This is a genomic window from Glycomyces sp. TRM65418 (assembly GCF_019710475.1).
Classification (GTDB): domain Bacteria; phylum Actinomycetota; class Actinomycetes; order Mycobacteriales; family Micromonosporaceae; genus Glycomyces.
Map to the genome: position 1 here is coordinate 1 of NZ_JAJFAX010000012.1, position 112,788 is coordinate 112,788.

The following is a 112,788-nucleotide window of genomic DNA, read 5'->3' on the forward strand; positions in this document are numbered from 1 at the left end:
TCCGCTTCCACTCGTCGCTGTGGGCGACGTCGAGCAGATGCTCGTCCGCGGTGACGCGGCGCTTCAGGGTCATGATTCCTCCACATAGGCTCGCAGCGCGTCCGCGCAGGCGCGGATGCGCGGGATCTCGACGCGTTCGTCCTGCTTGTGGGCGAGGTTCGGGTCGCCCGGCCCGAAGTTCACCGCAGGGATACCCAGAGTGGCGAATCGTGCCACATCGGTCCAGCCGAGCTTGGCGCGGAACTCGCCGCCCGCGGCCGCGACGAAGTCGGCCGCTTCCGGCCGGTCCAGGCCCGGCCGGCACGACGGCGCGGAGTCGGTGATCGCGAGGTCGTAGCCTGCGAAGACCTCGCGCAGGTGCGCTTCGGCGGCGGCCTCGTCGCGGTCGGGCGCGAAGCGGAAGTTCACCTCGACCCAGCATTCGTCGGGGATGACGTTCCCGGCGACGCCGCCGCCGATGAAGACCGCGTTCAGCCCCTCGCGGTAGGCGCAGCCGTCGACCTCGACCTCCCGGGCCCGGTACGCGTTCAGGCGCTCCAGGACGGGCGCGATCCGGTGGATCGCGTTCTCGCCCTTCCAGGACCGCGCCGAGTGGGCCCGCTTGCCGCGGGTGCTCACGCGCGCCCGCATGGTGCCCTGGCATCCGGCCTCGACCAGGCCGTACGTCGGCTCCAGGAGGATCGCGAAGTCGGCCGCGAGCAGTTCGGGCCGCGTCCGCGAGAGCTTGTTGAGCCCGTTGTGCTCGGCCTCGATCTCCTCGCAGTCGTAGAACGCGAAGCTCAGGTCGAACTTCGGGTCCGCGACGGTGGCCGCGATCCACAGCGCCAGCGCGGTGCCGGACTTCATGTCGGCGGTGCCCAGCCCCCACAGGACGTCGCCGTCGAGGCGGGTGGGGAAGTTGCCGTTGACCGGGACGGTGTCGAGGTGCCCGGCGAGCATGACGCGCCGCTCGCGTCCCAGGTCGGTGCGGGCGACGAGGGTGTTCCCGATGCGCTCGGTCGTCAGGTGGTCCAGGCGCTTGAGGGCCGTCTCGACCTCGTCGCAGATCTCCGCCTCGTGCCAGGAGACCGACTGGATGTCGCACAGGGCCCTGGTCAGCGCGACCGGGTCGGCGAGGACTGCCTCACTCAGAACTGTCACATCCGCAGACGATACCCGGCGCGTGGATAGGCTTTTCGCATGAGTGATTTCCTGACTGACGGAGCATGGGGCGTCGGCGTGGCCACGGTCGCCGCCGACGGCACGGTCCTCGACGTGTGGTTCACCCGCCTGGGCCTCGGCGAGGCCCCGAGCGGGGTCGACGCGCCCGAGGTCGACCGGGTCAACCCGACCGGGACCACCTCGAAGGGCGTGTCGATCGTCGTCAAGTCCCTCGCGGACGAGCCGGTCGACACCGCGGACGTCTACCTGCGCCTGCACCTGCTCTCGCACCGCTTCGTCATCCCGCATTCGGTCAACCTCTCCGGCATCTTCGGCCTCCTGCCGAACAACGCCTGGACCAACTTCGGCCCGGTCCCGGCCGACGCCGTGAACGACGCCCGCCTGCGCCTTCGCGGCGAGGGCCGCATGCTCGAAGTGAAGTCCCTCGACAAGTTCCCGCCGATGGCCGACTACGTGACCCCGCCGGGCGTGCGGATCGCCGACGCCTCCCGGGTCCGCCTGGGCGCGCACCTCGCCGAGGGCACCACGGTCATGCACGAGGGCTTCGTGAACTTCAACGCCGGGACGCTCGGCAACTCGATGGTGGAGGGCCGCATCTCCGCCGGGGTCGTCGTCGGCGACGGCTCGGACATCGGCGGCGGCTCCTCGATCATGGGGACGCTCTCCGGCGGCGGCAAGGAGGTCATCTCGATCGGCGAGCGCTGCCTCCTCGGCGCGAACGCCGGCATCGGGATCTCCTTGGGCGACAACTGCGTCGTCGCCGCGGGCTGCTATGTGACCGCCGGTTCGAAGGTGACGCTCCCCGACGGGCAGGTCGTCAAGGCCGCCACCCTCTCGGGGAAGGACGACCTGCAGTTCTGGACGAACACCCAGACCGGCGTCCTGGAAGTGCGCCCGCGCTCGGGCACGTGGGGCGAGCTGAACGCCGCCCTCCACAGCTCGCAGTGATCGTCCGAACAGGCCGACTCGCATAGGATTCTCGGGCCGGGGCCCCGGTGACGCCGGGGCCCGACTCATCCTTCCCGCCTAGTACCGGAGTGCTAGACGCGACGAGGAATCTGGTTCTCCGGACCCATGCGCGACCCCGCCGACTCGAATACCGTGACCTGCATGGACAGAGTTGGAGAGTTCGGCGCCGCCAATCCCACCGCTTCGGGGTTCGTGGTCGTGACCACCGAGAACGTGCCGGGCTACGAGGTGCTCGACACCCACGGCGAGGTCTTCGGCCTCACCGTCCGGTCCCGGAACTTCTTCTCCGACGTCGGCGCCGGCTTCAAGTCGCTCCTCGGCGGCGAGCTCAAGGGCCTCACCAAGGCCCTCGCCGCCTCCCGTGAGGAGGCGCTCACCCGCATGGTCGAGCAGGCGAAGATGCTGGGCGCCAACGGCGTCGTCATGATGCGCTTCGACGTCTCCGACGCCCGCGACATGGGCACCGAGGTCTGCGCCTACGGCACGGCGGTCACCGTCCGCAAACGCTGACCCCAGGCGTCGCCGGGGCGCCACTGCAGCTTTATCAGGGAAACCGGGAAACGAGCGGCGGCCCCGAACTCGCGAGTTCGGGACCGCCGCTCAACTTCGTCGCACCCAGCTGCCATCGTCGCGAACGGGGTCCTCCGGACGCCCGTTGCGCAGACCGGTGTCGTACTCGGGCTGAATGCCCGTCCGTAGACCGCACGGGCCGCTCAGCGCCATGGCCGCGCCGCCGTCAGCGCTTCGACGTCGCCGACCCGGCTCAGACCGGGCTCAGGCCCAGCTGCTTGCCCGCCAGCGACACCTTCCGCACCGCCAGCTGGTCCGCGATCGCGCGGATCGCCCGCGACGCCTCGCAGTCGGGGTCCGAGAGCACCAGCGGCACCCCCGCGTCCCCGCCCTCGCGCAGCTTCGGGTCGAGCGGCACCTGACCGAGCAGCGGCACCTCCGCGCCCACGTCCCGCGTCAGCGCCTCGGCGACGGTCTTGCCGCCGCCGGAACCGAACGGCTCGATGTGCGACCCGTCCGGCATCACCATCCAGGACATGTTCTCCACCACACCCGCGAGCTTCTGGTGGGTCTGCGTGACGATCGCCCCGGCCCGCTCCGCCACCTCCGCGGCGGCCTGCTGCGGCGTGGTCACCACGACCAGCTCGGCCGTCGGCAGGAGCTGCGCCACCGAGATCGCGATGTCGCCGGTCCCGGGCGGCAGGTCGAGCAGGAGCACGTCCAGCTCACCCCAGTACACGTCCGCGAGGAACTGCTGCAGCGCCCGGTGCAGCATCGGGCCGCGCCACACCACCGCCGTGTTCCCCGGCGTGAACATCCCGATCGAGATGACCTTCATCCCATGCGCCTGCGGCGGCATGATCATGTCCTCGACCTGCGTCGGCGCACCCTCGACGCCGAGCATCCGCGGGATCGAGTGCCCGTAGATGTCCGCGTCGGCGACGCCCACCGACAGGCCCTTCTCGGCCATCGCCGCAGCCAGGTTCACCGTCAGCGACGACTTCCCCACCCCGCCCTTGCCCGACGCGATCGCGAACACGCGGGTGCGCGACTCGGGCAGGTTGAACGGGATCACCGGCTCGGCGTTCGCGCGGCCGCCGCGCAGCTTGGTCTGCAGGTCGCCGCGCTGCTGCTCGCTCATCACCCCGAACTCGAGGGCCAGCTCCGAGACCCCCTCGACCCCGTCGACGGCGGCGGCGATGTCCCGCTGCAGCGTGTCGCGCATCGGACAGCCCGCGACGGTGAGGAGAATCTTCAAGGACAGGCGACCGCCGTCGACCTCGACGGTGTCGACCATGCCCAGCTCGGTGATCGGGCGGCGGATCTCGGGGTCGTTGACGTGCGAGAGCGCTTCGTGCACGGCCTCGACGACGGCAGCGTTGTCAGACATGACTCAATCGTAACCACGCATTTCGGATCGCCAATGTGAGCGTAGCCTTACCGTGGCCGCCGCGCGCCCCGCGAGCTATAAGTGCAACATGCTTCCGTTCGCGATCTACGACGTCTTCTCCGACCGCCCCTACGCGGGCAACCAGCTCGCCGTCGTCTACGACGGCCAGGACCTCACCGCCGCCCAGATGCAGGCGATCGCCCTCGAGTTCGGCTACTCCGAGACCGTGTTCGTCCTCCCCCCGACCGCCGCCGGCGCCGACTACCTCGCCCGGATCTTCACCCCTGCGGAGGAACTCCCCTTCGCGGGCCACCCCACCATCGGCGCCGCGCTGGCCGTCGTCCAGTCCGGCCGGGTGAAGCCCATCCGGGACACCCTGGTCCAGGAATGCGGCGCCGGGCTCATGCACGTGGCGGTCGACGGCGGCACCGCGAAGCTCACCTCCACCGCGATCGCCGTCGGGCCCGAGGTCGACCGGGCGACGGCCGCGGCCGCGATCGGCCTGGAGGAGGACCGCATCCTCGGCACCCCGAAGAACGCGAGCGCCGGCCTGGACCACAACTTCGTGCGCCTCGCCGACGAGGACGTGGCCGCCGCGGTCGACCGCCCCGGCCACCTCGACAAGGTCTACGTGTTCAGCTTCGACCCCGACACGAACGCGGTGCACGCCCGCCTGTTCCACCGCGGCGTCGGCGAGGACCCGGCGACGGGCTCGGCGGCGATCGCCCTGGGCGTCCACCTGGTCGACCAGGGGCTCATCAGCGGCGACGGCAGCCACGGGTACGAGATCGCCCAAGGCGCGGAGATCAATCGCCCCTCGACGCTCCACGGCGAGGTCACGGTCTTGAACGGCGTTCCGATCTCGGTCTCGGTCACGGGCACGGCGGTGAAGGTCGCCGAGGGCAACCTGGTGGCGCTCCCGGCTTGAGGGCGCGGGGCCTCGGCTCCGGCCCGCAGTGGCGACGGCTCCTCCCGGCCCGACGGGCGGGGAGCGGCCGTGTCCGCCACTGGATCGACCAGGCCTCCCTCCGAGCCGGACCGGTGCGCGTTCATCCGTGGAACGATCGGGTCGCGTATCGTTCGGCCGCGAGGCCGTGCGGCCACGGGGCCGAACGCAGCTCGCCCGACCACAGGGGCTCCGGCCAGCGGCCCTTCCTCAGGAGCGCCGCCACGAACCGTTCCGGTTCGGGCAGGTTCGCCCACACGGACGGCAGGAACGTCGCCCGGCGGGCGCCGCCGTCCCGCAACGTCAGGCCGTCCCGGCCGGGCCGCAGCACATCGAACAGCGCCCCGAAGCCCCGCACGGCGATCGGTTCGGCGGGGGAGAGGATCGTCACGGTGCAGCGGAGCGTCTCGACCTCGGCCTCCAGCACCGGCGGCAGCCGCGGGTCCCGGGCGGCCAGCCGCGCGTTGCGCACGACGTCGAAGGCCAAGGGCCGCAAGGCGGTCAGGGTGCCGATGCAGCCGCGCAGGGCCCCGTCCCGTTCGAGGGTCACGAAAGTCGCGGCGCGCTTCGTCAACGCCGGCATGGTGGACAGGTCCGCGAGGAGAGCGGCAGTGGTCGGCGGCCGCGCCGCGAACGAGGTCGCGACCGCGTTGCGCGCCAGCGCGGTCAGCACCGGGCCGAGCGTCGGCTCCACATGCGGCTCCATCCTCCGATGGTCCCACGGGCCGAGCCACGGCCCGCCGCACCGGTCGGACCGCGAGCCCGTACGAACCGTTCGCGGCCCCGCCCGAGCCGCCGCGCCCGCCGCCCATCCGCATCGCCGTCGGGCGTCGGTGCCCGTGCAGCGGCACTCGCTTCGGAGACGCCCCGCCGAGCCTCGCGAGCACCGCAGCGCACGTCGGTGAACCGGAGCCGACCGGGCCCATGGCGCTCACCCCGACCCGCTGCGCCGCCCCGCCTTCGCGCGCAGGCGCTGCTCGCCGGCGGCCTGACGGTGTCGGTTTGCCGGTGTTCGGCCCGGCGGAGGTGTGTTCGCCCGGAGCCCCGTGAGAGACTGCCCCCATGAGTGAACCGCGCTTGAGCTCCGACTCATTCGACTCGTCATTCGACTCGACCGCCTACGCCTCCACCGGCGGCGAGAACCTCGCCGAGGTCATCGACCTGCCGTCCAACGGCGGGCAGGCGCCGCGGGCCTCCCGCGGGCGGCTGCAGGAACTCGACTCGCTCGCCGGGAAGATCGCGCTGGTCACCGGGGCGGGCTCGCCGGACGGGATCGGGTTCGCCATCGCCACCCGCCTGCGTCTGGCGGGCGCGGCGGTCGCCATCGTGTCCACCACCAAGCGGATTCACGAGCGGGCCGAGGAGATCGACGCGATCGGCTTCGTCGCCGACCTCTCCGACGAGGCCGAAGTGGGCGGCCTGGCCGACGCGGTGGGCGACGCCCTCGGCGAGGTCGACATCCTCGTCAACAACGCGGGCCTCACCTCCAAGTCCGACCCGGCCGTCGTCAAGCCGGTCGCTCAACTGTCCTATTCAGACTGGCAGTCGGAGCTGACCCGGAACCTCGACACCGCCTTCCTGGTCTCCCGCGCGTTCGTCCAGTCCATGGCCGAACGCGGCTGGGGCCGGATCGTCAACGTCGCCGCGACCACCGGCGTCGTCACCGCGGTCCCCGCCGAAGCGGCCTACGCCGCCGCCAAAGCCGGCGTCACCGGTCTCACCAAGGCCCTCGCCACCGAGGTCGTCGCCGACGGCGTCACCGTGAACGCGATCGCCCCCGGGCTCATCCGCACCGGCTCCTCCACCGTCCCCGAGCTCCAGAAGGGCCTCGACGGGCCGCTGGGCCGCCCCGGCACCCCGGCGGAGGTCGCCGCCGCGGCCGTGTTCTTCTGCGCGCCCTCGGCCTCGTACGTCACCGGCCAGACCCTCGTCGTCGACGGCGGCAAATCCCTCCGGGCCTGAACCGCCACAAGGCGGGACAAGCCTGGCCGCCGGTCCGCAACTTCCGCCTCACCGGTGTCGTTAGATTTGCATGAGCATGATTTCGACCGCGGTACCGACCGAGATGGGGGACGCGCGCATGGACGAGGCCTTCGGCGAGAACCGGCGGGAGGCCCGAGGGCGCACCGTCACCGGGCTCGTCCTGCTGCTGGGCGGGCTGGTCGGCCTCGCGGCGGCGTTCGACCTCACCTACGAGCGCATCGCCTCGCTCGCCGACCCCGACCACGTCATCTCCTGCGACTTCAACCCGGTGCTGTCCTGCGGCACCGTGATGGACACCTGGCAGGCCTCCGTGTTCGGATTCGCCAACCCGATGATGGGCCTCGTCAGCTTCCCGCTGGTGGTGTTCACGGGCGTCCTGCTCCTGGCCGGAGTGGCGCTGCCGCGCTGGATGTCGCTGCTGTTCAACCTCGGCACCCTGGGCGGGCTCGCGTTCGTGTCCTGGCTGATCTTCCAGTCGGTGTACCGGATCGGCGTGCTGTGCCCGTGGTGCATGGCGGTGTGGGCGGTGGTCCTGCCGATCTTCTGGTTCACGACCGTCCATAACCTGCGCACCGGCGCGATCCCGGTCGGGCCGGACTGGCGCGACGCCGTCGACGACCTCCTGCGCTACCACTGGATCGGGCTCACCCTGCTCTACCTCGCCGTCGTCATGATCGTCGGCACGGGCTTCTGGGACTACTGGTCCACGCTCCTCTGAGGGCGACGAAAGGCCCCGGGATCCGATCCCGGGGCCTTTCCCTTCGTCCTACGACAGCCGCATGCCCGTGGGCTCCAGCCAGCCGCCCTCGGACAGGTACTCCAGGACCTGCTCGACCGCCTCGCCCACGGTGATCTCCGTGGTGTCGATGGTCAGTTCCGCCGCCGGCGGCTCCTCGTACGGGTCGGAGACGCCGGTGAACTCCGGGATCTGCCCCGAACGCGCCTTCGCATACAGCCCCTTGCGGTCCCGCGCCTCGCACACCTCGATCGGGGTCGCGATGTGCACCAGCACGAAGTCCGCCCCGGCGGCCTCGGCCATCCGCCGCGCCTCCGCCCGGTCCGCCTCGTACGGCGCGATCGGGGCGGCCATGCCGATGCCGCCGTGCCGCGCCACCTCGGCCGCGACGAACCCGATCCGGCGGATGTTCATCGACCGGTCCGCGCGCGTGAAGCCCAGCCCGCTGGACAGGAGCCGGCGCACCACGTCGCCGTCGAACAGCGACACCGTGCGCGTCCCCTCCTCCAGGAGGGCGTCGTAGACGCCGCGGGAGATCGTGGACTTGCCCGAGCCCGACAGGCCCGTGAAGAACAGCACCAGGCCGCGCTGACGCCGCGGCGGGCGGGCCTTGCGCAGCTCCGCGGCCACGCTCGGCGGCGTGTGCCACTCAGGCAGCCCGAAGCCGCGGTCGAGCATGTCCGCGATCTCGGCCTCGCTCAGGGCGGTGCGCCGGAACGGCGGCTCGATGTCCTCGATCGGCCGCCACTGGCCGTCGCGGGTGTCGTAGGCGAGCTCGCGCGGCACCATCGCCCGCACGCCGTCGCCGCCGCCGAGCCCGTCGCGGTTGGTCATGACGTGCGTCGCACCGTACGCGGCCGCCACCTTCGCGGTCAGCAGCCCGTCGCGCAGCCGGTCGCCGCGCTTGGACAGCGGCACGGTCAGCACCGTCGCCGTCGGCAGCCGGTCCTTCGCCGCGAGCACCGAGCGCACCAGCGCCGCCGTGGGCAGCCGCAGATCGCGGTCGCCGTTCGTCTCGTCGCCGGTGGGGATCATGACCAGCACGTGCGCGGCCAGGTTGTGCGCGGCCCTCGCGAGCTGCGCCAGCTGCGGGCGGTGCAGCGGCCGGTCGGCCACCAGCGCCAGCACCCGCGGCTTCGTGTACGTGGTCTTCGCCTGGTCGGGGGTCGCGCGCAGGCCCGTGAACACGCCGTGCGCGGCGTCCGCGATGCGCCGCACCGGCCCGCCCACGCGGACCATGTCCGGTCCGAGCGGGTCGAGGGCGTGGCACTCGACGGCCGCGACCGGCGCCCCCTCGGGGTCGGTGATGCGAAGCACACGACGCTTCGGGTCGGGGTGGTCCAGCAGCCGCGCGATCTCGATCGGCACGTCCAGCGTCACCGGCACCGGCCAGGCCGTCCCGTCGGGCAGCACCCCGGTCTGGGTGACCGCCCGGGCCTCGGCCTCGCTCATGAACCCGCGCAGCGGCGCGTACGCGCCGTACAAGAGCAGTTCCAGGTCGGCCAGTTCGTGCGGCAGGGGGGTGTGGCTCGGTGCTTCGGCGAGGATCTCGTCGGGCAGTACCCAGTCAGACATCAGCGGTCGGGATCCCTTCGCAGTGAAACGTGCGGGGCGGCATCGGTATCGGTCGCATTAGGGTATGTCACCGCCCCGACCATGCAAATCTACGGCTTGCAAGCGGGCGCCGTGTACCGCAAATCTACGGCTTGCAAGCGGGCGCCGTGAACCCCGAATCCACGGCTCGCAACCAGGTACCGCCTACCGCGAATCCGCGGCTCGCAACCAGGTACCGCCTACCGCGAATCCGCGGCTCGCAAGCGGGCGCCGCGTACCGCCAATCCACGGCCTCCGCAACGGCCGGCAAAGGCCGTGCATCCCCGGCCCCCAGCAGGCCGGCGGGGGCCGCGAACCTACGGCGTGCGCGCATCCGCCGCGGCCTGACTCCACCCGCGCCGGACGATCGAGAAGCGGCGCGTCCCGCATGGCGGACTGAGAAAGTGGCGCGGCCATTACCGGTAAGTTACGCTGACCCTGCTCATCTACGGCTCCGCAAGCGGTCGCCACGGGTGCTCGTCCACGGCTCCGCAACCGAACGCCGTGGCCGCCCGCCCGCAGCTCCGCGACCGAACGCCGTGGGTGCGCTGAGCACGAATGCAGCAGTGACCGCGGACAAGGACGTCGGCGCGAGCAGCCCCTCCGGGTTTGCCCAGACCACCAGTGGAGACCTCCATGGACTACTTCGACTCCTCCAGCGGAACCGACGACAAGCAGCTCCGCCGCGACATCCGGCGCCTCGGCAACCTCCTCGGCCAGGCGCTCGTCCGCCAGGAGGGACCCCACCTGCTCGAACTCGTCGAAGAGGTCCGCGGGCTCGTCCGCCACCAGCCCGAGGCCGTCGCCTCGCGCCTCGCCCGACTCGACGTCAACGAGGAGGTCGACCTCGCCCGCGCGTTCGCCACCTACTTCCACCTCGCGAACATCACCGAGCAGGTCCACCGCGCCCGCGACATGCGCCGCTCCCGCGCCGAGAACGGCGGCTGGCTCTCGCAGGCCCGCGCCGAGATCATCGCCGAGGACATCCCGGCCGCCCAGATCGCGGCCGCCGCCGACCGCCTCGAAGTGCGCCCCGTCTTCACCGCGCACCCCACCGAGGCCGCGCGGCGCTCGATCCTCGTCAAACTGCGGAACATCGCCGACCTCCTCGACGCCGAGACCGCCGAGCGTGCCGTCCTCGGCTCCGCCGACGTCGACGCCGTCAACTCCCGCCTCGCCGAGATCATCGACCTGCTCTGGCAGACCGACGAACTCCGCGTCGAGAAGCCCGAGCCCACCGACGAGGCCCGCAACGCGATCTACTACCTCACCGACCTCTACCGGGACGCGGCCGCGCGGGTCCTCACCGACCTCAACGCGACCCTCACCGACCTCGGCGGCTCCCCCCGCCCCGGCTCGGCACCGCTCAAATTCGGCACCTGGATCGGCGGCGACCGCGACGGCAACCCGTTCGTCACCCCCGAGGTCACCAAGCAGGTGCTCCTCATGCAGCACGAGCACGGCATCGCCGCCGCCGAAGGCGCCGTCGCCCAGCTCATCAACGAACTCTCCGTCTCTCAGGCGGTCCGCCCGGCCTCCCAGGAGCTCCTCGACTCCGTCGCCGCCGACCTCGAACGCCTCGCCTCCGTCATCCCCGCCCGCTACCAGCGCATACACGCCGAAGAGCCCTACCGGCTCAAGGCCCGCGCCATCGAGGCGAAGCTCGCGAACACCCGCACCCGCCACGCCGAGGGACTCCCGCACCGGCCCGGCTTCGACTACGCGGACGGCCGCGAACTCCAGGCCGACCTCCAGGTCATGCGCGACTCCCTCGCCCGCCAGCGCGGCCAGCTCGCCGCCAAGGGCGTCCTCGACCGCGTCATCCGCACCGTCGCCGCCTTCGGCCTCCAGCTGGCCACCATGGACGTCCGCGAGCACTCCGAGGCCCACCACGCCGTGCTCGCCGAGCTCTACGACGCCACCGGCGAACTCCCGAAGCCCTACGCCGAACTCACCGCCGAGGAACGCGACGCCCTCCTCTCGAAGGAACTCTCCGGCCAGCGCCCGCTCGCGCCCGTGAACGTCGACCTCACCGATCTGAACCGCAAGACCTTCAACGTCTTCCACGCGATCCGAGACGCCCAGGAGCAGTTCGGCCAGTCCATCGTCGAGTCCTACATCATCTCGATGACCCACGAGCCCGCCGACGTCCTCGCCCCCGCCATCCTCGCCCGCGACGCCGGCCTCATCGACGTCGCCCGCGGCCGCGCCGACATCGGCTTCGTCCCGCTCCTCGAAGAGGTCGAAGAGCTCAGCAACGCCGACACCCTCCTCGACCGGCTCCTGAGCCTGCCCGCCTACCGCGCCATCGTCGCGGCCCGCGGCGACGTCCAAGAGGTCATGCTCGGCTACTCCGACTCCAACAAGGACGCCGGGATCACCGCGAGCCAGTGGAACATCCAGAGCGCCCAGCGCCAGCTGCGCGACATCGCCCACAAGCACGGCGTGCGCCTGCGCCTCTTCCACGGCCGCGGCGGCACCATCGGCCGCGGCGGCGGCCCCACCCACGAGGCGATCCTGGCCCAGCCCTCGGGCACGCTCGACGGCGCCATCAAGATCACCGAGCAGGGCGAGGTCCTCTCCGACAAGTACACGCTGCCGGCGCTGGCGCGCGAGAACCTGGAGCTGACGGTGGCCGCGTCGCTCAAGGCGACGCTGCTGCACACCGAGCCGCGGCACCAGCCCGACGTGCTGAACCGCTGGTTCGAGGTCATGAACCAGACCTCGGAGGCGTCGAAGGCCGCCTACCGGGAGCTGACGGGCCAGCCGGGCCTGGCCGAGTACTTCTGGGCCGTGAGCCCCACGGAGCTGCTGGGCGCGCTGAACATCGGTTCGCGCCCGTCGAAGCGGCCGAACACCGACGCGGGGCTCTCGGGCCTGCGGGCGATCCCGTGGGTCTTCGGCTGGACGCAGTCGCGCCAGATCGTCCCCGGCTGGTACGGCGTGGGCTCGGGCCTCGCGGCGGCGCGCGCGGCGGGCCTGGGCGACCAGATCGCGGAGATGTACGAGAAGTGGCACTTCTTCCGCAACTTCATCTCCAACGTGGAGATGACGCTCGCGAAGACCGACATGTCGATCGCGGACCAGTACGTCTCGACGCTGGTCCCGGCGAAGCTGCAGCCGATCTTCTCGACGATCAAGGCCGAGCACGAGAAGACCATCGCCGAGGTCCTGGCGCTCACCGGCGGCGAGAAGCTCCTCGACGCGAACCCGCAGCTGGCCCGGACCCTCGAGGTCCGCGACCGCTACCTCGCGCCGCTGCACCACTTGCAGATCTCGCTGCTGAAGCGCTACCGCTCCGAGGGGGAGACGGTCGACCCGCAGCTCAAGCGGGCCCTCCTCATCACCGTCAACGGCATCGCGGCGGGCCTGCGCAACACCGGCTGACCGGAACCCGAACGACGACAGGGCCGCAGCGGCGACGCCGCTGCGGCCCTGTCGCGTCCGCCGAACCGCTCACTCGAATGATTTGACAATATATTGTCAATATGACAGACTGTTGTCAATGAAGGTTGAGGAGCGGGAACATGACGAAGCACGTGCACATGGCGGTCTACGACACCTTGGCCGACTGGGAGGTCGGTTACGCGACCGCCCATATCAACGCCGTCGAATGGCAGCGCGAACCCGGCCGCTACGAGGTCCGCACCGTCGGCGAAGGGCCGGGACCCGTCCGGACCAAGGGCGGCATGACGATCACACCGGACCTCACACTCGATGAGCTCCGCCCCGAGGACAGCGCCATGCTGATCCTCCCCGGCGCGGACACCTGGCTCGCCGGAGGCAACGCGGGCTTCGCCCAGCAGGCCCGGCGGTTCCTCGACGCCGGCGTCCCGGTCGCGGCGATCTGCGGCGCGACCGGAGGACTGGCCGCCGAAGGCCTGCTCGACGACCGCCGCCACACCAGCAACGCCCCCGAATTCGTAGAGGCCTTCGGATCCAAGGGCGCCGCGCTCTACTGCGACGTCCCGGCCGTCACCGACCGCGGGCTCATCACCGCCACCGGCACCAAACCCGTGGACTTCGCCCGCGAGGTGTTCGCCGCACTCGACCTGTACACGCCCGAGGTGCTGGCCTCCTGGTACAAGCTCTACGGCCTCGGCGACCCGGCCGGATACTTCGAGCTGACGGGCGAGGCCGCATGAGCGACCGCCAGGCACTGCTCTCGGGGATGGCCCTGACCGTGTTCCGCCTGAACGGCCAGTTCCTCGACATCGCCGAAGGACTGGCCCGCCCGGCCGGCCTGACCGCCGCGCACTGGCAGGTCCTCGGCGCGGTCCTGAAGGAACCGCTTCCCGTGGCGGGCATCGCTCGCGCGATGGGCATCACCCGCCAGGCCGTGCAGCGCATCGCGGACCTCCTGGCCGCGAACGGCATGGTGGAGTACCGGCCCAACCCCGCCCACCGGCGCGCCAAACTGGTCGCGCCGACCGCGCAGGGCCTGGAGGCCGTGGAGCGGATCGGCCCCGCGCACGCCGCATTCGCCGACCGCCTGGTCGAGGCGCTGGGCGAGGACCGGGCCGCCGAGATGCACGAACTGCTGCGAGCACTCTCGGCGACCTTGGAGACCTTGGCGTCGGACCAGGACCGCACCTGATGCCACCGGGCAAAATGTCAACCGCTCGCGAAGTTATCCACAGGCTGAAAAAGAATCCTTGAGTGCGTTGACTTCTTGTGAAAAGCTTGCCCCAGTTTTGGTGTAGGTGAGGCGGTTGGTAGGGGACCGCGCGGACCGCCGAAAGACTCGGGTCGCGGGGTTGGCTCCCGCGCCCGGGCACCTGCACCAGGCCACCGCGGTAGCGAGGGCGGCCGACCCGGCCAAGGTCGGTCGCCCCCGCCACAACAAGACTTGAAGCAGCGCTTTCTCGGAGGCGTCGCCGTGGGCCCTCGTGGTAGGTTCTGGCCACGTTTCCCCCGATCACCGAGAGCGCGAGGCCATGGCGAGAGTCCTGCGGGTCAGTGTCCGGAACGCCCGGTACCAGCAGTGGGAAACCCTGCTGCACAACCGGACCAAGCGCCACCGGGCCGGATCCTTCCTCGTTCAGGGCGTGCGGCCGATCTCGCTCGCACTCGAACACCACTGGACGATCGAGGCCCTCCTCTACGACGCCGACCGCGGACGTCTCTCCGACTGGGCCCGCGGGGTGCTCGAACGGCCCCATGTCGAGCAGTACGGCGTCGCCGGGCCGCTCCTGGCCGAACTCGGCGGCAAGGACGAGACGCCGCCCGAACTGCTCGCGCAAGTGGCGATCCCGCATCAGCGGCTCGCCGACCTGGAAGTGGGCCCCGGCTGGCTCGGGCTCGTGGTCGACCGGCCGACCAGCCCCGGGAACGTGGGATCGCTGATCCGCTCGGCCGACGCCTTCGGGGCCGATGCGGTGATCGTCACCGGCCGCAACGCCGCCGACCCGTACGACCCCAAAGCAGTCCGGGCCTCCACGGGAAGCCTCTTCGCGATCCCGGTGATCAACGCCGCCTCCGCTCACGAGGTCGTCGAATGGGTCCGCAAGCAGGCCCATCCGCCGTTCATCGTCGGAACCGACGAACGCGGCGAGCGGGCGCTGTCGGATCACGACCTCCGTGGCGCCTCGCTGCTGGTGATCGGCAACGAGACCGCCGGGATGTCGAAGGCCTGGTGCGAACTCGCCGACGCGACCGCGCGCATCCCCATGTCGCCCAAGGCCGCCTCCTCGCTCAACGCGGCGAACGCCGGGTCCGTCGCCCTCTACGAGGCCGTCCGCCAACGCGCCGCCCAGGAACAGCCCGGCGCTTGAGCGGCCGGCGCCGGGGATCGAATTGCCTCGAGTGATCGGCGAGCCGCCGAATCCCGACGGCCGCTCCGCGGGGAAGGGCACCGGAACCACACCGTGGAAGGGCACTGAGCGCCGAGCCGGCCGATCAGACTGCGACCTCTCGGAGGCCATCGCCGTCCGCGTCTCTCCGGGCTGGGCGGAGACGCCCCGCGTTACCGCGACGCCGGTGCGGCGCTCTGGTCCGACTTCTCCTCGGCGAGCTTCCGCTCGTGCTGCTCCACCGCTTTCGCCCACAGGGCTTCGACTTCGGCGTCGGCCAGCGTGAGGTTGAAGGGCCCCCGCAGCAGGTCCGCGAATGCGGACCGGTCGGCGACCACGGTGACGGTCTTCCCGTCGGGCAGCGCCGGGTCGTACACGGTCAGCGTCCGCGCCCGCAGCCCCCACATGTCGCTCTCGCGGGGACTCTGCACGGTCAGCGTCTTCACGAACGGCGACTCCGGCGACGTCGACAGCTCCTCGCACTTCGCCGCGAACTCGCCGACCTGCCGTTCCTCCAGCTCGAAGTCGAACGTCAAGTTCGTGACCCGCGGGTCGATCGAACAGCGCCACACGCCGTCCTCAAGGTTCCACATCCCGAAGTTGAAGGCCCCCACCCGGTAGCTGCCGTTGCGGATCGGCAGCGGATCGCGGAAGCCCGTCCCGATCCCGGCGTCGGCCAGGTATTCCTCACCAGCCGGGAACCGCACCACCAGCGGCATGTGGTTCCACCAGTTCCCGTCGCCCTCGGTCTCGCGCGCGACCCCGCCGAGGACGCGGCGCACGTCGAAGCCCATCGCCTCCAGCGCGTGCGCGAGGACCCCGTTGTGCTCGTAGCAGTAGCCGCCGCGTCCGCCCGTGACGAACTTCGCGAACAGCGCGTCCGCCTCGAGCCGGATCGGCCTGCCCAGCTGGATGTCCAGGTTCTCGTACGGCATCGCGGCGACGTGGGCGCGGTGGACCCGGCGCAGCGCGTGCAGCGTCGGGCGCCTCGGAGCGCTGATCCCGATGCGCTTCAGATAAGCGGCGAGCTGCGAGGAGTCGAACACCCCTAGACCATAGCGCGAGCGGCAGGACCGGGTAGGGGCCGTGATCGGAGCGGTACGCGAATGATGTTGCGGGACTGATGTTTCGCCACGCCTGGGACCCCGGGTGTCGTGCCCGTGTGGGATAGTCTCTCCAATCCTCCCACTGCGCCCGCAGCAACACCGCCCTTGAAGGAGTCCCCGCTATGGTCATGGGCCCGACCCACGCCATGTCCGGCGCCGCCCTGTGGCTGGCAGGCTCGGCCGCCGCCGACATATGGTTCGGCATCGACCAGTCCTCCGCCGAACTCGTCGTCGGCACCATCGCCTGCGCCGGAGCCGCCCTCTACCCCGACATCGACTGCGCCGGCAAGGTCACCGAGAACAAGGGCGGATCCACTGTGGCCCGGTCCTTCGGTGTCGCGTCGCTCCTCGTGGCCGAAGTGGTCGAGCGCCTCTGCTACTGGTTCTACCTGCTCACGAAGTCCAAGCAGGACAAGAAACGGAAGAACGGGCACCGCACCTTCACCCACACCGCCGTCCACGCCGGGCTCGTCGGCGTCGGCACCGGGGCCCTGGCCGCCCAGTTCGGGAAACCGGCGGTCATCGCGATCCTGTTCGTGCTCACCGGTCTGGCGGTGCGCGGCCTGCTCGCCGAGACCGTCGCGAAGAAGGGCTGGGTCGTCACCACCGCCGTCGCGCTGGCCGCCTCGTACGGCATGTACCGGCTCCTGCCCGACACGCGCCAATACTGGATCCTCGGCCTCGCCATGGGGATCGGCTGCTTCATCCACATCCTCGGCGACATGATCACGAAGATGGGCTCGCCGCTGTTCTTCCCGATCCCGATCAAGGGCCGCCGCTGGAACGACATCGGCCTGCCCAACGCGATCGCCCTCCGCGCGGGCGGCAAGGAGGAGAACCGCATCCTCCTGCCGATCCTCACCGTCCTCGTCGTCATCGGCATGTTCTGGAACCTGCCCGAGGTCCAGAACCTCATCTTCGAGCAGAGCAGCAGCGGCAAGGGCGCGGCCGAATAGGCCCGCGACGGACGCGGCCGAGCCCCGCCGATCGGTCTCGGCGACCGCCTCCGAGCAGTCGGTGAACACGCTCGTCGAAGCCTGCGAGCGGTAAATCGAGCGAAGTCACGCGAGGTAGACTCGACCGGTTGCCGGAACCGGCCCCATCGGGCCGGATTCCGGCCACTTGTCGTGCTCGAAGCACACCCGTGACCGGAACACCGCGCAGGGAGCCCGCGAATGTCCCAAGACCGATCCGTTCCGAAACTCGCCAGTCTGCTGCTGGCCGAGGCGAAGTCGCCGAAACTCGCGCGCCTCGCCGAACTCGCGTCCTCGTCCGACCGGCCGGTGGACGTCGTCGCCGTGCCCGGCGCGCGCCCTCTCGCCCTCGCCCAGGCCGCCGCGCACGCCTCCGGGCCCGTGCTCGCCGTCACCGCGACCTCCCGTGAGGCCGAGGAGCTCGTCGAGTCCCTGGCCTCGTTCATCCCCGAAGCGGACATCGCGCTCTACCCGGCCTGGGAGACCCTCCCGCACGAGCGCCTCTCGCCGCGTTCGGACACCGTCGGCGCCCGCCTCGAACTGCTCCACCGCCTCCACGCCGGCGACGTCCCCCGCGTCATCGTCACCCCCGTCCGAGGCGCCCTTCAGCCCCAGCTCAAAGGCCTCGGCGCGCGCGAACCCGTGCAGCTGCGCCGCGGCGACGAGACCGACCTCACCGACCTGGCCGCCCACCTGGTCGACCTCGCCTACGAACGCGTCGACCTCGTGGAGAAGCGGGGCGAGTTCGCCGTGCGCGGCGGCATCCTGGACGTCTTCCCGCCCACCGCCGAGCACCCCCTGCGCCTGGAGTTCTTCGGCGACGAGGTCGACTCCATCCGCGAGTTCTCCGTCGCCGACCAGCGCTCCCTCGACGAGGCCCCCGAGCTGCGCGCCGTCGCCTGCCGCGAGCTGCTCCTCACCGAGGACGTGCGCGAACGGGCCGCCGCCCTCGGCGAGGACTACCCCGGCCTGGCCGACATGTGCGCCAAACTCGCCCAAGGCATCCCCGTCGAAGGCATGGAGTCCCTGCTCCCGGCCCTCTCGGGACCCGATGAGCTGCAGCTGTTCCAAGAGGTCCTGCCCGGGGACGCCCTCATCGTCGCGATCGACCCCGAGCGCATCCGCTCCCGCGCCCTCGACCTCGTCGCCACCTCGAACGAGTTCCTCGAGGCCTCTTGGGCCGCCGCCGCGGCCGGGGCCCAAGCGCCCGTGGACCTCGGCGCCGGCACCTTCACCGACCTCGCCGAGGCCCGCACCACCGCGCTCGCCGCGGGGCAGCGCTGGTGGACGATCTCGCCGTTCGCGGCGGTCCCCGAATCGGATCCCGTCGCCGCCGAACTCGCGGCCATCACGGGGGAGTCGCCGACCTCGGGCGGTGTCTCGGACGACTCGATCACCGTGGACCTCGGGATCACCGAGACGCCGCGCTACCACGGCAACACGGCCCAGCTCGTCGCGGACATGCAGGGTTGGACGCGCGAAGGCCGCGCCGTCGCGGTGGTCTACCCGGCCCTCGGCGGGGCCGAGCGCGCCGCCGAGCAGCTGCGCGCCGAAGGCGTCGGCGCCCACCTCGACGCCGCGCCCGGGGCGTTCCCGAAAGGCGAGGTGGTCGCCTGCACCGGCACGCTCAGCCTCGGTTTCATCGACGACGCCTCCGGGCTCGTCGTCGTCACCGCCGCGGACATCGCCGGCGGCAAGGCCCTCGCGGCCCAGAAGCCCCGGAAGGGCAAGGCCACCAAGCGCCGCGGCGCGGTCAACCCGCTCGAGCTCTCCCCGGGCGACTACGTGGTGCACGACTCGCACGGCGTCGGCAAGTACGTCGAGATGGTGCGCCGCTCGATCGGCGGGGCCGAGCGCGAGTACCTCGTGATCGAGTACGCCGCCTCGAAGCGCGGCCAGCCCGGCGACCGCCTGTTCGTCCCCACGGACGCGCTGGACCAGCTCACCCGCTACGTCGGCGGCGAGCAGCCGAGCCTGCACAAGCTGGGCGGCACCGACTGGCAGAAGACGAAGCGCCGCGCCCGCAAGGCCGTCCGCGAGATCGCCGCCGAGCTCATCCAGCTGTACGCGGCCCGTCAAGCGGCCCAGGGGCACGCGTTCAGCCCGGACACGCCGTGGCAGCGCGAGCTGGAGGACGCGTTCCCGTACATCGAGACTCCCGACCAGATGTCGGCCATCATGGACACCAAGGCCGACATGGAGGCCCGCGTCCCGATGGACCGCCTGGTCATGGGCGACGTCGGCTACGGCAAGACCGAGGTCGCCGTCCGGGCCGCGTTCAAGGCGGTGCAGGACGGCAAGCAGGTCGCCGTCCTCGTGCCGACGACGCTGCTGGCGAGTCAGCATTACGGCACGTTCGTGGAGCGCATGGGGCAGTTCCCGGTGAAGATCAAGCAGCTCTCGCGGTTCCAGTCGGCTCGCGAGGCCGCGGAGATCCAGCGGGGCATCGCGGCGGGGGAGATCGACATCCTCGTGGGCACCCACCGGCTTCTCCAGGCCGAGACGCGCTTCAAGGACCTCGGGCTGATCATCGTGGACGAAGAGCAGCGGTTCGGCGTGGAGCACAAGGAGAAGCTGAAGGCGCTGCGCACGGCCGTCGACGTCCTGACCATGTCGGCGACGCCGATCCCGCGGACCCTCGAGATGGCGGTGACGGGCATCCGGGAGATGTCGACGATCGCCACGCCGCCCGAGCAGCGCCACCCGGTGCTGACCTATGTGGGCGGTTGGGAGGCGAAGCAGGTGGCCGCGGCGATCCACCGCGAGCTGCTGCGCGACGGCCAGGTGTTCTACCTGCACAACCGGGTCGAGTCCATCGACCGGGCCGCGACGAAGTTGCGCGAGCTCGTCCCCGAGGCCCGCGTGGCGGTCGCCCACGGCAAGATGACCGAGACCCAGCTGGAGCAGATCATGCAGGGTTTCTGGGAGGGCGAGTACGACGTGCTCGTCTCGACCACGATCATCGAGTCCGGCATCGACATCCCGAACGCGAACACGCTCATCGTGGAGCGCGCGGACCTGCTGGGGCTCTCGCAGCTGCACCAGATCCGGGGCCGCGTGGGCCGCAGCCGCGAGCGCGCGTACGCGTACTTCCTGTACCCGCCGGAGCAGACGCTCTCGGACACGGCGCACGAGCGGCTGGCGACGATCGCGCAGCACTCGGAGCTCGGCGCGGGCATGTACGTGGCGATGAAGGACCTGGAGATCCGCGGCGCGGGCAACCTGCTGGGGGCGGAGCAGTCGGGGCACATCGCCGACGTGGGCTTCGACCTCTACCTGCGCATGGTCGGGGAGGCGGTGACCTCGTTCAAGGGCGGCGGTGAGGAGCCGCCGGCCCCGGTGAAGGTGGACCTGCCGCTGGACGCGAACATCCCGTTCGACTATGTGGAGGTCGAGCGGCTGCGGCTGGAGATGTACCGCAAGATCTCCGAGGTCCACAGCGAGGCCGAGCTCGAAGAGGTGCGTGAGGAGATGGAGGACCGGTACGGGCCCGCGCCCGACCAGGTGCAGACGCTGTTCCATCTGGCCCGGTTCCGCCTGCTCGCGCGTCGCCACGGTCTCACGGACGTCGCCTTGCAGGGCAAGAACCTTCGTTTCTCCACTGTGGATCTTCCGGATTCGAAGCAGATGCGTCTGGGCCGCCATTATCCGGACGCGCACTACAAGGAGGCGGCAGGGCTCATCAGCGTCCCGCGCCCGACCACGTCGAAGATCGGCGGGAAGCCCCTGGAAGGCCTCGCGCTCCTGCAGTGGTGCGCGGACCTGATCACGGACGTCATCCCCGAAGCGGCATAAGGAGACCGGCCGCGACGGCGGCCGGACCGGGCGAGCGGGCCCTCCCTCCCGGAGCGGCCCGCCTCGCCTGCATGGCCGTCGACCCCGGCTGCGGCCGCCCGGAGGGAGCGCGCCGGTGTCGCCGCGGGCGAGGAGGACGCTCCGACCGGCGGCGCCCGCGGCCGCTCAGGCCTGCTCGAAGTAGAACGACTTGATGAAGCAGTCGCGGGGCTGCCCGATCGCGAACCGGACCGTCTCCACGAGCGACCGGGCCGACAGCGCGTCGCCCGCGTTTCGCTCGGCGTCCCACTCGTCGCTGAGCGGATCGGGGTTGTCGAAGTCGGGCGGGTACAGCGACATGACCCGGACGCCTCGGGGCCGCAGCCGCTTCGACAGGACCTCGGTGAACCCGGCCTGGGCGGCCTTGGCCGCGTAGAACGCTTCGTGCGCCGTCGACCGGTGGTTCCCGTACTCCCCGCACCCCGACACCAGGGTCACGATGTCCGGCCGCTCGCTGCGCAGCAGCAGCGGCAGGAACGCCTTGGTGGCCAGGACGGTCCCGGCGGCCCCGGCGGCGATCGTCTCAGCGACCTCCTCGTCGGAGGCTTCGAGGAACCCGCCGGCGTCCAGATACGGCGCGCCGTTGTTGACGAGCACGTCCACGGTGTCCCGGACCTCGCCGACGGCGTCGACGAAGTCCCGCACCGACTCGGCGTCGGCGAGGTCGCACTCGAACGCGTGGGCCCGGCCGCCGACGTGCCGCACCTCCTCGGCGACGTCCTCGGCCGCGGCGAACCGCCGCGCTGACAGGAACAGCTCGGCCCCGTCCCGGGCGAGCTCGATGGCGAGACTGCGCCCGAACCCGCGCCCGGCCCCGGTGACCACCACCCGATGACCCGCGAACCGCATGAGCCGACTCCCTCCGAGACCCTGCAACCCAGTGTCCCGGACTGCACGGCCCCGTCAAGTCCTCGGACGGGTCCCAAGACCCCCACCGCGGCAGGCGACGACGCGAAAGGCCGAGCGCCAAGGGCCGCCAAACGAACGCCTCGAGTCGAGTTCCCGACAGACCGGATCGTGGGACCCGGGAGTCGGCGACCGAAGGGTAAACTCCAACGCATACAAGAGCTTCACATGCATATGCACGTGCAATATAACGAGAAGATAACATATTCGGGCCCGAGGCGGAAGGCGTAGGCGCAGGGACCGCCGCATGCCATCCTCAAAGAATCTCACGGCGCATCTTTGAGCGATGCCGTGCGCTCTCGCCTCATGAAAGCAGGTCCCGTCGCCATGCCGAAACGAGCGATCACCGTCCGCTTCGACGAACACGACTGGCAGGTCATCGCCGCCGTCGCCGCCGCGGAGGGCAGCAAGCCTGCCACCTGGCTCGCCCGCGAGGCGCGCCGGGCCGCGCTCGCCGCGGAACTGCGCGCATGGAACGAGTCGGCGGCACTCGAGAACCAGGACTGGGTGGAAGCCACCGAACGCGAGTCCGCCGAGTTGTGGACCGGGGACGGCGAGGAGTAGAGGATCTATGTCAGCACAACGGCCGCCCAAGCGCGGCGAGGTCTACATGCACACCCCCACCGGCAGGCGAGTGGTCGTGCTGTCGGACAACCGGTTCAACGCCGACCCCCACACGGGCCGCGTGCTCGTCGCGCCGCTGGGCCGAAGGCCCGCACCGGTGTCGGTGCCCTGCGGCGATCAGGACCCCGTCGGCGGCTTCGTCCACATCGCCGAACTCGGCCAAGCCAGCCTCGGCAGCCTCGCCGACTCCGCCTGCATGCTCTCCGGCCACACCCTGGACCGCATCAACCGCGCCCTCGTCACCCTCTTCGACCTGCCGTACTAGCCGAGACCCCGTCCACCCCTGGACACCCCCGCGGTCGAGCCGCCCTCCCGCCCGCTTTCCCTCGTGGCGTTGCGGCCGTAGTCTGGAGGCCCCATGTCTTGGAGCGACCGTGAACATGCCAACCTCCCCCGATCCGGAAGCGCTGTACGACAAGCCGCATTCCGTGGACCTGGCGCAGGTCATGATGGTGTTCCAGTACTTCATGGTGGTCAGCGTCAGCATCGGCGCCGTCCCGCGGCTCTTCAACTGGCTCAAACGCGAGAACACCGACGCCCCGGTCCTGTCGGACGTCGACATCGGATCGAGCTACCCGATCGAGATCGTCCTCCCGGCCGTCGTGGTGCTCACCGTCCCGTACATCATCCTGGTCCTCGACCTCGGCTTCGGTCTGCGATGGGCCCGGGTCGCGGCCTTCGTCGTCGTCCCGGCCAACACGGTGATCGGCATCGGCGGCGTGGCGCGGACCTACGGCGAAGTCCTCGCCGTCGTGGTCGCTCCGATATGGCTCACGGTCGCGCTGTGCGTGCTCGGCGGCCTGCTCTCCCGCGCCGGAAGGCAATGGTTCAACCAAGGCGGCTGGACCCCGTGGTACGTCCGCTACGAAATGGACCAACGCCGAAGACGACGCCGACCCATCCGTCGAAGACGCCGCCGATCCTGAACGGCCCCAACGACGGCAACGCCACCCGAGCCGCGTCCCGGTCGGCGCGAAGGCGATGAGCGCTGTGCCCGGTCCGATGTCGCGAGCGGCCCGGCAGGCGATCGCGAGGACGAGGAGCAGGTGGCTCCAGTTCTTTGCGAGGAACGACTGGTCCTTCTCGCTCGGCATGCCAGCGGCATGCGGCGAAGCGAACTCGCCTCGCGAACCCTCTTGCCGGGATCCGGACAAGCCGCTCGAGCCGGGCGGGGTGGGGGGTTTGTGGGAGCGTCTTCGGTGAGGCTAAGGTCACAGGGGCAGTCGATTGGAAGGGAAGTGCTGTGCGCAGACTCAGGCTGGTCGGAGTGGCGGCCGTCGGGCTCCTCGCGTTGGGGGCTTGCGGGAGCGAGCAGGGCGCGGCCCTGTTCGTCGGCGACGAGCGCGTCACCGAGTCCACCATCGACGGGTACGTCGACGGGACGGTGGCCTCCTACCTCGAACAGGGCGCCACGATGGCTGACATCAGCTACGCCGACAACCGCCAGCAGGCCGCGCTCATCGTGCTCTTCGCCGAGCTGGGCCGCGAGATCGGGCTGCCCGCGCCGCAGACGGGCGGCGCCGCGGACGAATACGAGGCCCTCTACCTCGAAGCCGTCGAGTACCACGAGACCCTCTCCCAGCGGGCCGAGCCGCGGGCAATGACCAAGGACGAGCTCGAAGCGCTGAACACCGCCATCGAAGGCGATGAGAACCTGCTCCAGCGCATCGTTCAGGAATGGGCCGTCGGCCAGAACCTCACCCAGGCGCAGTTCCAGGAGTTCGGCATGGCCGTCCAGAGCGACCCCGGCATCCTCACCGACGTCGTCTGGCAGTGGGCCGAAGTCCAGGGCGCGCAGATGGCGGGCTTCGCCGACGACCTCAACGAATACGTCGAGGAGTACGACATCTCCCTGAACCCCCGCTATGGCGAACTGGACATCAGCCCGCTCGTCGGAGTGTTCGAAGTGGAGATCCCGCAGCGTTGAGCACCATCACCTGGCTCCTGACCTCGCCGCGCATCCCCGCCGGGCTGCTCACCGTCGAGGCCTGGGACGCCCTGCACGAGGCTGAGGCCGTCGCGGCGTTCTTCGAGTCGCCCGCCGTCGAGGCCGTGCGCGACGCCGGCATCGACGTCGAGCTGGTCGAGGACGCCGCCGAGTTCATCGAGACCGGCGGCGTCTGGATCGTCGGCGAGGACGGCGACGAGGAGCTGCGCGAGGCCCTCGCCGAGTTCGTCGCCGGCGGCGAGATCGAGCTGGAGGTCGTCTACGGCTCGTGGGATCCGCCCGGCGCCCGCCTCCTCGACCTGGTCGAGGCCGTCGCGCGCCTCCACGCCGAGGACGGCTGCCCGTGGCACCGCGAGCAGACGCACCGGACCCTCGGCCCGTACCTGCTCGAGGAGTCCTACGAGGTCCTCGACGCGATCGGCCGCGACGACGCCGACGAGCTGCGCGAGGAGCTCGGCGACCTGCTGTTCCAGCCGCTCCTGCACGCCTCGCTCGCCGAGGACTTCGACATCGACGACGTCGCGGGGGACCTGGTCGAGAAGATCGTCCGCCGACACCCGCACGTGTGGGGCGACGCCGACCCGGACGACCTCTACCAGCACTGGAACGAGGCCAAGGCCGCCGAGAAGCCGCACCGCGACCACCCGGCCGACGGCGTCTCCCGGCAGCTGCCGTCGCTCTCGCTGGCGGCCAAGGTCATCGAGCGCTTCCACGACCAGGGCGAACCCCTGGACCTGCCCGAACTCCCCGCCGGAGTCAAGTTCGAGGCCGACGAGGTCGGCGATTTCCTGCTGGCCGCCGTGGCCGCCGCGCGGAACGCCGGGGTCGACCCCGAGCTGGCGCTGCGCCGGGCGGTCACCGAGCGGGCGGGGCTCGACCGCCTCGATCCGCAGGGGCACGTCGCGGAGGCGATCGAGTACTGAATATTCAACGAGAACTTCACAATAACGTTCTCATGGCCTTAACAATCGCCGGTATGTCTGCTACGGTCGACCGCATGCCATCCGGTGACGCAAGTGCCGCCGGCCCGCTGGGGCCGAGCACCCAGGTCAGAGGATCGGACGACCCCTCTGCGGGGGCGTTCGACCTGAGCCATCCGGCCCCCCAAGACGGGCCGCTCATGTGGGAGCTCGCCATCGAAGCGGGCGGTCTCGACGTCAACAGCAGGTACGCCTACCTGCTGTGGTGTCGCGACTTCGCGGCGACGACCGTGGTGGCCCGCTCAGGCGAACGCCTGGCGGGTTTCATCACCGGTTACCGGCGCCCGGACGCACCCGACACGCTCTTCGTGTGGCAGGTGGCCGTCGGCCCGGACTTCCGCCGCCGCGGACTGGCATCGCGCATGCTCGACCACCTGGTCGGGTCACTGCGTTCCGAGGGGGTCCGCGTCGTCGAATCGACCGTGACCCCTGACAACAAAGCGTCGATGCACCTGTTCTCGTCGTTCGCGAAGGCGAACGGCGCGGACTTGACGCGCGACGTGCTGTTCTCCGAGCACGAGCTCGGCTCCGACCACGGACCCGAGGTGCTGCACCGCATCGGACCGCTCCCGGAGCGGGCCGAGGGCGACACCGGTCCGTTCTCCGGGTCCTTCGAGCCACGACCGCACCGCCCTGCCGAGCAGGGCGATGCGCGCGGCCCGGAACCGGACTGAGCCCCGCCCTACCCGGGCACCGACGAGTGCCGGCCCGGGTATGCGCCCGACTGCCCAGTCGGGAAGCGGAGAACCGCCCAATCAGGCCGACCCAGAGAGACTCATGCAGGTTTTCGAACAGGTCGAATCAGAAGTCCGTTCATACTGCCGCAACTGGCCCACGGTGTTCACCACCGCCAAGGGCAGTCGCATCAACGACGAGCAGGGGAAGTCGTACATCGACTTCTTCGCCGGGGCCGGATCGCTCAACTACGGGCACAACCACCCCGTGCTCAAAGAGGCCCTCATGGGCTACCTCGCCGAGGACAACGTCGTCCACACCCTCGACACCTACTCGGTCGCGAAGCGCCGATTCCTGGAGACCTTCCGCGACGTCGTACTCGCGCCCAGGAACCTCGACTACAAGGTCCAGTTCCCCGGACCGGCCGGCAACAACGCCGTCGAGGCCGCGCTCAAGCTCGCCCGCAAGTACACCGGCCGCGAGACCATCGTGTCCTTCACGAACGGGTTCCACGGCATGACGCTCGGGGCCCTCGCGGTCACCGGCAACTCGATGAAGCGCGGCGGGGCGGGCGTCCCGCTCAACAACGCCGCGACGATGCCCTACGACAACTACATGGACGGGCGCACGCCCGACTTCCTGTGGCTGCGCAGCCTCCTCGAAGACCCCGGCTCGGGCCTCGACCGGCCCGCCGCGGTGATCGTGGAGACCGTGCAGGGCGAAGGCGGCATCAACGTCGCCAGCGACGAGTGGCTGCGCGGGCTCGAGGCGGTCTGCCGCGAGCACGAGCTGCTGTTCATCGTCGACGACATCCAGATGGGCTGCGGCCGCACCGGCCCGTTCTTCTCGTTCGAGCGAGCCGGGATCACCCCGGATATCGTGACGATCTCGAAGTCCCTGTCCGGCATGGGCCTGCCGTTCGCGCTCACCCTGATGAAGTCGCACCTGGACGTGTGGGAGCCCGGCGAGCACAACGGGACCTTCCGCGGCTTCGCGCCGGCGTTCGTGACCGCGACCGCCGCGCTGGAGACGTTCTGGCGCACCGACGACTTCACCGCGCAGGTCGACGCCAACGCGGACTGGCTCGACGGCCGGCTCCGCGGCATCGCCGAGTCCCACCCCGAGCTCGTGATCACCACCCGCGGCCGCGGCCTGGCCCGGGGCCTGGTCTTCGACGAGCCCGAGCACGCGGGACTGGTCTGCCAGGAGGCCTTCGCGAACGGCCTGCTCATGGAGACCTCCGGCGGGGCGGACGAGGTCGTGAAGTTCCTGCCGCCGCTCAACACGCCGCGGTCCGACTTCGAGGAGGGCGTCGACATCCTCCGCGAGGCCGTCGCCACGGTCGCCAAGGAAGTGTCCGCGAAGGAGCAGGCATGATCGTCAAACGCCTCCAAGACCTCGTCGGCACCGAGTACGACGTCGAGGGCCACGACCGCGACAAGGCCCAGGGCACCTGGCGGTCCCGCCGCCTGCTCCTGGCCAAGGACAAGGTCGGCTTCTCGCTCCACGACACCGTCCTCTTCGCCGGTACGTCCACGACCATGCAGTACGCCAACCACACCGAGGCGGTGTACGTCATCGAGGGGTCGGGGAAGCTCCACGACCACGAGACCGGCGAGGTCCACCCGCTCGCCCCGGGGACCATGTACCTCCTCAACGGGGGCGAGAAGCACACCCTCGTGGTCGAGGAGGACCTGCGCTGCGTGTGCGTGTTCAACCCGCCGGTCACCGGCCGCGAAGTGCACGACGCCGACGGCGTCTACCCCCTCCTGACCGAAGACGACGCCTAGCGGACGAACGCGCCGCTCGCGGCGCAGTGAGGAGCGAACTTCCATGCCTTCCAACGACACCCCCACCATCGATTACTATCCGACGCGCCGCTTCAAGGAGCCGCGCCTGATCTACCGCACCGAGGACCCGGCCGTCTGGGGGCGTCCCGAGGACGGGCCGCTCACCGAGACGCAGCTCCAGTCCCACGAGATGGACGGGTTCACCGCCGTCGAGCAGCTGCTGGAGCCCGGCGAGCTCGCCGACGCCCAGACCGAGCTCAACCATCTGCTGACCGATCCCTCGCTCGTCGGCGACGAGCGCGTGATCCGGGAGCGGTCCACCGACGAGGTGCGGTCGGTCTTCGACGTCCACCGCCTCTCGTCGTTCTTCTCGGAGCTCATCCGCGACGAGCGGATCGTCGGCGTCGCCCGCCAGATCCTGGGCTCGGAGGTCTACGTCCACCAGAGCCGCGTCAACTACAAGCCCGGTTTCGGCGGCGCGCCCTTCGAGTGGCACTCGGACTTCGAGACCTGGCACGCGGAGGACGGGATGCCGCGCATGCGCGCGGTCAGCCTCTCCTTCGCGCTGACCGAGAACTACCACTACAACGGCTCGCTGATGATCATGCCCGGCTCGCACCAGACGTTCGTCTCGTGCGTGGGCGCGACGCCCGAGGACAACCACAAGGCCTCGCTGGTGAAGCAGGAGGTCGGCACGCCCGACCACGGGTCGCTGCGGATGCTCGCCGACAAGCACGGCATCCACCAGTTCACCGGCCCCGCGGGCTCGGCGATCTGGTTCGACTCGAACTGCATGCACGGCTCGAACGGGAACATCACGCCGTTCCCGCGCTCGAACCTGTTCATCGTGTTCAACAGCGTCGAGAACGCGCTGGAGGAGCCGTTCGCGGCCGAGAAGCCGCGTCCGGAGTACCTCGGCTCCCGCGACTGGCAGGTCCTGCGTTAGACCGGTCTGGAACAGGCCGCACGACGGGGGGAGGCGCGGGTCCGTTCGGACCCGCGCCTCTTGTCGTCTACCGACGGCCGCGTCAGCCGGCCGGGATCGTCGGGACGTCCTCCTCGTCGTACACCGGCGCGGGCATGGCCCGCAGCAGTTCACCGACCATGTCGGCGTCGATCGGCGCGTCGTCGGTCCACTGCAGCCAGACGCCGACCGCCCAGCCTCCAGGGGAGTAGCGGGTGGCGTACATCTCGTGCTCGGTGAACGCCTCCCAGTCCTCCCCGGCCATCGGCTCGTGGGTCACCGAGTGCTCCTCGAACGCCCATGTGGTGCCGTCGTCGTCCGACCAGGAGTCGCAGACGAACCCCTCCTTGCACACCGTCAGATGCCCGTCCCAGGTGCCCGTCTCCGAGAAGCCCGGAATCCACCCGCCGGGCAGGTAGTACCGGAGGTTGAAGGCGACGTCGCCGACCGAGCTGTCGATCGTCGTCTCGATCGGGAGCGTGCCGTAGGCCGAATAGGAGCGCTGCATGTTCGCACCGCGGTCCATCTGGCCCAGCGACAGCGCGCCGCCCTCCTCGAGCGTCGCGTCGGGATAGTGCTCCCGGAGCACCGTGCGGGCGATCTCGTACGTCTCCGCGGCGTCGCCCTCCGCCTCAGCGGAGTTCGCCCAGTCGTCCTCGTCGTAGACCCAGCCCATCGGGACTTCGTTCAGCTCCTCGACGGGCCGCAGTTCCGAGGTGTCGAACTCGAACTCCGGCATCGACGCCGCCGCGTCCACGAGTCCGCCGAGATCGAGCGGGTGGTCCGTGCCCGAGCAGTTGTTCCAGGTGACGCGAAGACCCGTGCCGTTGGGGTAGACGATCGCCAGCTCGGCGGCGCAATCGTGGTCGGCGATCATCAGCGTCCGGCCGGCGTCCAGCTGCTCGGTGGTGAACTCCGGCGCCTCTTCGGTGAAGTACGGCCCGTCGCTGATGAAGTGCTGCGGGAACAGCTGTTCGGTGATCGGACCGGGTTCGGCCGTCCAGCCGCCGGGCAGGGCCACTTCGAACTCGAAGATGGTGCGGAGCGCGAACCCCTCCTCCTCGGACTCGCCGCCCTTGAAGCTGCGCAGGAAGGTCTGGCCGTAGTTGCCGGGCTTCTGATGCGCGCCGACCGGCATGCCGCTCTGTCCGATGATGCAGGCGTCGAACTCCTCCTGCGAGCCGTCCTCGGTGAGGATCCACGAACACTCGTCCTCCGGGGCGGTGTTGGCCGGGTCGTCCCACACGCCCGCCTCGGCCAGCAGCTGCCCGAACGCCTCGGTGGCCGCCGCCTTGACCTCTGCGGCCTCCTCGTTCTCGCGGTAGACCCCTCCCGCCCAGTCGCCGTCGGCGACAGTGCCCCACTCCTCGGCGTACGGGTAACCGGCCATCGCCGGGTCTTCGACGACGACTGCTTCGGGCGGGGTGGAGGCATCGGTGGACGGATCGTCGGCGGCTCCGGTCGGCGTCCCCGGCATCCCGGTCACGGACAGCGCGAGCACCGCGGCGACGGCCGCGACGCCGCTGGCGGCCGCCCCGCCGAGCACGGCGCGGTGGCGGCGGCGGACGCGGTACCCGTCGCGCACGATCCGGTCGAGGTCGAACCGGGCCGGCGGGGGCTCCGCCTCGGGCATGGCCTTGCGGAACACTTCCCCTGGGTCGTCGTCTTGCAGGTTCATCAGTCTTCGCTTCCTTCCGCTAGACCCGGGCCGGGATGACGGGATCGGTGAGGAGGTCCTTGAGCTTGCGCAGGCCCTTGGCGGACTGGCTCTTCACCGTTCCGGTCGAACAGCCCATGGCGGTCGCGGTCTCATCGACGGACAGTTGCTCCCAATACCGAAGAACGAGCGTCGCGCGCTGCCTGGCGGGCAGCCGGTTCAGCGCCGCGACCACTTCGAGCCGCACGTCGACCGCCTCCTGCGGGCGTTCGAGGCGCTGCACCGGCAGGTCGGCGCTGGACCGCTCGCGGCGGACCCAGCCCAGGCGGCGGTGCGAGATGTAGACGTTGGTGACGATCTTGCGGACGTACGCCGGAGCGCCGCCCGGTTCGACTCGCCGCCAGGCCGCGAACATCTTCGTCAGCGCCTTCTGCACGATGTCGTCGGCCTCGTACCAGTCTCCGCACAGCAGGTACGCGTACCGGCGCAGGCTCTCGCGCTGGGCGATGGCGAAGGATCGGAACTCGGCCTCTTGCTGCTCCTTGGTCTTCACTGGGCCTCTTTCAGATGACGGGTAGGGGGCGGGCGGCCGGGCGTGGTGGATCGGCTTGGCCTGCCGCGCTTATTACGCGAAGACCGAGGTCCGGGTTGCCGGCGTGGGGGAAAACCTCAGGTCGCGGCCCGTCCGACGCGGACCGACCGGAACGCCGAGCCGGCGATCCAGACCGAGGCCGCGATCGAGGCGGCCTGCAGCGCCAGCCACGCCAGCGGCGCGGGACCGCCCTCGCCGCGCGGGCCGACGACCGCGATCAGCGCCGCGCATCCCAGGGCCACGGCGATCTGGGCCAGACCGACCGCGCCGCACAGCACGGCGCGCCCTTCCAGGCGCCGGGCGACCACGAGCGCGGCGACGGTGAACGCGGCGGCCGTCGCGAGGTCGGTGAGCCTCGCGAGCAGGGTCACGGCGAGGCCCGGGTCGCCTTCGCCGCCGAACAGGTCCCACATGATCGTCAACGCGGGCAACGCGATCAGCAGGGTCCAGGCGGTCCGGTGGGCCTGCGCGGCCGCGAGTTCGCGCTGGAGTTCGGCCGCGACCAGCGGCGGCGGGCCGAACTCGGCGGCGGCGTCCGCGACGGCCCGGTCCCGCGCGAAGCCCGCGTCCATCAGCTCGGCGACCGCCTCCTCGAAGCCGTCGCCGAGCTCGGCGAGCATGTCGGCGCGCAGCCGCCGCGGCCCGCGCAGCGGCGCGGCGACCTGCTCGACGTACTCGTTCATGTGCCGAGGACCGCGGTCATGACCTCGCGCAGCGCCAGCCAGTCGGCGCGGCCCTTCGCGAGCGCCGCCGAACCCGCCTCGGTGATCGCGTAGACGCGGCGGCGGCGGCCGGAGGCCTGCGTCCACTTCCCGGCCACGAACCCGGCCCGCTCCAGGCGGCGCAGCGCCGGGTAGACCGTGCCGCTGGGCAGGTCGAGCTGCTCACCGCTCGACTCCTTGAGCGCCGCGATGATCGCGTAGCCATGGGCCTCACCGCGTTGGAGGGTCGCCAGGATCAGGGTGTCGAGCTGGCCGTGAATGCCGTCAGCGTCCATGGGTCCAGCTTACGCGCCGATAGGTAGACGGGCTTGATATGTAGCTCGCCTACATATAGGCTGTCTACATGATCAGATACCTGCACACCCTCTCCCTCGTCGCGGGCCCCCTGCTCGCGGCCGTCGCCACGTTCTTCTGGGAAGGCGACCGCTACGGCGTCACCGCGAGCGTCCTCCTCGCGTTCAGCACCGTCGCCTGGATCTACGGCCTCCTCGGCCTCTGGGAACGCGTCGCCGCCTGGCGGCCGTGGTTCGGCGGCGTCGGCATCGTGCTCGCCCTCGCCGGATTCCTGGGCGGCATGGCCTTCAGCTTCCAGGGCTTCTTCGAAGGGCTCTACGGCGTCTCCAAGACCGGCTCCCTCGACGCCGCCGCCGAGCACCCGGCGGCCTCCGCGCTCGTGCTGTGGCTCCCGGGCCCGGCCTTCCCGCTGGGCCTGTGCGCGCTCGGCATCGCGCTGGCCTGGTCCCGACTCGCCCCTCGGTGGCTCGGCGGCCTCCTCGTCCTCTCGGGGGTGTGCTTCCCGCTGAGCCGCGTCACGCGCAGCGAACCGATCGCGCACCTCGCCGACCTGCTCATCCTGGTGGCCTTCACCGTCATCGCCGTCGCCTATCTGCGCACCGGTCTGCGCCGGACCACCCCCGAACCCGCCCCGGCGGCGACCTGAACCGGCCCGGCCCGCGTCCCTCCTCCGGCGTTGCCTCCGTCACGGGAACCCGTTTGGAGGGGCGCGGGCGCATCCGGTACAGTTACATCCCGTCGGCGCGGCAAGCTTTGAAGCGCGGACACGCCATTGGGGTATGGTGTAATTGGCAACACGGCTGATTCTGGTTCAGTTGTTCTTGGTTCGAGTCCAGGTACCCCAGCAACATCAGGCATTGAGCCTGCAAGCGGTCATCGGGTTGATGACCGCTTATTTTCGTCCTCATGGTCCGGTGGTCCAGGCTCCGGCCCGGGCGCTGTGGTCTTCGCGGGTTCGGCAGCGCGTGGAAGGTGCGGGGGAGTCCACCCGCCTGCGTGGAGGTGACCATCGGGGCGGCCACCGATCTCCAGTTCAGTGTGATGATCCGAGGCACCGCCCGCTTCGACGACGGCCCGTTCAAGCGCCGGCAGGGTGGGACCGACCCTCAGCACTGTTCAGGACCTCGGTTCCCCCTGCGTCCTTGACTTGCCGCTCAAGGTCATCGAGGCAGGGACAGGTCTCAAGGGCGCCTGACCCCGCGCGAAGAACGGCACTTCACTCGGGCCGGAGAAGGCCGGGTCCCCGCCTTCTTCGACATGCGGCGTTCCGCTTCGCCTTCAACCGGCAAAGTGCCGCGCTCGGTTTCCCTGCCACGCGCGCCAGAGTCCCGCGTACACCCCGTTCGCGGCAAGAAGATCTTCGTGCGTGCCCTCCTCGGCGATGCGGCCGGCCTCGACGACCGCGATCCGGTCCGCCGAACGCGCCGCCTGGAGCTGGTGAGCGATCGTGATGACGGTGCGGCCTTCCAGGGCGGCCGCCAGCGCCGACTCCACCTTCCCCGCCCTGGCCGGGTCGATGCCGGCCGTGGCCTCGTCGAGGATCACGACGTCGGGGTCGGCCACGACGACTCGCGCCAGAGCGATCTGCTGCGCCTCGGCGGTGCTCAACCTGCGATGCTCGTCGCCGAGCATCGTGTCGAGCCCTTCGGTCAGGGCCCACTCCGCGTCCACGCGCCGCAGCGCGGCCTCCAGAAGCGCGTCTCCCGCCTCGGGGGCGGCGAGCATCAGATTGTCCCGCAACGTCGCGGCGAACACGTAGTGCTCCTGCGTCACCAGCACGACGTGGCGGCGGAGTTCCTCGACTCCGATGTCGCACACCGGGACGCCGCCGAACGTCGCCGATCCCGTGCGGGGTCGGTCGATGCCCGCCAGCAGCCGCGCGATCGTGGACTTCCCGGCCCCCGAGGGCCCGACCACGGCCAGCCGCTCCCCGGGCGCCGGGTGGAGGTTCAGCCCGTGCAGCACGTCCGGGCCGCCGTCGTAGCCGAATGTCACCGCGTCCAGTCGCACCTCCGTCCCGTTCGGCACGGCCTCCCGCCGTGCGGTCGCGACGCGATTGACCCCCTCGATGCGTGCCAGCGCCGCCGTCCCCTGCTGGAACCCGTTGAGCTGCGCCATGACCGTGTTGGTCGGGTTGGCGATGCGGACGGTCAAGGTGATCGCCGCGACCGCCGTGCCCAGGCTCATCCCGCCTTGGAGGGCCCACCAGCCGGCGGCCGCGATGACGAGCACCAACTGGATCCGGTTGAGCCACAGCAGGGCCAGGAAGAACTCGTTCTGCAGCCCCAGCACCCGCATGAACCACTCGTACATCGTCTCGGCGCGTCGGTACCCCATCGAGCGTCGCTCCTGCTGGAGCGCGAGGGCTGCGACGGTCCTGGCGCCCGTGCCCGACGCGGTGAGCGTCTCGGCCGCTTCGCTCATGGCCGCGCGCTCTCCCCGGAACATCTCGCCGGCGCGGCGCAGGTACCGGCGGGCCGTCAGCAGCAGGAGCGGCAGCGTCAGCAGCGAGCACAGGCCCAGCAGCGGGTCGACCGCGAACGTGGCCACATACAGGGCGATGACCTCGATGAACGCGGTGGCGATCGTCGGCCCGCTATAGCGCAGCAGGTCCGCGACGGTGTTGACGTCGGAGGCGGTCCGAGTGCCGAGGTCGCCGCGTCCGGCCTGCTCGACCCGGTCGAGCGGCAGCCCGAGCACTCGGCCGACGACGCCTTCTCGCAGCCGAGCGGCGGCGCGCTCGCCGAACCGGTAGCCTGCGCGGCGCCCGAGCCGGCTGAGCACGAACTGGACCGCGACGCATACGACGATGAGACCGCACACCAGGTTGATGCGTCCGACGGTCCAGCCCGCCCTGATCCCATCGACGACGTGGCCCAGGAGGACCGGCACCGCGACGCTGAGTGCGGCTGCGAGCACGTACAGCACGAGGATCTGGACGGCCCGTCCCTTGTCGGCGGCGAACAGCCGCATGAGGGCCCGCCGGACCTCCGCAGGGCTCGCGACCGGCAGTCGGTTCTGGATCTCGATGGCGCTCATGCGCCTTCCTCCTCTTGAAGAAGCTTGCGGGCGATCAGTCGGCGCCGTGCGATGTGAGGGTCCGGTAGGCCGGGTCCGCCACCAGCTCGGCGTGGGTTCCGGTGGCGTGGACCTTGCCCTCGGCCATCCACGCCACGCGGTCGGCACGCGCGAGCCATAGGGGCGAGGTCGTGACGACCAGAGTGGATTTCATGGCGCGTGTCGCGGCGACCCGTTCGGCGATGAGCGACTCAGTATGCGAGTCCACCGCCGAGGTCGGCTCCACGGCCAGCAGCACCTCCGGCCCGGCCGCGAGCGCGCGGGCGAGGCGCAGCCGCTGGCGCTGCCCGCCCGAGAGGTTCCGTCCGCCTTCGGCGACGTGCGCCTCCAGCGTGGCGCCCAATCCGGTGTAGACGTCATGCGCGCATGCGGTCTCGATCGCTGCGAGCGCCTCGTTCGGCTCGGCCCGCAGTGTGGTTCGCAGCGTCCCGGCGAACAGGTGGTCCTCGTCGGTCAGCAACATGATCCGCTCGCGCACCTCGTCGAGGGCATACGCGCTTAGGGGCTTCGTGCCCCAGGCCGCCTCGGAGTCGCGGTAGCGAGCCAGCCGCTCGCAGGCTTCGAGGGCGCAGGCAGTCTCGGCGGTGACGACCACGGTGAGGCCGCCGGGCGGGACGACCAGCCCCGTATCCGGGTCGCTCAGTTCGCCGCCCGCGCCCCGCACGGTGCCGCCGTCGTCCACATCGGTCTCGATCGCGAGGAACCGGGCGATGCGCCCGGCCGCCACCCGGGAGGCCACCAGGACGCTCGCAGTGCCGATCAGACCTCCGGAAACCGCGATGAACACGGTCGCGAAACTGAACGCCGAGGCCAGGCCGCCGATGGTGATGGTCCGGTCCGCAGCCAGGAGGGCGCCGGTCCAGGTGATCGCCGCGACGAACACGATCGGCAGCGAGTACTGCAGTGCGTGGATCCACGAGATCGAGTTCGCCACCCGGTACCCGGTGCGCTGCAGTGCGGCCGACCGTTCACGGTATCGGTCGGCGAACAGCAGGTCGCCGCCGATGCCGCGCAGTACCCGCAGGCCGCCTACGATGTCGGCGGCGTGGGCGGTGAGATCGCCGATCATCTTCCGGTAGTCGGCCTGGCGGCGCTGGAGCCTGCCCAGGAGCGGCCCGATGACGAGGGCGGTGAGGGCGCTTCCGGCGATGACGACGATGCCCAGCAGCGGGTGGATCGACCAGACCAGGACCGAGCCGACGATGAACATCGCGAAGTTGTTGAAGAAGAATCCGATCTCGGAGACCGATCCGGCCGCTTTGCGGGTGTCCTCGCTCGAGAGGTTCACCAGCTCCCCGGCCGAAATGCGCCCTCGGACCCCGGTGGCGGCCGTGTTGAGGTGGTCGGTGAGACGCCGGAGCATCGCGCGCTGGTTCTCGGCCTCGGCGCCGACGAACAGCCGGAAGCCCACCGACCAGAAGAGAGGTTGCACGATCACGGCGAACAGCATGAGCGCCAGCCAGAACGCGAAGGCGCGTGCATCGCGCGCGATGATGCCCTCGTCGATGATCCGGCCGAGCATCCACAGCTGCGACATCGAGAGCGCCCCCGCGGAGAGGTACATCAGGACGCCGATTGCGATGCGGCGAGCATGGGGCCGCGCGTGGTCGACGAGAAGACGCCGAGCCGTCGGCGGGGGAATGGGGTGCATGGGCCCGAAGCCTACCCTCGGTCATGCTCCGTACCAATGTCCTGGATGGACCATGAAGACCGAGAGCGCATTCCCCTGGGAAGGAAGTGACTGAGCGACGCTCGTGAGCTCTCGGTGCGCCGCTCGGTGGCGGAATGTGAGCCCCTCGAGAGAAGAATGCGAACCGCGAGAGAGCGTCGATCCATACGTTGGGTGTCGGGTCGGGCTGCAAAGCCCTCGTACCGGCCCTCGAAGAACAGGAGATGCGCAGATGAGCAATCTGGCCTACGAAGTCCACCCTACCGAGCAAGCGGAGAAGGTCGATGCCGTGGCGACGGCGATGGACGCGCTGATCGGTCGACTCGGCTATGACGAGTCGTTCCGAGCGGCGCTCGCCAACAACCCGAAGGAAACGCTCAAGGCGTCCGGGATCGTGCTGCAGAAGGAGGCCCTGGAGGCGTACATCCGCATCCAGCCCGAGCGATTCGAGAAAGCGTCCGAGGCCCTGTTCTCGCGCGTCGACTCGGATTTCCTGATGAGCCTCTCGGCGCCTTCCTGCGATGCCTTTTAACGGGTGCGGGACACGGCCGGAGAGAGGTGCGTCTAGGCGCCTTCCGGATTGACGTTCGGTGTCTGGGGCGCGGCCGCAACGGGCGGCGCCCCAGGTATCTCCTTGCCAGGAGTGACATGAGGCGCCAGCAGAGCCCACGCCGATCCTCGAGTCTCACACCGCAACCGAGTGGCACTCGTCGACTCGAGGTGCGCCGCTCGGGACGGCGTGTGAGCCGCGAATGAGGCTCGAGTGAGCCGCGAGTGATCCGCGATGCATACGTTGGGTGTCGGGTCGGGCTGCAAAGTCCTCGTACTGGCCCTTGTAGAACACTTCTCGAAGAACAGGAGATGCGCAGATGAGCGATCTGGCATACGAATCCAACCCCGTCGAGCAAGCGGAGAAGGTCGAGGCCGTGGCCGCGGCGATGGACGCGCTGATCGGTCGACTCGGCTACGACGAGTCGTTCCGAGCGGCGCTCGCCAACAACCCGAAGGAAACGCTCAAGGCGTCCGGGATCGTGCTCCACAAGGAGGCCCTGGAGGCGTACATGCGTACCCAGCCCGAGCGGTTCGACAAGGCGTCCGAGGCCCTGTTCTCGCGCGTCGACTCGGATTTCCTGATGAGCCTCTCGGCGCCTTCCTGCGACATCTGGTAGCGAGCACGGGCACGACCGGAGCAATCGCGCCGAGGGCCTTTCGGCCTCACCGGCGTTAACGTTCGGTATCTGGGGCGTGGCCGCAACGGGCGGCGCTCCAGATATCCTCTCTTTAGGAGTGACATGGCGCGCGTCGCCCTGGTGAATCTGGCAAGCCTTCGAATGCCCGGCAACCAACCCATATTCCCCCTCGGAATCGAGCGGATCCGGCAGGTGCTGCAATCGGACGGGCACGAAGTCGAGATCATCGACTTCTGCCAGCGCCCCGACCTCCAGACGGACCACGCCTGGATCCGCACAGGCTGGGACGTGGTCGGTCTGACGATACGGAACATCGATCCGATCGACATCGCCTGCGAGAGCCACGTTCCCCATTACCTCGAATACACCAGGAACCTCCAGGACGCGGCCGACGGCGCCGACATTCTATGGGTCGGCGGCGGCCCCGGGTTCAGCCTCTTCGCGGCCGAACTGACCGAGGCCATGCGGCTGTCGATCGGCGTCGTCGGGCCGGGGGAGACGCTCATGTCCCGCATCTGCGCCGACGTCGGCGCGCACGCGGGCTCGCCGTCCCGCGTGATGACCGGGGCTCCGGACCCGAGGTTCGAGACTCGCGTCATGCAGTACTCGCCGGAACTCATGGAGGTCTACACCGCCAGGGACCCCTCGGCGATGATCGGGGTGGAGACCCGGCGCAAGAGCTGCTACCAGGGCTGCACGTACTGCCCGTACGCCCACATCACCCAGGACGACGGCGGGACGTGCAGGGCCATCCCGTCGCTGATCGAGGAGATCCGCGGGATCTACGATGCGGGTTTCCGGAGGATCTTCTTCACCGACGGCATCTTCAACGCCGAGCTCCGGTTCGCGAAGCAAGTGGTCGCGGCCGTCAAGGCCGAGGCACTCCCAGGGCTGCAGTGGTCCGCGTACTTCACGCCCAAGCCCTTCGACGACGAGTTCGCCGAGCTGTTGTCGGGCAGCGGGAACGACACCGTGATCGTGTCACCGGACTCGCTCGATCCGGCGATGATGAACGAGATCGGAAAGTCCTTCGACGTGCGCCACGTCCGTCGCTTCCTCGATTCCTGCCGCGCCCATGCGCTCAACCCGCGCGTCAGCCTGGTCATCGGCGGGCCCTTCGAGTCGGAGCAGACCGTCGCGAACACGATGGCGTTCGTCAACGACCACCTGCGCGACAACGAACTGGCGCTGAACGTCGGCTATCGGGTCCTGCCCGAGACCGCCATGGGCCGGCAGACCGGGGCGACCACCGCGGAACTGCTGGAACCGACGTTCATGGAGATGGACCCGCAGGTGTTTCAGTGGATCTTCGACCACCTCGACTCGCGGTTCCTCACGACTGAGCTGATGCTGAACATCACGGCGGCGAAGCACGGGCTCAAGCGGCGGAACACGGTCAAGCCGAAGTTCTCCGTCGCCCGCAAGCGGCAGATGCGGCTCACGGTGGCCTGATGGTGGAACTCCGCATCCTGAGCGCCGGGGACAGGGCCGCCGCGGTCGTCCACGACCGTCTGGCTCCCCGGCACGACGTCCTGGAGGAAACGCGGCGCCCGGACGACTTCCTGTGGGCCGTCATCGCCGACGGCGAGTCGGTGATGGCGGCGCACCGCGCGCTGATCGGCCACGGCCGCCTCTACCTACGGGGCGTCTTCACGTTCCAGAGCACGGGTTTCGCGACCGCCTATACGCTCGCGCGGTATCTGCTCGGCGAGGCGAGGAAGCGAGGGATCCACGGGTCGCACGTCTGGGTGGAGACCGCCGGGCGCGAGCGCAAGATCGCCGAGCTGCTCGGAGCCAGAACCGATCCGACGCCCCTGCACCGCTTCCGCCTCCCCGCCTCGCCCCGGCCGGGCGGCCGGCTCCGGGGCGCGTCCGGGACGATCGACCTGCCCGATGCGCCGCGCCTCGACTGGCTGGTCGACCGGTCGACGACCATCCTTTTCGGACCATCTGGTCCGGACGGCCTCCCGGGCCCGGTCCCGTTCGGCGAGGCGATCGCCCTGCCTTGGAGCGAACTCGCCGCGACCCCGTTCGTCGAACTGCCCGTGCCGGCCAGCGACATCCCGGCCACGCTGGACCTCCTCGGCCGCGGCGCGAAGCGGATGAACCGCTGCACGGTCCTCCACGGCGCCGTCGCACCGGAGGCGCCATGACGGGAGTCCTCGCTCTCCACGGCGCCGGCGGGTCGGCCGAGCGCTTCCGGGACCAGCTGCGCCACATCGCCTCCGACCTCTCCTCCTGGCAGATCCCGAGCGCCTGCAAGGACCCCGAGCCGCTGGACAAGATCCACTACGCAGGGCTCGGCGCCGCCGCCTACCGCCTGCCCTGCTGGGACATCGAAGCACTGGTTCGAGCGGGCCGGGACAAAGTGATCCTCGGGTTCTCGATGGGCGCCATCACCGCGATGCGGGTGCTCCAGGCCTCCCCGGCATGCACTCGGGCGGTCGTCTGCATCGCCGGATGCCACAGCATGATGCAGCTCCTCGGGGAGCCCTATACGCCGCCGAGCGGGTTCAAGGGGGCCGTGCTCTTCATCCACGGCACGGCGGACAGGAAGATCCCGCCGGCACTCGCGAACGAATGCGCGAAAGCACTCGAGCGGTCGGGGGCGTCGGTCGACTACTGGGCCGTACCCGACGCCGGGCACAGCTTCGGGCAGCTCGGACTGGCCGAACCGAGCCCGACCGCACACCGACTACGTCAATGGATTGAGGACCGCACATGACCCCAGAGACGACCGCGCCCGCAGCGCATCCCGGCACCCCGGCGCCGCTGCGGCTGTCCCGTGAGGAGCTGCTGGCCGCGCTGCGCGCCCGCGGCGAGGAGCAGCGGGAGTTGCACGCCGCCGCACTGAACGTCAAGAAGCGGGTGTACGGCGACGACGTCGTGCTCCGGGGCGTGATCGAGACCGGCAACGTGTGCCGGGTGAACTGCACCTACTGCCCGATGCGCCGCGACAACAACCGCGACAACTCGAGCTTCTTCATGTCGGCCTCCGAGATCCTGGAGCGCGCCGGGCACATCAAGGACGCCGGGATCAACGTGATCCTGCTCCAGGCGGGGGAGACCCCCAAGGCCGCGGCCGTCGTCCTCGAGGCGCTCCCCCGGATCGTCGCTCACTTCGACGGCGCCGTCGAGGTGATCCTGAACCTCGGATCGCTCGGGTACCAGAGCTACCGGCGGCTGCGCGAGGCCGGCGCGACGACCTACATCCTCAAGCACGAGACCAGCTCCGACCTCCTGCACGCCGAGACCAGGTTCGAGAAGCTGTCGCAGCGCATCCAGGAGTGGTACCTCGCCAGAGACGCGGGCTTCCGCATGGGCACGGGCATCATCTCGGGGCTGCCCGGGCAGGACTACGAGTCCCTCGCCGACGAGCTCGTATTCCTGCGGTCGATGGACCCCGACATGATCAGCGTGAGCCCGTTCGTCCCGGCCCCCGACACCCCGATGGCCGACGTGCCGCCCGGGAACGTCGACGACGCCCTGAACTTCCTGGCCCTGACCAGGCTCGAGCACCCCCATGCCCTCATCCCCTCGGTGAGCGCCCTGGAGAAGAACGCGAGCGGAGGCCAGGGAGCCGGCATCGCCGCGGGAGCCAACGTGATGACGATCAACTTCACCGGCGACCACCAGGGCGAGTACCTGATCTACGGCAAGCAGCGGTATGTGGTGAAGACCGAGCACGTCAGCCGCGTCCTCGCCCGCAACGGGGCGAGGCGCGCCGGCTCGGTCTGGGTCGGCTCCTCGGCCCGCCGGGCGACCGCCCCGGCCGCCGCGCGATGAGGTCCCGGGCGCCGGAGGTCGCGGTGACGACACCGCAGCTGCTCGCCGGACTCATGGACTCTCGCGCCCGCCTCAACGGCGTCGAGGTCGCCGGCCTGGCCGCCGGCTTCCGCAGGAGCCCGGCGTTCAGCGGCCCCGGCGACCTGCGGGGCCGGGTCGTCGCCGTCGACGAGCCGGACGCCGTCTCGACCATCGGCGTCATGGCGGCCGCCTGGGAGCGTGGCGCCGTGTCGCTGCTGTCGGGCGTGCCCGCGGGCCAGACCCCTTGGGGGAAGGGCGCCCCGGGGAGCCGCCTCGTGCCCGAGGCGGTCACCGCCGAGTGGGACCTCCCGGAGGACTGCGCCCTGGTGCAGGCCACCTCGGGGTCGAGCGGTACGCCGCGGCTGGCGATGCGCTCGCACGCGTCCTTCGAGTGGGAGTCGCGCGCCTACGCTGCGGTCTGGGGCGCCGGGGCGCATCCACTGGTGCACTGCGTCCGCCTCCAGCACTCGCTCGGCATCGGCATCACGCTCAGCGCGCTGCTCGCCGGCCGGGACGTGTGGCACGCCGACCCGATCCGCGCCAACCGGCTGAGGGGGTTCGGCGACCGCATCGGCGTCCTTGCGGGCACGCCCGCCACACTGCGCGTCCTCAACGAGGCGCTCGCGGCCCGGGAAGTGCAGGCCGACACCGTCTTCTGCGCTGCCGGCGCCCTCGACCCGCGGCTCCGCGGCGTCCTGGAACGGCGCTGGGGGAACGGGATCGTGCTGGGATTCGGCTCGACCGAGACCGGCGGCGTCCTCGCGGGCCCCCGCGGCATCGGCGCCCCCGTGCCGGGCGCCGAACTGCTGGACGCGCCGATCGGCACCGAACCGTTCCAATTGAAGGTGCGGTTCCCGCACGAGGTGCTCGGATACGTCGGGAGTCCCTCCCGCACGCGCGTCTGGGACTTCCCCGACCTGGTGCGCCGCGGCGACGACGGCCAGCTCGAGCACGTCGCGCGGATGACCAGGACGATGCGCACCCGGGACCGGACGCAGGCCCTCGCGCGTCTCGCCGACGCACTGAAGACGATGGACCGCGACTGGCGGCTCCTCGAACCGAGCGGCGACACCGGGACCCTGTCCCTGCTCCTCGAAGGCGGGCCCCTGTCCGAGGTCGACGAGGCGCGCCTCCGCGACGCGGGCGGCGCGGTCATCGGCGGCGCGGCGATCCGCACGATCCCACGCTTCCCGCGCAACGACGAGGGCAAGGTCGAGCTGGCGAAGCTCTTCGCCGCGAACCACGACCCGGGCCCTCCCCGGCACGCTCGAAAGGCGGCGACCGCTTGAACGGCATCGAATACGAGGACTTCATGGCATTCATGCAGCGCAGTCTCGCGGCCGACCGGCCCGAGCTCGCCGACATGCCCGTCGGCGAGTTCGCACGCTGCTCCCTCCAGGACGCGGGCGTCGACTCGCTGGCCCTCACCGAACTGGTGATCAGGGTGAACACCCGCTGGGGCCACGAGTTCAGCGACCGGTTCCTCGCCTCGCCCGAGATCGACGTCCCGGCGCGCTGGTGGGACCAGGTCGCGGGCAGTACGCACGATTTCGAGAAAGGTGACCAATGAACAGGCAGATCACGTCGGTCGGCGACCGGTTCGTCGTCTTCGACGACTTCTTCGACGACGACGAGCTCCGATTCGCCCGGGAATGGGCCACGTCCATCTCCGTCGAGATGCGCGACTCGGTGATCGACGCGACCGACGGCAAGGCCTGGCGCAGCTCCACGGTCGGCTTCGCCACCGACGCGGACGACGCGCCGGTGCACCTCCGGACCGTCTTCCAGGCGTTCGCGATGCCGGAAGTCCCTTGGGCGGCCGAGGAGAGCAGCATGGTCACCGGCGCAGTGTGGCGATACCCGCGGGGCTCTGCGCTCGGTTGGCACAACGACGCGGGAGGCGGCCGGATCGGCGAGTTCGTGTGCTTCCTGCACCCCGAATGGGGAGGCGACTGGGGTGGTGAGCTGGTGGTGCTCGACAAGGCCGCCGACCAGTCCGATCGGACCGGTCCCGACGGGACGCTCTCGATCCCCGAGTTCGTCAGCCGAAGCCGCAGCACGATGACGCTCATCGCCCCCGTGCCGAACCGGGTCGTATTCCTCAGGGCGGGAACGGCCCACACGATCAAGCGCGTGGAGGACCAGTGGCAGGCGGAGCCGCGGCTGACCTTCACCGGATTCGTCACGAACAAGGCGCAGTCGAACCAGGGACGCGCGCGCAGGCTGCTGCAAGCGCTGGTCTCGGAGGGATGATCACCGATGCGAGAAGAACAAGCCGGAGCGGCCCAACACCTGCGGGAGTGGACGACGGGAAAGGGCGTCGCACCCTCCGAGGTCGAGCGGGTGCTCGCCGGCCTGGAGGCCCTTGAACGAGGCGACCACCCCGACGTCCCGTCCACTTCCCCGGACCCGACCTGTCCCGTACCCGGCCTGAAGGCGCAACCGTGGTGGAACCCCGAGTCGTTTCCTTGGGCTGCGGGGATTCTCGCTGCAGCCGAGGCGATCCGCGAGGAGTACTTCGCGGTCGCGTCGCGACTGGCGCGATCCGAGGCGCTCCAGCGCCGCAAGGACGGCGGGCGGCTCCGCGCCTCCGGCAGATGGACCACCGTCCAGCTCTACCACCTCGGCCAGCGGCAGGCTCTCGCCGACTCGTTCCCGGTCGCCGTCGCGTCGCTCCGTCGCGTCGCCGAGCAACCCTGCGGCATGGTGTTCTTCTCGACGCTGGAGCCGGGGAGCAGGATCGAGCCGCACACGGGCTACACCAACGCGCATCTGCGGGTTCACCTGGTGATCAAACCCAACGAAGGCGCGCGCTTCCGCGTCGCCGACGAATGGCGGGCCTGGAAGGACCACGAACTGCTCGTCTTCGACGACACCTTCGAGCATGAGGCCGTGAACGAGGACGACGACGAGCGCGTCGTGCTGCTCTTCGACATCTGGCACCCGGATATGTCTGAAGTGGAGCGCATGGCGTTCCAGGAGTCCATGGACTACCTCCGGAAGGCGCGTGCCAGGCGGCACCTGCTGAACGCCCTGGCCAACGGCTGACCCCGCGGCCGCCGCCCGCAGCGCCGCGGAGGACGGGCCGAGTCCTCCCGGCCCGCCCCGCGGCCGGGCGGCGGCACCGAGCGCCGAGGCCCGAAGCACCCCCCTCCTCGCAGACAAGGACCACTGATGACCGTACGTCCCCAGCAGAACGACCCCGGACAGGACTTCCGCGACTTCATGCGCACCGGCTGGAGCCGGGCCAGAGGCCCAGTGACGGAACTGCGGCAGGCGCGCTACCACGCCCGGCGCCGCGAGGCCCTGTCGGCGGCCTTCCCCGGTGAGACGATCGTGGTGCCGACCGGTCAGGAGCAGGTCCGCGCCAACGACACGCATCACCGATTTCGCGCGGGCTCCGACTTCGCATGGCTCACCGGCGATCTCGCCCCTGAAGGCGTGCTGGTGCTCCATCCGCGCGCTTCGGGCCACGACGCCGTGCTGTACCGGCGCCCGAGCCATGGCGTCGACTCCGACGAGCACTATGCCTCGCCCCGATTCGGCGAGCTGTGGGTCGGCCGCAAGCAGACCTTGGCGGAGACGGAGACGGCGCTCGGCGTCGAATGCCGCGACCGCGAAGCACTCGAGAGCGCCCTCAACGGCCTCGCACGCCGGCGGGTGCGCGTCCTCCGCGGTCGAGACGCCGAGATCGACGCCCGCTTCCCTCTCGACGCGCCCGCCGAAGGGGAGAGCCGCGACGGCCGTCTGGCGTGGACGCTCGCGGACCTGCGCCTGACGAAGGACGCTTGGGAGCTTGAGCAGCTGCAGGAGGCGATCGACGCCACCGTGCGGGGATTCGAAGACGTCGCCCGTCTGCTTCCCTCGAGCGGCACGGTCTCCGAGCGGCTGCTCGAGGGGGTCTTCGGCACCCGGGCCCGTGTCGAAGGCAACGGCGTCGGTTACGACTCGGTCGTCGCCGCCGGCGCCAACGCGACGACCGTCCATTGGACGGCCAACACCGGGCGCGCAGCACCGGGGGACCTCGTCCTCATGGACATGGGAGTCGAGGGCCGCAACCTCTACACCGCCGACATAACCCGCACCCTTCCGGTCAGCGGATCCTTCACTCCCGTGCAGCGGGAGGTCTACGAGATCGTCCTCACCGCCCAGCAGGCGGGCATGGACGCGATCGAACCCGGTGTGAAAGTACTCGCCATTCGCGAGGCGTGCATGGAGGTCCTTGCAGAGGGCCTCCAAGACCTGGGCCTGCTGCCTCGCGCCGCCGGAGGAGCGTCCGCGACCGATTCCCTGCGATACCGCCGCTGGACGCTGCACGGATTCGGCCACATGCTCGGCATCGACGTCCACGACTGCGGTGCCTCATGGCTTGATCGGGCCCGAAACGGCACCGTCGAGGAGAACCACGTGCTCACCGTGGAGCCGGGTCTGTACTTCCAGCCCAACGACGAGCTCGTCCCCGAAGAACTGCGCGGGATCGGCATCCGCATCGAGGACGATGTGCACGTCACCGCGGACGGCTGCCGGAACCTCTCAGCGGCCCTGCCTCGAGCCGCAGGCGAGGTGGAGACCTGGCTCGCCGCCCAGCGGGAAGCCGGCCCCCGCTTCCCTACCGAGCACTGAACCGCGAACCGGCACCAGTACTCCTCCGCAGCCGCCGCACCGGCGCGGAGTCGGGCAATGCGGTCCTCCCGCGGACTCCTCCTGCGGCCGGCATCGGGTGTTTCGCCGTCTTCTTCCCTTCCGCGGGCCGCGAACCGGGTCCGTCCGTGCGGGGACCTCGCACGCGGCGACGCTAGGTCCTCTGCGGGTGCGCGCCCGGTGCGAATGAAACCGAGGCGACAGCAATCCGTCTCGATCGCTACGATCACTCCCGCAGACCGAGAAGGAGACCGGCCATGGGACGCGACCTGGCGAGATTCGTCGAGGCGGATCAGCCCGTCACGTACCTGGGCGGTTTCGATCATTCACTCGTGCACTGCCCGCGATGCGACCGCATGGCGATCCGCCGTGAAGGCCGGGTGACGTGCGGGTCGTGCGCTTACGCGGACGGGTTGCCGCGCAAGCCCAAGGCGAAGCCCGTGCAGCCCTTTCAGGTCGTCATGTGCCCCGAGTGCAATCGCCACGTGGGCTCGTATCGGACCGATCTGCGGTTCGAGTCGCTGTGCTGCCGCGGCTGCGGCTGGTCCCGAGCAGCGGCCGCCGGACCCCCGTGGACCGCGCCGCAGCGGCACCGCTGGCCGCGGCTCTGGCTGGAGACCGACTTCCGCGGCAAGTCGTTGTGGGCGGTGAACGAGCAGCACCTGCGCTTCATGGAGGCGTACGTCGCCGCCGGCGTGCGGGAGACCGGTCCGTTCAACGGCACCATCGCAAGCAGGCTCCCCGCCTGGATCAAGTCGGGCAAGAACCGTGCAGCGGTGCTGCGCGCGCTGGCGAAGCTCCGGTCGCGACTGCCCTGAGCTCCACCCGAGTGCTTCCTGGTGCCCCTCAAGAAAGGTTCGTACCAGCGCGCACGCTCCACGTCGTCACGCATCCGGAAGCGACCCGTCATGTCGAGGGTCTGGCGGGCGGTGGCATGATCCGCGTCTGACGCCCGGTCATGATCTCGTGGGTCTCCAGGGCTTCGAGAATGTCGAAGTCTCGCCGGTGCAGGCGGTCGGTCATCTCGTTGCAGTCGCCCGTGGTCGCACCGGGGACCCGCTGCGCGCATGCCGCTTCCCACCGCCTTCCCGTTGCGGTGGAGTCGGTTCGGAGGTGAGGCCTGCGGTGAGGCGTCGCTGCCTGGGGTATGCGCCCTGGACGTCTCCAACAGGCCGGCCGAATAGCCTCCATGCGAACAAGCAGGCGCGCTCCGCGGGCCTTTTGTTCCGCCCTGAGCGGCTTCTGTGCGACTTTGCGCCACAGAAAAGCGGGCCCAGCGGCCGATCCCATGAGCGGTCGTCGGGTCGATGCCCGCTCATTCGCGTTCTGAACGGTCCCGCACTGCTCGTGTCGGCGGCCCTTCGAGTGGCGCCCCGGACACTCCTTCGCCCATGTGCCCTAGGCGAACCGCTCAGCGGCGCAATTCGAGTCGCGCGTGAGGAGTGCGTAAGCCGTGCGTGAGCGGTGTATGAGCATCGGGGTATACGTTGGGGTCGGGGGTCGGACGGCGAAGCTCCCGTAACGGCCCTCGAAGAACGGGAGGCGTGCAGATGATCGATCGGGTACACGGGATTCGACCCCGTCGAGCGAGCGGAGCAGGTCGGGGCCCGTGCGGCGGCGATGAACCCGCTGCACCGCCGACAGCGACCTTCCGATCAGCGGGTCCTTCACTCCCGCGCAACAAGAGGGCCACATCGTCCTCGCCGCCGAGCGGACGGGCACGGACGCGATCCGACTCGGGGTGAAAGCACGCGCTATCCGCCAGGCGTGCATTGGGATCCTGGCAGAGGGCCGCCAAGGCCTGGGCCTGCCGCCACCGGAGGGGCGTCCGCGGCCGACGCCCTGCGGCACCGCCGCCGGACGCTCGACGGATTCGGCCACATGCTCGGCATCGACGTCCACGACCGCGGCGTCTCACCGCTTGATCGGGTCCGAAGCAGCGCCGTCGGAGGGCGCCGCGTGCTCACCGTGGAGCTCGGCCGGTACTTTCAGCCCGACGACGAGTTCGTCCCCGAAACGCTGCGCGGGAACGGCATCCGCATCGAGGACCACGTGCACAACGGCTTCTGGACTCTCTCAGCCGGCCTGCCCCGCACCGCAGCCGAGGCGGCGACCTGGCCTGCTGCGCAGCGAGAAGCCGGCCCGCGCCTTCCACCGGAATACCGAGCATCGAGTCGACGCCCGGTTCTCATCGGCAGGCGCCTCCTCGAACCGGCGCCTTCACCGTGGGGCCGCGAACCCCGGCACCCGGACAGGCCGTCCACGCGTACCGCCCGGTTCGCATACGCCGCTTCCTCGGCAGGCCCGCTCCGTGACCCTACCGTTGGGGCCGGCTCCCTGCCGCGGGCCTTGGCATTCAACGGGCGGCTTGGTCGCAACAATGTCTGACTGCAGCCGAATCGCCGCATTCGTCGAGTATTTCGGCGAACCTCGTGCACGGTGTCATTCGCCGATCGCCACTCGGAGCCCCACGGGCATCGTTGCAACGTTCGGCCAAGGTTTCCTGCCGCTTTCCTGCCGCTTTCCCGCCGCTTTCCCGCCTCGTAGATCGCGCGTTCCCCGGCAATTCGAACTTCGCGCCGGTGCTCGACCGGATTGGGAGCGGTGAGTTCGATCCGGCCGTGCCGGAATGGATCTGGTGCCGTAGAGCTCCGTTGGGAGACAATCGAAACCGCAATGTTCGATTTGATTCGTCGTTTATTTCAAGGAGCTAGTCTGGATCAAAGTACCGATCGAAAGCGCTGCGTCATCCCGACCGGCCCTCGCCGCCTGTCCACGGTTATGAGTGGCCCTTCCCCTCGATGCAATAGGAGATACCGGTGACAAGAAACAATGGCCCCTCGAACGTCAAGCCAGCTTCTCTCACTCGAGTTCACACGCTCCTCGACAGTACTCATCACCATCCCCGGCATCATCCCTCCGAGGATCGCCGGACCATTGCGGTGGCGGTTGCCTCCGCCGATATGGTCACGCTCCACGGCCTCACTTCGATCATCGGCGCTCAAGACGAGTTCGAAGTCGTGCACAGTGAACGCGACATCGACGTCTCGCTGTCCGCGCTCGCCGAGCATCGACCTGATGTCTACGTCATCGAGTCCTGCTTCGGCGGCGACTGCGTGCTGGAGACCGTGGTACGGGCCGCCTGTCCCGTCCCGGTGCTCATCGTTTCCCGCCACCGTTCCGCCCTGGTGCTCCAGCGCGCGATGCGCCACGGCGCCAGGGGGTACATCCCGCTAGAGGCCAGGCCGTCCATGCTGGGCGAAGCCATGCTGCGGATCGTCTCCGGATCGGTGTACCTGGACCCTGGCCTGGGGGCGGAGTTGGCCGAGCGCCGTGGCATCCATACCCTCAGCGAGCGCGAACTCGACGTCCTGCATCTGGTCGCCATCGGGCACACCACGGCCGAGATCGCCGCGTCACTGTATGTCAGCGAGCGGACGGTCGAAGCCTGCCGCTCCTCGCTCAAGAGCAAGCTCGGCCTGAGAACCAAGGCGCAGATCCATGCGTACGCCTGGAACAAGGGCCTGATCACCGCCTGCTCCTGCGTACCGGTGCCCGGTGCCGGCTGATCGCCGCGAGCGGGCGGCCTCCCTGCGACACGCCCAGGATCCGTTGCTTCGGGCGCCGTTCGGAGCGGTATATTTCTAGCTCGGGCCCGGGACGTCACTAGCGTCCCGGGCCCTCGCGAGTGTCACGGCTTTTCTTCGGCTCAGGTCGAGGTCAGCGAGCAGCACGAGCAGCCGACGCAGCACGAGCAGGAGTCGCACGAACTCGAACTCGACGACGCGCCGGTCTCCGGCAGTGCGACGGCGTCGCGCACCGTGGCGACTTCGATCGCGTCGAAGGACAGGTCGTCCAGGTCGAGGCCCTCGAAGTCGAATGCAGCAGTCTGAGTGTTCACATCAATCACCTCCTTCCAAAATGGTTTCCGCACTCGACCACGGGCCCGGGATGTCACTAGCGTCCCGGGCCCTCGCGAGTGTCACGGCTTTTCTTCGGCTCAGGTCGAGGTCAGCGAGCAGCAGGAGCAGCCGACGCAGCACGAGCAGGAGTCGCACGAACTCGAGGCCGAGGACGCGCCGGTCTCCGGCAGTGCGACGGCGTCGCGCACCGTGGCGACTTCGATCGCGTCGAAGGACAGGTCGTCCAGGTCGAGGCCTTCGAAGTCGAATGCAGCAGTCTGAGTGTTCACATCAATCACCTCCTTCCAAAGGGATTTCCGCACCGGACGGCGTCGCCGCCAGGCGAGGTTCATGGTGAGCGGGGCCTCCGCTGGCGCTGCCGAAGAACGCCACCAGCTCGGGCCGCTCCACTCCCGAGAGGCGTCCGGTCAGGTGCCAGCTCTCGTGGCATGCCAGGGCCACTCGCTCGATGTCTATGCCGCCCAGGTCTTCCAGGCACACCGGCATGTCCCAGGCCGCTAGGCGCTGCGACAGTGCTTCGGCGAAGGTCGCCCGTCCCAGCGGGACGGCCACGGCGCGGTCGAGGCGGGACAGGCGATCGGCGTCGCCGAGTCGGGGACCGATGGCGCCGCCCCCGCCGATCGCGGCCAGGTAGGCCGGCAGCAGGGCGCTCATCGTCCTGCCCTTGGGCAGTCCGTAGATGGTGCACAATGGATCTTGCAGGTACCACAGGACGTGGTCGTACCGGCCGCGCCCCAACCCGACCAGCTGCGTGGCGGAGACCGCTACGATCCACACGAGCTCCGCCCGCGCCTGCGCATCGGCGGGATCGGCGCTCAGGCGATCGAGCGCGGCGAGGCATTGCGCGGCGAGGGTCTCGGCCAGTGCGTCGGTGACGTCCAGAGCCGCTCCGGCGAGGTAGGGGCAGACGATCCGGGCGAGGGTCTCCACACCGCCTTCGATGACCGCCGCCGTCGGCAGGGACGCACTCAGGTCGGGATCGATGAGTGCCGATGTCGAGGCCAGCCGGCCCGACACCATCAGCCGTCGCTGCCCTTCATGGACGACCGCGGCGACGCTGTTGAGCTCCGAGCCGGTGGCGGTGGTCGTGGGCAGCAGCAGGCTCGGCAGCCCCGGGCGCAGATGGGCGCCCCGCTCCCCGTCGAGGTCCAGCAGCGGTCCGCTTCGCCATCGATCGCTTTCCAGCAGTTCGAAGTTGGTCGAGGCCAGCGCGGCGAGTTTAGCGGTGTCCATGGTGCTGCCTCCGCCGATGCCGACGACGAGATCCGCGCCGCAGGCGGTGACCGCGTCGACTGCGGTCACGACGGCGTCCAAGGTGGGCACGCCCGCGACCCGGGTGACGGACACGGCCGGGACCCCATGGGCGGAGAGGCGGGCGAGCAGGTCTCGGCCGGTCTCGGATTCGGCCACTCGCGCGTCGATGAGCACTGCTGGCGCCGATCCCAGTGCCGCCGCCTGCGGGCCCAGGTCCGCCGCGCGCCCCGATCCGAATCCGATGAGGGTCGGCACCTGCCAGTCGACCGCGGTCGCGGGCGGGTTCACGGTCATGACAGGTCCAGTTCGTCGAAGACCTGACCGGCGGCGTCGGCGATGAGCTTCACATCGTCGTCGTCGATGATCAGCGGCGGCATCAGGCTGAAGCCCCGGTCGGAGAGGTGGACGATCACGCCGAGCGACCGGAACCGCTCCACCACGACCGCCGCCTGCGCCACGTCGACCGTGCCGCCCGGGCCTTGCAGGCCGACGCCCAGCATCAGGCCGCGGCCGGTGGGCGCGAGCGCCTGGCCGCGAGCGCGCGGCAGGGCGTCGGTCAGCATCGCGGTCAGTCGCTCGCCGGAGCGCAGCGATCGGGAGACCAGGTCGTCGGCCTCGATGACGTCGAGCGTGGCCAGGGCGGCCGCGCAGGCCAGTGGATTGCCCGCCTGGGTCTCCCCGGTGCGCAGGACGGCGCCGCCCGCGGCGAACGCCTCCCAGACGCGCTGGTGGATCAGGACCGCCGACATCGGCAGGAAGCCGCCGTTGATCCCTTTGGACATGACCAGCAGGTCCGGTCGCAGGCCCGTCCACTCCGCGGCGAACATCGACCCGGTGCGGCCGAAGCCGGTGGCGACCTCGTCGACGATCAGGCAGATGTCGTTCGCCTCGCACAGGTCGTTCAAGCCGGAGAAGAAGTGCTCGTGCGGCACGAGCACGCCCGCCGATCCGAGCACCGGTTCGACGATGACGGCGGCCAGGCGGCCGGCGGCGGCCCGCAGCCGCTCCAGGGCGTCGGCCGCTCCCCGCTCGTCCAGGGGGGTCGGCACGTGCATGACCGCCGAGCGGTCCACGCCGTACTCGTCCTGTTCGAGGTCCTCGCCGGTCACGGCCATGGCGCTGTCCAGTGTGCCGTGGTAGGAATCGGCCAGCGCGGCGACCGTGTCGCGCTCGGGCCGGCCGATCAGCCGCTGGTAGCGGCGGGCGAGTTTGAGTGCGGTGTCGACTGCGCCCGCCCCGGAAGTGTTGTAGAAGACCTTGGTCAGTTCCGGCCTCGGGCTGATCTCCACCAGGCGGGAGGCCAGCAGTTGGGCCGGTTCGTTGCCGTAGCGGAACAGCGTCCCGTAGGAGAGCCGGTCGAGCTGCGCGCGGATCGCGGCCTGGATGCGCGGTTCGTCGAAGCCGCAGTGCATGTTCCACAGTGCCGCGTTGGCGCTGACGTACTCCCTGCCGTTCTGGTCGACCAGGCGGCTGCCGCGCCCTTCGGTGATCGTCACCGGGGAGGAGAGGTAGCGGCCCATGTCGGTCATGGGGTGCCACAGCGGGTAATCGTCGGTCATGCCGTCCTCTTTCCTGCGGGTAGGACACCGGTGGCGGCCAGTGCCGCTTCGGCGGCGGCGACCGCTTTCGCGGCCGTGGCGGCGGCGAGCCGCCGGTCGCGGGCCAGGGTCTCGGCCGCGTCGTCGGGGCGGTCGAGCCGGATCTCGACGGCGGCGGCCAGCGCCGGAGCGAGACGGTGGGCGCGTCCCGCCGCGTGAAGGTAGTAGCGGTCGTCGAACTGGAGCATCGCGGCGGAGGCGGGCCAGTTCGGGCGGCTGGCGGACGCGTGCGTCAGCGGGCCGCCGCAGCCGCTCACCCGCAGCCCGGCCCGTCCGGTCGGTTCGAACAGGCGCGGGTGCTCGCCGCTGAGGGCGGCCACCGCGAGCGCGGCGTCGAGGACCCGCCCGAGCCAGGGCCGGTCGGCGTCGGCCATGCCCTCGGGGCGGCAGCGGCAGCCGTTCGCGGCCGCGGGCAGGGCCCGGATCTCGGCACGGAGCGCGTTCAGGTCGTCGCCGGTCTTGCCGACGGCCGGTCCCGCGCGGCCGAGGAGGACGGTGCCGTCGGCCTCGACGTACAGTTGCCGTCCGGTCGAGGCCGGGCAGGGGCCGTGGCCGAGGCGGCACAGCCCCGCGACGAGCGCGCCGGGATCGAACAGCCGGGAGTGGCATCGGCCGTGGCGCCAGGCCTGGTCGATGTCGACGAGCACCGGCTCGGCCGATTCGATCCAGACCAGGTCCGGTCTGTCGGAAGCGGTGCCGTATGCGCCCGGGGCGCAGACCTCTTCGATGTCGTGCACCGCCGCGTGCGCGACCGAGGCGGCGTCCGGCCTGCGCGCCCGCACCGTGCCGCCGGCGTCCACGACCGAGCCGAGCCACCGCTCGTGCGCGGTGACCGGTTCGTCGTGCTCCCACCACAGGTCCTCGACGCCGACGGTCACCGGCGGGGGCGCACCGCGTCCGGTGCAGGCCCGTTGCAGCCCGGCCCGTGAACGCCGCCGGTCCTCGCGCAGCCGAACGGCGGTGTCGGTCTGCGGCGGACATCCGGCCAGCGCCCCTCGGGACGACAGCCGGCGCAGGGTGGACAGGTCGGTCTCGATCACGGCGTCGGGGACCGCTCGGAGCAGTGCGGCCAGCCGGTCCGCGGGCCAGTGGCCCTCCCGCCCCGCGAGAACCCGGACCAGCGGCCGCAGTCGGTGCGCGGCGAACGCGGACAGTGCCGACCGCACTCGCCCGACGTCGGTGCGGTCCGCAGTGGCCTCGACGGTGACCCCGCCGGTCGCGAAGGACGACACGGCCGCGGCGACCTCCGCGTCGACCGCGTCGGGATCGATCCGGGGATGCAGCAGCGGCAGGCGCGGGCCCTGGTCGGCCGCACGACGCAGCCGCTCGGCGAGGTCGCGCCAGTCGGTGTCGCCGTTCGCGATGAGCGGCACGGTCATCGACGCCGCCGACCTGGCGGCGATGTGGCGCAGTTCTTCGATCGTCTCCTCGCCGACCGGGACGCCGAGCCGGGCGGCCTGCGCGGCCGCGACGGCGCCGGAGCGGTAGAGGCGGCCGAGGTCGGCTTCGGCGACCAGTTCGGGCCCCGCCCCGCCGCGATGGACCAGCCGCGCCCGATCACCGTCCGGTTCGGCGTGCGCGACGGACACGCCGCGCCCGGCCAGGCCGTCGCCGAGGGCTTCGGCGACCGCCCGTGTCGACCGGTCGCTGACGAGCACGACCGCGTCAGGGCGCGAACGCGCCAGGTCCCGAGCCCATTCGGGGACCGTCCCCGCCGGCCCGGCCGTCACCAGCCGGGCCCCGGCCGCCGCCGCGACGGCGGCCGCGGCCAGGTCCGGGAAGCAGTCGAGTCGGCCCCACCGGTTGCGGCGCAGGCGGACCATGAGCACGAGACGCCTCATGCGGGCACCTCCTCGCGGACGCGCGGAAGCCGGGCCGCCGCCCACTGCACGGCGGCGACGTTCATCGCCATCGTCGTGGTGAAGGGCACCACCATGGCCGCCGGGAGGAACAGGCCGAGACCCGCGAAGATCACCGGAGCCATGTAGCGGGCGAAGAACCGCTGCCGCGGGTCGTCGACGCCTGAGGCCCGCAACGCCAGGAGCCCGACCACGGTCCCCGCCAGTGTCAGCGCCGCGGCCCACGCCAGGCCCCCGGGTCCCTGCGTCGCCGGTGAGGACGACAGCGTCCGCAATCCGTAGAACGCCGCCTCGTCGGCGGCCGGGCCGGTTCGGCTCCACAGCGCGATGGTCACCACCACCAGGATCTGCGCCACGGTGAAGACCGTGCCGACGCGCTCGAACCATCCGCGAGGGGGCTTCGGCGCGGCCGGGTCGCGCTGGCGCTCGATGCGACGCTCGGCGCCGCGTACCAGCCACGGCCAGGTGAGGACCCGCCACCCGGCGCCGAGCAGCAACACCGCCCAGCCCCAGGACACGGCCTCCGGGCCGATCACCTCGGCGATCGGCGCGATGATCGACTCGGTCGCCGCGCCGATGCGGTCGAGGAGGTCACTCCACATTGCAGGGCTCCGTTCTGTCAGCGGTCGGGGGTGGTCGATTGGGGCCGCTCGCTCAGCGCTGCGGCTCCCAGGGCATGGTCTTCACGGCTGCGAACATCGCGATCACGCCCCAGGACGCGATGATGAGCAGGTTCCCCAGGTCGAAGGACCAGCCCGACGCGCCGGGGTCCAGCGGGGCGCGGACGGCCTCGGCCATCGGCACGAACGGGAGGAAGTCCAGGACCGTCTGCATCGGGCCCGGCAGTCCCTCGACGGGGAAGAACACTCCGGAGATGAACAGCAACGGGAACAAGGTGGCGGTGGAGACGATGAGCGACACCTCGACGGTGGGGATCAGACGGGTCACCGCCAGACCGAGCGCGCAGGAGGTGAAGCCGCTCAGCAGCACCGCGAGCAGGAGGGCCGGCAGGCCCATCGGGCGCACCTCCAGGCCGAACGCGATCAGCGAGACCCCGATCATGATGACCACGGAGACGATCGTGACCACCAGTGAGACGCCGATGCGGCTCATCAGGTGCACCGTCTTGGGCATCGGCGTCTGCCGGATCCGCTTGAGCACCGATTTCTCGCGAGCGGTCACGATGCCGGTGACCATGTTGAAGTATCCGGACGAGGTGATGACGAAGACGATGATGGCCGCGGTCGTCATCTGGACGGAGGCGACGCCGTTGACCGTTTCACCGGACTGCAGCAGATTGAACATCACGTTGAAGAACAGCGGGAGCAGCAGCGCGATCACCAGGGCGAACGGTGTGCGCGAGGCGCTGATGAGGCCGTAGCGCATGTCGTTGAAGAGCAGTCCGGCGATGCCCCGCCGCTGATCGGACGTCGCGGTGGGCATCGTGAGTGTCGAGGTGGTCATGAGGTCCTTCCTTCGGAGTCACGGTGGGCGAGGATGGAGAGGTACAGCTCCTCGAGATCGGGGCGTCGGACCTCCAGGTCGGCGAGCGCGACATCGCTGTCGACCGCCCAGGTGGTGAGCGCGTGCAGCGGCCCGCGGGCGTCGTCGACGTCCATGGAGATCCGGCCCGCCTTGAAGCGCGCGCGTTCCGCGAGGTCGGCGGGCAGCCGTTTGAATTCAGCCTCGTCCCCGCGGAAGGAGATGGTGGCCCCTCGCTCGTCCGGCAGGAGGCTCGACGGGGCGCCGATCGCGGCGACCCGCCCGGAGTGCAGCACCGCCACCCGGTCGCACAGCCGCTGGGCCTCGGTCATGTTGTGGGTGGTGAGGAAGACGGTCTTGCCCATGGCGCGAATGGCCTGCACCGTCTCCCAGGCGCGATCGCGGGCTTCGATGTCCAGCCCGGTCGTCGGCTCGTCGAGGAAGACGATGTCCGGATCGCCGACCAGGGCCAGAGCCAGATCGAGGCGCCGCTGCTGACCGCCGGAGAGACGCCCGACTCGGGCGCCGCTCTTGGAGCTCAACCCCACCAGCTCGATCACGTCGTCGACCGGGAAGGCCTGCCTGTAGTAGCCCGCGAAGAGCGCCACATGCTCTCGTACCGTCAGGTAGAGCTCGAAGCTCCCCTTCTGGGGGACGATCCCGAGGCGGTTCCGCACCGTCCGGTTGGCCCGGATCGGGTCCATGTCCAGTACCCTCACCGTCCCCGAAGTGGGCTTGACGTGGCCCTCGAGGATCTCGGTCAGCGTGGTCTTCCCGGCGCCGTTGGGTCCGAGGAGCCCGAACACCTCTCCTCGCTGAACAGTCAGGTCCACATCGGCCAGTGCCTGGACCGGTCCGAAGGACTTGGACAGGCCCTGGACGATGATCGAGTCGGTACTCTCGACGGTTCGGGGGGGTCGGCTTGCGCTTTCAGTCGTTTGCTGTGTCATGAATGGGAACCTCCATCACTCGTAGTCGCATTCGCGTCGTCTGACGGGGCGCCGATCGGAATCATGTAGCCGATGATTTCGTCGTAGCCGTCCAACTGGGCTATCTCGCACACCGCGTCGTCGAAGAAGCCGCCGACCGAGACCGAACGAAGTCCCAGGGCGGTGGACACCAGCAGTAGCGACTGGGCGGCGTGGCCGATCTCCAGCGTCGCGAAGCGGTGCGCGCGCAGCCCGTAGCGCGGACGCATCCGCCCCAGGTCGGCTCCGATGAACAGGACCGCCGGGACCTCGGCGACCTCGATGCGCGGTTCGTCACCGAGGAAGAACGGCGAGCTGTAGCGCAGTACGTCGACGTCCGTCGCGGTACCGACCATCTGCAGCTCGTGGGTTCGAGGCAGGTACTCGTACAGCGCCGGATCGATCCCCTCCACGGCCCTGGCGAGGACGCGCACGATCAGCGGATACGCCATGCCGGCGCTGGGGTTCGCCATGACCTGACGAGGCGTGGGAGGATCGGCCTCCTCGTACCATTCGGTGTCGACGACGCCCGCGCCGAGCCCGAGCAGGTTCCCGAGCCGATCGAGGCCGAGTCGCCCGGTGAATCCGTCGCGGGCGCTGCGGCGCGCGGCGATCACCTCGGCCAGGGGCGCCGCCGCCAAGGCCGGATCGACCGGCGGCAGCGGGACCGCCTCGTCGCTGGCGAACTCGAGGACCCGGACGATCGGTTCGCCCTGCCGCGGCTGCTGGTCGCCCATCGTCACCGGTCGGAACTTGCTCAATTCGTGGTAGGCGCGGTCGGGCGCGGCGGGACCGTCGGCGAAGTAGTCGGGGTACTTCCCCGGGGCGGCGATGAGCAGGGACGCCAGCCAGGCCAGATAGACCTCGTCCGAGGCGGTCATGCCCATGCGGTTGTAGATCATGTGCAGGTGCGAGACCATGACCGAGTCGGCGCTGCCCGTCAGTCGCCCCGTCCGACCGAGCTCGCGGAGACGGTCCGTCATCCGCCCGACCGCGTCCCACCATTGCCGGTATGCGGCGGGAGCCGCTTCCTTCTGCGCGTCCCTGCGCCGCATGAGCTCGAGCCCGGTGGCGACCATCGTCGACTCGGCCGCGGCGTGGGTCTGCGCGAAGGTTCGGGCGACGGCCGCGTCGAGGTACCGCCACATGGTCGCGTATTCACGGAGCCATCGCACGGACTCGCTCGCGGTCGTGTACATCGCCGAGACGAAGCCGAGCAGCAGATCGAGTGCGACACCGGTTCGAGCCTGCTCGCCCGGTGTGCGGGCGATGACGGCCGCGGCCAGTTCGCTGGAGATGTGGAACAGGTCCTCCGCGGGGCCGATCGCGTCCGGGCCGCCGTAGCGGTCGGTCTCGGGCAGGTACTCGGCCTCCACGACCCGTCCGTCGGGGTTCCATTCGAGGGCTCGGGCCTCGTCCGCGGGGATCGCGAACTGCTGATAGAACTCCACCGGGTCGAGCCGGGGGGCGGGCTCGGTCGACAGCGGCGTCTCCAGCGCCGCGCGCATCATGGCCTGGGCGCGGTCGAGCCGTTCCTTGTCGGGGCCCGCCAGGCGGACTCTGACATGCGGTCCGCCTTCCCAGTAGCGGATGAAGAACCACCTGTCGATGAGGCCCTCCGCGCGCAGGCTGCGGGCCAGCGGTGCGATCGTCGCGGTCACGAGCCGGTCGGCGGCGGCCTTGCCTCGGTGGCAGAAGACGTGCAGGGCTCGCCAATTTCGGTCTGAAGTGGACTCGGTCATTGGCGCACATCCAGCAGCAGGTCGATGAATCGACTGGCGCCCATCAGCGCCAGGTAGATCGGCAATTGCGTCGAAGGCAGCCCCAGGTCGGCCGCGAGGGGGTCGGGATCGAAGCTGCGCGCCGGGCGCAGGAACCCGCGGTGCGGGGTGATGGACATGCCCGCGGCCTGCGCGGTCGCGCCCATCTGGAGTTGGAGCGCTCGCAGGCCTCGCTCCCCGCCCGCGCGGATGGCCGCGTCGTGGTCGCAGATCATCAGCAGCGCCGCGGGGCAGCCGGAGACGGCCATCTGCTCGGGCGGATACGAGAAGGACCGCTGCACCGCCGCCATGTCGGGGCCCGCCACGGGCCGCGGCGGCCGGCCCGGCTCCAGCCGGTAGCAGCCGGGCTCGAACCCGTCCACCTGCCGCGCGATGAGAACGAAGTCGATGCCGCCCTCGGCGGCCGTAGGGACCGCGGCGGTCGTTTCGGCGACCGCGCGCAGGACCGCGGCCATGGCCTCGGCCGGGAGCGGGACCGGCGCCGGGGTGTACCCCTTGTTGGCGCGGCCGGCGGACCGCTCGAACAGCACCTCGGACCAGCTCATGCCGGTGCGGTGGGCCGGTGCGGGGCGGTGCGGCCGGTCGGCGGCCTCGCCCAGCTCGATCACGGCGGCCGGAATCCAACCGTCGGCCGCTCGCAGGCCGAGTCGGTCCAGCAGCGGCGCGTCCGGCAGGTCATGGCGCAGGCGTACCGGCAGGCCGTGCGCGTGTGCGGCCTGTGCGAGCAGTTCGCTCAGATGCCCTGCCTCGCACAGGCTCAAGCTCCAGCGCAGTTCCCGGTACCGGGTCGGGATGCTGCCCAGGTGGCTGATGACGGCGAGTCGGGCGCCGCCCTCCAGGGCCGCATCGAGGTCGGCGTGGTCCGACACGGGCCACAGGCGGTGCCCGGCCGCGTCATAGTGCCAGGCGCCGCCTGCGGCCAGCAGGAACACCTGCGCCGAGAAGAAGCAGTGCGCCGCGGGATAGGCGCGGTGCGGGTTGACCGCGCTGCGGACCTCGAACCGCTGCGGGGCCGAGGCCGCGATCGTGCCCAGCACCCGCTGTCGCAGTGGGGTCGCCGAGTCCACGCCGCCGCCGGGGTAGGCCGCGTCCTCCAGCATCCGGTGCAGGCCGGCGGGCAGCGGCACCGCCGGTCCGGTCGGCTCGACCGGCACGCGGACGCGGTCGTCGCCGTCGGTGGCGATGTCGAGCAGCAGCGGCCGGGCGATCCGGTCGGCGAATCCACGGAGGTGCTGGTCATCGATATCGGTTGCGGCCCAAGGCGGGTCGACGACTTCCATGTCGGCTCCTCTCACGGGAAGGGGTGGGGTGGGGCGGTGTCGGGGTCGACCGGCGAGTCGGAGGGGTCGCGGTAGCCCAGGCGGACCGGCAGGCTGCGCAGGCGGTCGAGCCCGCGGGTGCGCCGGTACACGTGGCCGAAGGTCATCGGGATCGTCTGGGGCACGATCATCTTGACCGTCGCCGGGGTCCGCTCGGTGGTGATCCGGTCGGTCTGGTCGACGACGATCGGGTCCATGCCGTTGGCGGTCATCCGTTCGACGACGGCGAGCAGGACGTCCGTGAGGTCGGGGCGGATCCATCGGGACCGCCAGTCGCCGTAGGCCTCGGCGAGCGTGGCCGGTGCCGCCCGGGGGTCCAGGAACGACCACCAGGACCTGGTCTCGGGGTAGTTGTAGAGGATCGTGTGGTCGTGGAGGGTGTGCACCCGCCGCGGGTCGTCGATCAGGCGGCGGCCGTCCTTTTCCTGCTCGGCTCGGGTCTCGGCGGGCATGCGGTTGCGCACCACGCAGTTGGTGACCGCTTCGGTCGCGGCCGAGGCGACCGCCCGGCGCGGATCGCAGTGCGCTCCGGCCGCGAAGAACGCGACCGGCCCGTCGTCGTCGCGCCGCAGCGCCAGGCTCATCACCGCCGGGATCTCCAGTTCGGTGGTGATGTCGAACAGGTGCAGGTCGTAGCCGAGCCGGTCGAGCTGCGTCCGCATCCCTCGCAGGCTCGGCACTTCGGCTTCGTCCACACGCAGCGGCCGGGCCGGGCGCTTGGTGTACCAGGCCAGCAGAAAGGCGTCGCGTTCGACCACTTCGAACAGTCCGTACAGGCTCGCCTCCTCCACCGAGGATCCGATGGCGCAGCCGTTCGAGCTCTCGTACAGGAACTTCGGCGAGGGCGGTCCGGTGCGGCCCCATCGGTCGAGATGCCAGTAGGCGACGTGCTCGGGCACCAGGACCGGCCGCCGCGCGCCGAGCCGGAAGCCCCACACCCAGTCGATGGGCGTGTCGGGATCGTACGGGCTCAGGCGGAAGTCCGGATCGTCGCCGCTGCCTTCGACATGCAGGCCGAGTTCGCGCAGGTCGACCGCTTCCGGCAGCGCGTTCTGGCTGCCGCGCACGACGGTGCGCTTGCCGTGGGGGCTGGAGGAGCTGAGCCTCTCCAGCGCCTCGTAGAGCGCGATGGTCTCGCCCTCGGGATAGGTCAGGGCGCGGCCGTGTCCGGCCTCGCCGGGTTCACCGCTGGGCAGGGCGAGTTCGGCGCTGGTCAGGGCCATCACCGAGTTCTCGGAGCGGTAGACGTGGCCGACCGGCCCGTACCGCCAGTCGTGGACGAGGTCTCGCAGTTCGCTCCCGCTCAGCCCGGAGGCGTTGGTGCGGAACGACTCGGGGTCGGCCTGCGGGCGCGGGGCGAAGGCGACCCGGGCCAGGTCGGCGCTGTCGTCGGGGACGGGACGGCAGCCGGGGCAGCCCGGCAGCGGCGTCATCCGGTGGATCCGGCCGGTCAGCCGGCCGGTCGAGACGTGAATCTCCCTGTCGGCCAGCAGGTCATGGCGCAAGGCGCGGTCGGTGATCGCGGCGAGGTGCCGCAGATGCGCGGACGTCAGCGCGAGCGCCGGGACCGGGCCGTCGAGCTGCTCGGCCGGGGCGTTCTGGCGGCGCCACAGCCGTCGGCGCCGCTCGGCGCACACCTGGCACCCGGGCGTGCCGGGCCGGACCCAGGGGCCGACGATCCCCAGGTCGCCGACGATCCTGGCGGGCAGGACAGCGGCCTCGCGCAAGGCCTGCTGTTCGGCGCCGTCGCGTTCGGGGTCCCAGCCGTCGCGGGCGAGCACGACGGTGTCGCCGGTGGTGACCGCGGCGTCCTGGGCGCTCGGCACGGAGGCGTCGTAGCAGCCGGACAGTGTGTCGGCCAGTGTCTCGTGCAGGCCGCCCTCGCCGATGAGCCAGGTCGTCATTGTCCGGTTCCGTTCCGTTGCAGGCCCACCCAGCCGATCACACCGAGCGCGTCGAGCGCGGGTTCGCCTCGCCAGCGGGCGCCGCCGATCCGCTCGTCCTCGCCGCACAGCGCCGCGAGCGTCTCGTCGCCGTGCCAGGCGGGGGCCTCGACGGCGTCGGGTGCTCCGGGCGGGGTGTCGACGATCGGGACCGTCGGCCGGTCGCCACCGGCTTGCAGGACCGCGGCGGCGTGCCGGGACACGACCCGGCGGGCGACTTCGCCGTCGGGGTGGGCGAAGACGGCCACGCGTCGGCCTTCGGCGAGGGCCGCGGCCACGGTCAGGTCCGGGACCCGGAGCGGGTGCCGCACTTCGAGCGTGACCGCCGGATCGCTCCGGTCGATCTCGTCGACGGCGGGGCCGAACCGGTTCCGGCGCTCGTCCTGGTCGTCCAGCCAGGCTGCCGCCAGACGGTTGACCGCGTCGCACAGCATCGCGTTCGCATCCGCACCGGCACAGGCGATGCGGGTCGAAGCCTGCATCGCCTCGCCACCGGCCAGAGTCCACAGACTGGTCGCGTCGGCCCGACCGGCCGCGTTCCGGGCCGCGCCGAGGGCCGCGCGATAGCGGGCGACGTCGCCGGTCTCGCCCCAGCCGAACGCGTCCGCGCCGGCGGTCGCCAGCGCCAGCGGCATCTGGGAGAGCTCGCCGTCGTCGGTGGCCGGGAGGATGCCGGTGACGCTGTCGCACAGGTCGGTGATGCGGTCGGGGTCGGTGTCGGCGGGCAGGTGCGGGTCGACCGGTTCGGCCACGGTGCGGCCGTGCGGGGCGACGGGGTGGACGGTGGTCTGGATCCGCTCGGCCTCGATGAGGTACGCCTGGCCGTCGTATTCGGTGCTGACTCCGGTGAGGGCGTAGAACGCCTGCATCGCGGCGAGGTTCCCCGCGAGGGTCGCGGCGACCGCCGGTACCGGTCCGATGGCGGTGTCGAGGCCCCGGTCCCGCATCCGTTCGAGCACCGTGGAGAGGCCGGCGTCGCCGTCCCGTTCGCGCAGGGGCGCGATCACCGCGCGGTCGCGCAGTTGGGCGACGCCGATCGTGCCCGAGGCCGGCCCGGGCGGCGGCTGGGCGGTGTCGACGTGGATGCGCACCGGCGCCTCCGCCTCGCGGCCGGGCCCGAGCTCGGCGCCGGTCTCGGCCGCCAATCTCCGCAGCGCGTCGGAGGGTTCGTCGATGCGCAGTCGTCCGGCGCCGAGGCTGAGCAGGCTTCGGGCGGCGGCCTCGGCTACGGGGCCTTGGCCGTGGATCGCGATCGGGTGGTGCCGCAGCCGGTCGAACGCGGCAGTCGGGTCGTCCGCCGCGGAGTCCAGGAACGCGAGGGTGCGGCGGTGATCGGGATGGACGGTCGCGTCGGCGGCGGCGGTGCCGGGGGCCTCGGCGCGCAGGAACCCCTTGTCCAGCAGTTCGTCGAGGAGCCGCTGGGCGGTGTCGCGCGCCGCGGGCGGCAGCGCGGCGGTGAGCGCCTCGGGGTCGGCCCCCCGGTGGAGATGCGGGAACAACGCGGTCCACAGCTTGCCGAGCGCGGGCGAGCCGCTGATCTTGAGCGTCTCCTGCCAGCCGACGCAGTAGAGCCCGCCTTCGACGGGGGTGATGTGGACGGCCGCTCGCAGCCGGACCTGCCTGGGCGCTGCCGTGTTCACGAGGCGGCCTCCGCGTTCTCGTCGGGCTTGAGTATCTGCCGCCAGTTCACTCCGGTGACGGCGTCGACCGCTTCGCTGACCGCGTGGGCCAGGAACAGCCGCTCGGCCGGGGAGACGTCGATGACGAGCATCTGGGCGTACAGGAGGTTGACCATGAACCGGTAGGAGGCGAACCAGCGGCCCGCTTCTTTGTCGGTGTACTCGACTTCGCGCAGTGCCGCGTGGAACTCGCTGTACTCGCGGTCGTCTCCGACGGCGTACTTGCGCCGCAGGTGGTCGTTCAGATCGGCCGCGCGGTCGGTGTAGCCCTCGTGCAGGAGCGGTTCGATGTCGCGGACCTCGGCGAGGTCGAGGGCGCGGTCCCAGAAGGTCCGCAGCGCCTGCCCCCAGCGTTGCCAGACCGGGTCGCTCCCGGTGTAGTAGCCGGGTTCGGTGGGGTCGTCGACCAGCGAGGTGGTCAGCGCCTCGAACTGCGGACTCACCGGACGGTAGCGTGATTCGAAGTCGGCGCGCAGTGAGCCGTCGCGGTCGTAGTCCTGGAGGTGGTCCTCGAGGTGCGACTTGTAGGAGAGGCTGCCGTGGAGCAGGCCGCGGTCGGGATAGGTCGCGGCCAGCAGCACCATGAAGGTGAACGCGCCCTGGAGCCTCGCCGATTTGCTGCGCTCGGCCGCGGCGATGATGTGCTCCAGCGGCTCGACCATGGCCTCGTTGAAGGCGTCGCGGAGGTCCCGGGCGTTCGGGTTCTCGATGAGCCCCGGCTCGAGGGGGGTGTCGAAGGGGCGCACCGTGTTGTCGGGCCAGATCGGCTCGTAGGGCGGGGGAATGAGCTCGGCGGCGCCGAGCTGGCGCGAGGTCTCCAGGTAGCCGTCCGTGTTGAGCACGTAGCCGGAACCGTGCTGCTTGAGCCCGGCCTCGATCGCGGGCCGTTCGGCGGCGAGGGCGGCGACGAGGGCGCCGTGTTCGGGGCCGGAGGCGATGAGCTGGAGGTGCGGTCCGAACCGCCAGTGGCGGCCGATGTGGACGTGGCTGACCCCGTGGACCCGCTGGAGGCGGTGCACGGCGGGGATGAGGACCGCGGCGACGAACCGGCGTTTGACCGGCGCGTGGTAGGCGATCGCCAGCGAGGCTCTGGTCAGGGGCGTCACGGATTCGCCTTTCGGTAGAACTCGGCCACCACTTCGGCGGCATGGGCGCGTTCGCCTACGGGGAAGCGTTCGTCCGGGCCCGGCCTGGCCTCCTCGACCACGATGTCGGTGCCGGGTTGATAGGACAGGAGCCGGTCGAGGTGGCGAACGTGGAGCCTGCTGAGCAGGTCGACGTACTGCGGCTTGCGGTTGTCCATGTAGGACCCGAAGTAGTCGTTGACCTGACCTGGGCTGAGTTCGGGCGCGGGCGGATGCAGGAAGACATGGTCGGGAATTCCCAGACGCACGCGCCATTCGTTCAGCCGCACGAAGAAGTCCGCTTCGGCCTCGCCCGGTTCGGGGCGGGGCATCGTTCCGCTGGGGATGTGCCAGCGGGCGCGGGCGAGCCAGACGGACCCGAACCGCAGACCGCGGTAGTGCCGCACCTGCGATCGATCCACGGTAGGCGACCGGTCGGCGCTCACCTGCGGCTCGAAGAAGATCGATCCGCTGCCGCCCATCGCGGTGAGCGACAGGAGCCGGGAAGGCAGGTAGAAGGGGATGAGGAACCCGAGGTAGAGCGGGTGGACGCGCTGGTCGCCCTCGGGGTCCCAGAGCATCACGCGGTCGCCGGCCGGGTCGTGGCGCACCACGAGGCGATCGAGCGGCAGCCGGTCGGCCGCACCGGTGTTGTCCCAGTCCAGATCGCGTTCGGCCAGCAGCGGATGCAGGTTCGCGTTGAACCCCTGGACGGGGCGGATCTCGGCGGTGACGCCCGCGCCGTGGTACTCGCGGACCATGCGGCGGACCTCGTCGACGACGGCGCCGTCCGCGTAGGCCAGGAAGCGGCTGACGTAGTTGCCCCAGCCGTTGTAGATCTTGTTGAGGATGGCCCCGGTAGGCGGGTTGCCTCCCAAGGGCTGCATGAACATCCCGTAAGAGGCCGGGGAAGCGCCCACCCAGGCGGGCGCCTCGCGGACGGCGAGCGCGACGAGTTCGGGGTCGATGTCGACGGGCGCGGCGTCCGCGAGCGGGTGCAGCAGTTGCTCGGTCAGGCGGGAGATGATCGTCGACCGCAGTGGCACCAGGCGCGACAGGACTGGATCGGTGGCGATCAGTTCGTGATCGAAGCCCTCGGTGATCTGGAGCGCGTCGTCGTAGGCGGGGACGAACAGCTCCCCGAGCACGTCCAGGTCCTCGCAGCGCCCGCCCCTGCCGTAGCGGGCGGTGAAGCGGTGGGTGAGGACTCGTGAGAAGACGTGCTGCTCGTCGAAGATCTGGAGGAGGTCGAGGAGCCGTCGGCAGTCGGCGAGCACCGGCCGCCAGTCGGCGGTGGAGCTGCACGCCGGTTCGAGCACGCCGTCTTCGAACCAGATCGGCTCGGCGCCGGACACGGCGGCGGCGTCCTCGCCGAGCGCTTCGAGCGCGGCGGCGCCGGCGGCCTTGCCTTCGCGCAGCAGAACGACCCGCTCCACGGGACCGGCCGTCGCGAATTGCTCCTGCGCCTCGCTCACTCGCTCGAGTTCGGCCTTGACGGCGGCCACGACCGGGTCCGCGGTGAAGCCGGCCAGCCATGCGGTGAGCGCCCGCAGTGCATCGGGCGACTGCTCGTCGACGATCGGTTCGGGGACCAGGACGCCGAAGTCGCACAGCTTCGCGACGAAGGCGGTGGCGACGGCGGTGCTCGCCCCGGGGACGCGGGCGGTGATGACTTCGGCCAGTTCGGCGAAGGTGGCGCTGCGTCGCGGCGTCGACCGCAGCCAGTCCACGAGGGCGATCGACGCCGGGTTCGCGGGGACGGTGACCTTCGCTTCGCCGTAGCGGGCCGCGATCTCCGCCGCTTCGGGGCCGAGCCGCTCACGGCTCCCGACCGCGATGAACTTGCCGTCCTCCAGCCGTAGCCCGGCCGAGGGGTGGAAGCGCATGGCGCTCCGCACTGCGTGGATCCGGCCCAGCCTTCCCTCCAGCCGCCGCAGCAGACCCCGGTTGAACTCCATGACGGAGGACACGGGTCCGATACCGGAGGGCTCCTGCGGGGTGTGCTCGGGCAGGAAGCCCGCGACGGTGTAGCGGCTGAACGGGCTGGTCTTGGTGCGTGCCCGCATCGCGTACCGCAGCAGGGACTCTTCGGATTTGCGGGTGTTCTTCTTGACCTGCTCCCAAGGGGCGGCGCGGTACTTGTCGGCGGCATCGAGCAGCAGTTCGCTGGACATGACCAGTGAGCGGCGCAGTTCCTCGTCCCCGAGCATCGAGCGGAGCTCGGCCCGCTCAGCGTCCAGCCGGTCCGCATGGGCGGCGGTCAGCTCGACGCGCAGGAGTGCGAGCCGCTCCTCGTTGTCCAACCAGGTCTCGACGGCGGGCTCGTCGACGACGGTGCGGATCTCGTCTCGGCTCAGACCCCGAGGAAAGCGCCGATTGTGGATGGCACGCCGCAGGGGCAGGACGACCCGCTGGCGGGTCTGGCGGTCGATGTGGCCGCCGACGGCGTACAGCAGGTCGGTGAGCTTCTCCGTGGCCTGCTCTTGCATGGTGGTCAGGTCGCACGCCTCGACCAGCCGGGCGCGGTCGGCGTCGGCTTCGGAGCCGTCGCGGCCGTCGGCGAGGAGGGGGTTGATGCGCAGCAGCAGGTGCGGTGCGGTGGTGAACGCCGGGATCGGGGGCAGGGGTCGGGGATCGCCGTCTGGATCGGTGCCCATGTTGTGCCCCTTTCGCCGTGATAAGTCGCAATTAGTCGGCGGCGTACAATGCGTACCGCTTCCTTCACTGCAAAGTATGGCGAGGGCGTCACATAGTGCGACAGAGTAGATTCCCGTCTCGCTTTCGCGGATGATCCGTAATCCTAGTGATCTAATAGAGATTGAACAATATGTCTATTATGGGATGATTCATCGAATTTATTACCGGCGTCTCGGTATCTAGAATGGATGGATTGGCGCGGCCGGTCTCCGCGGAGACCGCTGCGTCGGAACAGCCGGCGCGTCCGGCTCCGGCATGGCTCGATCGAAGTCGCGACGATCGGCCGAAGACCGACGTCATCCCGAAGCGCCGCGGCCGCCTGCGCGCGAACCTCGCCGCCGCTCACAGGTGGCCGCCGCACCAGAGCAGGGCAGGAGTGCCACGCCAAAGGCCGACCGACTCCGCGACACCGTCGAGCGGTGCGGTCATTCGACTTCGGGTCGCGACCGTGCATCCCGTGAACGGGAACGTGCCTACCGCACTCGGCAAGGAAACGATCGAGCGGGATGCCTCGCCGCAATCGAGCAATGCGAGCTGCGACTTTCCTTTCACCGTCTCCGCAGATCTCGCCGCGGGTGCGAGAGGCCGCGGCAATTCCCGAAGGCAGGCGAGGCTTGGCGCATCTCGGCGCTCACTCATGTGGGCGGCGGGTCCACCCATTTCCAATGTGCTCGACGATGCTCCAGGCCGGGCATCGAACGGCGACCGCTGCGGCAGATGGACCGTGCGCCGATACAAGGGATCTCGTACCCGTACGCCATGGGCCCCGGTTCCCGTCCGCCGCTGCTAGGATCGTCGGGGCATTCGGAAACCCCGGGAGGCGAGGACGCGGACGTGGCGGCGACGATGCGAGCGGTGACGCAGACGGTCCTGGGCGGACCCGAAGTGCTGCAACTGGTCGAGACCGAACGGCCCGAGCCGCACTACGGCGAGGTCCTGGTGCGGGTTCGCGCGGCGGGCGTCAATCCCGTCGACCCGGCCGCCCGCGAAATCGGACTCTACATCGGACAGCCGCCGTTCATCCTCGGCTGGGACGTCTCCGGCGTCGTCGAACAGGTCGGCATCGGCGTCACCCGCTTCAAACCCGGCGACGAGGTCTACGGGATGCCGAACTTCCCGCACCAGGCCGGTACCCACGCCGAGTACGTCGCCGCTCCGAGCCGCCACTTCGACCACAAGCCCGCCGCGCTCTCGCACGTCGAGGCCGCCGCGATCCCGCTGACCGGCCTCACCGCCTGGCAGGCGCTCGTCGAGCACGCCCGCCTCCAGGCCGGGCAGACCGTGCTCGTCCACGCCGCGGCCGGCGGCATCGGTCATCTCGCCGTCCAGATCGCCAAGGCCCTCGGCGCCCGCGTCATCGGCACCGCCAGCGCCGGCAAGCACGATTTCGTGCGCGGCCTCGGCGCCGACGAGATGATCGACTACAACGCCGTCGACTTCGCCGAGGTCGTCTCGGACGTCGACGTCGCGCTCAGCACCCTCCCCGGCGATTACGCCGAGCGCTCGGTCTCGGTCATCCGCGACGGCGGCGTCCTGGCCCAGCTCTACTACTCCAAGCGCGACGCGACGTTCCCCGAAGCGGAGGCGCGGGGCATCGAGACCCGCTTCATGCTCGTCGAACCCGACCTCATCGGCCTGCAGGGGCTCTCGCGACTGGTCGCGGACGGCAAGCTTCGGGTCCACGTGTCCGAGACCTACGCGCTGGAGGACTTCGCCAAGGCCCATCAGGCCATGGAGGCGGGCCACGCCACCGGCAAGATCGTCATCACCGTCGACTGAGGACTGATGCGGGCGGCCCCGTCCGCCCGCGCCCCGCCTGGCAGAATGCGCCCGTGCCCATCACGATCGCCCATCTCAAGGACCAGCTCGCCGCCTACCTCGAGCGCTGGCCCGGCGACGCCGAGTCGGTCGCGCCGCTGCTCGCGCTCGACGGCCCGGAAGGCTTCGACCGCACGACCATGCCCGGCCACGTCACCGCCTCGGCGATCCTCGTCAACGACCGCGACGAGGTCCTGCTCGTCCATCACCGCGGCCTCGATCGCTGGCTCCAGCCCGGCGGGCACGTGGAACCGGGCGACGACTCGCTCCCGGCGGCGGCGATGCGCGAGGCCGTCGAGGAGACCGGGATCGCCCCGGCCGCGCTCGAACTGGCCGAGCCCGTCCCCATCCACGTCGACGTCCATCGGATTCCGGCGAACCCCCGCAAAGACGAAGGGGCGCATTGGCATTACGACGTGCGTTACCGCTTCCGCTGCGGCGCGCACGAACTCAGTCCGCAGGCCGAGGAGGTCCACGCCGCCGAATGGCGTCCCGCCGCCGACCTCGACAGCGTCGAACTCGCCGAGCGGCTCACCGCTCGAACTTCGTACTTGTAACCGAGTCGGCCCAAGCCGAGGAAGGCCGCCGGGCGCTCAGCGCCCGGCGGCCTTGCTCATGTCTCCTCACTTCCTCATATCGCGGTCGCAGTCACCGTCTGCTGGGACGTGGCGGGGATGCCGCTCCAGACGAGGCAGTTCATCGGACCGGTGCCCGGGGCGGTGATGTACAGCCCGCTGTCGGTCGCATCGACATCGGTGCCGAACTTGCCGTTGCTGTTCGCCGACGGGTCACTGATCATCGTGTCGACGTCGGCCGTGGCGACGGCCGCGCCGGTGACGTGGACGAGCCCGTCGTCGTCACCAGTGGCGAAGTTCTCGTCAGGCACGCCGATGACGAGCTTCAACCGGTCGTTGTTCGCTTGGAGGGACGGGTCGAGATCGAACAGCCCGAGGCTCAGACCGAGGTGGTCGAATTCCTCGGGGCTGTCACCCAGGTGAACCCCCTGGTCGTAGTTGGCGACACCGGTGAACCCGCCTGAACCGTCCATGTTGACCAAATGCACGAGTCCGGCATTGGCGACCGTGTTGTCGACCAGGTCCTCCCAGGGAACGGCGATGGCGAAGCGGGTCTGCACCGAGTCCATCCCGGAGGACGCCGGCCAGTAGTCGACCGCGGCGACGGTGTACCCGAGGCGGTCGCCCGCTTCGAACCCCGCGGCCAGCGCGGCGTCCTGCTGATCCAGCCAGGTGGTGAAGACCGGCCAACCCTCAGCGGAGATCTCATGCGTGAACACGAGTGCGCCGCCGGCGTCGGTGAGCTGATCGGGACCGCCGTCTTCGAACGGCACACCGACGATGAACCGGGTCCGGGTGGCGGCGATCGACCAACCGAACTGGTCGCCCTCCTCCACCCCTCCGGTGACGCCGTCGGTGTTCTGGTCCACCCAGGCCTTCGAGTCGCCTTGGAGGTAGATGACCGCACCGCCGTCGACGACCTCCGGGATCTCGGTGTCGCCGTCGCGGTAGGCGCCGCTGGTGTCGGTCTGAACGTCCTCTCCAGGAAGTCCGATGATCAGGACCGGTGTGCCGTCCCTGCGGTTCGATGCCGCGACGGACCATCCGAAGCGGTCGTCGGCCTCGTTCTTTCCGGGCATACCGGCCGAGATCTGGTTGAACCAGAAGACGCCGCTCTCGTCGATGCCCCCTCGCGAACCCGGTAGGACGATGGCGGAGCCGGTGGAGTCGTTCTCCCCGGGCACACCGGCGACGATGTCCGCGCAGCCGTCGCCGTCGCGGTCGTAGGTGTCGACCGCGTAGCCGAACTGATCGCCCGCCTCCACGGTGCCCGCGCCGCCATGCGTGTTCTCGTCGATGAGGCTGCCCTCGCCGCTCGCGCCGTCGATGAACCAGACCGCCCCGGCGTTCGCAAGCCCTTGCGCGGCATACGAGCCATAGCTCAGGACCGCGTCGGGGTAGCCATCGCCGTTGACGTCGCCTTCGACGCCGAAGCAGGTCTCCGGGTCGGCCCAGGTCGGATCGGCGACGGCGAATCCGTTCCCGGTGGACATGCGCGTCCACAGGGCGCCGATGCCGCCGCCGGTGCCCGCCCGGAGTGTGAGCAGGTCGCCTTTCCCGTCACCGTTGACGTCGCCGCCCGCGAGGTCGGTGTGCGCCCACGGGGTCAGGTCCGAGGGGCAACCGGTGCACCGGTCCGAATAATCCCAGGCGGCAGTAGTGGCGAACCTCCTGTCGGGGAGCGCGGCGGCCACGTTGACCCGTACGCGGTTGGTGAACCGGTAGGTGGCCACCAGATCCGGCAGTCCGTCGCCCGTCACGTCCGCCACGGTCACACGGTCGCGTTCGGTGTCCCAGTTGTTCGGGGTGTCCAAGGCGTAGACCGGCGCGCCGAGGCCCGAGGCGGACCCGTAGCGGACGTACATATCCGCGCTGCCGTCCGCACCGGTGCGGATCTCGACGACGTCGCCCCACCAGTCGGCGTCGAAGTCGCCCACGGCGAGCTCGATGAGCCGCGAGTCGCCCGATCCGGAGGCCACCTGCGTCGGCGCCGAGAAAGCACGTTTGCCTTCGCCGTTGCGGACGAACTTCGACTGCCAGATCGAGTAGGCGTCCGAGCCGTCGCCGCGCAGGAGCACGAGGTCGTCGGCTTGGTCGCCCGACAGGTCTTCGATCTGGATCTGCGTCTCGGACAGTTCCCAGCCGTTTGCGGCGCTCAGGTCGAGCCGCTCGATCTCGCTGTACTTGAACGTGCTCCCGTCCTTGGTGCAGACGCGGTCCCTCGGACCACACGCGGGCATCGCCCAGACTTCGAAGTGATCGTCACCGGGGACGGCCACCACGAGGTCATCGCGGCCGTCGCCGTTGACGTCGCCGGCGCGCCAGACCGCGTCGCTCAGCCGCCAGTCGCGTTTGGCGTCGAGGTTGAGCGTGTCCGACTCGAACACCGGCTCGGTGGAACGCACCAGGTTCCCGCTACCGTCGTTCCGCAGGAGGTAGATGTCGGAGTACAGTCCGTCGGCCTCGACCACTGCGAGCGCATCGGCGAATTCGTCGCCGTTGAAGTCGCCGGTGACCAGCTCGCTGTACGTCTCGCGGACGGTGCCGTCGGCGAGCGCCTTGACCTGTTGGTCGTCGAATACGCCGCTGTTCGCGTTGACGTTGTCGATGGCTCCGGGCCAGTAGTCGGTGACGGCGCTGCGATGCAGGACCGACCCCACTCGGAACGACCCGGTGGAGGACCAGAGCTTGAACCCTTCGCTCTTCCCCGCCGGCAGGCCGTTGATGTACAGGGTGGCGGTACCGGTCGAAGCCTCGTACGTGGCGGCCAGGTGCGTCCATTGGCCGACCTGGACCGGCGTGTCGGCGTACAACTCCTTCCAGGTGTAACTGGAGTCGGCGTCGGCGCCGATGGCCCGGAACGCCCATTTGTCGTAGGTGGCCACGTATCCGAGATAGAAGGCGCTGCCGTTCACGCCGTCCTGTCCGATTGCGGTGGCAGTGTCGCCATCGCGGTCCAGGCGCACCCAGGCCCCCACGGTGAAGTCGCCTGCGGTGTCCAGGACCGGGCTCCACGTCGTGGCCGTCGAGGAGGAGCCGTTGAGTCCGGCGGCCATGCCTTCGAACCCTTCGACGAGTTCCACTGCGGTCCCGCTCAGTTCGTTGCCATCGCCTGAAAGGTCCGGGAAGACGTCGGTGTTGACGGTCTCGAAGTCCCAGACGCCCTCGGCGTGCTGGCCGAGCCGCTGGATCTCGCCGGCGGGGACCGCACGGTTCCAGACTTTGACGTCGTCGACGTCGCCCGCGTAGTAGGTCGACTTCTTGCCTCCCCACAGGTCGCGGCCGACCGCGAAGACGCCCGTGGATCGCCATTCGTCGGTGAACGCGGCGGTGTTCTGCAGTTGCCCGTCGACGTACAGCTGCAACTGCTGGCTGCCGAAGGAGAAGACACCGGTGACGTGGTACCAGATCCCGGCCTCCGCGGTCACGTTCGATCCGGCGGAGACCGCGCGGAGTCCGGAGGCGGTCGAGTCCTGGTTGGAGGCGACCATCAGGAACGTGTGGCTCTCACCGTCGTACTTGAGCATGAACGCCGAATTGACGAGGCCGTCCTGAGAGGCGATCGTGTAGTCCACATCCGTCTGGTGGATGCGCACCCATGCGGAGACGGTGTACGACGAGTTCGTCGCGATCACCGGTTCGGCCGTGACGGCTTGGTCGTCGCCGTCGAGTGTCAGGTACTGCAAGTGGTCGGCCGCCGCGTCGGCGGCCGTGCCGCCGGTCCAGGCGCCGCCGGTGAGCGTCAGCGGCCGAGTCACATCGGACGGGTAGCCGGGGTAGTTCGTGTCGGCGGCTCTCGTGCCGGTGGTCTCGTCGAGCTTCCAATGCGCCACAGGCGAGCCATTGGGGTTGACACTGAACTGGTAGGTCGTCTTGGCGGAGACGTTGCCGTGCTGATCGAACGCCCACACGCTCAAGGCCTGGGGGCCGCTACTGGTGGGGTCGAGCGCGATCGTCGCGGCGGCGCCGAGCGTCGAGACCGGAACGGTGTTGTCGCCGTAGGCGTCTTGAAGACTCCAGCTGTACCCGGCCGTATCGGTCGAAGTCGAGTCGATCGTGAATCGGCCGGTCATGCCCACGGCCCCGTGCACCTTGCCGTCTGCCGGGTAGTCGGTCGAGACCACGCTCGGTGCCACCGGCGGGGTGGTGTCGATCAGCACGGTGCATCCCCCCGCGCTGGCACCGGTCGCGCGACCGTCCTTGGCCGCCACCGTGGCCGTGTATTTCTGGCCGGTCAGATCGGAGGCCTTCACCGTCCAGGTGGCCTTCGCGCGGTCGGCGCCCGAGGAGTTCCAGGTCTTCGTGGTACCCGCGACCTGGTCCTTCCAGGTGAGGACGCCGTCCATGTTGTCGCCTTCGTCGTCGGTGAGCTTGGCGGTCACGGTCCACGAGGTTCCCGCGCCGAGCTTGACGGTCTTGCCCGCCGCGCAGGACTGGTCGTCGATGGTGAACGAGCCGGGCTTGTTCGGGGCGGTGTTGTACTTGACGCTCAGGTAGAAGCCCGTGCGGCCGTCACCGACCTTCTCGGGGCCGAAGCGGCGGAAGCCGGGGCAGTGTGTGCCGCAGGACTCCGAGGAGGCCCGAAGTCCGAACTGGATCTTCTTGTCGCTGGTGCGCGCCACGTCCTTCACATAGCCGGTGACGTCCGTCCACAATTGCCGAGGCGCGCCGCATCCGGAGGCGATGCCCTCGTCCCGGGAGGCGATCTTGGTGCCCCAGTCGCCGCTCTGGTTGTTCCACGTCCAGTTCCGCAGGTTCCCCGCGTCGAGTTCGTACAGGTCCGCGGTAGCCGAGATGCCGTCGCACGAGCGCATCCACGAGTAGGTCATCGTCATGCGCAGGTTCGCGTCGATGATGTCCTTGCCGCGGAACTTCGAGGTGTTGAACTCGAACGCCAGGCGCCAGGTCTGCTCCATCGATCCGTCGGCCCGGTGCGCGCGCCCGAGACGCGCGGTGCCGTTGGGGTCCTTCTCGAAGGATCCGCCGTTGTAGTAGCTGTTGTTGCGGTAGGACGAGTAGTCGGAGATCATCGCCCAAGCGCTCGAGTCGACCTTGACGACATCAGGGTCGATCCGGATCGGGAACACCGCGGCGGGGTCCGACAGCATGGCCGCGTCCGGCGTCAGGGTCAGCACGCCGTCGGCGAACGCGGTCCCGACGGTCGCGCTCATCGAGAACGTCGCGGGCGACCACTCGCCGGTGGCCGCGTCGCCGACGCCTTCGTCGGCCGCGGCCGAGTCCCACATCAGCGGCGTCGGTCCCCCATAGACCACATTGCCCTCGTAATCGCTGATCTCAAGGGCGCCGGTCTCGCCGACCGCGGCGGTGAAGCCGTCGAGCACCAGGCCGAGTTCGATGCTCGCCACCTCGCCAGAGGCGGCGGCTTCGGCGGTCTTCACCTCGAAGACCTTCGCGAACCCGGTGTTCGTCGGGCGCACCTTCAAATCCACCCCGGGCAGGATCTCCGCGTACACCGCGGTGTCACCGGACACCGTGGGCGTCGGCAGCGCCTCGTGCCAGGTGTAGGAAACCGTCCGGCCGTGGACGTCGGTGATGGTGGCGATCTCGGTCGTTCCGCCGGCCGACAGCGCCAGCTGCAGATCCGAGTTCGCCGGCACGAGCCTGCCGTCGCCGTCGGCGACCAAGGTGTTGTCGATGTCGGCCCAGGTGCCGTCGTCGGTCTGCGCCTGGAACGGCTCCAGGGCGATCTCTTCCACGAAGGTGCCGTCTGGTGCGGCGAAGACCTCGGAGGAATCGCTGGCGAGCGAATCGATCTCGACGTTCACGCCGGTCTCGGCGGCCTCGCTCACCGCGTCGGCGATCTCGGTGTCGGTCTCGCTGGGTGAGGAGTCCGAACCTGCCGGGACGCCTTCGCTCGGCGGATCGGTCTCTTGGGCGAATACGGGGGGAGGGGTGATGAAGACCGCCAGCGCCGCGGCGCCGGCGGCCAAAACCGTCAGGCGCAGCGCGATCGGCCTGGGGGGTTTGGATCGCAAGGGGGGCTCCCTATTCGATTGGTACGCGGGGGGGCCGCCGCTCCGTGCGAGCGGACGGCTGCGGAGAGTATGCCAGAGGATTGTTGCACGAGGACAGACGATGTCCCACTAAATGGACCCAAGAAGGGATCTGCGTTGAGAGGGGTTGATTGCTCCGTAAGGGCTCTGCTACAGTCCGGTCCGAAATAACTTCATGGACCCCTCCAGGAGCCCTCTGTGGACGTTGCCCCCCGCACGCCTGAGCCCAAGCGCCCCAACGACAAAGCCGCCACTTCGCGTCCAACGATCGCCGATGCCTTCGAAATGCCCTGGCGGACATCGCGAAAGACGCTGGTCAAGCGGGGTTTGGTGTTCGGCGCCATCGCCGCTCTGGCGGCGGGCTTCCTCATGTGGGTCGGCATCTGGGAACCGGAATATCGTCCAGAGGCGATCGACCATGAGCAGTCGGTTCCCGGCTCGGACTTCGAAGCCGCCCAGGTTGAACTGCCCGAAGACGACACCGAAGGCCGCCATCTCTCCGGTGACCAGCACGTCGAATTCCCCGAACTCGCCTCCGTCGAGGTGGCGCTCCCGGCCGGTGAGGCGGTCGAAATCGCCGAACTGGGCATCACGCTGCGTGTTACTGGTGACGACCCTCCGTCCCGCTTGCGCGTAGGGCTCGCCTCCGCTTCGGCCGGTGACGGACTCGAATGGGACTTCGAACGCACCGACGGCTCCGACGCACCCGGTACCGTCGAGGCCGCGTTCGACTACAGCGCGTACCGCAACGCCGGCGGCGCCGACTGGGACGACCGGCTCAAGGCCTACGACTCGACCGGTGCCGAGATCCCCTCCTCGCACAACGCCGTCGAGGGCGTCCTCACCGCCACGATCGAACTCGCCCCGACGCGCACCGGCGGCCGCTACGTCGCGCCGTCCACCGCGGGCGACTCGGGCGGACACGCCCAGAGCGCCTCCACCGCCTCGGTCACCCTCGCCGCCTCCGCCTCCGGCGACAACGGCACCTTCACCGCCACCAGCCTCGCCCCGTCCTCCACTTGGTCGGCGGGCAATCCCACCGGCGACTTCGCCTGGTCCTACCCCATCGACGTCCCGTCCTCTGTGGGCGGCCTCGACCCCTCGATCGCCCTCGCCTACTCGTCCTCCGCCGTCGACGGCCGCAACGAGTCCACCAACAACCAGCCCTCCGTCATCGGTGAGGGATTCTCCTTCGAGCCCGGCTACATCGAGCGGAACTACACCTCCTGCCAGCTCGACGACGAGGACGGCGCCAACAACCCGCCCGAGGCCGAGACCGGCGGCGACCAGTGCTGGGCCACCGACAACGCCGTCCTCTCCCTCAACGGCTCCGGCGGCGAACTCGTCCGCGACGACGCCACCGGCAAATGGAAGATCAAGAACGACGACGCCTCCAAGGTCGAGAAGCTCTCCGGCGCGACGAACGGCGACGACAACGGCGAATACTGGAAGGTCACCACCGGCGCGGGCATCCAGTACTTCTTCGGCCTGAACCGCCTGCCCCGCTACGGCGCCGGTGACGCCGAAACCGAGTCCACCTCGACCGTTCCGGTCTTCGGCAACCACTCCGGCGAGCCCTGCCATGCCACCGCCTTCGAGGACTCCTGGTGCGACCAGGCCTGGCGCTGGCGCCTCGACTGGGTGGTCGACACCCACGGCAACGCCATGGCGTACTTCTACGAGGGCGAGACCAACCACTACCTGCTCGACCTCGACGCCGACCACCCCGTCGAATACGACCGCGGCGCGAACTTGAAGCGCATCGACTACGGGCTCCGCTCGGACAACGCCTACTCGGGTGCGGTCAACCGCGTCGTGTTCGGCCTCGCCGACCGCTGCCTCGCCGACGCCCCCTGCGACTACGACCACCCCGAGAACTGGCCGGACGTTCCGCTCGATCAGTACTGCGACGGCACCGCCGCCGACTGCGAGGGCATCTACTCGCCGACGTTCTTCACCGACCAGCGCCTCGCCACGATCACCACGCAGGTCTACACCGGGGGAACCTGGAAGGGCGTCGACAAGTGGGGCCTGGCGCATTCGTGGCCCGACCCGGGAGACTCGACCCGTGCCGGGCTCTGGCTCGACGGCATCACTCGTACCGGCCTCGCCGGAGACGAGCCGATCGCATTGCCGCAGGTCACCTTCGACGGGATCCAGCTCTACAACCGCGTCCAGAAGACGTTGGACACCAAAGCGCCGATGAACTGGTTCCGGATCTCGGCGATCCGCAACGGCACCGGCGGCGTCACCACCGTCAACTACACCGACACCGAGTGCGACGCCAAGGCCGGCATCATGCCACCGTCTCCTGAGGACAATGACATGCGCTGCATGCCGGTGATCCTCACGACCGCGGAGGACAACGACGGCAAGCCCGAGTACGACTGGTACCACAAGTACGTCGTCACCGAGGTCGCTGACATCGACACCACCGGCGGTTCACCGCCGGTCACGACCGCATACGAGTACGTCGGGAAGCCTGCCTGGCGCTACGCCGACGACGACGGTCTGACCGACCCCGGGTACAAGACCTGGTCGCAATACCGAGGTTATGCCGCCGTCCGGACGATCACCGGCGACGGCTCGGACGACAAACTCGTCACCGAGACCACGTACTTCCGAGGCCTCGACGGCCAGAAGCTGCCCGACGGCAGTACCACGAGCGTCAAGGTCGACGGCATCACCGATCACGACGAGTTCGCGGGACGTCCCCGTACTGAGACGACCTTCCTCGACGGTGCGGCGATCTCCAAGACCGTCACCACACCTTGGCGCTCCGGACCCACCGCCACTCGCGTGCGCGACTGGGCGACGGTCCATGCGCGACACACCGGCACCAGCGTCGTCGCCTCCTCGTCGCTCCTTTCCGACGGCACCTGGCGAACGGTGACGGCGACGACGAAGTACGACTCCTACGGCATGGCCGTCTCGACCGAGTCTTCGGGCGACACGAGCGTCGCCGGTGACGAGCAGTGCGTCAAGATCACCTACGCGCGCAACACGACCAAATGGATCGTCAGCCTTCCGGTGCGCACGCAGACCCTCTCGACCACTTGCGCCGCCACCCCTTCGTACCCGGCCGACCTCATCTCGGACGAGCGCGTCTACTACGACGGCGCCACCTCGCACACGACCGCGCCGATCAAGGGCGACATCACCAAGACGGAGACCGCCAAGGACTACGCGAACGGCACCCCGGTCTATCTCGTCACCGGCACGATCACCGTCGACCAATACGGTCGCGGTCTCATCTCGACCGATGTCGACGGCAATGTCACCACCACGGCCTACACTCCGACCACGGGCGGCCCGGTCACCGAGGTCACGACGACGAATGCGCTGAGCCACTCCAGCAAGCAGAAGCTCGACCCATTGCGCGGCAACGTCCTCCAGTCGACCGACGCCAACGGCAACCTGACCGAGATGCAGTACGACGCTCTCGGCCGCCTCGTCGCGGGATGGACGCCCGACCGCACGCGGGCCGCCGGCTACGAGCCGGCCGCGAAGTTCGAGTACCTCCTGCGCGATGACCAGGCGTCGGCGACCGTCACCCACGGCATCAACGCCAACAGCACCTACACCACGACGATCGAGCTGTTCGACGGCCTGATGCGCACGCGCCAGACCCAGATCCCCGCCCCCGACGGCGGCCGGATCCTCACGGACACCGTCTACGACACCCGCGGGCTCGTCCACAAGCAGTACGGCGCGTACTACAACGATCAGAAGCCGTCGACGACGCAGTTCACCGCCTCGGACAACGACGTTCCGAGCATGACCGCGTACGAGTACGACACGGCCGGGCGCATCACCGCCGAGGTCTTCTACTCGCACGGCATCGAGCAGTACCGCACCACCACCGTCTACGACGGCGAAGAGGTCACCGTCATCGACCCGGACGGCCGCGCGGCCACATCGGTCGTCGACGAGAGCGGCAACACCGTCGAGGTGCGCAACCTCCACACCGCCGACCCGGCCGGGGCCTACGACGCGATCACCTACGAGTACGACCACGCCGACCGCCTCCTGTCGATGACCGACCCGGGCGGCAACGAGTGGACGTACGAGTACGACCTCATGGGACGGCAGACGGCCGCGGAGGATCCCGACACCGGCCGGACCGAGACCACGTACTACGACAACGGCCTGGTCGAATCGGTCACCGACTCGCGTGGGCAGAGCATCTGGTACGAGTACGACGAACTCGGCCGGGTCCTGTACGTCATGAAGGACGACTTCTACGGCGACCTCATGGAAGCCTACGAGTACGACCTGTTCGGGAAGGGACTCCCCGCCACGACGTCCTCCTGGGACGAAGCGGGGAACCTCTACAAGACCCGCGTGCTCGGCTACGACGAGGCGAGCAGGCCGGTCGGCATCCGCTACACGCTCGACGGCGACTTCGGCGCGCTCGACCGCTCCTTCGACTTCCGATACACCTACAACCGGGACGGCTCCGTCGCCCAGGTGACCTACCCGGCCGCGGGCGGTGTGGCCGCGGAAGAGGTCGTGACGACCTACTCCGACCTCGGCCTGCCGCAGACGACCTACTCACCGAGGCAGTGGTACGTCTCCGAATCGACGTACACCAAGTATGCCGAGATCGCGCAGCTCACGATGGACCCGGACGGGCCGAACGTCGCCGAGGCCCCGGTGGCCTGGCAGGCCTTCACCTATGAGGACGGCACCCGGCGCATGACCGGGTCGCGCTTTGAGATCTCCACCGGTCCCGACCATCTGATCCACGATCAGTCCTACGAGTACACCGACGGTGGCCTGATCACCTCGATCGACAACCAGTCGGACCTCGGCGCGGACACGCAGTGCTTCGCATACGACTACCTCAAGCGGATCACCGACGCCTGGACCGGCGCGACCCCGGCCGCGTGCGACGCCCAGCCGACGAGCACGAGCCAGGTGGGCGGCGCCGCTCCGTACTGGCAGTCATGGGAGTTCGACGACTCCGGCAACCGCACGAGCCAGGTCGACCACCTCGCGGGCGAGACGATCGGCTACACCTACGATGCGGCGCAGCCGCACACCGTCACCTCGGCGACCATCGCCGACGCCTCGGGCACGAAGACCCTCTCCTACGCCTACGACTCGACGGGCAACACGGTCACGCGCCCCGACGAGAACGGCAACGCCCAGACGCTGGCCTGGTCGACAGAGGGGGAACTGGAGTCGTCCACGGTTTCGGGTGACGTCACCGACTACGACTACACCGCGGACGGCAGCCGGATCTCCCGGACGGACCCGGACGGGACGATGACGGTGTTCCTGCCGGGCATGGAGGTCGTCCAGGCCCCGGACGGGACCGTCAGCGCGTCGCGCTATTACTCGCATGGTGGCCAGCAGGTCGCGATCAGGACCAACGACGACAACCTGTCCTGGCTCGGAGCCGACCACCTGGGCACGTCGACGGCTGCCGTGGACATGGACACGCACGCGGTGCAGATCCGCTACTTCGACATCTACGGGAACGAACGAGGCACACCGGCCACATCCTGGGTGGACGACCACGGCTATCTGGGCGCGACGGAGGACCCGTCGGGTCTGACCCACTTGGGTGCCAGAGAATACGACTCGACCCTGGGGCGGTTCATATCCGCGGACCCGGTGCTCGATCCGACCGATTCGCAGCAGATGGGCGGCTACGCCTACGCGAACCACTCGCCGATTTCCTTCTCGGACCCTTCCGGTCTGAAGCCGGGTTACACCAACGGCGGCTACTCCTGCATCGACGGCGACTGCTCCTACCACAATGGGGACGGATCGCTGCGTGACAAGGAGGACTGCCGGAACTACGCGGGCACGTCGGCGGCATGCGGCGCCGGCAAGGGCACGGGCTCGGTCAGCGACAACGCCAGGGCGAAGGCCGACGCCGAACGCGACATCGACGATGACCTGAAGCAGGACGCCGAGGCGGCGCAGGACATCCTGAACACCTCGATCGTCGACGTGGTCATCGACGTGGGCGCGGAGATCCTCCTCGACCTGATCGGCGTCAACGACATCATGGCGTGCGTGGGCTCGGGCGACATGATGTCGTGTGCTTCCATGCTGATGGACCTGATCCCATGGGCGAAGGTCGCGAAGATGGCCGGGAAGCTCTTCAAGGCCGCGAAGAAGATCTACAACGCGGTCACGAACTTCCAGGAGAAGCTCTCGTGGGCGCGAAGCACGATGAAGCGCTACAACGACGCGGTCGAAGCGGCGACGGAGCGCGCGAAGAAGAAGTTCAGCTCCGGTGGCGGAAGCGACGCGCCCTCGTGCAGCATCGGTAACTCCTTCACAGTTGAAACCAGAGTCGTGATGGCTGACGGTTCGGCGAAACCCATCAATGAAGTCGAACCCGGCGATGAAGTGCTCGCCACCGACGAGAAGACCGGCGAAACGACCGCCCGCAAGGTTGTCACCGGCATTGAAGGCACCGGTGCCCGAATTCTCGTCGACATCCGTGTCGACACGGACGGCGACGGCAAGGCCGACGACACGGTGACCGCCACGGATGGTCACCCGATCTGGGCGGCCGATGAATCGGACCTGTCGGGGAACCCCGAAACCGGGGCAATGTTGGGCGACTGGACCGACGCGATCGACCTGAAGGCCGGCCAGTTCCTGCGAACCAGCGCAGGAACCTGGACCCAGATCACCGCGATCGAAGTCCACGCCGCCCACACCACGGTCTATAACCTCACGGTCGAAGAAGACCACACCTTCTCGGTCGCGACCGCCGACACTGACTTCCTCACCCACAACTGCGGTGGTTCGAAGTCGGATCACCCGAAAGAATGCGTCTGCGACCCGAAGAGCGACTCAAATGAGATCATCATTGAAAGGGGGAGCTTCGAATCGGCACGGAATAAAGCGCTGTCGGTTCTCGGAGACATCGATCCTGCTACACGTAGGACCGATATCGGTAGGCTGGAAACTTCCACTACGACGTTTGGAAAGGTAGTCGGGTTTACAGCGAGCGGTGCCGACGGTGGATTTAGACGCTTCCGTCTTGACTTCGACCCGGCGAAGGGGCCGCACATCAACGTTCAGATCGGGAAGAAGAATGGCAGTAAATGGGCAATCAAGTTTCCTGGGGATGAATCCAGCTTCGTCAGTATCCTTGGTGGGAACACATAGATGAACGCGCCTCTGCGGTGGGACTTGCTTCCCCGGTTCATGCAGGTCCGTAAGAAGCCCGAGTTCATGGGCGGGCAACTCTACTCCTTGTCGAAGTCGATTCGCATCCTTGACCGCGAGGCGTCCGAGTCCGTAGTGTCCGAGGTGCTTGGGCGGCTGCCTGCAGCGAACGCCACTGAAATCGCTTGGGAGCAAGTGCCTCATGATGAGATCGTCTCGGACGATGCTCCGGATGCCTGCATCGTCGACCGGCTGCGCGTGTTCCTCGATCCGTACTCGAGACGCGGTGATCCGGCGTTGGTTCTATGGTCGGCGGTGCTCTGTGTCGAGCTGAGCACCGCCCACCTTGCCGAACACCTCGAGGAGCTGGTGGATTCGACCGCCGAGTTCTCGATCTACCTCCCGAACGCGATGACACTGATTGATCGCCAGTTCAGCGGCCGGGTGGTCGTCGCCGGTATCGAGGAGTACGTCTGAGGGTGGTCGATCGGCAGTCTTTATGCCGGGTCGCGGTTCCAGGTCCAGGCGTAGTCGGTGTCTTCTACGTCGAGGGCCGGTTCGCACAGTTCCAGGGGCCGGAAGGTGTCGACCATGACGGCGAGTTCGTCGAAGTAGTCGGCGCCGATGGAGCGCTCGGCCGCGCCCGGCTGGGGGCCGTGCGTGAACCCGGACGGGTGCAGCGAGATCGAGCCCTGCTCGATGCCGGAGCCGCGGCGGGCCTCGTAGTTGCCGCCGCAGTAGAACATGACCTCGTCGGAGTCGACGTTGTGGTGGTTGTACGGCACCGGGATCGCGTCCGGGTGGTAGTCCACTTTGCGCGGCACGAAGTTGCAGATGACGAAGTTGGAGCCCTGGAAGACCTGGTGCGCCGGCGGCGGCTGGTGGATGCGGCCGGTGATCGGCTCGAAGTCGTGGATCGAGAACACCCACGGGTACAGGCACCCGTCCCAGCCGACCACGTCGAACGGGTGGTGCGCGTACGTGAACTTCGTCCAGAGCGTCGCGCTGCCGCGGCCCCGGTGCTGCACGTAGACGTCGACGTTCTCGCCGTCGACGAGGAGCGGCTCCTCGGGGCTGCGGAGATCGCGCTCGCAATACGGCGAGTGCTCCAGGAACTGGCCCCGCACGGAGAGGTAGCGCTTCGGCGGCGTGATGTGGCCCGTGGACTCCACGACGAGCGTCCGCAGCGGTTCGTCGGTCCCCGGGATGATCCGGTAGATCGTGGACATCGGCATGATCAGGTAGTCGCCCTGGGTGATGTCGATCGCCCCGAACGAGGTCTCCACGTGGGCTTCACCGGATTCGACGTAGATGCACTCGTCGCCGATCGCGTTGCGGTACAACGGCGAGGGCTTGTCGGCCACCGCGTACGAGATACGACAGTCCGCATTGGACAACAGGTGGTTGCGCCCCAGGATCGCGTCGCCCGCGCCGTCGAGCTTGTGGGTCCGGAAGTGCCGCGGCTTGAGCGGGTGGTTCGGGACCGGCTCGCCCTTCTCGGGCCGATGCTCCGCCGCCGAGCTGATCGCCGTCGGCCGGAAGCGGTGGTACAGGAGCGAGGAGTCCGAGGAGAAGCCCTCCTGGCCCATCAGCTCCTCGGAGTACAGGCTCCCGTCGTCCTGGCGGAACTGCGTGTGTCGTTTGTCGGGGATCTGCCCGACCGAACGGTAGAACGGCACGTCGACTCCTTCGTCGTGTGTGCGCGGCAGCCGAGGGTGTGGCCTCCGGCACGGTGGCTATGCCCTGAGGATAACGGTCCGTCGGTGGGATTTCGAGTGGTCCGCGCACAGCCGTGCGCGGCCCCGCGGGCGCCCCGTCTCCGCGCCATGCGCCTACCGGCAGCGGCGGCACCGCCCATCGGACGAGGGCGACGACGCCGAGCCGGGCGCTGGGCGGACCCCTGGACCGCGAGCGCGCCAGGGCTCTAGGCTCGGGGCATGGCTGGACCGATACCCGCGATGCTGCGGGGCTTGATCGACGACGCGGCGCTCTTCCCACCAGGCAGCGCGCCCATGGAAGCGGCTGTCCCCGCCCACCGCGGGTACCGCCAGTCCTGGTTCGAGGCCCTGGTCGGGCCGCTCCTGGTGCCGCAGTCGCGGCTCGGGGACCTCGACCCGGGACGCCGCGAACTGCGCATCGGCGTCATCGTCGACGGCGACCTCGAACGCGTCGCCCAGGACGTGACCGCCCTGCCGCCGCAGGTCCTCGTCGTCCACTACGAGTCGCGGCACCCCCTGGAGCGCCTCGCCGAGTTCGCGCCCTCCTGGGGCAGGCCCGTCTACGCCGAGCTCCCGTTCGGCGACGAGGCCCTCGACGCCGTGCGGCCCACCGGGTTCACCCCGAAGTTCCGCACCGGCGGCCTCTCGGCGGAGTTCTTCCCCGCGCCCGAGACCCTCGCCGCCGCGATCGCCGGGTGCCGCCGCCGCGGCCTGCAGTTCAAGCTCACCGCCGGTCTCCACCGGGCGGTGCGCCACCGCGACCCCGAGACCGGCTTCGACCACCACGGCTTCCTGAACGTGCTGGTCGCCGCCGCCGACGCCGAGGGAGGGGCCGGCGTCGACGAGATCGCCGCGACCCTCGCGTCCACCGACGCCGAGGCCCTCGCCGCCCGCGCCCGCCGCCTCCTGGCCCGCTCGCGCCCGCTGCTGACCGGCTTCGGCTCGTGCAGCGTCCATGAACCGCTCGACGACCTCACGACACTCGGACTCCTGCGACGAGGGGACACGCGATGACCGCCACCAGCTGGGTCGAGGGCGCCGAAGCCGGGCCCTTCGACCTCGAACACCTCCCGTACGGGGTCTTCTCCACCGCCAAGGACCCCGCCCCCCGCATCGGCGTCCGCATCGGCGACCAGGTGCTCGACCTCCGCGGGCTCGCCACGGGCACGTTCTTCCTGCCGTGGATTCGGCCCGCCTTCCACGAGCAGGCCCTGAACGGCTTCATGGCCATGGGCCCGCCCGCGTGGCGGCTCGTCCGGCACCAGCTCATGGAACTCCTCGCCGACCGCCGCTACCGCGACCAGTCCGCGACCCTGCTGACGCCGATCGCCAAGGCCCGCATGCACCTGCCCTTCAACGTGGCGGACTATGTGGACTTCTACGCCTCCGAGGAGCATGCCGCGAACCTCGGCCGGCTGTTCCGCCCCGATTCGGAGCCGTTGCTGCCCAACTGGAAGCACCTCCCCGTCGGCTACCACGGCCGCGCCGGCACCGTCGTGCCCTCCGGGACCCCGATCGTCCGCCCCCGCGGCCAGCGCAAGGCCAAGGACGGACCGCTCGAGTTCGGGCCGAGCGCGCGCCTGGACATCGAGACCGAAGTCGGCTTCGTCGTCGGCGTCGGCACCGAGCTGGGCACCCCGGTGAGCGTGGACGACTTCGCCGAGCACGTGTTCGGCGTGGTCCTGGTGAACGACTGGTCCGCGCGGGACATCCAGGCCTGGGAGTACGTGCCGCTCGGCCCGTTCCTCGGGAAGTCCTTCGCGACCTCGATCGGGCACTGGGTCACGCCGCTCGACGCGCTCGCGGCGGCGAAGGCCCCCGCGCCCGTGCAGGACCCGGCCCCGCTCGGCTACCTGCAGGAGACCGACCGGTTCGGCTACGACCTCGAGATGGCCGTGCGCTGGAACGGCACCGAGGTGTCGCGCCCGCCGTTCGCCGGCATGTACTGGACGCCGGCGCAGATGCTCGCGCATCTGACGGTGAACGGCGCCAGCCTGCGGACGGGCGACCTGTTCGCGTCCGGGACGGTCTCGGGCCCCGAACCCGCGCAGCGCGGCTCGTTCCTGGAGCTCACCTGGGGCGGGAAGGAGCCGGTCACCGTAGGCGAGGGCGAGACGCGGTCCTTCCTGGAGGACGGGGACACCGTGGTGATCGAGGCGACCGCCCCCGGCGCCGAAGGCGGCCGCATCGGTCTCGGCGAGGTGAGCGGCACGATCCTGCCCGCGAAGGACTGACGGCCGCGGACCGTCCCCAACCCCCACCCTCCCGAGAGGGGAAGGCAGTCTCAGGGCGAGCGTGGCATCCGGGTCCGACAGGAATCGGGCCCGGATCGGCCCTCGCGGCCGAGGTTCACCCGGAAGGGTGAGCGCCGCGCGCGGCCTCCTTGACGAGCGGCAGCGTCCGGTAGGGGATCTGCTCGGCGAGGGCGATCACCGTCGTGGCCCGCAGGACCCCCTCGCTCGCCAGGACCCGGTCGATGACCCCCTGCAGCTCGGCGTTGGTGCGCGCCACGATTCGGCACAGCATGTCGCCCGCGCCCGTGACCGTGTGCGCCTCCAGCACCTCCGGGATCCGGGCGAGCCGCTGCGCCATGGGCTCGTGGCCGACGGCCTGCCGCAGTTCGAGGGTCACGAACGCGGTGACCGGGAACCCGAGGGCCCCGGGTTCCACGCGCGGCCCGAAGTCGCGGACCACGCCGCGCGTCATGAGCTTGTCGAGCCGCGCCTGCACCGTCCCGCGCGCCACTCCGAGCCGCCGCGAGCATTCGAGGACCCCGATCCGCGGCTCGGCGTCGAGCAGTTCCAGCAAGCGTGCATCGAGCGCGTCGATCGCGATCTCCTTGGACATGTTGACCAGTGTAGGAGGCCTCCGCCTGGACTGTTTGCGCAAGTTGACCAGTCCGCACCGGTCGGCTTGCCCAGTCCCGGAATCTGGACCATGATCGAGGCCACAGCCCCGCATCGATGAGGAGGCCGCCATGGTCGACACCGCCAACCGTTCCAGCAGCGCCGCCGACGCCCAGTTGGTGGGTGCGGTCGAGCACGACATCCGCCAGGACGCGTTCCCCATCAAGGGCTGGGACCACGTCCGCTACTACGTCGGCAACGCCCGCCAGGCCGCCCACTACTACTCGACCGCGTTCGGCATGACCCTCTTCGCCTACCGCGGCCCCGAGCAGGGCTACCGCGAGCACGCCGAGTTCGCGCTCAAGTCCGGCGGCGTCGTCTTCGTCCTCGCCGGCGGGGTCACCGCCGACGCCGAGGCCACCAGGCACCACGCCGCCCACGGCGACGGCGTCATCGAGGTCGCCCTCGAAGTGCCCGACGTGGACGCCAACTACAAGCACGCGATCGAGAACGGCGCCATCGCGGTCGAGGAGCCCCACGACCTCACCGACGAGCACGGCACCGTCCGCCGCGCCGTCATCGGCACCTACGGCGAGACCCGCAACGTGCTCGTCGACCGCTCCCGCTACGACGGCCCGTTCCTGCCCGGCTTCGTCCGCTGCGAGCCCATGGTGGCGCCGCCGGAGAAGCGCTTCTTCCAGGCCATCGACCACGTCGTCGGCAACGTCGAACTCGGCCGCATGCGCGAATGGGTCCAGTACTACGAACGGGTCATGGGCTTCACCAACATCGTCGAGTTCGTGGACGACGCCATCGCCACCGAGTACTCCGCGCTCATGAGCAAGGTCGTCGCCAACGGCAGCCGCAAGATCAAGTTCCCGATCAACGAGCCCGCCGAAGGCAAGAAGAAGTCCCAGATCGACGAGTACCTGGAGTTCTACGGCGGCCCCGGCGTCCAGCACATCGCGCTCGCCACGAGCGACATCCTCGCGGCCGTCGACGCCATGCGCGAGCGCGGCGTCGAGTTCCTGGAGGCCCCGGACGCCTACTACGAGGACCCCGAGCTGCGCGACCGCATCGGCGAGGTCCGCGTCCCGATCGAGGAGCTCCAGAAGCGGCGCGTGCTGGTCGACCGCGACGAAGACGGCTATATGCTCCAGATCTTCACCAAACCGCAGCAGGACCGGCCCACAATGTTCTACGAGATCATCGAGCGGCACGGCTCGCTCAGCTTCGGCAAGGGCAACTTCAAGGCCCTGTTCGAGGCCTTGGAGAAGGAGCAGGCCAAGCGCGGCAACCTGTGAACGAGCGGCGCACGACGAAGGCGGCACGCGAGCGAGCGGCATTGACGGGGAGGTCCGGCATGCGGGCACCACACGGCACCGACCTGCACTGCCGGACCTGGCAGGCGGAGGCGGCCTACCGGATGCTCCAGAACAACCTCGACCCCGAGGTCGCCGAGCGACCCGAGGACCTGGTCGTCTACGGCGGCACCGGCAAGGCCGCCCGCAGCCCCGCCGACCTGGCCGCGATCCTGCGGACGCTCGAGACGCTCGCGCCCGACGAGACGATGCTCGTCCAGTCGGGCCGGGCGGTCGGGGTCATGCGCACCCACGAGTGGGCCCCGCGCGTGCTCATCGCGAACGCGAACCTGGTGCCCGACTGGGCCGCCTGGCCGGAGTTCCGCCGCCTCGAATCGCTCGGCCTGACCATGTACGGCCAGATGACCGCCGGATCCTGGATCTACATCGGCACCCAGGGGATCCTCCAGGGCACCTACGAGACGTTCGCCGCCGTCGCAGAGAGGCGCTTCGGGGGCACCCTCAAAGGAACCCTCACGCTCACGGCCGGCTGCGGCGGCATGGGCGGGGCCCAGCCCCTCGCCGTCACCATGAACGAGGGCGTGTGCCTCATCGTCGAGGTCGACCCCGAGCGGCTCGCGCGCCGCCTGCGCACCCGCTACCTCGACACCGTCGCCGCGGACCTGGACGACGCGATCGCGCAGGCCCTCGCCGCCAAGCGCAGCGGCACCGCCAAGTCCATCGGCCTGGTCGGCAACGCCGCCGAGGTCCTGCCCGAGATCCTCGCGCGCGGCGTGGAGGTCGACATCGTCACCGACCAGACCTCCGCGCACGACCCGCTGTCCTATGTGCCCGCCGGCGTCCACTGCCGCGATGCGGCCGACACCGCCGAGGCCGACCCCGCGGCCTACACCGACCGGGCCCGCGCCTCCATGGCCCGCCACGTCGAAGCCATGGTCGGCTTCCTCGACGCGGGCGCCGAGGTCTTCGACTACGGCAACTCGATCCGCGGCGAGGCCCTCGAAGGCGGCTTCGAGCGCGCCTTCGCCTTCCCCGGGTTCGTGCCCGCCTACATCCGGCCCCTGTTCTGCGAAGGCAAGGGCCCCTTCCGGTGGGCCGCGCTCTCGGGGGACCCGGCCGACATCGCCGCCACCGACCAGGCCGTGCTCGACCTCTTCCCGGAGAACCGGACGCTGCACCGCTGGATCTCCCTCGCCCGCGACCGCGTCGCCTTCCAGGGCCTCCCGGCCCGGATCTGCTGGCTCGGCCACGGCGAACGCGACGTCGCCGGCGTCCGCTTCAACGAGATGGTCGCCGACGGGACCCTCAAGGCCCCCGTCGTCATCGGCCGCGACCACCTCGACTGCGGCTCGGTCGCCAGTCCCTACCGCGAGACCGAGAGCATGCTCGACGGCTCCGACGCCATCGCCGACTGGCCCCTGCTCAACGCCCTCGTCAACACCGCGTCCGGCGCGAGCTGGGTCTCGATCCACCACGGCGGCGGCGTCGGCATCGGCCGCTCCCTCCACGCGGGACAGGTCACCGTCGCGGACGGCACGGCGCTCGCCGGGCGGCAGCTCGAACGCGTGCTCGCGAACGACCCCGCCATGGGCGTCATCCGGCACGTCGACGCCGGATACGAGGCGGCCGAGCGCGTGGCCGAGGACCACGGTGTGAGGATTCCCAACAGGGAATCCTGAACGGGAGGACCGGCAAGCTCGACTGCGAACGGGGAGCGACATGGACACGGGCGAATTCCGCCGGCTCTGGGACGACCTGGCCGCCATCGGACGCGCCGACGACGGCGGCTACCTGCGCTTCTCCTGGAGCGAGGCCGACCTGGCGTGCCGCGACTGGTTCCGCGCCCAGGCCGAGGACCGCGGCCTGCGGTGGGAGACCGACCGCAACGGCAACCGCTACGCCTGGTGGGACCCCGAACCGACCACCGTGCCCGGTGAAGCGCCCCCGGACGACCGGGCCGTGCTCACCGGCAGCCACTTCGACTCGGTCCCGCACGGCGGCGCCTACGACGGCCCGCTCGGCATCGTCTCGGCCTTCCTCGCCGTCGACCGCCTCCGCGCCGAAGGCGCCGAGCCGCGGCGGCCCATCGGCATCGTCGCGTTCACCGAGGAGGAAGGCGGCCGCTTCGGCGTCCCCTGCCTCGGCTCCCGCCTCACCACGGGTGCGCTCGACCCCGCCGCGGCCCGCGGCCTCACCGACCCCGACGGCATCACGCTCGCCGACGCCATGCGCGCCGCCGGAGCCGACCCCGACGCGCTCGGCCCCGACCCCGAACGGCTCGACCGCCTCGACGCGTTCGTCGAGCTCCACATCGAACAGGGCCGCGGCCTCGACGGCGAAGGCGCGGCGGTCGGCGTCGCCGGCGCCGTCTGGCCCCACGGCCGCTGGCGCGTCACCGTCACCGGCGAGGCCGACCACGCCGGGACCACGCGCCTCGCCGACCGGCGCGACCCGATGCTCACCTTCGCGTTCGCCGTCCTCGCCGCCCGCAAGGAGGCCCGGCTCGCCGGCGGCCTCGCCACGATCGGCCGGGTCGAGGCCGAACCGAACGCCACCAACGCCATCGCCGCGCGCGTCACCGCCTGGCTCGACGCCCGCGCCCCCGACGACACCGTGCTCGAAGCCATCCTCCGCGAGTTCGAGTCCAAAGTGCAGGACCGCGCCGCCCGCGACGGCACACAGGTGTCGATCACGCCCGAATCCGAGACCACCCTGGTCGAATTCGATCCCGCCCTGCGCGACCGCATCGCGACGCTGCTGGGCGGCGCGCCGGTCCTCCCCACCGGCGCGGGCCACGACGCGGGCGTGCTCGCCGCGCACGTGCCGACCGCGATGCTGTTCGTGCGCAACCCGACGGGCGTCTCCCACGCCCCGGGCGAGGCCGCGAGCGACGAGGACTGCGCCGCGGGCGTGGAGGCGCTCGCGGCCGTGCTGCGGGACCTGGCGTGCTGACCTACTGGGCCGAGCACGCGTGGCTGCCCGACGGCCCGGCCGCCGCGGTCGCGATCGGCATCGCCGACGGACGCATCGCCAAGGTCGTGCCCGGCAGCCCGAGGCACGGCGACGCCCTCCGCGGCGTGACCCTCCCCGGGTTCGCCAACGCCCACTCGCACGCCTTCCACCGGGCGCTCCGCGGTCGCACGCACGCCGGGAAGGGCACGTTCTGGACCTGGCGCGAAGGCATGTACGCCCTCGCGCAGCGCCTCGAACCCGACGCCTACCACCGCCTGGCGCGCGCCGTCTTCGCCGAGATGGCGCTGGCCGGGATCACCTGCGCGGGGGAGTTCCACTACCTGCACCACTCCCCGGGCGGGCGTCCCTACCGGGAACCGAACGCCATGGGGGAGGCCCTCATCCAGGCCGCCGCCGACGCGGGGATCCGGATCACCCTGCTCGACACCCTCTATCTCGCGGGCGGTTTCGGCCGGCCGCTCGCCCCCGCGCAGCGGCGCTTCGGCGACGGCGGCCTCGAGGCCTGGCTCGACCGCGTCGAGAAACTCGTCGCGCCGCCCCACGCGATCATCGGCGGCGCGGTGCACTCGGTCCGCGCCGTCCCCGACGAGGCGATCACCGCGTTCGCGTGCTCGACCGAGGGCCGACCCGTCCACGTCCACCTCTCCGAGCAGCGCGCCGAGAACGAGGCCTGCCGCGCCGAACACGGATGCAGCCCCACCGAACTGCTGGAGCGCTGCGGGCTCCTCGGCCCCGACCTGACCGCCGTCCACGCGACCCACCTCGCCGGGCACGACATCGACCTGCTGCGCCGCTCGGGCACGACCGCGTGCTTCTGCCCCACGACCGAACGCGATCTCGCGGACGGGCTCGGCCCGGCGCGGGCGCTCGCCGAGGCCGGGGTGCGGCTCTCGCTCGGCACCGACAGCAACGCCGTCGTGGACATGTTCGAGGAGGCCCGCGCCGTGGAGATGCACGAGCGGCTGGTCAGCGAGGAACGCGGCCAGTTCACCGCCACCGAACTGCTCACCGCGATGACCAGGCACGACAGCCTCGGATGGCCCGACGCGGGCCGCATCGAGGCCGGGGCCCGGGCGGACCTCGTCACGGTGGGCCTCGGGACGCCGCGCACGGCCGGGATCGACCCGTCCGGCGTCGTCTACGCCGCCACCGCGGCCGACGTCACCGACGTCGTCGTCGACGGCCGCCGCGTCGTGGCGGACGGCCGCCACGTGAGCATCGACGTCGGCGCGGCACTCGCGGCGGCGATCGAGGAGCTGTGGACATGAACCCGAGCCACGCCGCGGGAAGGCGGTCGCGATGAGCCTCTTGGTGGACCGGATCGGCGAACTCTTCACCGCCGACCCCGAGCACGGCGTCCTCCGCGACGCCGCCGTCGTCGCCGAAGGCGGCCGCATCGCCTGGATCGGCCCGAGCGCCGAAGCACCCGAAGCCGACGAACGCGTCGACGCGGACGGACGGGCCGTCATCCCCGGTTTCGTCGACAGCCACGCCCACCTCGTCTTCGCCGGCGACCGCTCGGCCGAGTTCGCCGCGCGCATGAGCGGCGAGCCCTACACCGGCGGCGGCATCCGCACCACGGTCGCCGCCACCCGCGAGGCCCCCGACGTCGAACTGCGCGCCACCGCCGCCCGCCTCACCGCCGAGATGCTCCGCCAGGGGACGACCACAGTGGAGATCAAATCCGGGTACGGCCTCACCGTGGCCGACGAGGCCCGCTGCCTGCGCATCGCCGGCGAGTTCACGCCCGAGACCACCTACCTCGGGGCGCACACCGTCCCCTCCGGCGCCGACCCCGACGAGTACACCGCCCTCGCCTGCGGCCCCATGCTCGACGCCTGCGCGCCGCACGCCAAATGGGCCGACGTCTTCTGCGAACGGGGCGCCTTCGACGGCGACCAGGCCCGCGCCGTCCTCACCGCCGCCGCGAAAGCCGGACTGGGGCTGCGCGTCCACGCCAACCAGCTCACCGCCGGTCCCGGCGTCCGACTCGCCGTCGAACTCGGTGCGGCCTCCGCCGACCACTGCACCCATCTCACCGGCGCCGACGTCGACGCCCTCGCCTCCAGCTTCACCGTCGCCGCCCTCCTGCCGGGGGCCGAGTTCTCCACCCGCTCGCCCTATCCCGACGCGCGCCGCCTCATCGACGCCGGCGCGACCGTCGCGCTCGCGACCGACTGCAACCCCGGCTCATCGTTCACCAGCAGCATGGCCTTCTGCATCGCCCTCGCGGTCCGAGAGATGCGCATGACCCCCGCCGAAGCCCTGACCGCGGCTACCCTGGGCGGAGCCAAGGCATTGCGCCGCAACGACGTCGGCCGCCTCGTCATCGGTGCGCGGGCCGACCTCGCGGTGCTCGACGCGCCCAGCCACGTCCACCTGGCCTACCGGCCCGGAACACCCCTGATCACGACCGTCGTCCGCGGCGGCGCCGTGGTGAGTTGAGGAGCAGCGATGTCCACAGTCCGCATCAAGCCCGTCCCGGTCACCCCCGGCGAAGTGATCGCGGTGGCCCGCGACCGCGCCCGCGTGGTCCTCGACGCCGAGGCCCGCGAGGCGATGATCCAGAGTCGAGCCATCGTGGACGCCATCGAACGCGAAGGCCGCCCCGTCTACGGCGTCTCGACCGGTTTCGGCGCCCTCGCCAACACCTTCGTCGCGCCCGAGCGCCGCGCCGAACTCCAGCACGCGCTCATCCGCTCGCACGCCGCGGGCGTCGGCGACCCCATGCCCGACGAGGTCGTGCGGGCGATGATGCTGCTGCGCCTGCGTTCGCTCGCCATGGGCCGCAGCGGCGTCCGCCCGGAAGTCGCCGAGGCGCTGGCCGCCCTGCTCAACGCGGACGTCACACCGTGGGTCCCGCGGCACGGCTCCCTCGGGGCATCGGGCGACCTCGCGCCGCTGGCCCACTGCGCGATGGTGCTCCTCGGCGAGGGCTGGGTCCGCGCCGCGGACGGCGCCCGCGTCGAGGCCGGCCCGGTCCTGGAACGCGCCGGCCTGACACCGATCACGTTGTCGTCGAAAGAGGGCCTGGCGCTCATCAACGGCACGGACGGCATGCTGGGCATGCTGCTGCTGGCGGTCGAGGACCTGCGCCACCTGCTGACGATGGCCGACGTGTGCGCGGCGCTGTCGAACGAGGCCATGCTCGGTTCCGACCGCCCGTTCCAGCCGGAGCTCCACGAGATCCGCCCACAGCCGGGCCAGGCGAAGAGCGCGGCGAACATCCACCGGCTGCTGCAGGACTCCGAGGTCATGGACTCGCACCGGAACGACACGGCGCACGCGGTCCAAGACGCCTACTCGATGCGATGCGCCCCGCAAGTGGCCGGAGCGGCGAGGGACGTGCTCGCCTACGCCGAGACCGTGACGGCCCGAGAACTCGACTCGGTGGTCGACAACCCGGTCGTCCTCCCCGACGGCCGTGTGGAGTCCACGGGCAACTTCCACGGCGCCCCGCTGGGCTACGCGGCCGACTTTCTCGGCATCGCGGCGGCGGACGTCGGCTCGATCTCGGAACGACGCGTGGACCGCCTCCTCGACGTCACCCGCTCGCGGGGGCTGCCGGCCTTCCTGAGCCCGGACCCGGGAGTGAACTCGGGCCTGATGATCGCGCAGTACACGGCGGCGGGCATCGTGGCCGAGAACCGCAGGCTCGCGGCCCCGGCCTCGGTCGACTCGGTCCCCACGTCGGGCATGCAGGAAGACCACGTGTCGATGGGCTGGGCGGCGGCCTGCAAGCTGCGGACGATCATCGACAACCTGGGCACGCTCCTGGCGGTCGAACTCCTCGCCGGAGTCCAAGGCCTGCAACTGCGCCAACCCCTCATCCCGAGTCCGGCCGCCAGGGCCGCGATCGCGGCGGTGGCCCCGATCGCCGGCAAGCCGGGCCCCGACCACTTCCTGGCCCCGGTCATCGAGCAGGTGCAGCACCTCGTCGAGGGCGCGACCCTGCGCGCTGAGATCGAGGCGGCGGTGGGCCCGCTCAGCTGACGACCTCGGAACGCCCGAGGCCGCCCCGGCCACATACACGGCGTTGCGGGCCCAAGATGCGGCGGCCCGGCGGAACGGTGTTCCGCCGGGCCGCTCCATGTCTCAGAGGCCGGAGAGTTTCTGGCCCGCGCGGATCACGGCCATGCCGAGGCGGTCGCCCGGGCGTCGTCCCAGTCGCTCGATCGGCCCGGAGACCGAGATCGCGGCGACGACGCGGCCGGTCTTGTCGCGCACCGGCGCCGAGACGCTCACGACGCCCGGCTCGCGCTCGGCCACCGACTGCGCGAAGCCGCGCCGGCGCACCTCCGCGAGGGTCTTGGACGAGAAGCGGCACTTGGGCAGCAGCGGCAGGATCCCCTCGGGCGGCTCCCACGCGAGGAGCACCTGGGCGCCGGAGCCGGCCGTCATGGGCAGGGCGGCCCCCACGGGCACCGTGTCCCGCAGCCCGGAGGCGCGTTCGGCGGCGGCGACGCAGACGCGCTCGTCGGCCCGCCTGCGGTACAGCTGGGTCGACTCGCCGGTCTGGTCCCGCAGGAGGTTGAGGACCGGCTCGGCGGCGCTGAGCAGCACGTCGGCCGTGGACCCGGCGAGTTCGCCGAGCTTCGGGCCGGGACGCCAGCGCCCCTCGTGGTCGCGTTGCAGCATCTCGTGGGCCTCGAGGGCCTGCGCGAGGCGGTGGGCCGTGGCCCGGGGCAGTCCCGTCTCGTGCACGAGCTCAGCCAGGCTGGCGCCATTGGTGCAAGCCGTGAGGATGAGCACCGCCTTGTCGAGGACGCCGACTCCGCTGATAGTATTCGTTCTCACGAGCTGAACACTACCTCCCATATTTCGAGAAGTCCAACGACTGGGAACAGAGATGTCACGTACACCACACGAAGCCGAGGAGATGCGACCGCGCACCCTCGCCGAAAAGGTCTGGGACGCCCACGTGGTACGCACGGGCGGCGCGCAGCCGGACCTGCTTTACATCGACCTCCACCTCCTCCACGAGGTGACCAGCCCCCAGGCCTTCGACGGCCTGCGGCAGGCCGGGCGCAAGGTCCGCCGGACCGATCTCACGATCGCGACCGAAGACCACAACACGCCCACCGACAACCTCTTCACCATCGCGGACCCGACCAGCCGCAAGCAGATCGAGACGCTCCGCGCCAACTGCGAGGAGTTCGGCGTCCGCATCCACTCCCTCGGCGACGACAACCAGGGTGTGGTCCATGTGGTGGGACCCCAGCTGGGACTCACCCAGCCGGGCATGACCGTCGTGTGCGGCGACTCCCACACCTCGACGCACGGCGCGTTCGGCTCGATCGCGTTCGGCATCGGCACCAGCGAGGTCGAGCACGTGCTCGCCACGCAGACCCTGCCGCAGGCCAAGCCGAAGTACATGGCCGTCACCGTCAACGGGTCCCTGCCCGAAGGCGTGTCCGCCAAGGACCTGATCCTCAAGATCATCTCCATCACCGGCACCGGCGGCGGCAAGGGCCACATCGTCGAATACCGCGGCCAGGCCATCGAGGAGCTCTCGATGGAAGGCCGCATGACGGTGTGCAACATGTCCATCGAATGGGGCGCCAAGGCCGGCCTCATCGCCCCCGACGAGCGCACCTTCGCGTACGTCCAGGGTCGCCCCCACGCGCCCCAGGGCGAGGACTGGGACGCCGCCGTCGAGTACTGGCGCACCCTCAAGACCGACGAGGGCGCCGTCTTCGACAAGGAGATCGTCATCGACGCGGCCTCCCTGAGCCCGTTCGTCACCTGGGGCACCAACCCCGGCCAGGGCGTCGAGCTCTCCGGGAACGTGCCCGACCCGAACGACTTCGACGACCCGATCCAGCGCACCACCGCCGCGAGCGCCCTCGAGTACATGGGCCTCGAAGCCGGCACGCCGATGCGCGAGGTCCCCGTCGACGTGGTCTTCCTCGGCTCGTGCACCAACGGCCGTATCGAGGACCTGCGCACCGCCGCCGAGGTCATCAAGGGCCGCAGGGTCGCCGAGGGCGTGACCATGATGGTCGTGCCCGGCTCGGCCAAAGTGCGCGAGCAGGCCATGGCCGAGGGCCTCGACCAGGTCTTCACCGAGGCAGGCGCCGACTGGCGCTTCGCGGGCTGCTCGATGTGCCTGGGCATGAACCCGGACCAGCTGACGCCCGGCCAGCGCGCCGCCTCCACCTCGAACCGCAACTTCGAGGGCCGCCAAGGCAAGGGCGGGCGCACCCACCTGGTCAGCCCGGCCGTCGCCGCGGCCACCGCCGTCACCGGACGCCTCGCCAGCCCGGCGGACCTGTAAGAGAGGGCAAGGAACATGGACAAGTTCACGACCCACACCGGCCGGGTCGCCCCGCTGCGGCGATCCAACGTCGACACGGACCAGATCATCCCGGCCGTCTACCTCAAGCGGGTCACCAAGACCGGCTTCGAGGACGGCCTGTTCGCCGAATGGCGCGAGGACGAGCAGTTCCTGCTCAACCAGGAGGCGTACAAGCACGCCACGATCCTGGTGACCGGCACCGAGTTCGGCACGGGCTCCTCCCGCGAGCACGCCGTCTGGGCGCTCAAGGACTACGGCTTCAAAGCCGTGGTCGCCCCCCGCTTCGGTGACATCTTCCGCGGCAACTCGCTCAAGAACGGTCTGTTGACTGTGGAGCTGCCCGAGGCGGCCGTCGAGGAGCTGTGGGCGCTCGCCGAGGCGAATCCGGACACCGAGGTCACCGTCGACCTCGTCGCCTGCGAAGTCCGTGCGGGGGACCGCGCCTGGGGCTTCGAGTTCGACGAGTTCCTGCGCTGGCGGATGATGGAGGGCCTCGACGACGTGGCGCTGACGCTCCGCGACGAGGACAAGATCGCGGCGTACGAGTCGAACCGGGACGCTTGGCGGCCTAGGACTCTCCCCGCTCAGGTCTAGCGTCCACAATCCGATCCAGTTAGCCCGCACGTACGGAGCCGGTGGCGTCGCCACCGGCTCCAGGCGTGTTCGGGTCCCTCCCAACGGGGTTGCGAGCGTCGATTTCGGGCACCCGAATAAAAATTCCTTGCGACACAAGGGGTCGATTTTCGCGGAAACAGTTGCGTTCGCTTTCGAAACGTCATAACGTGCGCTTAACAAGCTGGTATGGCTCCAGAACCTTATCGGGAGGGTAGGACTCGTGAACAAGGCAGAGTTCGTCGATCGGATCGCCGCTCGCACTGGCGACCGGGCCGCTGCGAAAGAAGTCGTGGACGTCGCGATCGACGAGATACAGCGCGCGGTGGTGAAAGGGGAGAAAGTCTCCTTCGCCGGTTTCGGCGTCTTCGAGAAGCGCCAACGCGCCGCTCGCATGGCCCGCAACCCGCGCACCGGAGAGGCGGTCAAGGTCAAGAAGACCGTCGTCCCCGCGTTCCGTCCGGGCACGGGGTTCAAGGAACTCGTGACCGGCAAGCGGAAGCCGACCAAGGCCGCCTCGGCCTCGAAGAAGGCCGCTCCCGCGAAGAAGGCCGCCACCGCGAAGAAGGCGACGGCCAAGAAGACGGCCGCCAAGAAGACCACGCGCGCCGCCTCCGCCGGGGGCCGTTCGATGGCCACCGATCGCGTGTCGGCCAAGAAGACCGCTGCGAAGAAGAGCACGGCCAAGAAGGCTTCGACCGCGAAGAAGGCCGTCCGCAAGACGGCGTCCAAGCCCGCGGCCAAGAAGTCGACGGCGAAGAAGACCACGAAGCGCGGACGCAGCTGATGCCGCGGCCCCGGACCGGTTCGGGGCACGGTGCGGCCCCCGTCCGACTCGCACGGGGAAGAGGGCATTCAGGAGCCACCTGAATGCCCTCGCTTGCTTTCCGGGACCGGCGCCTCAGACGCCCCGTCCCACTAGCGCGCGCCACCGCCCGCGATCGCGGCGGTGAAGTCATTGGCGAACTTCCCCTCTGGATCGACGCGTTCGCGCAGTTTCTCGAAGTCGCCCATTCGCGGATAACGCGAGCGGACTTCGCCGATCGGCGTCGAAAACAATTTGCCCCAATGCGGGCGAGGTGAAAACGGTTCCAGCGCCGCCTCCAACGCGTGCATCACCGGCCGCACCGCGTTGAAGTCGCTCACCCATGTGAAATGCAGACCCACGGTGTCGCGTCCGTAGGCCGGCGAGAGCCACAGGTCGTCCGCCGCCATCGTGCGGACCTCGTTGATCTGCGTGACCGTCGCGAGCTCGTCGCCGATCCCGGCCAGCGCCTCCAGTGCCGCGGGGGCGTCCGCGCGGTCGATCAGGTACTCCGACTGGAGCTCGTCGCCCGCGCTGGGCGTGAACTCGGCCTTGAAGTGCGGCAGGCGCTCGTGCCAGGGCCCCGTCTGGCCCAGCTGGACGGTGCACGCGGCCGGGTCCACCCCCGGGATGGGGTGGCGGGGACCGGTCGCCAGCGGCGCGCCGTACCAGTTCGCCTGCGGAAAGGGATGGCTCTGGTCGGCGGTGCGCTGCTTGACCCAGAACTGGAACGCCGGCTCGGCGCCCCACCGCGTGAACAGGCTCGTGCTGTAGGCGGCCGAGGTGAGCCCGTCGAAGTCGGCCACGACCGCGTCCAGGGACAGGCCGTCGTAGACGTACTGGCGCATCTCGAAGGCCGGCAAGAGGTCCAGCGTCACCGTGTGCACCACGCCCAAGGCGCCCAGGTGGACGACCGAACCGGGGAAGTCCTCGTCGCCGCGGGCCACGGTGCGCAGTTCGCCGTCCGGGCCGATGAACTCGATCGCGGCCACGGCCGTCGCGAGGCTCCCGTTGCGGTCGCCCGAACCGTGCGTCCCCGTGGCGATCGACCCGGCCACCGAGATGTGCGGCAGCGACGCCATGTTGTGGAGTGCGAACCCGGCGCGGTGGACCGCGTCGCTCAACGCGGCGTACGTGAGCCAGCCGGAGGCGCGCACCGTCGCCTTGAGCGCGTCGACGGACACTTCGGGCTCGATGCCGGCGAGCGAGATCATCGTCGCCTCGGAGGCGGCGATCTCGTTGAACGAGTGGCCCGACCCGAGCACGCGCAGGCGCGGTGCGGCCGCCACGGCCGCCCGGGCCTCGTCGAGCGTGGCGGGCGCCTCGAAGCGGCTGGGGGAGAAGCGGATGTTCCCGGCCCAGTTCTGCAGGGCGGTGGGGGCACGGTCCGGCACGGCGGATTCCTCCTTGTAGGCGCGCTACTGCGCACGGGGTGCGGCAGGGGCGGCCAACGGTACCGCGAAACCCGCTCCGACCAGTCGCGACCAGTCCGAGTGGCGGGACGGCCGAAAGGCCGGTGAGAGGCAGGCGACACCGCCGCGGCGCGAACGGCCGTTCACGGCCCGGATCCGCCTCGAAGGCGGCGGTCGGCGCGCGGCGACCGCGGCCCGCCCCCGCCTCCCGGCCGCTCGCTCGCCGCGCCGGGCTGCGGATCGCAAGCCGTGCCGGCGAAGGCCGCTGCATCGGAGCGGTGCCGGGACCGCGGACCCCGCCGCATCGGGGCGACTGACAACATAGGGAGCAGCTTCGACGCGAGCGCCGAGCCGACGCCGGGGCAGCGGTTTGCGCCGCGGCCGACGACGCCGCCGTGCCGCGGCCGTCGAAGCCTCGGCCGCGCCGGCCCGGGCCGGTATCACGGGACCGTCGCTAAAGCCGCTCCACTCCCACGAGCTTCTGGCCCGACAGCGACAGCACCCACGCCTCGCCAGCCCGGGTCGAGACGTCCGGGGTCTCCACGCCGTCCTCGTCCGCCAGGATCGCCACCGTGTCGCTCACGACCTCCGGCTCGGCGCAGACGATCGCCGCCCCGCCGCCGCCCGCCAGCTCCCGCACCCGCAGACTCGAGCGCTCCGGATTGCGTTCGTGGGCATCGGTGTCGAACGCCGAGTCCCCCGAGAGGCGGCACCGCACCGCCTGCGCGATCGGCTCCACCGTCTGCACGCTCGCCCGGCCCGTGGCGCTGTAGGCCCGATCCGGCCGGTACAGCGAGGCCAGCGCCGCCAACCGCACCGCCTGGTCCTGCCCGCGCAGGCTCAACGGCCGCGTCACCTCCGGTCCGGACCAGCGCCGCTCGGTCTCCGCCGGGACCACCAGCAGCACCGTCGCGGTCACCGCCGGGAGCGCCGAGAACGCCTTGAGCACCTGCTGATCCCGCGGACGCGTCAGCGTCTCCCGCGCCTCCGCGAGCGTGATCCAGCACCGCGCGCCGATCTCGTCGTCGGCGGTGAAGGCCGCATCGGGCTTCTCGGTGCGCATCGACCAGTAGTCGACGTACTTGAGGATGTCCCCCTCGGGATTGGGCAGCACGTACGAGGACCGGCACAGCCACAGCTGCGGGATGACCGGGATCCCGGTCTCCTCCTCGACCTCGCGGCACGCCGCCGTCAGCGCGTGCTCGCCCGGATCGAGTTTGCCCTTGGGCAGCGACCAGTTCCCGACCTTGGGCCGCCACACCGCGACCACCTCGATCAGGCCGCGTTCGCCGTTGCGCCACAACAGGCCGCCGGCGGCGGCCACCTGCCGCTGTGCCCCGTCTCCGTTCACCGCAGTGCCCCGTTCACGACAGCGCCCTGTACACGGCAGCGCCCCCGACCGACATCGTCCCGCTCACACTCACGCCCCATACGGTACTGGGATTCGGCCCTTCGCGGAAACCCCGCCACTCGCGCGAAAGCCGCTAGGGACGCATGGTGAGGATGCGGACCGCGACCACGCGATCCGCTTCGTCGCAGTCGAGCGCGACGCGCTGGCCGGGGCGGAGGAACCGGAGCCCGGAGACGGCGAAGGCCGCCGCGTCGAAGGCGACGCGGCGGCCGGTGTCCAGGACGACCTCGCCGGAGGTGTCCTCGTTGAAGTTCGAGACGGTGCCCTGCATGCCTTCAGCATGGGGCATTCGGGGCGCGACCGCCAGGGGGATCGCGGTCCGGCTACTTGCGGATCTGGCGGCGTTCGCGGCCGCCGACGGCCTGGTAGCCCTTGTATCCGAGCCAGCCGATGACGCCGAGGACGCCGATGACGAGCGCGGCCTTGATGAGGAACCCGAGGGCGCCGAAGATGAGGCCGACGAGGCTCCCCACGATCCAGATCACGATGACCGCACCGCCGAAGAGGGCCGCAAGCCAGCCGAAGAGACGCCAGTTCATGTCACTCACTCCGTGTCGAGTCGAAATTCAAGCCGACACGTGCGGTCGGCGAGCTAGATGTCATTTTGACTCTATGATGACATCATAGCGGTACGCGCGCAAGCCCGGGGTTCGCGCCGCCGCTGCTTCGCGGCCGTGCTTGACGCGCCGCGTACCTGGGGGTTCACTGGGCGTATAGCGGCGCCCCGCGTCGAGGAGTCAAACCCCACGCGCGGCTTCCCGTCGCCTGAGCGGCATGGGACGGGCGTTAGAGTGCAATGCACTGACGATCCCGTACACAACGGCACCGCCGAGCCCGTCCGCAGCTCAGGCCCTCCGAGAAAGCGAGCAACAAGGTGACCGAGCCGACGACCGAGGCGCAGTACACCTTCCGCCGCCGCGGCGGCGACGCCATCTCACCCTTCATCCAGGTGGCCGCCGGCATCGTCAAAGGCGGCATGCTCACGCTCTCCAAGCGCGAGTGGTCCGGCATGGAGCACCTCCCCCTCGAAGGCCCCGCGATCTTCGTGTGGAACCACTACTCCGACATCGACCCCCTCGTGGTCGTCCACTACATCTACAACGCCGGCCGCCACCCGCGCTTCCTCCTCAAGGAGTCGATCCTGCGGGTGCCCGTGGTGGGCCCGATCGTCCGCAAGAGCGGGCAGATCCCGGTCAAGCGCGGCAGCGCCGAGGCCGGCGACGCCCTCCGGCTCCTCGCCGGCGAGCTCGCCAAGGGCCGCATCGTGGTCATGGCCCCCGAGGGCACGGTCACCAAGGAGCCGAACCACTGGCCCATGCGGGGCAAGACCGGCGTCGCCCGCCTCGCCATCGAGACCGGCGCCCCCGTCATCCCGATCGTCCAATGGGGAGCGCTCGCCATCCACGACCGCCGCCGCCGCCCCAAGTTCCAGCTCGGCCGCAAACCGGTCACCGTGAGGGCGCTCCCGCCCGTCGACCTGGACGAATGGCGTGACCGGCCGATCACCCGCGAGACCCTCACCGCCGCCGCCGACCGCATCATGGAGGCCCTCCGGGACGGTCTCGCCGAGATCCGCGGCGGGACGCCCCCGCCGTTGTTCGACCCCCGGCAGCTTCGACGTGAAGACCAGTCCAGCCACGAAGAAAGCGAGCCGACCGAGTGAGAGCAGCCGTCATGGGAGCCGGTTCCTGGGGGACCGTGTTCGCCAAGATCCTCGCCGACGCCGGGACGCCGGTCACCCTGTGGGCCAGGCGGAAGTCCGTGGCCGAGGCGGTGAACGAGCGGCACCGCAACCCGGACTACTTCCCGGACGTCGACCTGCCGCCGATCGTCGCCGCCACCGACGACGCGGCCGAGGCGCTGCGCGGCGCCGACCTCGTGGTCCTCTCCGTGCCGAGCCAGACCCTCCGCGAGAACCTCTCGGCGTGGGCCGGGTTCCTGGAACCGACCGCGACGCTCCTGAGCCTCATGAAGGGCATCGAACTCGGCTCCACCGAGCGCATGACCGAGGTCATCGCCGATGTCACCGGGGCCTCGCAGGCGCGCATCGCGGTCCTCTCCGGACCCAACCTCGCCCGCGAGATCGCCGAGGAGCAGCCGACCGCCTCCGTCGTCGCCTGCGTCGACCACGGCCGCGCCGTCGACGTCCAGAAGGCCGTCACCACCGCCTACTTCCGGCCGTACACGAACACCGACGTGGTCGGCTGCGAGCTCGGCGGCGCCGTCAAGAACGTCATCGCCCTCGCCTACGGCATGGCCGCCGGGATGGGCCTGGGCGACAACACCAAGGCCACCATCATCACCCGGGGCCTGGCCGAGACCACGCGCCTCGGCATGCGCCTGGGCGCCGACCCCGCGACGTTCGCCGGGCTCGCCGGACTCGGCGACCTCGTCGCCACCTGCTCGTCCCCCCTCTCCCGCAACCACACCTTCGGAGAACAGCTGGGCCTCGGCGCAACCCTCGAAGAGGCCGCCCGCGTCACCAAGCAGACCGCCGAAGGCGTCAAGAGCTGCCGGTCCATCACCGACCTCGCCCGTAAGGTGGGTGTGGAGATGCCGATCTGCGACGCCGTCGAGCGGGTGTGCCATGAGGGACTCGACCCCAGAGCCGCGGTCGCCGAACTCATGGGACGCGAGACGAAACCCGAAATCGACAGTTTGAGGTCCGACAATGCACAGTTACCGCTCCGCAGGCGTCGCCGAGGGGACTCGACCGACCGTCGCGGTGTTCTTCGGCGGGCGCAGCGTGGAACAGCCCGTCTCCTGCGCCTCCGGCTCCGGAGTCGCCAAGGCCCTGCGTGAGCGGGGCTTCGACGTGACCACGATCGGCATCACGCGCACCGGCGAATGGGTCCAACTCGACCCGGACGCGACCTTCGCCATCGAGTCGTCCGACGCCCTGCCCGAGATCACCGCCGAGACCGGCAAGGCCGTCGCGGTCGACCTCGGCCCCGGCGCGCAGCCGATGGCCGACGTCCTCTTCCCGGTCCTCCACGGCCCCTACGGCGAGGACGGCACCATCCAGGGCCTCTTCGAGATGGCCGGCGTCCCGTACGTCGGCTCGGGCGTGCTGTCGAGCTCGCTGTGCATGGACAAGGAGTTCAGCAAGCGGCTCCTCGCGGCCGAAGGCGTCCCGCAGGGGCCGTTCGCCGTCCTGAAGCCCGGCGAGGACCTCGACGCGCAGGCCGTCGTCGACCGGCTCGGCCTCCCGGTCTTCGTCAAGCCCGCCCGCGCCGGATCGAGCCTCGGCATCAGCAAGGTCGGCTCGGGCGCCGAACTCGCCGCGGCCGTCGCGAAGGCCCGCGAGGTCGACGACAAGGTCGTCTTCGAGGCCTCCTTCGAGAACGTCCGCGAGATCGAGATGGGCGTCCTGGAGACCCTGGACGGCGACCTGGAGGTCACCTTCCCGCTCGAAGTCCTCGCCAAGGGCGAGGACGGCTGGTTCGACTTCGAGGCCAAGTACCTCGACAACCCCGAGCCGTTCAACCTGCGCCCCGACTACCCCGAGGGCGTGGCCGAGCAGGCGCAGGCGTTGGCGCGGAAGGTCTTCCGGCTCCTCGACTGCCGCGACCTCGCGCGCGTCGACTGCTTCCTCACCGAGGACGGCACCGTCTACCTCAACGAGGTGAACACCATGCCCGGCATGACGCCGATGAGCGGCGTGCCGCAGGCCTTCGACGCCTACGGCATCTCATACGGCGAGCTGGTAGAGCGCCTGGTCACTCTCGCGGCGGCCCGTGCTCGACGCTCCTGAGTACGGCGAGTACTCTGGCTGAGTTGACACGCTTGATTCAAGGGTGTTGACCACTGCATCACCGTGTGCGCGCCAGCCCCCGAGTCCCGGGTGAACAGCTGAGCGCGCTACACTCACGCGTTTCTGCCGGTCAGGGACGCAATATGCCTCGTATGTCGTTCGGGGCAACGCATGAATTACTGGAGAAATCATTGCAAGCTAAGGCGAAAGTCAAGCTTTCCCGTTCCCTCGGCATCGCGCTGACGCCGAAGGCCGCCAAGTACATGGAGCGCCGTCCCTACCCTCCGGGGCAGCACGGCCGCGGCCGCAAGAAGGAATCGGACTACAAGAACCAGCTCGTCGAGAAGCAGCGTCTGCGCGCGCAGTACAACATCTCTGAGCGCCAGCTCCGCAACACCTACGCCGAGGCCGTGCGCAAGCCCGGCAAGACCGGTGAGGTCCTGGTCGGCCTGCTCGAGTCCCGCCTGGACGCCTTCGTGCTCCGCGCCGGATTCGCCCGCACCATCTACCAGGCGCGGCAGTTCGTCAACCACGGCCACTTCACCGTGAACGGCCGCAAGGTCGACATCGCCTCCTACCGGCTCAAGCCCGGTGACTTCGTGCAGGTCCGCAAGAAGTCCCGCGACACGACGCCGTTCCAGCTGGCCGCGGCCGGCGCCTGGGCGGGCGAGACGACTCCCGCGTACATCGAGTCGCACCTCGAGGGCCTCATCGCCCGGTTCCTCTCGGTGCCGGAGCGCAAGCAGATCCCCGTGATCTGCGATGAGCAGCTCATCGTCGAGTACTACTCGAAGTAAGCCTGAGCTTCCGAACGCCGCCCGGTCCGCCGGGTCTCCGGAGCACCGGGCGGCGTTCCGCTCTCGTTCGAGTGCCCTCTGTCACGGTCAACCCCCTGGTAGGCGGTTCCCGGGCGCGAGTAGACTCGCTCAGTGGTGCAGTGCGTCCCTTGTCGGATCGCCATGCGCTCAGCGGCGCGGACGCCTTCGGCGGAGCACCGCATTCTTTCGCCCGCCCGAACCATCGGGTTGGCGTGCCAGTAGCTCCAGGCCTGTCATGGGCGTGGGGTTTTCAGACCGAGTTGTCACGGTAGCGGAGGACATGCCGAAAAAAGACGGTGCCATCGAGATTGAGGGCAAGGTCGTCGAGTCACTCCCGAACGCGATGTTCCGGGTGGAACTCACCAACGGCCATAAAGTGCTCGCTCATATCAGCGGCAAGATGCGACAGAACTACATCCGAATCCTTCCCGAGGACCGGGTCGTGGTGGAGCTCTCGCCGTACGACCTGTCGCGCGGACGGATTGTCTACCGTTACCGCTGACCTGACGACTACACGTAAGTAGGACTCGTGAAAGTCAAGCCGAGCGTCAAAGTGATCTGCAAGAACTGCCGCGTGATCCGCAGGCACGGACGAGTGATGGTTATCTGCTCGTCCGACCCGCGTCACAAGCAGCGCCAGGGCTAGCAGCTCCAACGCCGACAAGTAAGGCCCCAGAAGGGGAAACCGCCGCCAGTGCGTCAGCACAACCCTCGGCTCGGAGGCCGAGGCTCGCATCGCCCATCAGGGCAGGGGGATCGAACCCCGGCGAGAAGGCAGTGGTCAGACCTCCGACAACGCTAGGAGTACGCCTGTATGGCACGCCTGGTCGGAGTCGACCTCCCGCGCGACAAGCGCCTGGAGATCGCACTCACCTACATTTTCGGCATCGGCCGCACGCGCTCGCTCGAGACGATCGCGGCGACCGGCCTCGACCGCGACAAGCGGGTCAAGGACCTCAACGACGAAGAACTGGTCGCGCTCCGCAACTACATCGAGGAGCACTACCAGGTCGAGGGCGACCTGCGCCGCGAGGTTCAGGCCGACATCCGCCGCAAGATCGAGATCAACTGCTACCAGGGCCTCCGTCACCGCTACGGCCTTCCGGTCCACGGTCAGCGGACCAAGACCAACGCCCGTACTCGCAAGGGTCCGAAGAAGACCGTCGCGGGTAAGAAGAAGGCACGTTAGGAGCGCAACTGATGCCACCGAAGACTCGCGGCGGTTCCAAGAACCCGCGCGCAAAGAAGAAGAACGTGCCCCACGGGCACGCCCACATCAAGAGCACCTTCAACAACACCATCGTGTCGATCACCGACCCGACCGGTGCGGTCATCTCCTGGGCCTCCTCGGGCCAGGTGGGCTTCAAGGGCTCGCGCAAGTCGACCCCGTACGCCGCGCAGATGGCCGCCGAGGCCGCCGCTCGCCGTGCGATGGACAACGGCATGCGCAAGGTCGACGTCTACGTCAAGGGCCCGGGTTCGGGCCGCGAGACCGCGATCCGCTCCCTCCAGGCCGTCGGCCTCGAGGTCGGCTCGATCAACGACGTGACCCCGCAGCCGCACAACGGCTGCCGCCCGCCGAAGCGCCGCCGCGTCTAAGGTCCTCCCGGACCTGAACGACGGCCTCCCACAGCGGACGCAGTCACCGAATCCATGAGTTTAGGCGTCATATAGCGGGCGCCCCGAACAAAGGAAACACCGAACAGTGCTTATCACCCAGCGGCCCACGCTCACCGAGCAGCAGATCAGCCCGACCCGCTCCAAGTTCACGATCGAACCCCTGGAGCCCGGTTTCGGCTACACGCTCGGCAACTCGCTGCGGCGCACGCTGCTGTCGTCCATCCCGGGCGCGGCGGTCACGTCGATCAAGATCGACGGCGTCCTGCACGAGTTCTCCACCATCCCCGGCGTGAAAGAAGACGTCGTCGAACTGGTGCTGAACGTCAAGCAGATCTGCGTCTCCTCGGAGAACGACGAGCCGGCCACCATGTACCTGCGCAAGGAAGGCCCGGGCGAGGTCCTCGCCGGGGACATCCAGCCGCCCGCCGGCGTGCAGGTCCACAACCCCGAACTCAAGCTCGCGACCCTGAACTCCAAGGGCCGCATCGACATGGAGTTCGTGGTGGAGCGCGGCCGAGGCTACGTCTCGTCGCCGGCCAACAAGGGCGAGACCAACGAGATCGGCCGCATCCCGGTCGACTCGATCTACTCGCCCGTGCTCAAGGTGGCCTACTCCGTCGACGCCACCCGCGTCGAGCAGCGCACCGACTTCGACAAGCTCACCGTCGATGTCGAGAGCAAGCCGTCCACGACCCCGCGCACCGCGCTGGCGTCGGCCGGTTCCACCCTGGTGGAGCTGTTCGGCCTGTACCGCGAGCTCGACACCGAGGCCGAGGGCATCGATGTCGGGCCCAGCCCGGCCGACCAGCAGCTGGCCGCCGATCTGGCCCTGCCGATCGAGGACCTGGACATGACCGTCCGGTCCTACAACTGCCTCAAGCGCGAGGGCGTCAACACCGTCGGCGAACTCATCAACCGCACCGAGGCCGACCTGCTCGACATCCGCAACTTCGGGCAGAAGTCGATCGACGAGGTCAAGATGAAGCTCGCCGGCATGGGCCTGAGCCTCAAGGACTCGCCCGGGACCTTCGACCCCAGCGAGGCCGCGGTGGCCTACGGCGGGTCGCCCGTCGCCGAGGCCGATGAGTACGAAGACGACGGTGAAGATCTCCGCGAGACCGAGCAGCTCTAAGCCGCCCGACCAGTGGCGGTCGGTTCCGTAAGACGGCCGGCCGCGTCAAACCCAGAGGAGCAAGACAATGCCCAAACCTACTAAGGGCCCGCGCCTGGGCGGATCCCCGGCACACGAGAAGCTGATGCTTTCCGGCCTCGCCGCTTCTCTGTTCGAGCACGGCAGCATCACCACGACGCTGACCAAGGCTCGTCGCCTGCGTCCCTACGCCGAGCGTCTCATCACGTACGGCAAGAAGGGCACGCTGCACCACCGCCGCCTGGCGCTGGCCAAGCTGCGCAACAAGGACGCGACGCACGACCTGTTCGAGCAGGTCGCCCCCCGCTTCGCGAACCGTGAGGGCGGCTACACCCGGATCATCAAGGCCGGGCACCGCAAGGGCGACAACGCGCCGATGGCGATCATCGAACTGGTCGACTAAGACGGCAACCGACCGCGCGTAAGGCTTCGGCCTTACGCGCGGTTTGCTTTATCCGGAGGGACGCGCTGTGGACGAGGTTGTGGACAAGACGAGGCTGCGGCTGGGCATCGCCTACGACGGGGCCGAGTTCTCCGGCTGGGCGCTGCAGCCCGGACGGCGGACGGTCGCCGCCGAGGTGCTCCGGGCCCTGGAGGTCCTCTTCGGCCCGGTCGGCGACTTCACCGTCGCCGGACGTACCGACGCCGGGGTCCACGCCACCGGCCAGGTCGTGCACTTCGACGTCCCCACGGCGAAATGGGAGGCCCTGAGGGAGAAGCTGCTCTGGCGGCTGCGCGGCATCCTTCCGCCGGACGTGCGGGTCACCAAGGCCGAAGCGGTCGACCCGTCCTTCAACGCCCGCTTCGCGGCCCAGTGGCGCCGCTACCGGTACCGGGTAGCGGACGCGACCTGGGGCGTCAACCCGCTGCGGCGCCTGGACACCCTCGCCTGGCCGCGGCCGCTGGACGTGGAGCGGATGCACGCGGCCTGCCAGCGACTCCTCGGCGAGCACGACTTCGTGGGCTTCTGCAAGCAGCGCGAGGGGGCGACGACGATCCGGGAACTGCAGCAGTACGACTGGGCACGAGACGAGGACGGCGTGGCGGTCGCGACGGTGCGCGCGGACGCGTTCTGCCACTCGATGGTCCGAAGCCTCGTGGGCGCCGCGCTCGCGGTGGGCGACGGCCGGAGAGATGAGGAATGGCTGGCCTCGATCCTCACCATCGGTGAGCGCGCGAACGACGTGCATGTGGTGGGACCGCACGGGCTCACGCTGGTGAAGGTCTCGTACTCGGACGACCCGGAAGACTGGCAGTCGCGCATTGACCTGACGAGGCGGGTACGGACCCTCTGAGGAAGACGGCCGAGGGACGGTCACGGACCAGAGGCGGACGAGGGACGGATGCGGGACTGATGCGGAGCAAGCTCGGAGGGGCCCGGCACGCCCGGTACCGTGCGCGGCTTTCGGCTTGTTTTCGATTGCGGTCCTTGAGCCGCGACAACAAGGTGGGGACTTCCCAAGGCTTGCTCTGGGCTTTCGGGTCGCGTTCGGTCACGGCTTTCTGAGCGGCGACATCGAGGTAGGCGGCGGTGCGGGGTCCGATTTCGGGCTAGGGCATGGGGGTGGGCCCGAACTCGGGCTGGGGTCGAGCTGGGAAGCTGGGCCCTGTTTGTCGGGCTGTCGGTGCCTCTTCCCTTCCTCCGGCTGCCAGGCGTGGTGATGGCCGCGGTTCGGGCAGGCGGCGACAACAAGGTCCCATTCCCTGAGGGTGCTCCTGCGGCTGTGTGGTGGGGTTGTGATTGCGGTTCGATCGGCGGCGACAACAAGGCCGCAGGACGGCGGAGTGGTTCTTCGGCTGTGTGGTGGGGTTGTGGTTGCGGTTCGATCGGCGGCGACAACAAGGCCGCAGGACGGCGGAGTGGTTCTTCGGCTGTGTGGTGGGGTTGTGGTTGCGGTTCGATCGGCGGCGACAACAAGGCCGCAGGACGGCGGGGTGGTTCTTCGGCTGTGCGGTGGGGTTGTGGTTGCGGTTCGGGCAGGCGGCGATGAGGGGTGAGTGGTTGGTGGGGGTGGGCTGTCGTTGCCGGGTCGGTCTTGGTTGCCGGGCATGGTGAGGGGCCCGAACCCGCTTCGGGTTCGAGCTGGAAGGCGTTGGCTGTGCCGTTTTGCCCCCGCTCCGGCTTCACCGGAGCGGGCGTCCTAAGAAGGGCGGGTCGCCCGGGGTGTTTGCTCCGGCCCTTGCCGGTTCTTTGGGCTGGCCGACTGTGGCGGGCGTTTCGGTCGGCGCCTTCCTGGACTGCTCTCGGCACCGGGCCTTGGCCGCGTGCATCGCCGCTACCGCTTTGGCTTCCTCGGCCGCCTGGGCGACCTGGTCCAGGTCCGGTTTCATCGACTGGGTCCAC

General features: G+C 70.1%; 95 protein-coding genes, 1 tRNA gene and 1 pseudogene. 62 read left to right on the forward strand and 35 right to left on the reverse strand.

Annotation, left to right across the window (positions count from 1 at the left end):
* Positions 1-69: 69 nt before the first annotated feature.
* Complete coding sequence (gene dapE, locus K3N28_RS20550; protein ID WP_228094636.1) at positions 70-1,140, reverse strand: succinyl-diaminopimelate desuccinylase; 1,071 nt, start codon at positions 1,138-1,140, stop codon at positions 70-72.
* Between the two features lie 39 nt (positions 1,141-1,179).
* Here dapE and K3N28_RS20555 point away from each other — a divergent pair, with 39 nt between their 5' ends.
* Both K3N28_RS20555 and K3N28_RS20560 read left to right on the forward strand, forming a co-directional pair.
* On the forward strand, positions 1,180-2,109 hold the full coding sequence (locus K3N28_RS20555; protein ID WP_228094637.1) for a DapH/DapD/GlmU-related protein: 930 nt from the start codon (positions 1,180-1,182) through the stop codon (positions 2,107-2,109).
* Positions 2,110-2,271: 162 nt separating this feature from the next.
* Positions 2,272-2,640, forward strand: a complete 369-nt coding sequence (locus K3N28_RS20560) for a YbjQ family protein (protein WP_228094638.1) — start codon at positions 2,272-2,274, stop codon at positions 2,638-2,640.
* A gap of 253 nt (positions 2,641-2,893) precedes the next feature.
* Here K3N28_RS20560 and K3N28_RS20565 read toward each other — a convergent pair whose 3' ends face one another.
* On the reverse strand, positions 2,894-4,030 hold the full coding sequence (locus K3N28_RS20565) for an Mrp/NBP35 family ATP-binding protein (protein WP_228094639.1): 1,137 nt from the start codon (positions 4,028-4,030) through the stop codon (positions 2,894-2,896).
* 88 nt (positions 4,031-4,118) lie between these two features.
* Here K3N28_RS20565 and K3N28_RS20570 point away from each other — a divergent pair, with 88 nt between their 5' ends.
* Positions 4,119-4,958 carry a PhzF family phenazine biosynthesis protein gene (locus tag K3N28_RS20570; RefSeq protein WP_228094640.1) on the forward strand — a complete coding sequence of 280 codons (840 nt, stop codon included), beginning with the start codon at positions 4,119-4,121 and terminating at the stop codon, positions 4,956-4,958.
* 121 nt (positions 4,959-5,079) lie between these two features.
* Here K3N28_RS20570 and amrA read toward each other — a convergent pair whose 3' ends face one another.
* Positions 5,080-5,682: an AmmeMemoRadiSam system protein A gene (gene amrA, locus K3N28_RS20575; protein WP_228094641.1), complete on the reverse strand. Its 603-nt coding sequence runs from the start codon at positions 5,680-5,682 to the stop codon at positions 5,080-5,082.
* Between the two features lie 356 nt (positions 5,683-6,038).
* Between amrA and K3N28_RS20580 the strand changes: the two genes are divergently transcribed.
* The gene (locus tag K3N28_RS20580) at positions 6,039-6,938 is read left to right on the forward strand and encodes an SDR family NAD(P)-dependent oxidoreductase (protein WP_228094642.1); all 900 of its coding nucleotides are present in this window, start codon (positions 6,039-6,041) and stop codon (positions 6,936-6,938) included.
* A gap of 76 nt (positions 6,939-7,014) precedes the next feature.
* Positions 7,015-7,677: a vitamin K epoxide reductase family protein gene (locus K3N28_RS20585; protein WP_228094643.1), complete on the forward strand. Its 663-nt coding sequence runs from the start codon at positions 7,015-7,017 to the stop codon at positions 7,675-7,677.
* 48 nt (positions 7,678-7,725) lie between these two features.
* Here the strand turns inward: K3N28_RS20585 and cysC are convergent, their stop codons facing one another.
* On the reverse strand, positions 7,726-9,273 hold the full coding sequence (gene cysC, locus K3N28_RS20590; protein ID WP_374209847.1) for an adenylyl-sulfate kinase: 1,548 nt from the start codon (positions 9,271-9,273) through the stop codon (positions 7,726-7,728).
* A 651-nt stretch (positions 9,274-9,924) separates the two neighbouring features.
* On the opposite strand from cysC, the gene ppc reads away from it, so the two are divergent.
* From ppc to K3N28_RS20610, 4 genes are all read left to right on the forward strand, one after another.
* Entirely contained in the window at positions 9,925-12,675 is a 2,751-nt protein-coding gene (gene ppc, locus K3N28_RS20595; protein WP_228094645.1) for a phosphoenolpyruvate carboxylase, read from the forward strand.
* Positions 12,676-12,815: 140 nt separating this feature from the next.
* Positions 12,816-13,433 (forward strand): type 1 glutamine amidotransferase family protein, encoded by a 618-nt coding sequence (locus tag K3N28_RS20600; RefSeq protein ID WP_228094646.1) that lies wholly within the window; start codon positions 12,816-12,818, stop codon positions 13,431-13,433.
* The gene (locus K3N28_RS20605) at positions 13,430-13,885 is read left to right on the forward strand and encodes a MarR family winged helix-turn-helix transcriptional regulator (protein WP_228094647.1); all 456 of its coding nucleotides are present in this window, start codon (positions 13,430-13,432) and stop codon (positions 13,883-13,885) included. The genes K3N28_RS20600 and K3N28_RS20605 overlap by 4 nt, the downstream gene beginning before the upstream one ends.
* Positions 13,886-14,225: 340 nt before the next feature.
* On the forward strand, positions 14,226-15,062 hold the full coding sequence (locus K3N28_RS20610) for an RNA methyltransferase (protein ID WP_228094648.1): 837 nt from the start codon (positions 14,226-14,228) through the stop codon (positions 15,060-15,062).
* Between the two features lie 191 nt (positions 15,063-15,253).
* On the opposite strand, the gene K3N28_RS20615 is transcribed toward K3N28_RS20610, so the two are convergent.
* On the reverse strand, positions 15,254-16,126 hold the full coding sequence (locus K3N28_RS20615) for an arylamine N-acetyltransferase (protein WP_228094649.1): 873 nt from the start codon (positions 16,124-16,126) through the stop codon (positions 15,254-15,256).
* Positions 16,127-16,308: 182 nt separating this feature from the next.
* On the opposite strand from K3N28_RS20615, the gene K3N28_RS20620 reads away from it, so the two are divergent.
* Positions 16,309-17,142, forward strand: coding sequence for a metal-dependent hydrolase (locus K3N28_RS20620; protein WP_228094650.1), 834 nt, complete (start codon positions 16,309-16,311; stop codon positions 17,140-17,142).
* 219 nt (positions 17,143-17,361) lie between these two features.
* Positions 17,362-20,955, forward strand: a complete 3,594-nt coding sequence (gene mfd, locus K3N28_RS20625) for a transcription-repair coupling factor (protein ID WP_228094651.1) — start codon at positions 17,362-17,364, stop codon at positions 20,953-20,955.
* A 165-nt stretch (positions 20,956-21,120) separates the two neighbouring features.
* On the opposite strand, the gene K3N28_RS20630 is transcribed toward mfd, so the two are convergent.
* A complete protein-coding gene (locus K3N28_RS20630) occupies positions 21,121-21,843 on the reverse strand; it encodes an SDR family oxidoreductase (protein ID WP_228094652.1) in 723 nt (240 codons plus the stop codon).
* Between the two features lie 363 nt (positions 21,844-22,206).
* On the opposite strand from K3N28_RS20630, the gene K3N28_RS20635 reads away from it, so the two are divergent.
* The 9 genes from K3N28_RS20635 to thpD all read left to right on the forward strand — a co-directional run bounded on the left by K3N28_RS20635 (position 22,207) and on the right by thpD (position 28,863).
* Positions 22,207-22,464 (forward strand): hypothetical protein, encoded by a 258-nt coding sequence (locus K3N28_RS20635; RefSeq protein WP_228094653.1) that lies wholly within the window; start codon positions 22,207-22,209, stop codon positions 22,462-22,464.
* A 7-nt stretch (positions 22,465-22,471) separates the two neighbouring features.
* Complete coding sequence (locus K3N28_RS20640; RefSeq protein WP_228094654.1) at positions 22,472-22,789, forward strand: type II toxin-antitoxin system PemK/MazF family toxin; 318 nt, start codon at positions 22,472-22,474, stop codon at positions 22,787-22,789.
* Positions 22,790-22,898: 109 nt separating this feature from the next.
* The gene (locus K3N28_RS20645; protein WP_228094655.1) at positions 22,899-23,450 is read left to right on the forward strand and encodes a hypothetical protein; all 552 of its coding nucleotides are present in this window, start codon (positions 22,899-22,901) and stop codon (positions 23,448-23,450) included.
* A 317-nt stretch (positions 23,451-23,767) separates the two neighbouring features.
* Positions 23,768-24,451 (forward strand): hypothetical protein, encoded by a 684-nt coding sequence (locus K3N28_RS20650; protein WP_228094656.1) that lies wholly within the window; start codon positions 23,768-23,770, stop codon positions 24,449-24,451.
* Positions 24,448-25,395 (forward strand): MazG family protein, encoded by a 948-nt coding sequence (locus K3N28_RS20655; protein WP_228094657.1) that lies wholly within the window; start codon positions 24,448-24,450, stop codon positions 25,393-25,395. Before K3N28_RS20650 ends, K3N28_RS20655 begins: the two co-directional genes overlap by 4 nt.
* Positions 25,396-25,469: 74 nt before the next feature.
* The gene (gene ectA / locus K3N28_RS20660; RefSeq protein ID WP_228094658.1) at positions 25,470-26,126 is read left to right on the forward strand and encodes a diaminobutyrate acetyltransferase; all 657 of its coding nucleotides are present in this window, start codon (positions 25,470-25,472) and stop codon (positions 26,124-26,126) included.
* A 103-nt stretch (positions 26,127-26,229) separates the two neighbouring features.
* Positions 26,230-27,504, forward strand: coding sequence for a diaminobutyrate--2-oxoglutarate transaminase (ectB, locus tag K3N28_RS20665; RefSeq protein WP_228094659.1), 1,275 nt, complete (start codon positions 26,230-26,232; stop codon positions 27,502-27,504).
* Entirely contained in the window at positions 27,501-27,917 is a 417-nt protein-coding gene (locus K3N28_RS20670; RefSeq protein ID WP_228094660.1) for an ectoine synthase, read from the forward strand. Before ectB ends, K3N28_RS20670 begins: the two co-directional genes overlap by 4 nt.
* Before the next feature lie 43 nt (positions 27,918-27,960).
* Positions 27,961-28,863, forward strand: coding sequence for an ectoine hydroxylase (gene thpD / locus K3N28_RS20675; RefSeq protein WP_228094661.1), 903 nt, complete (start codon positions 27,961-27,963; stop codon positions 28,861-28,863).
* A gap of 82 nt (positions 28,864-28,945) precedes the next feature.
* On the opposite strand, the gene K3N28_RS20680 is transcribed toward thpD, so the two are convergent.
* The 4 genes from K3N28_RS20680 to K3N28_RS20695 form a co-directional block, all read right to left on the reverse strand.
* Positions 28,946-30,559, reverse strand: a complete 1,614-nt coding sequence (locus K3N28_RS20680; RefSeq protein WP_228094662.1) for a hypothetical protein — start codon at positions 30,557-30,559, stop codon at positions 28,946-28,948.
* Positions 30,560-30,578: 19 nt separating this feature from the next.
* The gene (locus K3N28_RS20685; protein ID WP_228094663.1) at positions 30,579-31,091 is read right to left on the reverse strand and encodes a SigE family RNA polymerase sigma factor; all 513 of its coding nucleotides are present in this window, start codon (positions 31,089-31,091) and stop codon (positions 30,579-30,581) included.
* Positions 31,092-31,207: 116 nt separating this feature from the next.
* Positions 31,208-31,813 (reverse strand): permease prefix domain 1-containing protein, encoded by a 606-nt coding sequence (locus K3N28_RS20690; RefSeq protein WP_228094664.1) that lies wholly within the window; start codon positions 31,811-31,813, stop codon positions 31,208-31,210.
* Entirely contained in the window at positions 31,810-32,127 is a 318-nt protein-coding gene (locus tag K3N28_RS20695; RefSeq protein ID WP_228094665.1) for a PadR family transcriptional regulator, read from the reverse strand. Before K3N28_RS20695 ends, K3N28_RS20690 begins: the two co-directional genes overlap by 4 nt.
* Positions 32,128-32,195: 68 nt before the next feature.
* Between K3N28_RS20695 and K3N28_RS20700 the strand changes: the two genes are divergently transcribed.
* Positions 32,196-32,792: a hypothetical protein gene (locus K3N28_RS20700; RefSeq protein ID WP_228094666.1), complete on the forward strand. Its 597-nt coding sequence runs from the start codon at positions 32,196-32,198 to the stop codon at positions 32,790-32,792.
* Between the two features lie 127 nt (positions 32,793-32,919).
* A tRNA-Gln gene (locus K3N28_RS20705) sits at positions 32,920-32,991 on the forward strand.
* A 433-nt stretch (positions 32,992-33,424) separates the two neighbouring features.
* On the opposite strand, the gene K3N28_RS20710 is transcribed toward K3N28_RS20705, so the two are convergent.
* Together K3N28_RS20710 and K3N28_RS20715 are read right to left on the reverse strand one after the other, a co-directional pair.
* Positions 33,425-35,185: an ABC transporter ATP-binding protein gene (locus K3N28_RS20710; RefSeq protein ID WP_228094667.1), complete on the reverse strand. Its 1,761-nt coding sequence runs from the start codon at positions 35,183-35,185 to the stop codon at positions 33,425-33,427.
* A 34-nt stretch (positions 35,186-35,219) separates the two neighbouring features.
* Positions 35,220-36,875 carry an ABC transporter ATP-binding protein gene (locus K3N28_RS20715; RefSeq protein WP_228094668.1) on the reverse strand — a complete coding sequence of 552 codons (1,656 nt, stop codon included), beginning with the start codon at positions 36,873-36,875 and terminating at the stop codon, positions 35,220-35,222.
* 250 nt (positions 36,876-37,125) lie between these two features.
* Here K3N28_RS20715 and K3N28_RS20720 point away from each other — a divergent pair, with 250 nt between their 5' ends.
* The 14 genes from K3N28_RS20720 to K3N28_RS20785 all read left to right on the forward strand — a co-directional run bounded on the left by K3N28_RS20720 (position 37,126) and on the right by K3N28_RS20785 (position 50,100).
* A complete protein-coding gene (locus K3N28_RS20720) occupies positions 37,126-37,425 on the forward strand; it encodes an Os1348 family NHLP clan protein (protein ID WP_228094669.1) in 300 nt (99 codons plus the stop codon).
* Positions 37,426-37,762: 337 nt separating this feature from the next.
* Complete coding sequence (locus tag K3N28_RS20725; RefSeq protein WP_228094670.1) at positions 37,763-38,062, forward strand: Os1348 family NHLP clan protein; 300 nt, start codon at positions 37,763-37,765, stop codon at positions 38,060-38,062.
* Positions 38,063-38,224: 162 nt separating this feature from the next.
* Positions 38,225-39,535 carry a B12-binding domain-containing radical SAM protein gene (locus tag K3N28_RS20730; protein WP_228094671.1) on the forward strand — a complete coding sequence of 437 codons (1,311 nt, stop codon included), beginning with the start codon at positions 38,225-38,227 and terminating at the stop codon, positions 39,533-39,535.
* The gene (locus K3N28_RS20735) at positions 39,535-40,236 is read left to right on the forward strand and encodes a hypothetical protein (RefSeq protein ID WP_228094672.1); all 702 of its coding nucleotides are present in this window, start codon (positions 39,535-39,537) and stop codon (positions 40,234-40,236) included. Before K3N28_RS20730 ends, K3N28_RS20735 begins: the two co-directional genes overlap by 1 nt.
* On the forward strand, positions 40,233-40,808 hold the full coding sequence (locus K3N28_RS20740; protein WP_228094673.1) for an alpha/beta hydrolase: 576 nt from the start codon (positions 40,233-40,235) through the stop codon (positions 40,806-40,808). Before K3N28_RS20735 ends, K3N28_RS20740 begins: the two co-directional genes overlap by 4 nt.
* Positions 40,805-41,869 carry a radical SAM protein gene (locus K3N28_RS20745; RefSeq protein WP_228094674.1) on the forward strand — a complete coding sequence of 355 codons (1,065 nt, stop codon included), beginning with the start codon at positions 40,805-40,807 and terminating at the stop codon, positions 41,867-41,869. Before K3N28_RS20740 ends, K3N28_RS20745 begins: the two co-directional genes overlap by 4 nt.
* A 23-nt stretch (positions 41,870-41,892) precedes the next feature.
* Positions 41,893-43,179, forward strand: a complete 1,287-nt coding sequence (locus K3N28_RS20750) for an AMP-binding protein (RefSeq protein ID WP_228094675.1) — start codon at positions 41,893-41,895, stop codon at positions 43,177-43,179.
* On the forward strand, positions 43,176-43,460 hold the full coding sequence (locus K3N28_RS20755) for a hypothetical protein (RefSeq protein ID WP_228094676.1): 285 nt from the start codon (positions 43,176-43,178) through the stop codon (positions 43,458-43,460). The genes K3N28_RS20750 and K3N28_RS20755 overlap by 4 nt, the downstream gene beginning before the upstream one ends.
* Positions 43,457-44,143 carry a 2OG-Fe(II) oxygenase gene (locus K3N28_RS20760; RefSeq protein ID WP_228094677.1) on the forward strand — a complete coding sequence of 229 codons (687 nt, stop codon included), beginning with the start codon at positions 43,457-43,459 and terminating at the stop codon, positions 44,141-44,143. The genes K3N28_RS20755 and K3N28_RS20760 overlap by 4 nt, the downstream gene beginning before the upstream one ends.
* A 6-nt stretch (positions 44,144-44,149) precedes the next feature.
* Entirely contained in the window at positions 44,150-44,938 is a 789-nt protein-coding gene (locus K3N28_RS20765) for an aspartyl/asparaginyl beta-hydroxylase domain-containing protein (protein ID WP_228094678.1), read from the forward strand.
* Positions 44,939-45,064: 126 nt separating this feature from the next.
* Positions 45,065-46,513: an aminopeptidase P family protein gene (locus K3N28_RS20770; RefSeq protein ID WP_228094679.1), complete on the forward strand. Its 1,449-nt coding sequence runs from the start codon at positions 45,065-45,067 to the stop codon at positions 46,511-46,513.
* 275 nt (positions 46,514-46,788) lie between these two features.
* On the forward strand, positions 46,789-47,349 hold the full coding sequence (locus K3N28_RS20775; protein WP_228094680.1) for a hypothetical protein: 561 nt from the start codon (positions 46,789-46,791) through the stop codon (positions 47,347-47,349).
* A 1,063-nt stretch (positions 47,350-48,412) separates the two neighbouring features.
* Positions 48,413-48,919 carry a hypothetical protein gene (locus tag K3N28_RS20780; protein WP_228094681.1) on the forward strand — a complete coding sequence of 169 codons (507 nt, stop codon included), beginning with the start codon at positions 48,413-48,415 and terminating at the stop codon, positions 48,917-48,919.
* A 575-nt stretch (positions 48,920-49,494) separates the two neighbouring features.
* Positions 49,495-50,100 carry a response regulator transcription factor gene (locus K3N28_RS20785; protein ID WP_228094682.1) on the forward strand — a complete coding sequence of 202 codons (606 nt, stop codon included), beginning with the start codon at positions 49,495-49,497 and terminating at the stop codon, positions 50,098-50,100.
* Positions 50,101-50,240: 140 nt separating this feature from the next.
* Here K3N28_RS20785 and K3N28_RS20790 read toward each other — a convergent pair whose 3' ends face one another.
* From K3N28_RS20790 to K3N28_RS20855, 14 genes are all read right to left on the reverse strand, one after another.
* Positions 50,241-50,432 carry a thiazolylpeptide-type bacteriocin gene (locus tag K3N28_RS20790; RefSeq protein ID WP_228094683.1) on the reverse strand — a complete coding sequence of 64 codons (192 nt, stop codon included), beginning with the start codon at positions 50,430-50,432 and terminating at the stop codon, positions 50,241-50,243.
* A gap of 99 nt (positions 50,433-50,531) precedes the next feature.
* On the reverse strand, positions 50,532-50,723 hold the full coding sequence (locus K3N28_RS20795) for a thiazolylpeptide-type bacteriocin (RefSeq protein WP_228094684.1): 192 nt from the start codon (positions 50,721-50,723) through the stop codon (positions 50,532-50,534).
* Position 50,724: 1 nt separating this feature from the next.
* Positions 50,725-52,002 carry an iron-containing alcohol dehydrogenase gene (locus K3N28_RS20800; RefSeq protein ID WP_228094685.1) on the reverse strand — a complete coding sequence of 426 codons (1,278 nt, stop codon included), beginning with the start codon at positions 52,000-52,002 and terminating at the stop codon, positions 50,725-50,727.
* Positions 51,999-53,267: an aspartate aminotransferase family protein gene (locus K3N28_RS20805; RefSeq protein WP_228094686.1), complete on the reverse strand. Its 1,269-nt coding sequence runs from the start codon at positions 53,265-53,267 to the stop codon at positions 51,999-52,001. Before K3N28_RS20805 ends, K3N28_RS20800 begins: the two co-directional genes overlap by 4 nt.
* On the reverse strand, positions 53,264-55,147 hold the full coding sequence (locus tag K3N28_RS20810) for a hypothetical protein (protein ID WP_228094687.1): 1,884 nt from the start codon (positions 55,145-55,147) through the stop codon (positions 53,264-53,266). The genes K3N28_RS20805 and K3N28_RS20810 overlap by 4 nt, the downstream gene beginning before the upstream one ends.
* Positions 55,144-55,767 carry a hypothetical protein gene (locus K3N28_RS20815; RefSeq protein WP_228094688.1) on the reverse strand — a complete coding sequence of 208 codons (624 nt, stop codon included), beginning with the start codon at positions 55,765-55,767 and terminating at the stop codon, positions 55,144-55,146. The genes K3N28_RS20810 and K3N28_RS20815 overlap by 4 nt, the downstream gene beginning before the upstream one ends.
* Before the next feature lie 52 nt (positions 55,768-55,819).
* Positions 55,820-56,629 (reverse strand): ABC transporter permease, encoded by an 810-nt coding sequence (locus K3N28_RS20820; protein ID WP_228094689.1) that lies wholly within the window; start codon positions 56,627-56,629, stop codon positions 55,820-55,822.
* Positions 56,626-57,597: an ABC transporter ATP-binding protein gene (locus K3N28_RS20825; protein WP_228094690.1), complete on the reverse strand. Its 972-nt coding sequence runs from the start codon at positions 57,595-57,597 to the stop codon at positions 56,626-56,628. Before K3N28_RS20825 ends, K3N28_RS20820 begins: the two co-directional genes overlap by 4 nt.
* On the reverse strand, positions 57,594-59,357 hold the full coding sequence (locus K3N28_RS20830) for a thiopeptide-type bacteriocin biosynthesis protein (RefSeq protein ID WP_228094691.1): 1,764 nt from the start codon (positions 59,355-59,357) through the stop codon (positions 57,594-57,596). Before K3N28_RS20830 ends, K3N28_RS20825 begins: the two co-directional genes overlap by 4 nt.
* A complete protein-coding gene (locus K3N28_RS20835; protein WP_228094692.1) occupies positions 59,354-60,676 on the reverse strand; it encodes a hypothetical protein in 1,323 nt (440 codons plus the stop codon). Before K3N28_RS20835 ends, K3N28_RS20830 begins: the two co-directional genes overlap by 4 nt.
* A gap of 11 nt (positions 60,677-60,687) precedes the next feature.
* Positions 60,688-62,619 carry a TOMM precursor leader peptide-binding protein gene (locus K3N28_RS20840; protein ID WP_228094693.1) on the reverse strand — a complete coding sequence of 644 codons (1,932 nt, stop codon included), beginning with the start codon at positions 62,617-62,619 and terminating at the stop codon, positions 60,688-60,690.
* A complete protein-coding gene (locus tag K3N28_RS20845) occupies positions 62,616-64,298 on the reverse strand; it encodes a hypothetical protein (RefSeq protein ID WP_228094694.1) in 1,683 nt (560 codons plus the stop codon). Before K3N28_RS20845 ends, K3N28_RS20840 begins: the two co-directional genes overlap by 4 nt.
* Positions 64,295-65,443 (reverse strand): lantibiotic dehydratase C-terminal domain-containing protein, encoded by a 1,149-nt coding sequence (locus tag K3N28_RS20850; protein WP_228094695.1) that lies wholly within the window; start codon positions 65,441-65,443, stop codon positions 64,295-64,297. Before K3N28_RS20850 ends, K3N28_RS20845 begins: the two co-directional genes overlap by 4 nt.
* Positions 65,440-68,118, reverse strand: coding sequence for a lantibiotic dehydratase (locus K3N28_RS20855; protein WP_228094696.1), 2,679 nt, complete (start codon positions 68,116-68,118; stop codon positions 65,440-65,442). The genes K3N28_RS20850 and K3N28_RS20855 overlap by 4 nt, the downstream gene beginning before the upstream one ends.
* 886 nt (positions 68,119-69,004) lie before the next feature.
* On the opposite strand from K3N28_RS20855, the gene K3N28_RS20860 reads away from it, so the two are divergent.
* Together K3N28_RS20860 and K3N28_RS20865 are read left to right on the forward strand one after the other, a co-directional pair.
* The gene (locus K3N28_RS20860) at positions 69,005-69,937 is read left to right on the forward strand and encodes an NADP-dependent oxidoreductase (RefSeq protein WP_228094726.1); all 933 of its coding nucleotides are present in this window, start codon (positions 69,005-69,007) and stop codon (positions 69,935-69,937) included.
* Between the two features lie 53 nt (positions 69,938-69,990).
* The gene (locus K3N28_RS20865) at positions 69,991-70,533 is read left to right on the forward strand and encodes an NUDIX hydrolase (RefSeq protein ID WP_228094697.1); all 543 of its coding nucleotides are present in this window, start codon (positions 69,991-69,993) and stop codon (positions 70,531-70,533) included.
* A gap of 74 nt (positions 70,534-70,607) precedes the next feature.
* Here K3N28_RS20865 and K3N28_RS20870 read toward each other — a convergent pair whose 3' ends face one another.
* Positions 70,608-76,547 (reverse strand): LamG-like jellyroll fold domain-containing protein, encoded by a 5,940-nt coding sequence (locus tag K3N28_RS20870; RefSeq protein WP_228094698.1) that lies wholly within the window; start codon positions 76,545-76,547, stop codon positions 70,608-70,610.
* A gap of 348 nt (positions 76,548-76,895) precedes the next feature.
* Between K3N28_RS20870 and K3N28_RS20875 the strand changes: the two genes are divergently transcribed.
* Positions 76,896-83,705 carry an RHS repeat-associated core domain-containing protein gene (locus K3N28_RS20875; RefSeq protein WP_228094699.1) on the forward strand — a complete coding sequence of 2,270 codons (6,810 nt, stop codon included), beginning with the start codon at positions 76,896-76,898 and terminating at the stop codon, positions 83,703-83,705.
* Complete coding sequence (locus tag K3N28_RS20880) at positions 83,706-84,182, forward strand: hypothetical protein (protein WP_228094700.1); 477 nt, start codon at positions 83,706-83,708, stop codon at positions 84,180-84,182.
* 20 nt (positions 84,183-84,202) lie between these two features.
* Here K3N28_RS20880 and K3N28_RS20885 read toward each other — a convergent pair whose 3' ends face one another.
* Complete coding sequence (locus K3N28_RS20885; RefSeq protein ID WP_228094701.1) at positions 84,203-85,384, reverse strand: homogentisate 1,2-dioxygenase; 1,182 nt, start codon at positions 85,382-85,384, stop codon at positions 84,203-84,205.
* Between the two features lie 258 nt (positions 85,385-85,642).
* On the opposite strand from K3N28_RS20885, the gene K3N28_RS20890 reads away from it, so the two are divergent.
* Positions 85,643-86,437 carry a hypothetical protein gene (locus tag K3N28_RS20890; protein ID WP_228094702.1) on the forward strand — a complete coding sequence of 265 codons (795 nt, stop codon included), beginning with the start codon at positions 85,643-85,645 and terminating at the stop codon, positions 86,435-86,437.
* Positions 86,434-87,657, forward strand: a complete 1,224-nt coding sequence (fahA, locus tag K3N28_RS20895; protein WP_228094703.1) for a fumarylacetoacetase — start codon at positions 86,434-86,436, stop codon at positions 87,655-87,657. Before K3N28_RS20890 ends, fahA begins: the two co-directional genes overlap by 4 nt.
* Before the next feature lie 115 nt (positions 87,658-87,772).
* Here the strand turns inward: fahA and K3N28_RS20900 are convergent, their stop codons facing one another.
* Positions 87,773-88,270 (reverse strand): Lrp/AsnC family transcriptional regulator, encoded by a 498-nt coding sequence (locus tag K3N28_RS20900; protein ID WP_228094704.1) that lies wholly within the window; start codon positions 88,268-88,270, stop codon positions 87,773-87,775.
* 130 nt (positions 88,271-88,400) lie between these two features.
* On the opposite strand from K3N28_RS20900, the gene hppD reads away from it, so the two are divergent.
* The 6 genes from hppD to hutH are packed head-to-tail and all read left to right on the forward strand — an operon-like array spanning position 88,401 to position 96,557.
* On the forward strand, positions 88,401-89,573 hold the full coding sequence (gene hppD / locus K3N28_RS20905) for a 4-hydroxyphenylpyruvate dioxygenase (protein ID WP_228094705.1): 1,173 nt from the start codon (positions 88,401-88,403) through the stop codon (positions 89,571-89,573).
* Positions 89,574-89,632: 59 nt separating this feature from the next.
* Positions 89,633-91,270: a urocanate hydratase gene (gene hutU, locus K3N28_RS20910; RefSeq protein ID WP_228094706.1), complete on the forward strand. Its 1,638-nt coding sequence runs from the start codon at positions 89,633-89,635 to the stop codon at positions 91,268-91,270.
* Positions 91,271-91,310: 40 nt separating this feature from the next.
* The gene (locus K3N28_RS20915; RefSeq protein WP_228094707.1) at positions 91,311-92,543 is read left to right on the forward strand and encodes an allantoate amidohydrolase; all 1,233 of its coding nucleotides are present in this window, start codon (positions 91,311-91,313) and stop codon (positions 92,541-92,543) included.
* Positions 92,537-93,832, forward strand: coding sequence for a formimidoylglutamate deiminase (locus K3N28_RS20920; RefSeq protein WP_228094708.1), 1,296 nt, complete (start codon positions 92,537-92,539; stop codon positions 93,830-93,832). Before K3N28_RS20915 ends, K3N28_RS20920 begins: the two co-directional genes overlap by 7 nt.
* Before the next feature lie 31 nt (positions 93,833-93,863).
* Positions 93,864-95,009: an imidazolonepropionase gene (gene hutI / locus K3N28_RS20925; RefSeq protein ID WP_228094709.1), complete on the forward strand. Its 1,146-nt coding sequence runs from the start codon at positions 93,864-93,866 to the stop codon at positions 95,007-95,009.
* Positions 95,010-95,018: 9 nt separating this feature from the next.
* A complete protein-coding gene (gene hutH / locus K3N28_RS20930; RefSeq protein WP_228094710.1) occupies positions 95,019-96,557 on the forward strand; it encodes a histidine ammonia-lyase in 1,539 nt (512 codons plus the stop codon).
* Positions 96,558-96,659: 102 nt separating this feature from the next.
* Here hutH and K3N28_RS20935 read toward each other — a convergent pair whose 3' ends face one another.
* Positions 96,660-97,346 (reverse strand): IclR family transcriptional regulator, encoded by a 687-nt coding sequence (locus tag K3N28_RS20935; protein ID WP_030157516.1) that lies wholly within the window; start codon positions 97,344-97,346, stop codon positions 96,660-96,662.
* A 67-nt stretch (positions 97,347-97,413) separates the two neighbouring features.
* Between K3N28_RS20935 and leuC the strand changes: the two genes are divergently transcribed.
* The 3 genes from leuC (at position 97,414) to K3N28_RS23285 (ending at position 100,261) form a co-directional block, all read left to right on the forward strand.
* Positions 97,414-98,841: a 3-isopropylmalate dehydratase large subunit gene (gene leuC, locus K3N28_RS20940; protein ID WP_228094711.1), complete on the forward strand. Its 1,428-nt coding sequence runs from the start codon at positions 97,414-97,416 to the stop codon at positions 98,839-98,841.
* 15 nt (positions 98,842-98,856) lie between these two features.
* Positions 98,857-99,456 carry a 3-isopropylmalate dehydratase small subunit gene (leuD, locus tag K3N28_RS20945; protein ID WP_228094712.1) on the forward strand — a complete coding sequence of 200 codons (600 nt, stop codon included), beginning with the start codon at positions 98,857-98,859 and terminating at the stop codon, positions 99,454-99,456.
* A gap of 241 nt (positions 99,457-99,697) precedes the next feature.
* A complete protein-coding gene (locus K3N28_RS23285; RefSeq protein WP_255640302.1) occupies positions 99,698-100,261 on the forward strand; it encodes an HU family DNA-binding protein in 564 nt (187 codons plus the stop codon).
* A gap of 131 nt (positions 100,262-100,392) precedes the next feature.
* On the opposite strand, the gene K3N28_RS20955 is transcribed toward K3N28_RS23285, so the two are convergent.
* From K3N28_RS20955 to K3N28_RS20970, 4 genes are all read right to left on the reverse strand, one after another.
* A complete protein-coding gene (locus K3N28_RS20955; protein ID WP_228094713.1) occupies positions 100,393-101,673 on the reverse strand; it encodes a D-arabinono-1,4-lactone oxidase in 1,281 nt (426 codons plus the stop codon).
* A 472-nt stretch (positions 101,674-102,145) separates the two neighbouring features.
* Positions 102,146-103,042, reverse strand: coding sequence for an NUDIX domain-containing protein (locus K3N28_RS20960; RefSeq protein WP_228094714.1), 897 nt, complete (start codon positions 103,040-103,042; stop codon positions 102,146-102,148).
* A gap of 133 nt (positions 103,043-103,175) precedes the next feature.
* A complete protein-coding gene (locus tag K3N28_RS20965) occupies positions 103,176-103,373 on the reverse strand; it encodes a cold-shock protein (RefSeq protein WP_228094715.1) in 198 nt (65 codons plus the stop codon).
* Between the two features lie 52 nt (positions 103,374-103,425).
* On the reverse strand, positions 103,426-103,641 hold the full coding sequence (locus K3N28_RS20970) for a TMEM43 family protein (RefSeq protein WP_228094716.1): 216 nt from the start codon (positions 103,639-103,641) through the stop codon (positions 103,426-103,428).
* Between the two features lie 335 nt (positions 103,642-103,976).
* On the opposite strand from K3N28_RS20970, the gene K3N28_RS20975 reads away from it, so the two are divergent.
* The 11 genes and pseudogenes from K3N28_RS20975 to truA all read left to right on the forward strand — a co-directional run bounded on the left by K3N28_RS20975 (position 103,977) and on the right by truA (position 111,739).
* Positions 103,977-104,765 carry a 1-acyl-sn-glycerol-3-phosphate acyltransferase gene (locus K3N28_RS20975; RefSeq protein WP_228094717.1) on the forward strand — a complete coding sequence of 263 codons (789 nt, stop codon included), beginning with the start codon at positions 103,977-103,979 and terminating at the stop codon, positions 104,763-104,765.
* 11 nt (positions 104,766-104,776) lie between these two features.
* Positions 104,777-105,904 carry an NAD(P)H-dependent glycerol-3-phosphate dehydrogenase gene (locus K3N28_RS20980; RefSeq protein ID WP_228094718.1) on the forward strand — a complete coding sequence of 376 codons (1,128 nt, stop codon included), beginning with the start codon at positions 104,777-104,779 and terminating at the stop codon, positions 105,902-105,904.
* Positions 105,849-106,856 (forward strand): D-alanine--D-alanine ligase family protein, encoded by a 1,008-nt coding sequence (locus K3N28_RS20985; RefSeq protein ID WP_255640303.1) that lies wholly within the window; start codon positions 105,849-105,851, stop codon positions 106,854-106,856. Before K3N28_RS20980 ends, K3N28_RS20985 begins: the two co-directional genes overlap by 56 nt.
* Positions 106,857-107,047: 191 nt before the next feature.
* Positions 107,048-107,653 (forward strand): 30S ribosomal protein S4, encoded by a 606-nt coding sequence (rpsD, locus tag K3N28_RS20990; RefSeq protein ID WP_228094720.1) that lies wholly within the window; start codon positions 107,048-107,050, stop codon positions 107,651-107,653.
* A gap of 301 nt (positions 107,654-107,954) precedes the next feature.
* Positions 107,955-108,176: a translation initiation factor IF-1 gene (gene infA / locus K3N28_RS20995; RefSeq protein ID WP_026929479.1), complete on the forward strand. Its 222-nt coding sequence runs from the start codon at positions 107,955-107,957 to the stop codon at positions 108,174-108,176.
* Between the two features lie 27 nt (positions 108,177-108,203).
* Positions 108,204-108,320: a 50S ribosomal protein L36 gene (gene rpmJ, locus K3N28_RS21000; protein ID WP_081913453.1), complete on the forward strand. Its 117-nt coding sequence runs from the start codon at positions 108,204-108,206 to the stop codon at positions 108,318-108,320.
* A gap of 168 nt (positions 108,321-108,488) precedes the next feature.
* Complete coding sequence (gene rpsM, locus K3N28_RS21005) at positions 108,489-108,863, forward strand: 30S ribosomal protein S13 (RefSeq protein WP_228094721.1); 375 nt, start codon at positions 108,489-108,491, stop codon at positions 108,861-108,863.
* Between the two features lie 11 nt (positions 108,864-108,874).
* The gene (gene rpsK / locus K3N28_RS21010; protein ID WP_091053358.1) at positions 108,875-109,273 is read left to right on the forward strand and encodes a 30S ribosomal protein S11; all 399 of its coding nucleotides are present in this window, start codon (positions 108,875-108,877) and stop codon (positions 109,271-109,273) included.
* A gap of 106 nt (positions 109,274-109,379) precedes the next feature.
* Complete coding sequence (locus K3N28_RS21015) at positions 109,380-110,426, forward strand: DNA-directed RNA polymerase subunit alpha (protein ID WP_228094722.1); 1,047 nt, start codon at positions 109,380-109,382, stop codon at positions 110,424-110,426.
* A 67-nt stretch (positions 110,427-110,493) separates the two neighbouring features.
* Positions 110,494-110,841, forward strand: a pseudogene (gene rplQ, locus K3N28_RS21020) (50S ribosomal protein L17); the annotation flags it as partial.
* 73 nt (positions 110,842-110,914) lie between these two features.
* Positions 110,915-111,739 carry a tRNA pseudouridine(38-40) synthase TruA gene (truA, locus tag K3N28_RS21025; protein ID WP_228094724.1) on the forward strand — a complete coding sequence of 275 codons (825 nt, stop codon included), beginning with the start codon at positions 110,915-110,917 and terminating at the stop codon, positions 111,737-111,739.
* A gap of 829 nt (positions 111,740-112,568) precedes the next feature.
* On the opposite strand, the gene K3N28_RS21030 is transcribed toward truA, so the two are convergent.
* The coding region (locus tag K3N28_RS21030) for a hypothetical protein (protein WP_228094725.1) at positions 112,569-112,788 on the reverse strand (220 nt) is incomplete at its 5' end.

Excerpts from the sequence above, each read along its gene's own strand:
- K3N28_RS20555 (WP_228094637.1), top strand. The coding sequence starts at position 1,180 with ATGAGTGATTTCCTGACTGACGGAGCATGGGGCGTCGGCGTGGCCACG.
- K3N28_RS20560 (WP_228094638.1), top strand. The coding sequence starts at position 2,272 with ATGGACAGAGTTGGAGAGTTCGGCGCCGCCAATCCCACCGCTTCGGGG.
- K3N28_RS20565 (WP_228094639.1), bottom strand. The coding sequence starts at position 4,030 with ATGTCTGACAACGCTGCCGTCGTCGAGGCCGTGCACGAAGCGCTCTCG.
- K3N28_RS20570 (WP_228094640.1), top strand. The coding sequence starts at position 4,119 with ATGCTTCCGTTCGCGATCTACGACGTCTTCTCCGACCGCCCCTACGCG.
- amrA (WP_228094641.1), bottom strand. The coding sequence starts at position 5,682 with ATGGAGCCGCATGTGGAGCCGACGCTCGGCCCGGTGCTGACCGCGCTG.
- K3N28_RS20580 (WP_228094642.1), top strand. The coding sequence starts at position 6,039 with ATGAGTGAACCGCGCTTGAGCTCCGACTCATTCGACTCGTCATTCGAC.
- K3N28_RS20585 (WP_228094643.1), top strand. The coding sequence starts at position 7,015 with ATGATTTCGACCGCGGTACCGACCGAGATGGGGGACGCGCGCATGGAC.
- ppc (WP_228094645.1), top strand. The coding sequence starts at position 9,925 with ATGGACTACTTCGACTCCTCCAGCGGAACCGACGACAAGCAGCTCCGC.
- K3N28_RS20600 (WP_228094646.1), top strand. The coding sequence starts at position 12,816 with ATGACGAAGCACGTGCACATGGCGGTCTACGACACCTTGGCCGACTGG.
- K3N28_RS20605 (WP_228094647.1), top strand. The coding sequence starts at position 13,430 with ATGAGCGACCGCCAGGCACTGCTCTCGGGGATGGCCCTGACCGTGTTC.
- K3N28_RS20610 (WP_228094648.1), top strand. The coding sequence starts at position 14,226 with ATGGCGAGAGTCCTGCGGGTCAGTGTCCGGAACGCCCGGTACCAGCAG.
- K3N28_RS20620 (WP_228094650.1), top strand. The coding sequence starts at position 16,309 with ATGGTCATGGGCCCGACCCACGCCATGTCCGGCGCCGCCCTGTGGCTG.
- mfd (WP_228094651.1), top strand. The coding sequence starts at position 17,362 with ATGTCCCAAGACCGATCCGTTCCGAAACTCGCCAGTCTGCTGCTGGCC.
- K3N28_RS20630 (WP_228094652.1), bottom strand. The coding sequence starts at position 21,843 with ATGCGGTTCGCGGGTCATCGGGTGGTGGTCACCGGGGCCGGGCGCGGG.
- K3N28_RS20635 (WP_228094653.1), top strand. The coding sequence starts at position 22,207 with ATGAAAGCAGGTCCCGTCGCCATGCCGAAACGAGCGATCACCGTCCGC.
- K3N28_RS20640 (WP_228094654.1), top strand. The coding sequence starts at position 22,472 with ATGTCAGCACAACGGCCGCCCAAGCGCGGCGAGGTCTACATGCACACC.
- ectA (WP_228094658.1), top strand. The coding sequence starts at position 25,470 with ATGCCATCCGGTGACGCAAGTGCCGCCGGCCCGCTGGGGCCGAGCACC.
- ectB (WP_228094659.1), top strand. The coding sequence starts at position 26,230 with ATGCAGGTTTTCGAACAGGTCGAATCAGAAGTCCGTTCATACTGCCGC.
- K3N28_RS20670 (WP_228094660.1), top strand. The coding sequence starts at position 27,501 with ATGATCGTCAAACGCCTCCAAGACCTCGTCGGCACCGAGTACGACGTC.
- thpD (WP_228094661.1), top strand. The coding sequence starts at position 27,961 with ATGCCTTCCAACGACACCCCCACCATCGATTACTATCCGACGCGCCGC.
- K3N28_RS20680 (WP_228094662.1), bottom strand. The coding sequence starts at position 30,559 with ATGAACCTGCAAGACGACGACCCAGGGGAAGTGTTCCGCAAGGCCATG.
- K3N28_RS20690 (WP_228094664.1), bottom strand. The coding sequence starts at position 31,813 with ATGAACGAGTACGTCGAGCAGGTCGCCGCGCCGCTGCGCGGGCCGCGG.
- K3N28_RS20695 (WP_228094665.1), bottom strand. The coding sequence starts at position 32,127 with ATGGACGCTGACGGCATTCACGGCCAGCTCGACACCCTGATCCTGGCG.
- K3N28_RS20700 (WP_228094666.1), top strand. The coding sequence starts at position 32,196 with ATGATCAGATACCTGCACACCCTCTCCCTCGTCGCGGGCCCCCTGCTC.
- K3N28_RS20710 (WP_228094667.1), bottom strand. The coding sequence starts at position 35,185 with ATGAGCGCCATCGAGATCCAGAACCGACTGCCGGTCGCGAGCCCTGCG.
- K3N28_RS20715 (WP_228094668.1), bottom strand. The coding sequence starts at position 36,875 with ATGCACCCCATTCCCCCGCCGACGGCTCGGCGTCTTCTCGTCGACCAC.
- K3N28_RS20720 (WP_228094669.1), top strand. The coding sequence starts at position 37,126 with ATGAGCAATCTGGCCTACGAAGTCCACCCTACCGAGCAAGCGGAGAAG.
- K3N28_RS20725 (WP_228094670.1), top strand. The coding sequence starts at position 37,763 with ATGAGCGATCTGGCATACGAATCCAACCCCGTCGAGCAAGCGGAGAAG.
- K3N28_RS20730 (WP_228094671.1), top strand. The coding sequence starts at position 38,225 with ATGCCCGGCAACCAACCCATATTCCCCCTCGGAATCGAGCGGATCCGG.
- K3N28_RS20735 (WP_228094672.1), top strand. The coding sequence starts at position 39,535 with ATGGTGGAACTCCGCATCCTGAGCGCCGGGGACAGGGCCGCCGCGGTC.
- K3N28_RS20740 (WP_228094673.1), top strand. The coding sequence starts at position 40,233 with ATGACGGGAGTCCTCGCTCTCCACGGCGCCGGCGGGTCGGCCGAGCGC.
- K3N28_RS20745 (WP_228094674.1), top strand. The coding sequence starts at position 40,805 with ATGACCCCAGAGACGACCGCGCCCGCAGCGCATCCCGGCACCCCGGCG.
- K3N28_RS20760 (WP_228094677.1), top strand. The coding sequence starts at position 43,457 with ATGAACAGGCAGATCACGTCGGTCGGCGACCGGTTCGTCGTCTTCGAC.
- K3N28_RS20765 (WP_228094678.1), top strand. The coding sequence starts at position 44,150 with ATGCGAGAAGAACAAGCCGGAGCGGCCCAACACCTGCGGGAGTGGACG.
- K3N28_RS20770 (WP_228094679.1), top strand. The coding sequence starts at position 45,065 with ATGACCGTACGTCCCCAGCAGAACGACCCCGGACAGGACTTCCGCGAC.
- K3N28_RS20775 (WP_228094680.1), top strand. The coding sequence starts at position 46,789 with ATGGGACGCGACCTGGCGAGATTCGTCGAGGCGGATCAGCCCGTCACG.
- K3N28_RS20780 (WP_228094681.1), top strand. The coding sequence starts at position 48,413 with ATGCTCGGCATCGACGTCCACGACCGCGGCGTCTCACCGCTTGATCGG.
- K3N28_RS20785 (WP_228094682.1), top strand. The coding sequence starts at position 49,495 with ATGGTCACGCTCCACGGCCTCACTTCGATCATCGGCGCTCAAGACGAG.
- K3N28_RS20800 (WP_228094685.1), bottom strand. The coding sequence starts at position 52,002 with ATGACCGTGAACCCGCCCGCGACCGCGGTCGACTGGCAGGTGCCGACC.
- K3N28_RS20805 (WP_228094686.1), bottom strand. The coding sequence starts at position 53,267 with ATGACCGACGATTACCCGCTGTGGCACCCCATGACCGACATGGGCCGC.
- K3N28_RS20810 (WP_228094687.1), bottom strand. The coding sequence starts at position 55,147 with ATGAGGCGTCTCGTGCTCATGGTCCGCCTGCGCCGCAACCGGTGGGGC.
- K3N28_RS20815 (WP_228094688.1), bottom strand. The coding sequence starts at position 55,767 with ATGTGGAGTGACCTCCTCGACCGCATCGGCGCGGCGACCGAGTCGATC.
- K3N28_RS20820 (WP_228094689.1), bottom strand. The coding sequence starts at position 56,629 with ATGACCACCTCGACACTCACGATGCCCACCGCGACGTCCGATCAGCGG.
- K3N28_RS20825 (WP_228094690.1), bottom strand. The coding sequence starts at position 57,597 with ATGACACAGCAAACGACTGAAAGCGCAAGCCGACCCCCCCGAACCGTC.
- K3N28_RS20830 (WP_228094691.1), bottom strand. The coding sequence starts at position 59,357 with ATGACCGAGTCCACTTCAGACCGAAATTGGCGAGCCCTGCACGTCTTC.
- K3N28_RS20835 (WP_228094692.1), bottom strand. The coding sequence starts at position 60,676 with ATGGAAGTCGTCGACCCGCCTTGGGCCGCAACCGATATCGATGACCAG.
- K3N28_RS20840 (WP_228094693.1), bottom strand. The coding sequence starts at position 62,619 with ATGACGACCTGGCTCATCGGCGAGGGCGGCCTGCACGAGACACTGGCC.
- K3N28_RS20855 (WP_228094696.1), bottom strand. The coding sequence starts at position 68,118 with ATGGGCACCGATCCAGACGGCGATCCCCGACCCCTGCCCCCGATCCCG.
- K3N28_RS20860 (WP_228094726.1), top strand. The coding sequence starts at position 69,005 with ATGCGAGCGGTGACGCAGACGGTCCTGGGCGGACCCGAAGTGCTGCAA.
- K3N28_RS20880 (WP_228094700.1), top strand. The coding sequence starts at position 83,706 with ATGAACGCGCCTCTGCGGTGGGACTTGCTTCCCCGGTTCATGCAGGTC.
- K3N28_RS20890 (WP_228094702.1), top strand. The coding sequence starts at position 85,643 with ATGGCTGGACCGATACCCGCGATGCTGCGGGGCTTGATCGACGACGCG.
- fahA (WP_228094703.1), top strand. The coding sequence starts at position 86,434 with ATGACCGCCACCAGCTGGGTCGAGGGCGCCGAAGCCGGGCCCTTCGAC.
- K3N28_RS20900 (WP_228094704.1), bottom strand. The coding sequence starts at position 88,270 with ATGTCCAAGGAGATCGCGATCGACGCGCTCGATGCACGCTTGCTGGAA.
- hppD (WP_228094705.1), top strand. The coding sequence starts at position 88,401 with ATGGTCGACACCGCCAACCGTTCCAGCAGCGCCGCCGACGCCCAGTTG.
- hutU (WP_228094706.1), top strand. The coding sequence starts at position 89,633 with ATGCGGGCACCACACGGCACCGACCTGCACTGCCGGACCTGGCAGGCG.
- K3N28_RS20915 (WP_228094707.1), top strand. The coding sequence starts at position 91,311 with ATGGACACGGGCGAATTCCGCCGGCTCTGGGACGACCTGGCCGCCATC.
- hutI (WP_228094709.1), top strand. The coding sequence starts at position 93,864 with ATGAGCCTCTTGGTGGACCGGATCGGCGAACTCTTCACCGCCGACCCC.
- hutH (WP_228094710.1), top strand. The coding sequence starts at position 95,019 with ATGTCCACAGTCCGCATCAAGCCCGTCCCGGTCACCCCCGGCGAAGTG.
- leuC (WP_228094711.1), top strand. The coding sequence starts at position 97,414 with ATGTCACGTACACCACACGAAGCCGAGGAGATGCGACCGCGCACCCTC.
- leuD (WP_228094712.1), top strand. The coding sequence starts at position 98,857 with ATGGACAAGTTCACGACCCACACCGGCCGGGTCGCCCCGCTGCGGCGA.
- K3N28_RS20965 (WP_228094715.1), bottom strand. The coding sequence starts at position 103,373 with ATGCAGGGCACCGTCTCGAACTTCAACGAGGACACCTCCGGCGAGGTC.
- K3N28_RS20970 (WP_228094716.1), bottom strand. The coding sequence starts at position 103,641 with ATGAACTGGCGTCTCTTCGGCTGGCTTGCGGCCCTCTTCGGCGGTGCG.
- K3N28_RS20980 (WP_228094718.1), top strand. The coding sequence starts at position 104,777 with ATGGGAGCCGGTTCCTGGGGGACCGTGTTCGCCAAGATCCTCGCCGAC.
- infA (WP_026929479.1), top strand. The coding sequence starts at position 107,955 with ATGCCGAAAAAAGACGGTGCCATCGAGATTGAGGGCAAGGTCGTCGAG.
- rpsM (WP_228094721.1), top strand. The coding sequence starts at position 108,489 with ATGGCACGCCTGGTCGGAGTCGACCTCCCGCGCGACAAGCGCCTGGAG.
- rpsK (WP_091053358.1), top strand. The coding sequence starts at position 108,875 with ATGCCACCGAAGACTCGCGGCGGTTCCAAGAACCCGCGCGCAAAGAAG.